The 112,584-nt window shown below is 39.6% G+C and carries 134 protein-coding genes, 1 other RNA gene, 3 pseudogenes, 1 riboswitch and 3 other annotated features (2 of these 142 cut by a window edge); of the genes and pseudogenes, 105 read left to right on the top strand and 33 right to left on the bottom strand.

Annotated features, from left to right (window positions below; translation table 11 throughout):
- The 6 genes from K8L98_RS16310 to K8L98_RS16285 all read left to right on the top strand — a co-directional run.
- A protein-coding gene (locus tag K8L98_RS16310) for a cell wall elongation regulator TseB-like domain-containing protein (protein WP_223436222.1) crosses the window boundary here: on the top strand, positions 1-64 show its 3' end. The gene continues 428 nt to the left of window position 1, outside the view; the window shows 64 of its 492 coding nt (coding positions 429-492); its start codon lies beyond the left edge, outside the window; it ends in the stop codon at positions 62-64.
- A 12-nt stretch (positions 65-76) separates the two neighbouring features.
- Positions 77-1,264: a pyridoxal phosphate-dependent aminotransferase gene (locus tag K8L98_RS16305; protein WP_223436220.1), complete on the top strand. Its 1,188-nt coding sequence runs from the start codon at positions 77-79 to the stop codon at positions 1,262-1,264.
- 116 nt (positions 1,265-1,380) lie between these two features.
- Positions 1,381-2,673: an asparagine--tRNA ligase gene (gene asnS / locus K8L98_RS16300; protein WP_223436218.1), complete on the top strand. Its 1,293-nt coding sequence runs from the start codon at positions 1,381-1,383 to the stop codon at positions 2,671-2,673.
- 316 nt (positions 2,674-2,989) lie between these two features.
- Positions 2,990-3,694 carry a DnaD domain-containing protein gene (locus tag K8L98_RS16295; protein ID WP_223436217.1) on the top strand — a complete coding sequence of 235 codons (705 nt, stop codon included), beginning with the start codon at positions 2,990-2,992 and terminating at the stop codon, positions 3,692-3,694.
- A gap of 42 nt (positions 3,695-3,736) precedes the next feature.
- Positions 3,737-4,408: an endonuclease III gene (gene nth, locus K8L98_RS16290; RefSeq protein ID WP_223436215.1), complete on the top strand. Its 672-nt coding sequence runs from the start codon at positions 3,737-3,739 to the stop codon at positions 4,406-4,408.
- A complete protein-coding gene (locus K8L98_RS16285) occupies positions 4,392-4,922 on the top strand; it encodes a YpoC family protein (protein WP_223436213.1) in 531 nt (176 codons plus the stop codon). The genes nth and K8L98_RS16285 overlap by 17 nt, the downstream gene beginning before the upstream one ends.
- Before the next feature lie 183 nt (positions 4,923-5,105).
- Here K8L98_RS16285 and K8L98_RS16280 read toward each other — a convergent pair whose 3' ends face one another.
- On the bottom strand, positions 5,106-7,805 hold the full coding sequence (locus tag K8L98_RS16280; RefSeq protein ID WP_223436211.1) for a penicillin-binding protein 1A: 2,700 nt from the start codon (positions 7,803-7,805) through the stop codon (positions 5,106-5,108).
- A 46-nt stretch (positions 7,806-7,851) separates the two neighbouring features.
- The gene (recU, locus tag K8L98_RS16275; protein WP_275976766.1) at positions 7,852-8,445 is read right to left on the bottom strand and encodes a Holliday junction resolvase RecU; all 594 of its coding nucleotides are present in this window, start codon (positions 8,443-8,445) and stop codon (positions 7,852-7,854) included.
- Between the two features lie 147 nt (positions 8,446-8,592).
- On the opposite strand from recU, the gene K8L98_RS16270 reads away from it, so the two are divergent.
- Complete coding sequence (locus K8L98_RS16270; RefSeq protein WP_223436208.1) at positions 8,593-9,600, top strand: DUF2515 family protein; 1,008 nt, start codon at positions 8,593-8,595, stop codon at positions 9,598-9,600.
- A gap of 163 nt (positions 9,601-9,763) precedes the next feature.
- On the opposite strand, the gene K8L98_RS16265 is transcribed toward K8L98_RS16270, so the two are convergent.
- A complete protein-coding gene (locus tag K8L98_RS16265) occupies positions 9,764-9,865 on the bottom strand; it encodes a spore protein (RefSeq protein ID WP_223436206.1) in 102 nt (33 codons plus the stop codon).
- 194 nt (positions 9,866-10,059) lie between these two features.
- Here K8L98_RS16265 and K8L98_RS16260 point away from each other — a divergent pair, with 194 nt between their 5' ends.
- Both K8L98_RS16260 and K8L98_RS16255 read left to right on the top strand, forming a co-directional pair.
- A complete protein-coding gene (locus K8L98_RS16260; protein ID WP_223436204.1) occupies positions 10,060-10,308 on the top strand; it encodes a hypothetical protein in 249 nt (82 codons plus the stop codon).
- A gap of 67 nt (positions 10,309-10,375) precedes the next feature.
- The gene (locus K8L98_RS16255; RefSeq protein WP_223436202.1) at positions 10,376-10,741 is read left to right on the top strand and encodes a DUF1798 family protein; all 366 of its coding nucleotides are present in this window, start codon (positions 10,376-10,378) and stop codon (positions 10,739-10,741) included.
- Between the two features lie 68 nt (positions 10,742-10,809).
- Here the strand turns inward: K8L98_RS16255 and K8L98_RS16250 are convergent, their stop codons facing one another.
- Together K8L98_RS16250 and yppF are read right to left on the bottom strand one after the other, a co-directional pair.
- Entirely contained in the window at positions 10,810-10,986 is a 177-nt protein-coding gene (locus K8L98_RS16250) for a hypothetical protein (RefSeq protein ID WP_223436199.1), read from the bottom strand.
- Positions 10,987-11,107: 121 nt separating this feature from the next.
- Entirely contained in the window at positions 11,108-11,299 is a 192-nt protein-coding gene (gene yppF / locus K8L98_RS16245) for a YppF family protein (protein WP_223436197.1), read from the bottom strand.
- 182 nt (positions 11,300-11,481) lie between these two features.
- On the opposite strand from yppF, the gene K8L98_RS16240 reads away from it, so the two are divergent.
- Both K8L98_RS16240 and K8L98_RS16235 read left to right on the top strand, forming a co-directional pair.
- Positions 11,482-11,931, top strand: coding sequence for a YppG family protein (locus K8L98_RS16240; RefSeq protein WP_223436195.1), 450 nt, complete (start codon positions 11,482-11,484; stop codon positions 11,929-11,931).
- A 48-nt stretch (positions 11,932-11,979) separates the two neighbouring features.
- Entirely contained in the window at positions 11,980-12,279 is a 300-nt protein-coding gene (locus K8L98_RS16235) for a phage holin family protein (RefSeq protein WP_223443520.1), read from the top strand.
- A gap of 22 nt (positions 12,280-12,301) precedes the next feature.
- Here K8L98_RS16235 and K8L98_RS16230 read toward each other — a convergent pair whose 3' ends face one another.
- The 4 genes from K8L98_RS16230 to K8L98_RS16215 are packed head-to-tail and all read right to left on the bottom strand — an operon-like array spanning position 12,302 to position 13,358.
- Positions 12,302-12,454, bottom strand: a complete 153-nt coding sequence (locus K8L98_RS16230; RefSeq protein WP_223436194.1) for a hypothetical protein — start codon at positions 12,452-12,454, stop codon at positions 12,302-12,304.
- 11 nt (positions 12,455-12,465) lie between these two features.
- On the bottom strand, positions 12,466-12,717 hold the full coding sequence (locus K8L98_RS16225; RefSeq protein ID WP_223436190.1) for a sigma-G-dependent sporulation-specific acid-soluble spore protein CsgA: 252 nt from the start codon (positions 12,715-12,717) through the stop codon (positions 12,466-12,468).
- Between the two features lie 2 nt (positions 12,718-12,719).
- Positions 12,720-12,878 carry a hypothetical protein gene (locus K8L98_RS16220; RefSeq protein ID WP_223436189.1) on the bottom strand — a complete coding sequence of 53 codons (159 nt, stop codon included), beginning with the start codon at positions 12,876-12,878 and terminating at the stop codon, positions 12,720-12,722.
- 51 nt (positions 12,879-12,929) lie between these two features.
- Positions 12,930-13,358 (bottom strand): Hsp20/alpha crystallin family protein, encoded by a 429-nt coding sequence (locus tag K8L98_RS16215; protein ID WP_223436186.1) that lies wholly within the window; start codon positions 13,356-13,358, stop codon positions 12,930-12,932.
- Positions 13,359-13,541: 183 nt separating this feature from the next.
- On the opposite strand from K8L98_RS16215, the gene K8L98_RS16210 reads away from it, so the two are divergent.
- The 15 genes from K8L98_RS16210 to K8L98_RS16135 all read left to right on the top strand — a co-directional run bounded on the left by K8L98_RS16210 (position 13,542) and on the right by K8L98_RS16135 (position 28,729).
- The gene (locus K8L98_RS16210; protein WP_223436185.1) at positions 13,542-14,042 is read left to right on the top strand and encodes a PTS sugar transporter subunit IIA; all 501 of its coding nucleotides are present in this window, start codon (positions 13,542-13,544) and stop codon (positions 14,040-14,042) included.
- A gap of 248 nt (positions 14,043-14,290) precedes the next feature.
- Positions 14,291-16,576 (top strand): DEAD/DEAH box helicase, encoded by a 2,286-nt coding sequence (locus K8L98_RS16205; protein WP_223436183.1) that lies wholly within the window; start codon positions 14,291-14,293, stop codon positions 16,574-16,576.
- Positions 16,567-17,811: a ribonuclease H-like domain-containing protein gene (locus K8L98_RS16200; protein ID WP_223436181.1), complete on the top strand. Its 1,245-nt coding sequence runs from the start codon at positions 16,567-16,569 to the stop codon at positions 17,809-17,811. The genes K8L98_RS16205 and K8L98_RS16200 overlap by 10 nt, the downstream gene beginning before the upstream one ends.
- A 345-nt stretch (positions 17,812-18,156) precedes the next feature.
- The gene (locus tag K8L98_RS26595; RefSeq protein WP_275976713.1) at positions 18,157-18,531 is read left to right on the top strand and encodes a spore coat protein; all 375 of its coding nucleotides are present in this window, start codon (positions 18,157-18,159) and stop codon (positions 18,529-18,531) included.
- Positions 18,532-18,599: 68 nt separating this feature from the next.
- Positions 18,600-19,166, top strand: a complete 567-nt coding sequence (locus K8L98_RS16185; RefSeq protein WP_223436178.1) for an SLOG family protein — start codon at positions 18,600-18,602, stop codon at positions 19,164-19,166.
- Between the two features lie 76 nt (positions 19,167-19,242).
- A complete protein-coding gene (gene gpsB / locus K8L98_RS16180; protein WP_070876299.1) occupies positions 19,243-19,548 on the top strand; it encodes a cell division regulator GpsB in 306 nt (101 codons plus the stop codon).
- Between the two features lie 69 nt (positions 19,549-19,617).
- Positions 19,618-20,012: RNase P RNA component class B (gene rnpB, locus K8L98_RS16175), an RNA gene on the top strand.
- A gap of 139 nt (positions 20,013-20,151) precedes the next feature.
- On the top strand, positions 20,152-21,303 hold the full coding sequence (locus K8L98_RS16170) for a THUMP domain-containing class I SAM-dependent RNA methyltransferase (RefSeq protein WP_223436177.1): 1,152 nt from the start codon (positions 20,152-20,154) through the stop codon (positions 21,301-21,303).
- A gap of 60 nt (positions 21,304-21,363) precedes the next feature.
- Positions 21,364-21,555, top strand: coding sequence for a hypothetical protein (locus K8L98_RS16165; protein WP_223436175.1), 192 nt, complete (start codon positions 21,364-21,366; stop codon positions 21,553-21,555).
- Positions 21,556-21,727: 172 nt separating this feature from the next.
- A complete protein-coding gene (locus tag K8L98_RS16160) occupies positions 21,728-23,665 on the top strand; it encodes an ATP-dependent DNA helicase (protein ID WP_223436173.1) in 1,938 nt (645 codons plus the stop codon).
- A 347-nt stretch (positions 23,666-24,012) separates the two neighbouring features.
- Positions 24,013-25,530: a carboxypeptidase M32 gene (locus K8L98_RS16155; RefSeq protein ID WP_223436170.1), complete on the top strand. Its 1,518-nt coding sequence runs from the start codon at positions 24,013-24,015 to the stop codon at positions 25,528-25,530.
- Between the two features lie 112 nt (positions 25,531-25,642).
- On the top strand, positions 25,643-25,888 hold the full coding sequence (locus tag K8L98_RS16150) for a VOC family protein (RefSeq protein WP_240549797.1): 246 nt from the start codon (positions 25,643-25,645) through the stop codon (positions 25,886-25,888).
- Positions 25,889-26,061: 173 nt separating this feature from the next.
- Positions 26,062-26,163, top strand: a riboswitch (purine riboswitch).
- Between the two features lie 259 nt (positions 26,164-26,422).
- Positions 26,423-27,016: a xanthine phosphoribosyltransferase gene (locus K8L98_RS16145; RefSeq protein ID WP_223436166.1), complete on the top strand. Its 594-nt coding sequence runs from the start codon at positions 26,423-26,425 to the stop codon at positions 27,014-27,016.
- Positions 27,013-28,323, top strand: coding sequence for a nucleobase:cation symporter-2 family protein (locus K8L98_RS16140; protein WP_223436164.1), 1,311 nt, complete (start codon positions 27,013-27,015; stop codon positions 28,321-28,323). The genes K8L98_RS16145 and K8L98_RS16140 overlap by 4 nt, the downstream gene beginning before the upstream one ends.
- A 121-nt stretch (positions 28,324-28,444) precedes the next feature.
- Positions 28,445-28,729, top strand: coding sequence for a DUF3219 family protein (locus K8L98_RS16135; RefSeq protein WP_223436162.1), 285 nt, complete (start codon positions 28,445-28,447; stop codon positions 28,727-28,729).
- A 40-nt stretch (positions 28,730-28,769) separates the two neighbouring features.
- On the opposite strand, the gene K8L98_RS16130 is transcribed toward K8L98_RS16135, so the two are convergent.
- A complete protein-coding gene (locus tag K8L98_RS16130) occupies positions 28,770-29,528 on the bottom strand; it encodes a L,D-transpeptidase family protein (protein WP_223436160.1) in 759 nt (252 codons plus the stop codon).
- A gap of 104 nt (positions 29,529-29,632) precedes the next feature.
- Here K8L98_RS16130 and K8L98_RS16125 point away from each other — a divergent pair, with 104 nt between their 5' ends.
- The 4 genes from K8L98_RS16125 to K8L98_RS16110 all read left to right on the top strand — a co-directional run bounded on the left by K8L98_RS16125 (position 29,633) and on the right by K8L98_RS16110 (position 33,007).
- Entirely contained in the window at positions 29,633-30,286 is a 654-nt protein-coding gene (locus tag K8L98_RS16125; RefSeq protein ID WP_223436158.1) for an MtnX-like HAD-IB family phosphatase, read from the top strand.
- Positions 30,287-30,362: 76 nt separating this feature from the next.
- Positions 30,363-30,905 carry a GNAT family N-acetyltransferase gene (locus K8L98_RS16120; RefSeq protein ID WP_223436156.1) on the top strand — a complete coding sequence of 181 codons (543 nt, stop codon included), beginning with the start codon at positions 30,363-30,365 and terminating at the stop codon, positions 30,903-30,905.
- A gap of 444 nt (positions 30,906-31,349) precedes the next feature.
- On the top strand, positions 31,350-32,450 hold the full coding sequence (locus K8L98_RS16115; RefSeq protein WP_223436154.1) for a type III polyketide synthase: 1,101 nt from the start codon (positions 31,350-31,352) through the stop codon (positions 32,448-32,450).
- Positions 32,450-33,007, top strand: a complete 558-nt coding sequence (locus K8L98_RS16110) for an isoprenylcysteine carboxyl methyltransferase family protein (RefSeq protein ID WP_223443518.1) — start codon at positions 32,450-32,452, stop codon at positions 33,005-33,007. The genes K8L98_RS16115 and K8L98_RS16110 overlap by 1 nt, the downstream gene beginning before the upstream one ends.
- Before the next feature lie 275 nt (positions 33,008-33,282).
- Here K8L98_RS16110 and K8L98_RS16105 read toward each other — a convergent pair whose 3' ends face one another.
- The gene (locus K8L98_RS16105; RefSeq protein WP_223436152.1) at positions 33,283-33,582 is read right to left on the bottom strand and encodes a hypothetical protein; all 300 of its coding nucleotides are present in this window, start codon (positions 33,580-33,582) and stop codon (positions 33,283-33,285) included.
- 104 nt (positions 33,583-33,686) lie between these two features.
- Between K8L98_RS16105 and K8L98_RS16100 the strand changes: the two are divergent.
- The 5 genes and pseudogenes from K8L98_RS16100 to K8L98_RS16080 all read left to right on the top strand — a co-directional run bounded on the left by K8L98_RS16100 (position 33,687) and on the right by K8L98_RS16080 (position 37,889).
- Positions 33,687-34,120, top strand: a pseudogene (locus K8L98_RS16100) (SgcJ/EcaC family oxidoreductase).
- Positions 34,121-34,519: 399 nt separating this feature from the next.
- Complete coding sequence (locus K8L98_RS16095; RefSeq protein ID WP_223436150.1) at positions 34,520-35,155, top strand: FMN-dependent NADH-azoreductase; 636 nt, start codon at positions 34,520-34,522, stop codon at positions 35,153-35,155.
- Between the two features lie 235 nt (positions 35,156-35,390).
- A complete protein-coding gene (locus tag K8L98_RS16090; protein WP_223436148.1) occupies positions 35,391-36,017 on the top strand; it encodes a metal-dependent hydrolase in 627 nt (208 codons plus the stop codon).
- Between the two features lie 137 nt (positions 36,018-36,154).
- A complete protein-coding gene (locus K8L98_RS16085) occupies positions 36,155-36,643 on the top strand; it encodes a cation:proton antiporter regulatory subunit (protein WP_223436146.1) in 489 nt (162 codons plus the stop codon).
- 16 nt (positions 36,644-36,659) lie between these two features.
- Complete coding sequence (locus tag K8L98_RS16080) at positions 36,660-37,889, top strand: cation:proton antiporter (RefSeq protein WP_223436144.1); 1,230 nt, start codon at positions 36,660-36,662, stop codon at positions 37,887-37,889.
- 331 nt (positions 37,890-38,220) lie between these two features.
- Here K8L98_RS16080 and K8L98_RS16075 read toward each other — a convergent pair whose 3' ends face one another.
- Entirely contained in the window at positions 38,221-38,613 is a 393-nt protein-coding gene (locus K8L98_RS16075; protein WP_223436142.1) for a sporulation protein, read from the bottom strand.
- A gap of 176 nt (positions 38,614-38,789) precedes the next feature.
- On the opposite strand from K8L98_RS16075, the pseudogene K8L98_RS26905 reads away from it, so the two are divergent.
- From K8L98_RS26905 to K8L98_RS16040, 8 genes and pseudogenes are all read left to right on the top strand, one after another.
- A pseudogene (locus K8L98_RS26905) lies at positions 38,790-39,377 on the top strand (dynamin family protein); the annotation flags it as partial.
- Positions 39,378-40,628: 1,251 nt separating this feature from the next.
- Positions 40,629-41,405, top strand: a pseudogene (locus K8L98_RS26900) (dynamin family protein); the annotation flags it as partial.
- A gap of 952 nt (positions 41,406-42,357) precedes the next feature.
- Positions 42,358-42,558 (top strand): hypothetical protein, encoded by a 201-nt coding sequence (locus K8L98_RS16065; protein ID WP_223436139.1) that lies wholly within the window; start codon positions 42,358-42,360, stop codon positions 42,556-42,558.
- Entirely contained in the window at positions 42,542-42,817 is a 276-nt protein-coding gene (locus tag K8L98_RS16060) for a DUF2533 family protein (protein WP_223436137.1), read from the top strand. Before K8L98_RS16065 ends, K8L98_RS16060 begins: the two co-directional genes overlap by 17 nt.
- A 69-nt stretch (positions 42,818-42,886) precedes the next feature.
- Positions 42,887-43,030 (top strand): hypothetical protein, encoded by a 144-nt coding sequence (locus K8L98_RS16055; protein ID WP_223436135.1) that lies wholly within the window; start codon positions 42,887-42,889, stop codon positions 43,028-43,030.
- A gap of 127 nt (positions 43,031-43,157) precedes the next feature.
- Entirely contained in the window at positions 43,158-44,054 is an 897-nt protein-coding gene (locus K8L98_RS16050) for a 5'-3' exonuclease (RefSeq protein ID WP_223436133.1), read from the top strand.
- Between the two features lie 66 nt (positions 44,055-44,120).
- Positions 44,121-44,783, top strand: a complete 663-nt coding sequence (locus K8L98_RS16045) for an oxidoreductase (protein WP_223436132.1) — start codon at positions 44,121-44,123, stop codon at positions 44,781-44,783.
- A 79-nt stretch (positions 44,784-44,862) separates the two neighbouring features.
- Complete coding sequence (locus K8L98_RS16040) at positions 44,863-45,138, top strand: DUF6123 family protein (RefSeq protein ID WP_223436130.1); 276 nt, start codon at positions 44,863-44,865, stop codon at positions 45,136-45,138.
- A gap of 175 nt (positions 45,139-45,313) precedes the next feature.
- Here K8L98_RS16040 and K8L98_RS16035 read toward each other — a convergent pair whose 3' ends face one another.
- Together K8L98_RS16035 and K8L98_RS16030 are read right to left on the bottom strand one after the other, a co-directional pair.
- Positions 45,314-46,219, bottom strand: a complete 906-nt coding sequence (locus K8L98_RS16035; RefSeq protein WP_338036983.1) for a DMT family transporter — start codon at positions 46,217-46,219, stop codon at positions 45,314-45,316.
- Positions 46,220-46,292: 73 nt separating this feature from the next.
- Entirely contained in the window at positions 46,293-46,688 is a 396-nt protein-coding gene (locus K8L98_RS16030; RefSeq protein WP_223436128.1) for a reverse transcriptase-like protein, read from the bottom strand.
- Between the two features lie 342 nt (positions 46,689-47,030).
- Here K8L98_RS16030 and K8L98_RS16020 point away from each other — a divergent pair, with 342 nt between their 5' ends.
- Both K8L98_RS16020 and K8L98_RS16015 read left to right on the top strand, forming a co-directional pair.
- A complete protein-coding gene (locus K8L98_RS16020) occupies positions 47,031-47,696 on the top strand; it encodes a reverse transcriptase-like protein (protein WP_223436127.1) in 666 nt (221 codons plus the stop codon).
- A 14-nt stretch (positions 47,697-47,710) separates the two neighbouring features.
- Positions 47,711-47,887 (top strand): zinc-finger domain-containing protein, encoded by a 177-nt coding sequence (locus tag K8L98_RS16015; RefSeq protein WP_223436125.1) that lies wholly within the window; start codon positions 47,711-47,713, stop codon positions 47,885-47,887.
- Positions 47,888-47,929: 42 nt separating this feature from the next.
- Here the strand turns inward: K8L98_RS16015 and K8L98_RS16010 are convergent, their stop codons facing one another.
- The gene (locus K8L98_RS16010; RefSeq protein WP_223436123.1) at positions 47,930-48,196 is read right to left on the bottom strand and encodes a DUF2564 family protein; all 267 of its coding nucleotides are present in this window, start codon (positions 48,194-48,196) and stop codon (positions 47,930-47,932) included.
- Between the two features lie 213 nt (positions 48,197-48,409).
- On the opposite strand from K8L98_RS16010, the gene K8L98_RS16005 reads away from it, so the two are divergent.
- Positions 48,410-48,616 (top strand): hypothetical protein, encoded by a 207-nt coding sequence (locus K8L98_RS16005; RefSeq protein WP_223436120.1) that lies wholly within the window; start codon positions 48,410-48,412, stop codon positions 48,614-48,616.
- Positions 48,617-48,672: 56 nt separating this feature from the next.
- On the opposite strand, the gene cspD is transcribed toward K8L98_RS16005, so the two are convergent.
- Positions 48,673-48,873 (bottom strand): cold-shock protein CspD, encoded by a 201-nt coding sequence (gene cspD, locus K8L98_RS16000; protein ID WP_029280415.1) that lies wholly within the window; start codon positions 48,871-48,873, stop codon positions 48,673-48,675.
- Between the two features lie 238 nt (positions 48,874-49,111).
- On the opposite strand from cspD, the gene K8L98_RS15995 reads away from it, so the two are divergent.
- The 3 genes from K8L98_RS15995 to K8L98_RS15985 all read left to right on the top strand — a co-directional run bounded on the left by K8L98_RS15995 (position 49,112) and on the right by K8L98_RS15985 (position 49,979).
- The gene (locus K8L98_RS15995; RefSeq protein WP_223436119.1) at positions 49,112-49,363 is read left to right on the top strand and encodes a hypothetical protein; all 252 of its coding nucleotides are present in this window, start codon (positions 49,112-49,114) and stop codon (positions 49,361-49,363) included.
- Positions 49,364-49,441: 78 nt separating this feature from the next.
- A complete protein-coding gene (locus K8L98_RS15990) occupies positions 49,442-49,708 on the top strand; it encodes a phosphocarrier protein HPr (protein ID WP_223436117.1) in 267 nt (88 codons plus the stop codon).
- 79 nt (positions 49,709-49,787) lie between these two features.
- A complete protein-coding gene (locus K8L98_RS15985) occupies positions 49,788-49,979 on the top strand; it encodes a hypothetical protein (protein WP_223436115.1) in 192 nt (63 codons plus the stop codon).
- 402 nt (positions 49,980-50,381) lie between these two features.
- Here the strand turns inward: K8L98_RS15985 and K8L98_RS15980 are convergent, their stop codons facing one another.
- Together K8L98_RS15980 and K8L98_RS15975 are read right to left on the bottom strand one after the other, a co-directional pair.
- Complete coding sequence (locus tag K8L98_RS15980; RefSeq protein WP_223436113.1) at positions 50,382-50,534, bottom strand: hypothetical protein; 153 nt, start codon at positions 50,532-50,534, stop codon at positions 50,382-50,384.
- Between the two features lie 12 nt (positions 50,535-50,546).
- A complete protein-coding gene (locus tag K8L98_RS15975) occupies positions 50,547-50,774 on the bottom strand; it encodes a DUF3892 domain-containing protein (protein ID WP_223436111.1) in 228 nt (75 codons plus the stop codon).
- Between the two features lie 121 nt (positions 50,775-50,895).
- Between K8L98_RS15975 and K8L98_RS15970 the strand changes: the two genes are divergently transcribed.
- From K8L98_RS15970 to K8L98_RS15960, 3 genes are all read left to right on the top strand, one after another.
- A complete protein-coding gene (locus tag K8L98_RS15970) occupies positions 50,896-51,594 on the top strand; it encodes a class I SAM-dependent methyltransferase (RefSeq protein ID WP_223436109.1) in 699 nt (232 codons plus the stop codon).
- Positions 51,591-52,286 carry an AIM24 family protein gene (locus K8L98_RS15965; protein ID WP_223436107.1) on the top strand — a complete coding sequence of 232 codons (696 nt, stop codon included), beginning with the start codon at positions 51,591-51,593 and terminating at the stop codon, positions 52,284-52,286. Before K8L98_RS15970 ends, K8L98_RS15965 begins: the two co-directional genes overlap by 4 nt.
- A 91-nt stretch (positions 52,287-52,377) precedes the next feature.
- Positions 52,378-52,554, top strand: a complete 177-nt coding sequence (locus K8L98_RS15960) for a hypothetical protein (protein ID WP_223436106.1) — start codon at positions 52,378-52,380, stop codon at positions 52,552-52,554.
- Positions 52,555-52,609: 55 nt separating this feature from the next.
- On the opposite strand, the gene K8L98_RS15955 is transcribed toward K8L98_RS15960, so the two are convergent.
- The 3 genes from K8L98_RS15955 to metA all read right to left on the bottom strand — a co-directional run bounded on the left by K8L98_RS15955 (position 52,610) and on the right by metA (position 55,888).
- Positions 52,610-53,623 carry a metal-dependent hydrolase gene (locus K8L98_RS15955; RefSeq protein ID WP_223436103.1) on the bottom strand — a complete coding sequence of 338 codons (1,014 nt, stop codon included), beginning with the start codon at positions 53,621-53,623 and terminating at the stop codon, positions 52,610-52,612.
- Between the two features lie 49 nt (positions 53,624-53,672).
- Complete coding sequence (locus K8L98_RS15950) at positions 53,673-54,818, bottom strand: diglucosyl diacylglycerol synthase (RefSeq protein ID WP_223436101.1); 1,146 nt, start codon at positions 54,816-54,818, stop codon at positions 53,673-53,675.
- A gap of 161 nt (positions 54,819-54,979) precedes the next feature.
- Positions 54,980-55,888 (bottom strand): homoserine O-acetyltransferase MetA, encoded by a 909-nt coding sequence (metA, locus tag K8L98_RS15945; protein WP_223436100.1) that lies wholly within the window; start codon positions 55,886-55,888, stop codon positions 54,980-54,982.
- A gap of 131 nt (positions 55,889-56,019) precedes the next feature.
- Between metA and K8L98_RS15940 the strand changes: the two genes are divergently transcribed.
- The 16 genes from K8L98_RS15940 (at position 56,020) to K8L98_RS15865 (ending at position 70,696) form a co-directional block, all read left to right on the top strand.
- Positions 56,020-57,705, top strand: a complete 1,686-nt coding sequence (locus K8L98_RS15940) for a formate--tetrahydrofolate ligase (protein WP_223436098.1) — start codon at positions 56,020-56,022, stop codon at positions 57,703-57,705.
- Positions 57,705-58,205: a hypothetical protein gene (locus tag K8L98_RS15935; RefSeq protein WP_223436096.1), complete on the top strand. Its 501-nt coding sequence runs from the start codon at positions 57,705-57,707 to the stop codon at positions 58,203-58,205. The genes K8L98_RS15940 and K8L98_RS15935 overlap by 1 nt, the downstream gene beginning before the upstream one ends.
- A complete protein-coding gene (locus tag K8L98_RS15930) occupies positions 58,205-58,693 on the top strand; it encodes a glutathione peroxidase (protein WP_223436094.1) in 489 nt (162 codons plus the stop codon). The genes K8L98_RS15935 and K8L98_RS15930 overlap by 1 nt, the downstream gene beginning before the upstream one ends.
- Positions 58,694-58,738: 45 nt before the next feature.
- Entirely contained in the window at positions 58,739-59,602 is an 864-nt protein-coding gene (locus K8L98_RS15925) for an amidohydrolase family protein (RefSeq protein ID WP_223436092.1), read from the top strand.
- A 62-nt stretch (positions 59,603-59,664) separates the two neighbouring features.
- On the top strand, positions 59,665-60,510 hold the full coding sequence (locus tag K8L98_RS15920) for a DegV family protein (protein ID WP_223436090.1): 846 nt from the start codon (positions 59,665-59,667) through the stop codon (positions 60,508-60,510).
- 11 nt (positions 60,511-60,521) lie between these two features.
- Positions 60,522-61,172, top strand: a complete 651-nt coding sequence (locus tag K8L98_RS15915; RefSeq protein ID WP_223436088.1) for an HD domain-containing protein — start codon at positions 60,522-60,524, stop codon at positions 61,170-61,172.
- Between the two features lie 78 nt (positions 61,173-61,250).
- Positions 61,251-62,372, top strand: coding sequence for a conserved virulence factor C family protein (locus K8L98_RS15910; protein ID WP_223436086.1), 1,122 nt, complete (start codon positions 61,251-61,253; stop codon positions 62,370-62,372).
- Between the two features lie 1,016 nt (positions 62,373-63,388).
- Positions 63,389-64,108, top strand: a complete 720-nt coding sequence (locus K8L98_RS15905) for a class I SAM-dependent methyltransferase (protein WP_223436085.1) — start codon at positions 63,389-63,391, stop codon at positions 64,106-64,108.
- A gap of 21 nt (positions 64,109-64,129) precedes the next feature.
- Positions 64,130-64,876, top strand: coding sequence for a type I methionyl aminopeptidase (map, locus tag K8L98_RS15900; protein WP_223436083.1), 747 nt, complete (start codon positions 64,130-64,132; stop codon positions 64,874-64,876).
- 198 nt (positions 64,877-65,074) lie between these two features.
- Positions 65,075-66,787, top strand: a complete 1,713-nt coding sequence (gene ilvD, locus K8L98_RS15895) for a dihydroxy-acid dehydratase (protein ID WP_223436081.1) — start codon at positions 65,075-65,077, stop codon at positions 66,785-66,787.
- Positions 66,788-66,859: 72 nt separating this feature from the next.
- Positions 66,860-67,294 (top strand): BrxA/BrxB family bacilliredoxin, encoded by a 435-nt coding sequence (locus K8L98_RS15890; protein WP_223436079.1) that lies wholly within the window; start codon positions 66,860-66,862, stop codon positions 67,292-67,294.
- 63 nt (positions 67,295-67,357) lie between these two features.
- Positions 67,358-68,140 carry a class I SAM-dependent methyltransferase gene (locus K8L98_RS15885; protein ID WP_223436077.1) on the top strand — a complete coding sequence of 261 codons (783 nt, stop codon included), beginning with the start codon at positions 67,358-67,360 and terminating at the stop codon, positions 68,138-68,140.
- Between the two features lie 27 nt (positions 68,141-68,167).
- Entirely contained in the window at positions 68,168-68,293 is a 126-nt protein-coding gene (locus K8L98_RS15880; RefSeq protein WP_083328291.1) for a YuzL family protein, read from the top strand.
- Between the two features lie 303 nt (positions 68,294-68,596).
- Positions 68,597-69,181 carry a YpjP family protein gene (locus tag K8L98_RS15875; RefSeq protein ID WP_223443513.1) on the top strand — a complete coding sequence of 195 codons (585 nt, stop codon included), beginning with the start codon at positions 68,597-68,599 and terminating at the stop codon, positions 69,179-69,181.
- 16 nt (positions 69,182-69,197) lie between these two features.
- Positions 69,198-69,722 (top strand): phosphatidylglycerophosphatase A family protein, encoded by a 525-nt coding sequence (locus K8L98_RS15870; RefSeq protein WP_070877888.1) that lies wholly within the window; start codon positions 69,198-69,200, stop codon positions 69,720-69,722.
- Positions 69,723-69,919: 197 nt separating this feature from the next.
- On the top strand, positions 69,920-70,696 hold the full coding sequence (locus K8L98_RS15865) for a TerC family protein (protein WP_223436075.1): 777 nt from the start codon (positions 69,920-69,922) through the stop codon (positions 70,694-70,696).
- Positions 70,697-70,748: 52 nt separating this feature from the next.
- On the opposite strand, the gene K8L98_RS15860 is transcribed toward K8L98_RS15865, so the two are convergent.
- Complete coding sequence (locus K8L98_RS15860) at positions 70,749-70,910, bottom strand: hypothetical protein (RefSeq protein WP_223436073.1); 162 nt, start codon at positions 70,908-70,910, stop codon at positions 70,749-70,751.
- 161 nt (positions 70,911-71,071) lie between these two features.
- Here K8L98_RS15860 and K8L98_RS15855 point away from each other — a divergent pair, with 161 nt between their 5' ends.
- The 4 genes from K8L98_RS15855 (at position 71,072) to K8L98_RS15840 (ending at position 73,453) form a co-directional block, all read left to right on the top strand.
- Positions 71,072-71,782, top strand: a complete 711-nt coding sequence (locus K8L98_RS15855; protein WP_223436071.1) for an anthrax toxin lethal factor-related metalloendopeptidase — start codon at positions 71,072-71,074, stop codon at positions 71,780-71,782.
- A gap of 53 nt (positions 71,783-71,835) precedes the next feature.
- Positions 71,836-72,630, top strand: coding sequence for a thymidylate synthase (locus K8L98_RS15850; RefSeq protein ID WP_223436069.1), 795 nt, complete (start codon positions 71,836-71,838; stop codon positions 72,628-72,630).
- Positions 72,627-73,109: a dihydrofolate reductase gene (locus tag K8L98_RS15845; RefSeq protein ID WP_223436067.1), complete on the top strand. Its 483-nt coding sequence runs from the start codon at positions 72,627-72,629 to the stop codon at positions 73,107-73,109. The genes K8L98_RS15850 and K8L98_RS15845 overlap by 4 nt, the downstream gene beginning before the upstream one ends.
- Positions 73,110-73,303: 194 nt before the next feature.
- Entirely contained in the window at positions 73,304-73,453 is a 150-nt protein-coding gene (locus K8L98_RS15840) for a hypothetical protein (RefSeq protein WP_223436065.1), read from the top strand.
- 15 nt (positions 73,454-73,468) lie between these two features.
- Here K8L98_RS15840 and trhA read toward each other — a convergent pair whose 3' ends face one another.
- Complete coding sequence (trhA, locus tag K8L98_RS15835) at positions 73,469-74,110, bottom strand: PAQR family membrane homeostasis protein TrhA (protein ID WP_223436063.1); 642 nt, start codon at positions 74,108-74,110, stop codon at positions 73,469-73,471.
- Entirely contained in the window at positions 74,094-75,155 is a 1,062-nt protein-coding gene (locus K8L98_RS15830) for a sigma 54-interacting transcriptional regulator (protein WP_223443510.1), read from the bottom strand. Before K8L98_RS15830 ends, trhA begins: the two co-directional genes overlap by 17 nt.
- A gap of 569 nt (positions 75,156-75,724) precedes the next feature.
- Here K8L98_RS15830 and ilvA point away from each other — a divergent pair.
- From ilvA to K8L98_RS15795, 7 genes are all read left to right on the top strand, one after another.
- Positions 75,725-76,993 (top strand): threonine ammonia-lyase IlvA, encoded by a 1,269-nt coding sequence (gene ilvA / locus K8L98_RS15825; RefSeq protein ID WP_223436061.1) that lies wholly within the window; start codon positions 75,725-75,727, stop codon positions 76,991-76,993.
- Positions 76,994-77,095: 102 nt separating this feature from the next.
- Positions 77,096-77,347, top strand: a complete 252-nt coding sequence (locus K8L98_RS15820; protein ID WP_223436059.1) for a DUF2535 family protein — start codon at positions 77,096-77,098, stop codon at positions 77,345-77,347.
- Positions 77,348-77,528: 181 nt separating this feature from the next.
- Positions 77,529-78,371, top strand: a complete 843-nt coding sequence (locus K8L98_RS15815) for a DegV family protein (RefSeq protein WP_223436057.1) — start codon at positions 77,529-77,531, stop codon at positions 78,369-78,371.
- A gap of 255 nt (positions 78,372-78,626) precedes the next feature.
- On the top strand, positions 78,627-78,797 hold the full coding sequence (locus K8L98_RS15810; protein ID WP_223436055.1) for a hypothetical protein: 171 nt from the start codon (positions 78,627-78,629) through the stop codon (positions 78,795-78,797).
- Positions 78,798-79,053: 256 nt separating this feature from the next.
- A complete protein-coding gene (locus K8L98_RS15805; protein WP_223436053.1) occupies positions 79,054-79,248 on the top strand; it encodes a hypothetical protein in 195 nt (64 codons plus the stop codon).
- A gap of 111 nt (positions 79,249-79,359) precedes the next feature.
- Positions 79,360-79,932 carry an SCO family protein gene (locus K8L98_RS15800; RefSeq protein WP_223436050.1) on the top strand — a complete coding sequence of 191 codons (573 nt, stop codon included), beginning with the start codon at positions 79,360-79,362 and terminating at the stop codon, positions 79,930-79,932.
- A 136-nt stretch (positions 79,933-80,068) separates the two neighbouring features.
- Positions 80,069-80,701: a cupin domain-containing protein gene (locus K8L98_RS15795; protein WP_223436048.1), complete on the top strand. Its 633-nt coding sequence runs from the start codon at positions 80,069-80,071 to the stop codon at positions 80,699-80,701.
- Positions 80,702-80,787: 86 nt separating this feature from the next.
- On the opposite strand, the gene K8L98_RS15790 is transcribed toward K8L98_RS15795, so the two are convergent.
- Positions 80,788-81,951, bottom strand: coding sequence for an oxalate decarboxylase family bicupin (locus K8L98_RS15790; protein ID WP_223436046.1), 1,164 nt, complete (start codon positions 81,949-81,951; stop codon positions 80,788-80,790).
- A 363-nt stretch (positions 81,952-82,314) separates the two neighbouring features.
- Between K8L98_RS15790 and K8L98_RS15785 the strand changes: the two genes are divergently transcribed.
- From K8L98_RS15785 to ypmT, 5 genes are all read left to right on the top strand, one after another.
- A complete protein-coding gene (locus tag K8L98_RS15785) occupies positions 82,315-83,103 on the top strand; it encodes an SGNH/GDSL hydrolase family protein (protein WP_223436044.1) in 789 nt (262 codons plus the stop codon).
- A 26-nt stretch (positions 83,104-83,129) separates the two neighbouring features.
- Positions 83,130-83,714: a YpmS family protein gene (locus K8L98_RS15780; RefSeq protein ID WP_223436042.1), complete on the top strand. Its 585-nt coding sequence runs from the start codon at positions 83,130-83,132 to the stop codon at positions 83,712-83,714.
- A 317-nt stretch (positions 83,715-84,031) separates the two neighbouring features.
- Positions 84,032-85,180 (top strand): FxLYD domain-containing protein, encoded by a 1,149-nt coding sequence (locus K8L98_RS15775; RefSeq protein ID WP_223436040.1) that lies wholly within the window; start codon positions 84,032-84,034, stop codon positions 85,178-85,180.
- 114 nt (positions 85,181-85,294) lie between these two features.
- Positions 85,295-86,410 carry a S1C family serine protease gene (locus K8L98_RS15770; RefSeq protein ID WP_223436038.1) on the top strand — a complete coding sequence of 372 codons (1,116 nt, stop codon included), beginning with the start codon at positions 85,295-85,297 and terminating at the stop codon, positions 86,408-86,410.
- 13 nt (positions 86,411-86,423) lie between these two features.
- The gene (gene ypmT / locus K8L98_RS15765) at positions 86,424-86,621 is read left to right on the top strand and encodes a protein YpmT (RefSeq protein ID WP_223436036.1); all 198 of its coding nucleotides are present in this window, start codon (positions 86,424-86,426) and stop codon (positions 86,619-86,621) included.
- A gap of 48 nt (positions 86,622-86,669) precedes the next feature.
- Here ypmT and K8L98_RS15760 read toward each other — a convergent pair whose 3' ends face one another.
- Positions 86,670-86,900 (bottom strand): hypothetical protein, encoded by a 231-nt coding sequence (locus tag K8L98_RS15760; protein ID WP_223436033.1) that lies wholly within the window; start codon positions 86,898-86,900, stop codon positions 86,670-86,672.
- 168 nt (positions 86,901-87,068) lie between these two features.
- On the bottom strand, positions 87,069-87,830 hold the full coding sequence (locus tag K8L98_RS15755) for a DUF4397 domain-containing protein (protein WP_223436031.1): 762 nt from the start codon (positions 87,828-87,830) through the stop codon (positions 87,069-87,071).
- Between the two features lie 150 nt (positions 87,831-87,980).
- Here K8L98_RS15755 and K8L98_RS15750 point away from each other — a divergent pair, with 150 nt between their 5' ends.
- Positions 87,981-88,781 (top strand): alpha/beta fold hydrolase, encoded by an 801-nt coding sequence (locus tag K8L98_RS15750; protein WP_223436029.1) that lies wholly within the window; start codon positions 87,981-87,983, stop codon positions 88,779-88,781.
- A gap of 1,203 nt (positions 88,782-89,984) precedes the next feature.
- Here the strand turns inward: K8L98_RS15750 and K8L98_RS15745 are convergent.
- Entirely contained in the window at positions 89,985-90,233 is a 249-nt protein-coding gene (locus K8L98_RS15745; RefSeq protein ID WP_223436028.1) for a DNA alkylation repair protein, read from the bottom strand.
- Positions 90,234-90,311: 78 nt separating this feature from the next.
- Entirely contained in the window at positions 90,312-90,737 is a 426-nt protein-coding gene (locus K8L98_RS15740) for a MarR family winged helix-turn-helix transcriptional regulator (RefSeq protein ID WP_223436027.1), read from the bottom strand.
- A gap of 181 nt (positions 90,738-90,918) precedes the next feature.
- Between K8L98_RS15740 and msrB the strand changes: the two genes are divergently transcribed.
- From msrB to K8L98_RS26590, 6 genes are all read left to right on the top strand, one after another.
- On the top strand, positions 90,919-91,866 hold the full coding sequence (gene msrB, locus K8L98_RS15735; protein ID WP_223436025.1) for a peptide-methionine (R)-S-oxide reductase MsrB: 948 nt from the start codon (positions 90,919-90,921) through the stop codon (positions 91,864-91,866).
- A 508-nt stretch (positions 91,867-92,374) separates the two neighbouring features.
- Positions 92,375-92,761 carry a VOC family protein gene (locus K8L98_RS15730; protein ID WP_223436023.1) on the top strand — a complete coding sequence of 129 codons (387 nt, stop codon included), beginning with the start codon at positions 92,375-92,377 and terminating at the stop codon, positions 92,759-92,761.
- A 4-nt stretch (positions 92,762-92,765) separates the two neighbouring features.
- Positions 92,766-93,536, top strand: coding sequence for a GNAT family N-acetyltransferase (locus K8L98_RS15725; RefSeq protein ID WP_223436021.1), 771 nt, complete (start codon positions 92,766-92,768; stop codon positions 93,534-93,536).
- 108 nt (positions 93,537-93,644) lie between these two features.
- Positions 93,645-93,776, top strand: coding sequence for a YjcZ family sporulation protein (locus tag K8L98_RS15720; RefSeq protein WP_083328294.1), 132 nt, complete (start codon positions 93,645-93,647; stop codon positions 93,774-93,776).
- Between the two features lie 318 nt (positions 93,777-94,094).
- On the top strand, positions 94,095-94,295 hold the full coding sequence (locus K8L98_RS15715) for a cold-shock protein (protein WP_070877768.1): 201 nt from the start codon (positions 94,095-94,097) through the stop codon (positions 94,293-94,295).
- A 188-nt stretch (positions 94,296-94,483) separates the two neighbouring features.
- Positions 94,484-94,618 (top strand): hypothetical protein, encoded by a 135-nt coding sequence (locus tag K8L98_RS26590; protein ID WP_275976712.1) that lies wholly within the window; start codon positions 94,484-94,486, stop codon positions 94,616-94,618.
- Between the two features lie 355 nt (positions 94,619-94,973).
- Here the strand turns inward: K8L98_RS26590 and K8L98_RS15710 are convergent, their stop codons facing one another.
- Entirely contained in the window at positions 94,974-95,135 is a 162-nt protein-coding gene (locus K8L98_RS15710; protein WP_223436018.1) for a hypothetical protein, read from the bottom strand.
- A 300-nt stretch (positions 95,136-95,435) separates the two neighbouring features.
- On the opposite strand from K8L98_RS15710, the gene K8L98_RS15705 reads away from it, so the two are divergent.
- From K8L98_RS15705 to K8L98_RS15690, 4 genes are all read left to right on the top strand, one after another.
- Positions 95,436-96,233, top strand: a complete 798-nt coding sequence (locus tag K8L98_RS15705) for a toll/interleukin-1 receptor domain-containing protein (RefSeq protein WP_223436015.1) — start codon at positions 95,436-95,438, stop codon at positions 96,231-96,233.
- 27 nt (positions 96,234-96,260) lie between these two features.
- Positions 96,261-96,947: a hypothetical protein gene (locus K8L98_RS15700; RefSeq protein WP_223436013.1), complete on the top strand. Its 687-nt coding sequence runs from the start codon at positions 96,261-96,263 to the stop codon at positions 96,945-96,947.
- 50 nt (positions 96,948-96,997) lie between these two features.
- Positions 96,998-97,807 carry an alpha/beta fold hydrolase gene (locus tag K8L98_RS15695; protein ID WP_223436011.1) on the top strand — a complete coding sequence of 270 codons (810 nt, stop codon included), beginning with the start codon at positions 96,998-97,000 and terminating at the stop codon, positions 97,805-97,807.
- Positions 97,808-97,889: 82 nt separating this feature from the next.
- Positions 97,890-98,510, top strand: coding sequence for a hypothetical protein (locus tag K8L98_RS15690; protein WP_223436008.1), 621 nt, complete (start codon positions 97,890-97,892; stop codon positions 98,508-98,510).
- A 156-nt stretch (positions 98,511-98,666) separates the two neighbouring features.
- Here the strand turns inward: K8L98_RS15690 and K8L98_RS15685 are convergent, their stop codons facing one another.
- Positions 98,667-99,665, bottom strand: a complete 999-nt coding sequence (locus K8L98_RS15685) for an HD domain-containing protein (protein ID WP_223436006.1) — start codon at positions 99,663-99,665, stop codon at positions 98,667-98,669.
- Between the two features lie 198 nt (positions 99,666-99,863).
- Positions 99,864-100,073, top strand: a binding site (T-box leader).
- Positions 100,074-100,104: 31 nt separating this feature from the next.
- Positions 100,105-100,317: a binding site (T-box leader), on the top strand.
- 31 nt (positions 100,318-100,348) lie between these two features.
- Positions 100,349-100,560, top strand: a binding site (T-box leader).
- A 45-nt stretch (positions 100,561-100,605) separates the two neighbouring features.
- On the opposite strand from K8L98_RS15685, the gene thrS reads away from it, so the two are divergent.
- The gene (gene thrS, locus K8L98_RS15680; RefSeq protein WP_223436004.1) at positions 100,606-102,471 is read left to right on the top strand and encodes a threonine--tRNA ligase; all 1,866 of its coding nucleotides are present in this window, start codon (positions 100,606-100,608) and stop codon (positions 102,469-102,471) included.
- 131 nt (positions 102,472-102,602) lie between these two features.
- Positions 102,603-103,229 carry a superoxide dismutase family protein gene (locus K8L98_RS15675; RefSeq protein ID WP_223436002.1) on the top strand — a complete coding sequence of 209 codons (627 nt, stop codon included), beginning with the start codon at positions 102,603-102,605 and terminating at the stop codon, positions 103,227-103,229.
- A 293-nt stretch (positions 103,230-103,522) separates the two neighbouring features.
- Here the strand turns inward: K8L98_RS15675 and K8L98_RS15670 are convergent, their stop codons facing one another.
- Both K8L98_RS15670 and K8L98_RS15665 read right to left on the bottom strand, forming a co-directional pair.
- Positions 103,523-103,999: a divergent PAP2 family protein gene (locus K8L98_RS15670; protein WP_223436001.1), complete on the bottom strand. Its 477-nt coding sequence runs from the start codon at positions 103,997-103,999 to the stop codon at positions 103,523-103,525.
- Positions 104,000-104,512: 513 nt separating this feature from the next.
- On the bottom strand, positions 104,513-105,283 hold the full coding sequence (locus K8L98_RS15665; RefSeq protein ID WP_223435999.1) for a hypothetical protein: 771 nt from the start codon (positions 105,281-105,283) through the stop codon (positions 104,513-104,515).
- A 363-nt stretch (positions 105,284-105,646) separates the two neighbouring features.
- Between K8L98_RS15665 and K8L98_RS15660 the strand changes: the two genes are divergently transcribed.
- The 8 genes from K8L98_RS15660 to K8L98_RS15625 all read left to right on the top strand — a co-directional run.
- Complete coding sequence (locus K8L98_RS15660) at positions 105,647-106,870, top strand: MFS transporter (RefSeq protein ID WP_223435997.1); 1,224 nt, start codon at positions 105,647-105,649, stop codon at positions 106,868-106,870.
- An 83-nt stretch (positions 106,871-106,953) separates the two neighbouring features.
- Positions 106,954-107,436 carry a GNAT family N-acetyltransferase gene (locus tag K8L98_RS15655; protein ID WP_223435995.1) on the top strand — a complete coding sequence of 161 codons (483 nt, stop codon included), beginning with the start codon at positions 106,954-106,956 and terminating at the stop codon, positions 107,434-107,436.
- Between the two features lie 2 nt (positions 107,437-107,438).
- Complete coding sequence (locus K8L98_RS15650) at positions 107,439-107,609, top strand: NUDIX hydrolase (protein WP_223435993.1); 171 nt, start codon at positions 107,439-107,441, stop codon at positions 107,607-107,609.
- 105 nt (positions 107,610-107,714) lie between these two features.
- Entirely contained in the window at positions 107,715-107,873 is a 159-nt protein-coding gene (locus tag K8L98_RS15645) for a hypothetical protein (protein ID WP_223435991.1), read from the top strand.
- A gap of 124 nt (positions 107,874-107,997) precedes the next feature.
- A complete protein-coding gene (locus tag K8L98_RS15640; RefSeq protein ID WP_223435989.1) occupies positions 107,998-109,191 on the top strand; it encodes an ABC transporter permease in 1,194 nt (397 codons plus the stop codon).
- Positions 109,192-109,816: 625 nt separating this feature from the next.
- A complete protein-coding gene (locus K8L98_RS15635) occupies positions 109,817-110,497 on the top strand; it encodes a FadR/GntR family transcriptional regulator (protein WP_223435987.1) in 681 nt (226 codons plus the stop codon).
- A gap of 34 nt (positions 110,498-110,531) precedes the next feature.
- A complete protein-coding gene (locus tag K8L98_RS15630) occupies positions 110,532-111,845 on the top strand; it encodes an MFS transporter (protein ID WP_223435985.1) in 1,314 nt (437 codons plus the stop codon).
- Positions 111,846-111,879: 34 nt separating this feature from the next.
- Positions 111,880-112,584: the 5' portion of an ornithine cyclodeaminase family protein gene (locus K8L98_RS15625; protein ID WP_223435983.1), read on the top strand. 285 nt of this gene lie beyond the right edge of the window; the window shows 705 of its 990 coding nt (coding positions 1-705); its start codon is at positions 111,880-111,882; the stop codon falls past the right edge of the window.

The raw sequence follows: 112,584 nt of genomic DNA, 5'->3' as shown, positions 1-112,584 counted from the left end.
TACATATGATTTAATAAATTTCAGCAATGGAGAAATAAGAAAGCATATTGCGATTAAAAAATAGGGGGACATATCCATGAAATTAGCCGATAGAGTATCTGCATTAACACCTTCATCCACTTTAGCGATTACAGCAAAAGCAAAAGAGCTTAAAGAAGCCGGTCATGATGTGATTGGACTAGGAGCTGGAGAACCTGATTTTAATACACCGCAGCATATTATTGATGCGGCTGTTCATTCAATGAATGCGGGACAAACAAAATATACACCTGCAGGCGGACTTGCAGAGCTGAAAAAAGAAATTATCGGGAAGTTTCAGCAGGATCAAAATCTTGCTTATAAACCGGGTGAAATTATCGTCTGCACAGGTGCAAAGCATGCTCTTTACACTCTTTTTCAAGTTCTTCTCAATAAAGGGGATGAAGTGATCATTCCTGCTCCTTATTGGGTAAGCTATCCTGAACAAGTCAAGCTTGCAGATGGTGTGCCTGAATATGTTAATGCGCTCGAAGAGAATCAGTTTAAAATGACTCCGGATCAGCTTAAAGCAGCAATCACAGATAAAACGAAGGCAGTCATCATTAACTCTCCAAGCAATCCAACAGGAATGCTTTATTCAAAAGAAGAGCTTGAAGAGCTGGGAAAAATCTGCCTTCAGCAAAATGTGCTGATTGTTTCAGATGAAATTTATGAAAAATTAATTTATGGCGAAAACACTCATGTATCCATTGCCGAGATTTCTGAGGAATTAAAACAGCAGACAATCATCATTAACGGTGTTTCAAAATCGCATTCGATGACTGGCTGGAGAATTGGATACGCCGCCGGAAATGAGCAAATCATTAAAGCAATGACAAATCTTGCAAGCCACAGCACATCGAATCCGACTTCAATTGCTCAATATGCATCAATTGCTGCATATGCAGGTTCACAGGAACCGGTAGAAGAGATGAGAAAAGCATTTGAAGAACGCCTGAACATTATTTATGACAAGCTTGTTTCGATTCCTGGAATTACATGCTTAAAGCCTCAGGGAGCTTTTTATCTTTTCCCTAATGCCAAGCAAGCGGCAGAAATTACCGGCTTTGCAAATGTAGATGACTTTGTAGAAGCATTGCTTGAAAAGGAAAAAGTGGCGATTGTCCCTGGATCCGGATTTGGAGCACCTGAAAATGTAAGGCTTTCATATGCAACTTCTCTACATACACTAGAAGAGGCTTTAGTCAGAATTGATCGATTTGTAAAAGAAAACAGTGTTCATTGATAAAGATGAGCCGTCATTTGACGGCTCACACTTATGTTTGAACGAAGCATGCAACAAATGTATAATAGCAACTATATACATATATTTATGATCCGGTTTTTGGAGGGAACAATTAAGTGAAAACAACAATTAAAGAAGTAAGCAAATTTGTAGATAAAGAAGTCACAATTGGCGCCTGGATTGCGAATAAACGTTCAAGCGGCAAAATTGCCTTTTTACAATTGCGCGACGGCACGGGCTTCATTCAGGGCGTAGTCGTAAAAGCAGAAGTAGATGAAGAAGTATTCCAGACAGCAAAATCTATTACTCAGGAGTCTTCTATTTATGTAACAGGTGTTGTCAGAGTGGACGAGCGTTCACCGTTCGGATACGAACTTGGGGTAACGGGCATTGAAGTGATTCACGAGTCCGTGAACTATCCAATTACTCCAAAAGAACACGGCACTGAATTTTTAATGGACCACCGCCATTTATGGCTGCGCTCCAAGCGTCAGCATGCTGTAATGAAAATCAGAAATGAAATCATCCGTGCAACTTATGAGTTCTTCAATAAAGAAGGTTTCTCAAAAGTAGATCCTCCTATCTTAACAGGCAGCGCACCAGAAGGAACATCAGAGCTTTTTGCAACGAAATATTTCGATGAAGATGCTTATCTATCTCAAAGCGGTCAGCTATACATGGAAGCAGCAGCAATGGCACTTGGAAAGGTCTTTTCATTCGGACCGACATTCCGCGCTGAAAAATCAAAAACAAGACGCCACTTGATCGAATTTTGGATGATCGAGCCTGAGATGGCCTTCTATGAATTCGAAGACAACCTGGTTGTACAAGAGAACTATGTGTCTTATATCGTGCAAAGCGTTCTTGAAAACTGCAAGCTTGAACTGACAACCCTTGGACGTGATACAGCTAAACTTGAACAGATAAAAGCGCCATTCCCTCGAATTTCATATGACGATGCAATCAAATTCTTAAATGAAAAAGGATTTGATGACATTAAATGGGGCGAAGATTTTGGCGCACCGCACGAAACAGCTATCGCAGAAAGCTTTGACAAGCCAGTATTCATTACTCATTACCCTACAGGTATTAAGCCTTTCTATATGCAGCCTGCTCCTGATCGTGATGATGTCGTCCTTTGCGCGGACTTAATCGCACCAGAAGGCTACGGCGAGATCATCGGCGGATCACAGCGTATTCATGATCATGAACTATTAAAGCAGCGCATCGACGAGCACGATCTATCACAAGACGCTTATCAGTGGTACCTGCAGCTGCGTGAATTTGGATCTGTTCCGCATTCAGGATTCGGTCTTGGCCTTGAGCGCACAGTTGCATGGATCAGCGGTGTAGAACACGTCCGCGAATCCATTCCGTTCCCTCGTTTGCTTAACAGATTATATCCGTAATAATAAATGTGAGTCTCCTTGATGGGAGGCTCACATTTTATTTATAGGCTCGAGTTGATGTATTTGAATTGCCTTATTTTTATACACTTAAGTGGGCTGAACAATCGGCTCCGCTTTTCATGTAGCCCTAGCTATATCGCCCAGCCCCTCGGTCAGAACAGATCCGCCAAGTAAAGGAAAAATGCGCCTTTTCTGCCGGATCCTTATCTGCCTGTCGGGGCTAAACGGGCAATTCCGCTTTTCTAAATTGGAATGAAAGTCCATCACCGTTTTTCTGCCGAGACATGTTATACTATTTTAGGTGAGGTGGCTCGTTATGAATAAGGAACAATTTGTAAACATGCAAGAGCAGGGGTCTTTATCTGTTCCTGCAGCATTAATTATGCATTATCATCAATTTGGAATAAAAGAAGAGGAGCTCGTTTTGCTTCTTCAAGTAAATCTCCATCTTCAAAATGGAAATCAATTTCCTACCCCCAGCGAATTATCAAGTCATATGTCCATATCTGTATCTTCATGTACATCCCTTCTCAGAAGTTTGCTGCAAAGAGGACTTTTAGACATCGAGGAGTATGAGCAAGCTTCCATCAAATACGAACGGTATTCTCTGAAGCCTCTTTGGGGAAAAATATATGAATTTATGTTAATGAAAGATGAGAAAAAAACAGAAGAAATACAGCAGCAGGAAAACTTTAATTTGTACCCTGTATTTGAAAGTGAATTCGGAAGGCCTCTTTCACCGTTTGAAGTTGAGACACTTTCGATCTGGATGGATCAGGATTATCATGATCCGATTATCATCAAAGCAGCTTTAAAAGAAGCGGTCATTTCCGGTAAACTTAACTTCAGGTATATTGACAGAATTCTTTTTGAGTGGAAGAAAAATGGGATTCGGACAATCGATCAGGCAAGAAATTACGGCAAACGATTCCGGCAGCATCAATCCCAGCCTCAGAAGCAAAATCAATCGGATGAAGAGTATAAACGAAAAGTGCCGTTTTATAATTGGCTGGAAAGTTAAATTTCAAGGAATGAATTTAAACAATAATTAAAAGGTGATCGCATGCTGAATAAGAATCAAATCAGAGAAGCTCTTGATACAATGGGGGAGCTGTTTCCTGATGCACATTGTGAACTGAATCATAGCAATCCTTTTGAACTTGTCATCGCGGTGGCACTATCTGCACAGTGTACAGATGTCCTGGTCAATAAAGTGACGAAAAAGCTTTTTGAAAAATACAAAACGCCTGAGGATTATTTATCTGTATCCATTGAAGAACTTCAAAATGATATCAGATCCATTGGATTATACCGCAATAAAGCTAAAAATATACAAAAACTCTGCACCCTCCTTTTGGAAGAATATAGGGGAGTGGTGCCGAAAGACAGAGACGAGCTGACGAAGCTTCCCGGTGTAGGCCGCAAAACAGCCAATGTGGTTGTTTCAGTTGCATTTGGAGTTCCTGCTATTGCGGTTGATACGCATGTAGAAAGAGTCAGCAAGAGACTTGCTATATGCAAATGGAAAGATTCCGTGCTGGAAGTAGAAAAGACACTTATGCGGAAAGTGCCGCAAGAAGAATGGTCGCTTACTCATCATCGCCTCATCTTTTTTGGAAGGTACCACTGTAAAGCACAGGCTCCAAAATGTACGGAATGCCCGCTGCTTCATATGTGCCGTGAAGGGCAAAAAAGAATGAAAAAAGGAACGGTTCGGAATGCTGCGATTGATTGATTTGCCAGAAGCCTTTATGTATGAGCCGTTTTTTTGCAGGGATGAACACGCAATTCCTTTAAATTCTTCGTCTGCGGTGGAAGAAATCATTAAAAGCAATCCTTTTTATTTTGATATCTGTTTTAAAGCAAATGTGCCCATTGATTTTTATCCATGGAAAAATCCTGAATTAAGTATTCCCGTCCTAATAGATGAATGGCATTCAATTCAGGAGACAATCAAAAGCAGAATCCGTTCAAATGTAAAAAAAGCCGATAAAGCCAAGATGATCAAGGGGATCTCAATCCTGATCTGCCTGATTTATTGGAGCAATGAATGCCCCATTCATGATCTTGATATTAAATCTGATGATTTCACAGCTTTTTCGGTGAAGCCAATAAATGCATCTGAAAGACTGATGTATGTCCTATTAAAACCTGAACAGTATCATTCTTTCGTTCAGCTCAATCAGCTTATTGAAGAAATGATTAAGCAGTATTATAAAAATAGAGCCATGAGAAGCCGGGAAAAATAAAACGCAAGAATCAGCATTTGATTCTTGCGTTTTTATTATTTTTGAAGGGGAATGTGATCAACAAATTAGGGATATTTTTAAATTTCAAAAAAAATACGATAACCAATCATCTTTTCTCCACAGAAAATTGTAAATACACACCAAACAAAAAACCCCTCTGCCTAAGCAGAGGGGTTTAAATTATTATCCATTGTCGCCGCCTTGATCACCATCACCATCACCATTTCCGCCGTTGCCATTGCCATTATTCCCATTCCCGTTGCCAGGAGGATTTGTTGGAGGGACTGGAACGATCGGGGTGCTTGGTTCTTGAGGGTTTTCACCTTCACCAGGCTGTCCATCGCCATCGCCGTCGCCCTCATCATCGCCGTCGCCAGGAGGTTCCTCGCCAGGAGGCAGTTCACCTTCACCAGGCAATTCTTCACCAGGAAGCTCCTCACCAGGAGGCAGTTCACCTTCACCTTCACCTGGTTCTTCCTCAGGCTCCTCTGGTATAACAGGCTCTTCAATGATAGCTTCAGGGACCTGTAAAACAGCAGCAGCAGAATCACTGCGGTTCGAGTTGTCATCATCGCTTACTGCTGTTACCTGGAACTTATAAGTCGAACCTGGAACAGCATTAGGGATAACCATACTTGTATCTTTTGTTTTATTGATTACTTGTGCAGGACTATCGTCGACAGATTGGCTGATTTCAAATGATACAGCATCTCTTAAGTCTTCTCTATAGTCCCAGCTGAGTGTAATTTGATTGCTTGTTTGATCATAATTCACATTGAAGCCAGATGGCTTCGCAAGACGTTTATAATGCTCTGAAACCTTTGTCGGTTCTGTTCCTTTTACAAAGTACTCGCTGATTTTTTTGCTGTCAGGAGTATATTTGCTTGCTAACTTCGGAGGGTTAGAACCATTTTCAACCGTTACTTTAACGACGGAATTCGGTTTTTTGAAGTCTTTTCCTTCACCGCTTGAAACCTCTGAAATTACTTCTTTAAAGATTTTTTTTGCAAGCTGCTGATCCGTTTTCGTCAAGTGCATTTTTTCATCGTTTTTCATATATCCAGTCCATACTGCTGCTGAATATTCTGGTGTAAATCCAACAAACCAGCTGTCTTTCGCTCCTCCTGAAGGAACGTTGTATTTTTGTTTGTCTTCTTCAGAGAAGTTCGTTGTTCCTGTTTTTCCTGCCACAGTAACACCTGGTACACGGGCAGCTGTACCTGTACCTTCTTCTACTACAGAGATCATCATGTCAGTTGTCATGTAAGCTGTATAATCGCTCATGGCGGTTTCCGGTTCAGGAGACAGGTCAATTTCTGTGCCGTCGCTTAAAACAACTTTTGTTACTGCGTGCGGCTCTGTGTAAATTCCGTTATTTCCGAATGCGGCAAAGGCTCCTGCCATATGAAGAGGGGAGACACCAGTATCAAAACCGCCTATCGAATAAGCTTCCGGTATTTCCTCTTCAAGCGGGATGCCAAGTCCTGCTGCAAAGTCACGTGCTTTATCCAGTCCGACCTCCTGCATGGCTTTAAGAGCAGGAATATTACGGGACTCTGCAAGAGCATCACGTATGGACATTTGTCCTTTAAAGCTTCTGTCAAAGTTATTGATTTTGACTCCATTTGAGTAAGTATAAGGTTCGTCTTTAATTTGTTCGTACGTTGACCATTTTAAGTATTCGATTGCAGGACCATAATCAAGCACAGGCTTAATAGTTGAACCTGGCTGTCTTCTTGTGTCAATCGCATAGTTAAAGTCTCCGACATTCTGGTTCCGGCCTCCGCCGATTGCGCGAATTTCGCCGGTTTCAGTATCAATGAGGGTAACACCGGCCTGGAAGTTTTCATCCGGATAGGCGATCTCACTGCCATTGAGCAATTCTTCCACATATTTTTGTGCATCTGTATCAATCGTTGTATAGATTTTTGCACCTGCTGAACTTACATCTATATCCGTTTTATCTTTCACTTCTTCAATAACTTGTTCCACATACGCGCTGTATGGATTTGATTTTTCCTTCTCTGGAACGACCGTTGACTGCACAGGCACTTTCTTAGCATCTTCTGCTTCTTGGTCTGTAATGAATCCTTGCTTCACCATTAAGTTAAGAACAATATTTCGTCTTTTTTCTGCAGATTCAGGATTCTTTCTAGGATCAAAATTCGTCGGGCTTTGCGGAATGCCAGCAAGCATCGCTGCTTCATGAAGTTCAAGATCCTTTAATTCTTTTCCGTAAAATCCTTCTGCAGCTTTCCCTACACCGTAATATTGAGGGTGGTAATAGATTTTGTTTAAATACATTTCGAGAATCTCATGCTTTGAATATTTTTGTTCTAATTGAAAAGCGAGCCATAGTTCCTGTATTTTTCTTGTAATTGTTTTCTCATGTGTGAAAAAGGAATTTTTAATAACCTGCTGAGTAATGGTACTCCCGCCCTGTGAGCCGAAACCCTGTGTAATGTTGGCCACTACAGCTCCGCCGAGACGGATGATATCTACACCGCTATGCTCGTAAAAACGGGCGTCCTCTGTCGCAAGTACAGCTTCTTCTAATTTTTTGGGAATATCATTATAAGAAATATAGGTGCGTTTTTGGGCGCCTACTTCTGAAATTTCGTTGCCTTCTTTATCAAAAATTGTGGAAGAATAAGAATCCTTTAATTTTTTTTCATCAAGCTTCGGAGCCCCTGCAGCAATCACTGCAAAAGTAACACCGCCTGCGATCAGGCCGATCAGGCCAATGGAAACTAATATGAACAGGATGCGTTTAAAGAGAGAGCCCCGTTCATTCGGTTTTTTGTTTTTGCTTTTACTATTACTTTTACTTGTTTGTGCTAACGCTTTTCTGCGTTCTTCACGACTTTTATATTGATCTGACATTACTTTTTCCAACCTTTCATTTTACAAAATCCGCTTTGCTAAAGGATCAGAGAAAATATAGTTTTTCCAATACCTTAATATAATCAATTCTGGGCTGATAGCCAAGCGGAATGGGGTGGGATGTTAATTCAATTTCTTTTTTTGTGATTGATTTTCTTCCGCCGTTTTCTTTTCTCTCCCAAAATTCAAGCAGGATGGCTGCTTCCATCAGATAAAATGTTTGGAAGGCAGAGAGAATGACAAAAGATAATCCCCCCTGATCAAGCACCATTTTCATATGCCTGATCTGATGTTCATGGAAGTTTTGAAGCGGAAAGGAAGTGGAGCTCCTAGTTTCTTTAGCTTCAAAATCAATATACTTTCCTTTATAAACACCGTTGTAGTCCGTTGTAGATGACTGTTTGAAATAAGCTTCGCGTATGACAGCTGCACTCCGTTTAGGGAAATCAACATTTACTATTTGAACAGGGGTCGGTTTTTTATGGATGACAGCGATGCCTCTGTCTAAATAATAACTGTTAGTCTCATTCAAATCTTCCTCAAGCGTCATCCCTCTGTTGCTGTATGTTTCTTTCGGCTGGCGCTGTTTAGGCGGAGCAGTGCTCGGGTTATACGTTTTTCCGTTAGGATAACGAAAAATCATTTCTTCCCTCCTCAGGTAAAACTACTACTTATCATATCAAAAAAAAAGAAAAAGACATGGATAAAAAGTTTCGATTTTGTTAACGCTGCATATGTGTACTTCAGCCTCAATCAGGAGAGTCTATAAGGAGTGAGGTGAGATCGTATGCACAGCGATAAAGATTTGCAGTCGAATCAAAGAACAATGGAAGAAAATAATATTATAGCACTTATAAAGAATACGACATTAAAAAAAAATTACGACAACATTTCGAGAACCGAAAGCTACCATAGCTATTATATAAGGAATCCTGAAATTAGATGGGCATTTCTAGCGAGCATGGTTTCACGAAATGCCGGCTACTGTATGACGGATTTAAAAGGCACTTGGTTTCAAAAAATGATAAATAAAAAAATGATAAAAGCATTGTTTCTGACTTATGAGGATGCTAACTGGCTCATTTTCTCCGATGCATATCCCCAGCTCATGCTGTATGAGATTTCAAAACAAAAAGGGCATCCTCTTTTTCACTTGCTAGATGAATTCCATGTTTCGCCGTTTATGAAAAGAGAATGGCAGATTTTTTGGAGAAAAAAAAACATAGGACACTTAATGACCTCGCTGATTATTAACGAACAGCATTTAATTCAGAAGCCGATTATTGAAAAGGCTATTTTTAAGAGAAAGGTCTTTCATACACCTCTTTTTTTATTTCAGGAACTCTTTCATTTTAGCACAGTCGTTTTCCCTACTATAGAAGGCAGATTATTCGGTTTTTCCGTTAATGATTTTAAAAAACTGAAAAGCCGCATCAAACTCGGAAGGTCTTTATCGTGGCTGCTTTTTCACCCGGATTATTATCAGGAGTTTATGGACTTTTCAGAACGGACAGTCCATACAGGGTCGAGATATGATTATGAAAAATACTTAAAAGGTGGAAGAAAAAGAGAAACACCCTATTTAAGAACATCCTTTCCGGTGATCTCCCACCAATTAGACGTAAAAGAAAGAAATTGGTTTCATGGCCAGCCAATGAATAAATGGTACAGACCTCAGCCGTCACCAAAAGAATTTGAAATGACCGAGTGGCTTATAAAAAAGCAAAATCAGATGCATGCATTTTCATTGTTAAATGAATACATTCACAATAAAGGAAAAAGAAGCAAGGATTAATCGATCCTTGCTTTCTTTTCTTAAGCAAGTTTCCGCTTTTCGTATTGTCCAGCTCCATCGCCCAACTCTTCGGCGAGAACGGATAAGCCAGCAAAGGCAAATAGCGCCTTTACTGGCTTATCCTTATCAGTCATGCCTGAGCTAAACGGGCGATTCCGCTTTTCTATGTCGAAGGGCGGTTCGGCCCTCCAAGCTTTTTATCCAGGTCATTTTTTGATGGTGCCTGAGATTGTTTTTGCTGTTTCTTTTTCGTTTCTTTTGCCATGATGCCACCTCCTATCAATATTGTTTGCACGCAGATTGATTTCATGCAGAATGTCGCATTAGAGGATGTCGAAAATTAACCTTTATCCAGTATTTTCTTCTTTCTTTGCCGAATACGAACTAGTTTTGTCACCCATGAAGGGTGGAAGGTAAAGCTTCTCGAATAGTACCTGTAGATTGAAAGGAGGAGTCAGCGTGGAGCACCTCATACCTAAGATGGTTGTTGAAAAGTTATTGATGGAATTAGATGAAGAGATGACGAAATTAGAACTTGCCATACAAAAAAGAGTAACAGAAACGATATGCCAGAGTGAAGAAGAGCTATATAAGAACATGGAAGGCGCTGTTTTGCATTTAACCGAAGCAAGCCAGTTCATTAATGATGATGGGACAAGGGAGGACACGAACTCCAGAGTTCAGCCGAGATATCGATTAAGTTACTAATGCACAGCAGATGATGGAATTTCGTGTTCATGTTTGGTAAGATACCTCATAGAGGCGGTGTCAGAGCATGAATACCAAAATTCTGAAAAACTCAAATAAGCTCCTTCATATAACAGGCGAATGTGTCAGCCGATTTGAAAATGATGCAAAAAAGAAGGATGAGGTTGATTTCTTTAATGAAGTAAAGCCTGCGTTTGAAGAGGCGATGGCTATCATGAATGAGTGGAAAGAAGATGTCTTGACATGGAGGATCACGGCAAGACCAAAATATTTATTTCCAGCTCAAATTGACTCTACAGTAGAAAATTTCGAACAGCTTGTGCTGCAATCTTTTTATAAAGAGTCAAAACCAATTCGATTCAAAAACATGAAACAGTCCGTAGACTATGTGATTGAGCAAGTAATTGCACACATTCAGATGAAGAGCTCCTAATTAAAGAGGAGCTTTTTTGTGTTATTAAAAAGCAATAAACCGGCTAAACTTGAGCCGGCCTGCACGATCTATTCATCAATTTCACGAGCTTCCTGAAAGGTGACAGCACGTTCTCCTTTACTTGCAGCAGGTTCAATTGCATATTCGACATCTTTAGAATGTTTTGCAGCGACGGGCTGTCCTTTTTTTGAAATCGTTAATTCATGCCCTTTTTTCTTATGATTAAAATCTTTGCCTCTTCCCATATTGAAAACCTCCAAGTATTTAATTTAAGAGTCCTTCATAATATGGTTTCATTCAGCAGGATTATGTATTTTAAAAGAAAAAACAGAGTAGGAATCGCCTCTCTGTTTAAGAAAATAATGGCTATATTTTTACTTCATGTCCGGGATTCGATGTTTCAGACGTTTCAAGCAGCATGACGGCAGTTCGGTACTCGCTGATGGATAATTCCCCATTGATGTACATAGTTTTAATAAAATTCAGGAGTTCGCTCATGCTTTTTGGTTCAAAATGCTTCGCTTCAAAAAATGCTGTTTTTATGCTTTGCAAATTCATCTTGTATCTCCTCCCATTCCCTTTTTAATATCCTACCATGTCATTTATTTTTCTTAATTTTTTGTAAAATTTAAACTTCCGACAAGAGTTGACATATTTTTTCGTTTTGAAGGACAAGCACGGCTGCTCTTTTTTCTGCATACCTATGAAATAGCCTAATGTATCTGAAAGGGGTATGAATCATGTATTCAGCCGGAGCAAATTCATTTAAAAACCGCAGAAGGAAAAAAGAAGAGAGAATTAGCTATTACTATCCATACGAAGGATATCCGCCATTTGAAAACCCGACATATTTACCTCAGGTTCAACATAATTATCAACAAATGCAGCAAAATCCAGGATACTTTCAGCAAGGTCAAATGCCGCCTTATATGAATGGCTATCAAGCTCAAGGATTTCCAGCGCAGCAGCCGCAAACTATCCCGCACGCCATGTATGCCAATCCTTATCCGAAGCCTATGCCAAATCCTAAAAACCAGGCAGGAGGAATCTCAACTGTCATGTCCCAATTTAAAAAACCGGACGGACAAATGGACTTCAATAAGGTGATGGACACTGCGGGGCAGATGATGGGTGCTGTGAACCAGATGAGTTCCCTCGTAAAAGGTGTTACATCAATGTTTAAGGTATAAAAAGGATTATATGCATGAAGGAAGAATTGAAAAGAGGTGTTCAAATTGGTGATAGGCGCACTTTCAAACGTGTTTGATCAAATCAGCGTTCATCCTCAACTAGTTATTGTTGTACCAGCTTTGATGATTTTAGGAAGTGCCTTAAAAAGGACTCCTAAAGTTCAAGATTGGATGATTATCTGGATTTTGCTGGGCGCGGGCATCATCGCAAGCATTTTTACACTTGGTTTTTCCGTAAGCAGCATTGCAAATGGATTTATTGCAGCAGGTGCAGCGATTACAACTCATCAGGCATATAAACAATCACTGGTCGAAAGAAATAATGATGAACAAAACAAAAACGCGTGAAAGTCAGCACGCGTTTTTTTTGTTATGGTTCTTTGTGATCTGATGCATATTTAAGAGCCAGAACCCGTTTTGCATCCTGATAAGACAGGCCTGACTGGGCATTCAGCTGTTTCACTTTTTCAATATCAGTATTGCTGTATTGCTTTGTATTTGAAAAACCAGTCCCATTCTTCATTTTAAACACCTCTACAGCAGTTCTTCATAAACTTCATTTAGCTGATCAACACGCACATAATCCTGTTCACCCATTGCGTGCTTGATTTCATGAGGCAGCATCTTATTTAAAAACGATTGTTCTTTTTCAGATAAATCTCGGGCAAAATGTTTTTCGTCATCATAGACTTTTTGAGACAGCTTTTGATATAAATGTCTGCTTACTTCATGATCTTCCAGATAATTAGACAGGACCTCGCGCAAATAGCTTAATGATTTATCCATCTTCAGCGGTCCTCAAAATACTTTTTGACTTTTTCTTTATCGCTGCCGGAAAAATAAGGATTCTCTTCAGCAGAGGTTGAAGAGTCCAGATTTGTCTTAATCACAAGCTTTGGGGAATCTGAGGGTTCTGCGCTTATTCTTTTCATATGTTCATTTTGCATGAATTGCACCTCCTGCCTATAGTTTCTTATAGGTGAGGCATAATTATAGTGTTAATTTTTGGACGGGGGAAAAGATTCTCCAATAGGTATTGAAATCAGCAGACAGCTGTTTTTATAAGTTGTATATAATTGATTTTTATCCGGGGCAAAAGGCAATAATACTGTTTTAGAGATGTGCTCGCATTTCTTTGAAACGCTCGAACCTCCTGTGTGCTGGATGTTGATTTCTTCCTGATGGGTGATGGTGATGGTCAAATAGCATTCATGCAGTTCAATGCGGATTTGTTCCCTGCTTATTCCCGGAAGCTCTGCTTTAACAAAATAATGTCCGTTTTCTTCGTACTGAGAAATTTTCAGATAGGATGTGTTCGTTTTTTTCTGAAACAATTTTTCAAATTCATTTAAATGCTGTTTAAAAGAGCTATCGCCAAAAAATTGTTCTGCGAGCTCATAAAAAGGATTTTGTTTTTTCTTAGTCATTTTTGGGCTCTCCCCGTTCTTTTAGGCTAAATTATGCAAGAAGCCGTGAATTGGTTGCTTGATTCAAGCTTTTTGTGATTAAATAGTGATGATTAAGATGGGGACGGGCTTAAGGAAGCGTTTAAATTCAGGGGTACCGGGTATTTCTAATAATAGAAACGAAAGCAGAAAAGGAGAATGAACATGCTGAAAAAATTATTTGGAAAAAAGACTGAAAAGCAAACAGAAGAAACGGTTTACGCACCTCTAACAGGAAGATTACTTAATCTTGAAGATGTTCCGGATCCGGTCTTTTCTCAAAAAATGATGGGTGACGGAATGGCTATTGAACCTTCTGAAGGTATCCTTGTATCTCCGGTTGAAGGAGAAATCATACAGCTTTTCCACACTAAACATGCGATTGGAATTAAAAGCCAGACAGGCATGGAAATTTTGCTTCATATCGGACTTGAAACGGTTGCAATGAACGGGGAAGGCTTTGAAGCTTTTGTGAAAGAGGGCGATAAAGTAAAACCTGGAGACAAATTAATTACGTTTGATCTGAATTTAATTAAAGAAAAAGCAGCCAGCACCATAACACCAATCATCATCACAAACGGCGACATTATCGAGAATGTGCAAAAATCTCCATTAGGCGAGGTTAAAGGCGGCTCTGATAAAGTTTTTGAAATAAAAGTTAAATAACGAAATGTATAAAGCGGGCAGCTGCCTGCTTTTTTTATTGGCAGAGTAACAGAATGGCTTTCATTAGTTCACCAATGTAAAGAAATCATAAAAAAAGTCATGGAATTAATTCTTAAATCAGGTCTCCAAACCTCAGACATCTCCTATTTCTCATGTAAACCTCATCAAAATTTCCAATAATTAATTATGGGTTGTTCCACTTAAAAACGAACATTTATTCTGTTAAAATGAATAGAGAGGTGAAGCGAATGAGAAGAAAGCAGTCACTGGCTGAAATCATTGAATTTCTAAAAAAGGATGAGCAGTTTAAGCATCAGGTTGTACATGCTCATACAATTGAACCAAAAGAAGCAAAAACGGCTGAAATGCCTGCTTCAGTGGACCCAAAATTAAAATCAGCCCTTGCAGCAAGAGGCATACATAATTTATATACTCATCAGGCTGCGGCCTATGAGCTTGCACATATGAAAAAAAGCTTTGTAGCTGTTACACCGACAGCATCAGGGAAAACGCTGTGCTACAATTTGCCGGTGCTGCAGCAAATTCTAAATGATGAATCAAGCAGAGCTCTCTATTTGTTTCCAACGAAAGCACTAGCGCAGGATCAGAAAAGCGAATTGAACGAACTGATCACAGAGCTTGGAGTCAATATTAATTCATATACGTATGACGGTGACACGGCGCCAAACATCCGAAATGTCATTCGCAAAGCGGGGCATATCGTCATGACAAATCCGGATATGCTTCACTCTGCCATTTTGCCGCACCATACGAAATGGGTCTCTCTTTTCGAGAACTTAAAATATATTGTCATCGATGAGCTTCATATTTACAGGGGGATATTTGGCAGCCACGTTGCTAATGTCATAAGAAGATTGAAGCGTATTTGCCGTTTTTATGGAAGTAATCCGGTGTTTATCTGTACATCTGCAACTATCGCAAATCCGCAGGAACTCGCAGAGAATTTGCTGGAAGAGGAGATGTCTCTTGTTAATAACAACGGTGCACCATCAGGGAGAAAGCATTTTTTATTTTACAATCCTCCTATCGTGAACAAACCGCTGAATATCCGAAAAAGCGCTACACTTGAGGTAAGAAAAATTGCAAGCGAACTATTAAAAAACAAGATTCAGACGATTGTTTTTGCAAGAAGCAGAGTGCGTGTCGAGATTATCTTAACGTATTTGCAGGAGCTAATTAAAGGGGAGCTTGGCAATCAGACGATACGCGGATATCGCGGAGGATATTTGCCTAAGCAGAGGCGAGAGATTGAAAAAGGGCTTAGAAACGGCGACATTCTTGGAGTTGTCAGTACAAATGCCCTTGAACTTGGAGTAGACATCGGCCAGCTTCAGGTGTGCATAATGACGGGATATCCCGGGACCATTGCAAGTGCGTGGCAGCAGGCTGGAAGAGCCGGAAGAAGAAGCGGAGAGGCGCTTATTGTCATGGTTGCAGGATCGACGCCGATTGACCAGTATATTATTCAGCATCCCGATTACTTTTTTAAGCAAAATCCCGAGACAGCCATAATAAATCCAGATAATCTCATTGTTTTAGTAGACCATGTGAAATGTGCGGCGTTTGAACTGCCCTTCAAAAAAGGTGAAAATTTTGGAAATGCTGAGCTTGAGGATATCCTTGAATTTTTGACGGAAGAAAAGGTGCTTTATTTCAACCGTGAGCGTTATCATTGGATGAACGATTCGTTTCCAGCCCATAACATCAGCCTGAGATCAGCTTCCCAGGAAAACGTCATTATCGTTGATCAGACAAATATCGCTCACGTTAAAGTTATTGGGGAAATGGACCGATTCAGCGCAATGACTCTGCTGCATGATGAAGCCATCTACCTGCATCAGGGGATTCAATATCAGGTTGAGAAGCTAGACTGGGAAGAAAAAAAGGCATTTGTGAGAGAAGTGGATGTTGATTATTTTACGGACGCAAATCTTGCTGTCCAGTTAAAAGTGCTGGAGGAAGATAAATCAAAAAGCACTGAAACGCATCAGCTTGGATTTGGAGATGTAACGGTTCAGGCGATGGCTACGATCTTCAAAAAAATTAAATTCGATACACATGAAAACATCGGTTCAGGACCCATTCATCTGCCGGAAGAAGAGCTGCATACAAATGCGGCATGGATCAGTTTATCGGATGAACTGTCAAAATCGCTTAAAAAAGACAGGCTCGAGGAAGCGCTGCTGGGAATTGCACATGCTCTGAAGCATATCGTCCCGTTGAGTGTGATGTGTGATCCATCCGATATTAGTGTTATTCCGCAAATGAAAGCCACTCATAATGACCTGCCGACTGTATTTCTGTATGACCGTTATCCGGGAGGGGTGGGGCTTTCAAATAAGGTGTTTGAAACAATGGAGTTCGTCCTGCAGGAGGCGATAGGGATGATTGCAGGCTGTCCATGCGAATCCGGATGCCCATCGTGCACAGGAATTGAAGGGTCTGATCATCAAAAAAACGATACCCTTCAATTATTAGTTCAGTTAAAAGGAGCAGAGAATCCTTGTCATTAAAAAGAAAGTTAAATCGATTAAAAACACATATGTCACTTGAAGGCAGTTCAGAAACTGCACAGGCAGCCCATTCGGAGGAAATTCCAAACCTTGAAAAGTGGAAGGCTCTGGATGCCAAGCCCTTTTGGTTCGATGGAGAGTATTGCATGGTCAGGGAACGCACGTATCCGCTTGACTTTAAACATGGTCTCTATCAAATGGGTGAATTTCATAGAGCCGTTTCTCTTTGGAATGAAAGAAACAGCCTGCATCCATTATCATCGAAAGACCATGATTCTTTTGAATTGTTTTTCTTTGATACAGAAACGACGGGACTTGGGGGCGGTGCAGGCAATACAATCTTTCTGCTTGGGCACGCACAGGTTTTCCATGACAAAGTGGTTGTCAAGCAGCATTTTCTCCCCAAACCGGGAAACGAAGTCGCCCTTTATCAAAGCTTTTTAAGCCATGTAAATACAAAAACTCTCGTTACCTATAACGGTAAAGCGTTCGATTGGCCTCAGGTAAAAACAAGGCATACTCTAGTACGCGAACAAGTGCCAAAACTCCCAGCTTTCGGCCACTTTGATTTGTTCCATGCCGCAAGAAGGTTATGGAAATCTAGTTTGGAATCAGTAAAACTCAGCATAGTAGAGAAAGAAATACTGGGTATTGAACGTGAGCATGATGTTCCTGGCTATCTTGCTCCTATGCTTTATTTTACCTTTGTTCAATCTCAGGATCCTGATCATATCGAGGGTGTGATGATTCATAACGAGATTGATATTCTTTCTTTAATTACTTTGTACACACATCTTTCTTACCGAATCTTGTTCCCGGATGTCGAAGCAACGGATACAGAGCAGTATGAAGTGGCAAGATGGCTGCAGTCTGCCGGAGATCAAGAAACAGCGTTCGACACATTCAGATCTGTAGCAGACCGCAGCGAGGCTAAAGAATTCGAGGCGAAATTCGAAATGGCCATGCATTTGAAAAGGAAAAAACAACTGAAGGAAGCCCTGCCATTATTTCATTCTGTTGCTGAGAGCAAGAGTTTGAAACAGAAGGCGAAAGCTGCCGTAGAGCTTGCGAAGTATTATGAACACAAAGAAAAGAACTATGAAAAAGCACTGTCATATGCTGCATCTGCTTACTTAACGATTAAAGCAAAAGATCAAACATTAAAAACCGATTCTGAAAAAGAAAAGCTTGCGCTCTTAAAAAGAATGAAGCGATTAGGAAATAAAAGCCGCTGATTATTCCCCGGGGAAGCGCAAAATCAGCGGTATTTCGCGGAGAATTTGTCGATATTGTGAAATTTTGCAAAGAATAAAATAGGTAATTGTAGAATGGTGTAGATGTGTGTAAAATTAAGGACTGTAAACACTATCTGCCTGGGGTGATCGGAATATGTACAAAGGTATTTTCTACTTGTTTTTCATCGTTTTATTTGCAACAGTTTTTATCTTTTCAAACTTCAAGGACACATTCTACGCTTTCTTGTAAAAATTAGGTTAATGCATCAGTACATGTACACACTTTTCTTCATAGACTATCAATGTAAGACAGATAAGAAATGAAGGAAAGGAGTCAAAACAAATATGATGCCTAATAATAATATGCCAAATATGGTATCACCCAGTATGATGGGACCGAATATGCCTGCAGTGGGCGGAGCTCAAATGGGCCCAAATATGCCTGCACCAAATATGGTATCGCCAGCAATGATGGGACCTATGGGACCTACTAAAATGTGTCCGCCGATTGTCCATCCGACAAAATGCTGTGTTCAGCATACATTTTCTACAACAGTCGTTCCGCACATTCATCCAACCCATACTACTGTAGTAAATCATCAAATGGTCCAGCATAAACATTTTTTCCCTCAAACACAATCTATGGCAAATCAAGTTTCAAACCAACAATTTAACTGCGGCGGCGGTCCAAGACCACCATTTAGTCCTTACGGCCGTTAACCTCAGATAGTAGGAGCTGATGCTAGGGTATCAGCTCCTATCTTCTTTTGAAGGGAGACGATACATAGATGAAAGTAGTAACAGTTTCCGGCTACAAGCCATTTGAGCTGGGCATATTTAAAAAAGATGATCCTTCCATAGGGTATATTAAAAAGGCAATTGAAAAGTCATTGCGTCAGCTGATTGATGATGGCTTAGAATGGGTATTGATAAGCGGACAGCTTGGTATTGAGCTATGGGCCGCAGAGGTTGTCTTTGATTTGCAGTTGGAGTATGATGAATTAAAGCTGGGTGTGCTTACACCTTTTCTGGATCAGGAAGAGAAGTGGAATGACGAGAATAAAGAATACTATGAATTCATTCTGTCTCAAGCTGATTTCGTTGATAGTATTACAAAACGAAAATATGAAAATCCAAACCAGTTTCGCTTAAAAAATGAGTTTTTTGTTTCAAAGAGTCAAGGTTTGCTTCTTGTTTATGATGAAGAAAATCAGGGTTCTCCAAAATTTTTGCTGGAGACGGCCAGAAAAAAGGCGGAAACAAACGAATATTCAATAATGATGATTTCTTTTTCAGATCTGCAAATGATTGTAGAAGAAGAACAGAGTAAATCGGATGGATTTTGGTCAAGTTAGCGAAGAGAAATTGACAATTGCAATTAAAATGTGAAAAAATATGAAAAGATGATTTCAGTGTGACGAGGTGAAAGAGATGCTTTCTGATAAAATTAAATTAACGGCTAAAGAAATTTTAGAAAAAGAATTTAAACAGGGTATGCGCGGTTATAAGCAGGAAGATGTTGATAAATTTTTAGACTTAGTGATTAAAGATTATGAAACGTTTCATCAGGAAATTGAGGAGCTGCAGCAGGAAAACCTTCGTTTGACAAAGCAGCTTGAAGATTCTTTTAATCGCAAACAGGCTCAGCCAGTACAAACAAATACCACGAATTTTGATATTCTGAAACGTTTATCTAACTTAGAGAAACACGTTTTTGGCAGCAAGCTTTACGATTGATTCCATTTATTTACACTTGCAATACTCTCTTAAATTAACTATACTAATATTTGCTCTTAAAAAATAATAACGTTCAGGTAATCGCTGCAGTCTCTAGGGCTGTAGAGGAAAGTCCATGCTCGCACGGTGCTGAGATGCCCGTAGTGTTCGTGCCTAGCGAAGTCATAAGCTAGGGCAGCCAAAGATTTTGGCTGACGGCAGGGAACAAGCCTAAGTCCCATCCGGGATATGGCTCTAATACCTTGAAAGTGCCACAGTGACGTAGTCTTTCGGGAAACTGAAAGAGTGGAACGCGGTAAACCCCTCGAGCGAGAAACCCAAATATAGGTAGGGGCACCTTCTCTTAGGAATTGAACAAGGAGAAGGCCGGAAGCGATTCGCTTCTGTAGATAGATGATTACCACCGGAGTACGAGGTGATACCGGCCGTTTGCAGTACAAAGGGACAAAACATGGCTTACAGAACGTTATTACAGGTTACTATAAATGCGAAACAGGCTCTCTTCACTTAGATGAGAGCTTTTCATTTACATAAAATTTCGGTTAATCAAGCATACAGAAGTTTGAGATAACAGTACGATCATACAGAAAAGAAGGTGATTTCATGGAAAAAGTCACATTAATTGCTACTGCAGCAATGGGCCTCGAAGCTTTGGTTGCAAAAGAAGTGCGTGATCTTGGCTATGAATGCACGACAGAAAACGGCAAGGTTACATTCCAGGCAGAAGCAAAAGACATTCCTCGGGTAAATTTGTGGCTGCGCACTGCAGACCGCGTCAAATTAAAAGTAGGAGAATTCAAAGCCTATTCATTTGATGAGCTTTTTGAGAAAACAAAAGCATTAAACTGGGGAGATATTATTCCTGCACAAGCTGAATTTCCTGTCACTGGGAAATCAGTTAAATCAAAGCTGTTCAGTGTCTCTGACTGTCAGCGGATTGTGAAAAAGGCAATCGTTGAAAAACTGAAAAGCCATCATAAAATTGCGTCTGACTGGTACGAGGAATCCGGCCCGCTTTATAAAGTGGAAATTGCCCTTTTAAAAGATGTTGCCACGCTGACCATTGACACAAGCGGCGCAGGACTCCATAAAAGAGGCTTCAGGCTTGATCAGGGTGGAGCTCCATTAAAAGAAACACTGGCAGCAGCGCTTGTCATGCTGACCAACTGGACACCGGACCGCCCTTTTGCGGATCTATTTTGCGGTTCAGGCACGATTCCTATTGAAGCAGCTTTAATTGGGCAGAACATTGCTCCTGGTTTTAATCGTGAATTTATATCTGAACAATGGAACTGGATTAATAAGCAGCACTGGAACAATGCAAGAGTGGAAGCTGAGGACTTGGCAAATTATGATGTCCCTCTTGACATAGCAGGTCATGATATCGATCACCGCATGATCCGCATAGCTGAAGAAAACGCGGATGAAGCTGGCCTTGGAGGCATTATTCAGTTTAAACAAATGCAAGTCAGCGACTTCACGACCAGAAAAGAGTACGGTGTTATCGTCGGCAATCCGCCATACGGTGAACGTCTCGGCGAAAAAGAAGAAGTGGAACAGATGTATAAGGAATTAGGACGGGCACTGGCTCCTCATGATACATGGTCTGTTTATATGCTGACTTCCCATAAAGGATTTGAGCAATTTTACGGAAGACAGGCTACAAAAAAACGCAAACTGTTTAATGGATTTATCGAAACAGATTATTACCAATTCTGGGGGAAACGCCCTCCGCGTGAAAAGAAACAGGTATAGATTGATCCTCCCTTGAATACACTAGAATCAGTATTGATAAAATTCAGGGGAGTGGTTTTTTTGCACGTAAACGAAGACTTTAACTTAATATCGAAGGCGCTGTCGTCTTCCTATCTGTCGCTCATAGAAAATGGTCAGGACGCAGCAGCTCATGCATCGCTGAGCAATGCTCGCGCTGATTTTCTAAAAGCTGTTGCCCACGCCTCTGCTATTGATCAGAAGGTACTGATTGATACACTTTATGACCGTTAAGAGATAGGCTTTCTCGTGATGAAAGCCTATCTTTTTTAGTGGGAAAAGGCAGCATCGCTATAAAAAACCCAATCTAATTCTACGTTCATTCATAGGCATGAAATCTTGACTATGAGTGCGTTAAGTGAAATAATGTCCTTTCGAGTATAAAAGAATGTGGGGGATCTGATACATGCCGACGTCACGTCTGCCTTTTGCCGTATCAAAGAATGAAACCTTCTATGAAGGATTAAATAACTGGATCGGCGATGTTTTTTATGATATTTTGCCTGAAAAAGGCTTTGAACTTAGAGATGAACAAATATTTATGGCGTTTCAGCTTGAACGTGCGTTCCGAGAAAAAAACGTCATGTTTGCTGAAGCGGGAGTAGGTACGGGTAAAACTCTTGTTTATTTGCTTTATGCAATAAGCTATGCAAGATACACAGGAAAACCAGCCATTATTGCTTGTGCGGATGAAACACTGATTGAACAGCTTGTTAAAAATGAAGGCGATATTGCAAAGCTTCGCAAGCATTTGGACTTGAATATCGATGTTCGTTTAGGGAAGTCACAGGATCAATATCTATGTCTTAAGAAACTGGATCAAACGATTCAGCGTACTGGCGATGATCTTTTTCTGGATTTATTTGAATCCCTGCCGTCGTTTGTGCACGAAAAAGCCGGCATGCAATCTTTCAGCCATTATGGTGACCGGAAAGAATATCCTCATTTATCAGATGAAGAGTGGAACACTGTAAATTATGATTCGTTTCAGGATTGTCTGTCATGCGATCAAAGACATCGCTGCGGCTTAACTCTTTCACGCGATCATTACAGAAAAGCTGCAGATCTGATTGTCTGCTCCCATGATTTTTATATGGAGCATATTTGGACGTTTGATTCCAGAAAGCGCGAAGGCCAGCTGCCGCTTCTTCCAGAGCACAGCTCTGTCGTATTTGACGAAGGCCATCTTTTAGAATATGCAGCGCAAAAAGCCTTAACATACAGAGTGAAAAGCAGCACACTTGCTGTTCTGCTGGAAAGACTTCTTCAAAATGATATCCGGGAAGAATTCGCTCACTTAGTAGAAGATACACTTGTAGTAAATGAAGAGTTTTTCGACAGCCTGCTTGATGCCTCTGAAGAAGTTCCAGGCTCGCACCGTTCAAAAATTATGATGAATAATACTTTAAAAAAGCAGGGCATTCAGCTGCACAGGCTTCTTGCTGAAATCGGGGAAGCACTCGTTTTTGAAAGCGAAATGTATACCATTGATTCTTATGAGCTTAAAATTGTCGAAGAATACTTGGATTCTATGGAGTTCTCCATTTCTCTCTTTAATAAGCAAAGCGGCGCCATTCATTGGATAGAAAGCGGAGAGCAGGATTTTTCGCTGATTATTATGCCGCGGACTGTTGAAGAAGTGCTGAGAGAAAAAGTATTTTCACAGAAAAAACCATATGTTTTCTCTTCTGCCACTCTGTCTAACAATAAATCATTTGATTTCATTGCGGGGAGTCTTGGAGTTAAAGATTACTTGTCTCTCACTGTGGAGTCGCCATTTGATTATGAAGAAAATATGAAAATAAAACTTCATGATCTATCAGCTTCACAAGATTTAAATAAAATGAAGTGTATTCAGACTCTGGAAAAAGTTAAAAAGACCGGCGGCCGGGCACTCATCTTGTTCAGTGCCATGAACGAACTCGAAGTCTTTAAACAATATACAAGTGAACAGAACACTGAATACTCATTCCTATTTGAAGGAGATCAGGAAATCAGCCAGCTTGTATCTGAATTCCAAAATGACGAAACGTCTATTTTATGTGCTGTGCATTTATGGGAAGGTCTTGATATTCCAGGTGCATCTCTGTCTAATGTAATCATTTGGTCACTCCCGTTTCCTCCAACAGATCCTGTTTTTGAATCAAAACGCGGCAGCACGGCAAATCCATTTGCTGATGTAGATATGCCATACATGATTCTAAGATTGAAGCAGGGCATCGGGCGATTGATCAGAACCAGCACTGATCAGGGGGAAATTTCGATTTACCTTTCTAACGAGCGTGATGTAAAAGTAATGGATCAGGTTAAAGCAGTATTGCCGGTTGAGCCTGAAATCGTTTAAAAGCGAAGGGAATCCTTCGCTTTTTTTTATGGAATTTTTAATAATGACAGGTTATACGAAGCATAATGCCGACGGCTGCCCCATATTTGTGCGCGCCTTGTAAATGACGCTTTGAATTTTGGCAGTCATTCTGGAGCGATTATACCATTTCTTCATGCCCTTCATTTTGCAACCTGGCTTAATAACTAATTCGGTTTCTTTCGGGTCTGAACAGTCGGTTCCGCTTTTCTTAAAACAGACTAACCAGTCGATAAAAATGATTGACAAAAACCTTTCCTATCATTTAATCTGAAAATGTTAGAAAATTATTACTATTTATTTACATAAAAAATCAAGGGGTGAGCAGTATGTCCATTCAATCCGTTGAAAAAGAATTTTTAGAGTACCTTCAAAAAATGAAAAGCTATAATGAAGCAATTTCTCTCATGTTCTGGGATCTTAGAACAGGGGCGCCTAAGAAAGCTGTTGAGCAGCGGTCTCAGGCAATTGGTGTCCTGTCTACAGAAGTTTTTCAAATGGCGACGTCTGATCAGATGAGATCATATATTGATCAGGTTTTACAGGCGAAAGATGAAGTTTCAGAAATTGCGTATAAAGCAGCGCTGGAGTGCGAGAAAGAATACAAGCTAAGCAAAGTGATTCCACAGGATGAATTTAAGGAATACGTCATTCTTAAATCAAAAGCAGAATCCGTATGGGAGGAAGCAAAAGATAAATCAGACTTCAGCTTGTTTGCACCATATTTAAAGAAACTTGTTGAAACAAACAAAAAGTTTCTTGAGTACTGGGGATATAAAGAAAACAAATATGATACTTTTTTGGATCAATATGAGCCTGGTGTAACGGTGGAAGTGCTTGACCGTGTATTTGGTGAGCTCAGGGAACGCATTGTTCCGCTCGTAAAGAGTATTACAGAATCTCCTAATCAGCCTGAAACGGGTTTTTTATATGAGCCGATCTCAAAAGAAAAACAGCGTCAAATCTCTGAATTTTTCTTAAAAGAGCTTGGCTATGATTTTGAAGCAGGCCGTTTGGATGAAACGGTGCATCCATTTGCAATCAGCTTAAACCGCGGGGACGTAAGGGTCACAACGAAGTATGCAGAGAAGGATTTCCGCACAGCGTTATTTGGCACCATTCATGAGTGCGGGCACGCCTTATATGAGCAGAATATTTCTGAAGAGCTTGAAGGTACGCTGCTGTGTGACGGAACTTCAATGGGAATTCATGAATCACAGTCACTCTTCTATGAAAAATTCATAGGGAAAAATCCAGGCTTCTGGAATCGCTACTATGATTCTTTGAAACAGCATGCCGGAGGTCAATTTGATGATGTCTCTTTAGAGGATTTTTATAGAGGCGTAAACGAATCTAAGCCTTCACTTATTCGAATTGAAGCAGATGAGTTGACATATCCGCTTCATATCATGATCCGTTATGAAATTGAAAAAGGTTTATTTAACGACGAGATTGAAGTTGAAGATCTTCCGCGTATTTGGAATGAGAAATATGAGGAATACTTAGGGGTAACACCATCAAATGACGGAGAAGGCGTTCTTCAGGATGTGCACTGGTCTGGCGGGATGTTCGGCTATTTCCCTTCATATGCATTGGGATATATGTATGCAGCGCAGTTTAAAAATGCAATGCTGAAAGACCTTCCAAATTTTGATGAGCTTGTTGAAAATGGAGAATTCGGCACGATTAAAAACTGGCTTACTGAAAACATCCATCAATATGGAAAAATGAAACAGCCGCTTGAAATCCTTCATGATGTCACAGGTGAAGGCCTGAATGCCAAATATTTGATTGAGCATCTTGAAACGAAATATGCAAAGCTTTACCAATTAGAGGCTGCAAAATAAAATAGAAAGACCGCACAGTATAGAGGTGCGGTCTTTCTATTTAAGGAGAGAATGGACTGAATCAACAAAAAGTGATGCCGTTTCTTATGTTTTCAGAAAAACTGAAGAGGCGATGAATGATTATGTATCTATTTTTGAAGGAAAGATAAACAGCATCCATCATCATGAAAACGGATCTGTCCTGCAAGCATTGTATACTTTAAAAGGGCAGGAAATCATGTGTATCGACAGCATCGTCCAGCATGTTTTTTTTTACACCGGCAATTTCCTTTTTGTTGCTTGTTACGCCTTTGAAAAACTATTAAAAGGATGCAGCGTATTAATGCCGCTTGCAGCCTCTTCAGTCAGTGAGAAGTAAGATTAATATGGTGTTTCCTGGAAGATGAGTTACACAAAATCATAAATAGATCATAACCAAATCATATCTAACTTGTTTGAAAATACGAATAATTAAAAACTTTTTCGGTGCTATTATTCGTATTTTCTCCGGAAAAGTACTTCACATACTATAAAATCCTTGTTATAATGCAACTAATCAAATAAACGAGCACTCATATAATCGCAGGGATATGGCCTGCAAGTTTCTACCGGATGACCGTAAATCATCTGACTATGAGTGAGCAGTGTTGTTTCTATTCGAAAAAGGTCCTTATAGGGAACTTCTTTTCTTTTTTCCGGATATAGCGGCATTGCCTCACTCTATGTGAGGCAATGCCGTTTTTTGTTTTAAGGAACATTAAATTAGCGCATTGATGTCTAGCTCCATCGCCAAGTTCCTCGGCCAGAACAAATCCGTCAAAAAGTCAAACCCGGACTTTTCTGCCGGATTTGTTCTGTCTGCCGGAGCTAAAGGGCGCTTGCACTTTTCTTATTATTTGGAGGGATTTTAAACATGAAGCAACTACAGGATAAAATTAAAAAAGAGGGGAAAGTTCTTTCAAACCAAGTATTGAAAGTGGATTCCTTTTTGAACCATCAGATTGATGCATTCCTCATGAAAGAAGTTGGGAAAGAATTTGCCTATCGATTCAAAAACGATGGTATTACAAAAATCGTGACAATTGAATCTTCAGGAATTGCTCCATCTGTTATGGCTGCACTTGAGCTGAACGTTCCTGTTGTGTTTGCCCGCAAAAGAAAGTCACTGACGCTTACAGATCAGCTTTTAACTGCTGCTGTTTACTCTTTTACAAAACAAGAAGAAAATACCATTGCTGTCTCAGGCGAGCATCTGACTTCCGAAGACCGTGTTTTAGTCATTGATGATTTCCTTGCAAATGGACAAGCTGCACTTGGTCTTGCTGAAATAGTAGAACAAGCAGGTGCTTCACTTGCAGGAATCGGAATTGTGATTGAGAAATCCTTTCAAGAAGGCGGAAAAATTCTTCGCGAGAAAGGATTCCGCGTCGAATCACTTGCACGAATAAAATCACTCGAAAATCATGAAGTACAATTTCTTGAAGAAACGGAGGAGGCTGCGGTATGATTAACGGCAAATTCAAGGTTTTTTCATTAGGGATTCAGCATGTTCTGGCGATGTATGCAGGTGCGATCATCGTTCCGCTTATCGTTGGGGGAGCACTGGGACTTACTGCAGAACAGCTTACCTACCTTGTATCGATTGATATTTTCATGTGCGGACTGGCTACTCTTCTTCAAGTATGGAAGAATAAATTCTTTGGAATTGGTTTGCCGGTCGTACTCGGGTGTACGTTTACAGCTGTTGGACCAATGATTGCGATTGGAACGGAGTACGGCATATCTTCTATCTACGGAGCGATTCTTGCTTCTGGACTTTTTGTCATATTAATTTCAACTGTCTTTGGCAAGCTCGCGAAATTTTTTCCGCCTGTTGTAACAGGATCGGTTGTAACGATTATTGGGATCACTCTAATTCCTGTTGCCATGAATAATATGGCGGGAGGGCAGGGATCGCCTGATTTTGGTTCTATTTCAAATATAGGACTTGCATTTGGTGTATTGCTTTTCATCATTCTCCTGTACCGTTTTTTCACAGGATTTACTCGCTCAATTTCCATATTGATCGGTCTTCTTGCGGGAACAGCAGCTGCAGCCTTTATGGGAAAAGTCGATATTCAGCCAGTGTATGAAGCAAGCTGGTTTCAAGTTGGAAAACCGTTTTACTTTGGAACGCCTACGTTTGAAATTGCACCGATATTAACCATGATTTTAGTTGCAATTGTCAGTATGGTTGAATCAACAGGTGTCTATTATGCTTTAGGGGATCTCACAAAGCAGAAAATTACGAAAGAGGATCTTGCTAAAGGATATCGCGCAGAAGGTGTTGCTTATTTATTGGGAGGCATATTTAACGCCTTTCCATACACAGCTTACTCTCAAAATGTCGGATTAATTTCACTTTCAGGTGTTAAATCCAAAAATGTCATTTACACGGCAGCAGGTATGTTGATGATTCTGGGTCTGGTTCCAAAGATTGCGGCATTTACGACAATCATTCCGGAAGCCGTGCTTGGCGGGGCAATGGTTGCCATGTTTGGAATGGTCATTGCCTATGGAATCAAGATGCTCAGTCAAGTGGAATTTGCTTCACAGGAAAATCTGCTGATTATTGCCTGCTCCGTTGGAATGGGTCTTGGCGTAACAGCTGTGCCTGATATGTTTGCTAATCTTCCTGAATCGGTTAAAATTTTAACGAATAATGGGATTGTTGCTGGAAGTTTAACAGCCATTCTATTAAATATTCTTTTCAACATCGTGCGAAAAGAAAAGAAAAGCGGAATCGTTGCATTAAATGGAAAACATGCTTCCTAATAGTTTGGCCCCCTCGCAATAAAATGCGAGGTTTTTTTATTTATATACCGAGCTGTATTCTTGGTATTATTAACCCAGTCATGTTACCATTCCCCTATCAACTTACAGGAGATGCGGAGAAATGACCTATTCGGTTTTCTTAAATCAAACTGAGATCAATCCCTATTTTTTAAAAGAAGAGGCTGCCAAAAACGGCGCACAGAAAGTAACAATGGACTTTAAAGTTCACTCTGAAAACTATCATGCCATTACGACCCTGCTATATAATCAGACATTTGATGTGGATATTCCTGATCGAAATCTTTCTTTTAAAGGAACCATCACTAATTACACGGCCTCGCTGACAAATTTATATGAAAAAGATGCAACAGGTGACTTTCATCTCGAATTGATGGAGATATCATGAAAAAAGCCCTAAAAATGAATTTTAGGGCTTTCATAATCTATTAATACATACTAAGTGCTTTTTTAGTCGCAGGGCCGACAATTCCATCAACAACAAGCTTTTTGCTCTTTTGGAATGATCTGACCGCTTTATCAGTATTGTTTCCAAAAATTCCATCAATGCCCTTTGTATTAAAGCCCTTTGATGTCAATAGCTGCTGAAGCTGCTTTACTTCGCTGCCCCGGCTGCCTTTTTTTAGATTTTGGCCGGAAGATGCAGCTGGTTTAGAAGGGACTCCTTTGCTTCCGCTGACTTTGTAGCCATTTGAAAGCGCAATTGAATCGAATGTTTTGCCTGAAGTGGTGATAATTACAGGTGTGTTCATTTTCACCTGGCTGTAAAGCCACTCAACTTCGCTGTCATACATACGGATGCATCCATCACTGATGTATTGTCCGATTGAATTTGGATTGTTATTGCCGTGAATAGCATAAGTAGTGCCCCAAGTTCCTCTGGCATTGATTCCAAGCCAGCGGTTACCCAGCGGATTGCGGGGATCGCCTCCTGGAATGCCTTTTTTGTAATAAGGTCTGTTGACAATTTTGCTGACAATTTTAAACTTTCCTTCCGGGGTGTAGGAAGGCTGCCTGCCTGTAGCTACTCTGAATACGCTTTTTAATTTGCTGTTTTGATAGTAGGCTAGCTGATTTTTTGATTTGTTGATGATGATAAAATCATTTCCAGCTGCATAGCTTTTGCTGATTCCCGCGCCAAAAAACATAATCAGCGCCAAGGTGAAAATAACGAGTATTTTTTTCATGTGCATCCCCTTTGATGTAATAATAAAAAACAATTACTACATCATATGAGAATACTCCCTGTATATATCCAAATATTGAAAATTAATCTCAGGAGGTCAATTCAATGAAAAAGTGGGCTTTTGTATCAGATTTTGACGGCACCATCTCCAAGAAAGATTTTTATAATCATGTCATAGAAAATTACTTTCCAGAGGGTGATGATCTATATAAAAAATGGAAGGCTGGGCAGATGCTCGACATTGATTTTTTAAGCCATGTTTTCACCTCAATCCATGAAGAGGAAGAGCAGCTTATAAAATCGATCCTGACGATGCCTATGGATGAGCATATTGGACAATTTATCCAACTTGTTCAAAAAAATGGGGGAGATTTTTTCATTTTAAGTGCAGGTACAGATTACTACATACGGCATATTCTTGATGATATTGGTGCTCTGGATGTAGAAATTTTTTCGAATGAGGGATATTACCACGGCAGGAATATCCATTTGAAAATTGACAAAGAAGACTGGAAATATTCAGAGCGATACGGCATTGATAAATCGAAAGTAATTTTAAAGCTGAAGGAAAAATATGAAACCGTTTATTTCTTTGGAGACAGCGAACCTGACTCTCACCCTGCTGCATATGCGGATACAACCTTCGCCAAGGATTCCCTTTGCGGGCTGTTAGAAGAAAAGGGAATCAAATATGTTGGTGTAAACAATTTTAAAGAAGTTGAAGCATATTTGCGCCAATCTGGCAGACTTATGCTTTGAAAAAATGAGAATCAAGATGTATAATGTGTTACTTCTTAGGTCTCTGAGATATACTAAACCGAAGGAGCTGAACATCATGATTACTCAAGAGATTAAAACAGTATTTACAGCAAAGAACGGTGAACAGGTGACTTTGCGTCCGATAAGAGAAGAAGATGCGGAAGATATTATCCAAGCCGTAAAAAGCATTATTGATTCCGGGACGTACATACAAAAAGAACGACCGAGGTCTATTCAGGAAGAAGTGGACTTTATTTCCGAAATGAGAGAAAACAACAACCTTTACTTAGGTGTTGAACTAAAAGGTAAAATTGTCGGCATTGCTAGAGTCATCCGCGGTGAATTGGAGATGAAAAAGCATACAGGACTTTTCCGGACGTGGCTTTCAGATTCTGCTCAAGGACTTGGCATTGGCAAAGAACTGATGAGTGCTACGCTTGAGTGGTGCAAAACAAACAATCTCCATAAACTGTGCTTAACTGTTTTTGCATCTAATGAAATTGCACTGAAGCTGTATCAAAAATATGGTTTTGTTAGTGAAGGAATTCAGCGTGATCAGGTAATTCTAAATGGAAAGTTTGATGATGAAATTCATATGGCCTATTTTTTTACAGCATAGGAAAGTATAAAAGTTTGCGTATTTATATGTAGTCCCCACTCCTCGGTCAGAACACGGACTTTTCAGGTAAACTCTTATCTGTCTGCCCGAGTCTGCCCAGCCGGTTCCGCTTTTCTTGTTGTCCAGCTCCACCTCCTAGCCCCTCGGCCAGAACAAATTCCCTCAGGAAAGTCAAACCCGGACTTTTCGGGTGAATTCTTATCTGTCTGTCGGGGCTGCCCAGTCGGTTCCGCTTTTCTTGTTAACATACATTAATTCCCATTCAATCTTTTCTTTTCAAACAGGATTTTAAGGTTATAATAAAAGAGCACAACAACAACTCCTTTAAAACGTTGCTTTTCCCATTTAACGGGAAGAGCTTTTTTTTGTTCACCGGAAAGTCCTACATAAAATTCATACTAAATGGAAAAAGTACCCTTATTAGGTGAAAAATGAGGTGTATTTATGGCATATATCTTGTCGGTAGGAAAAAGTATACCGCCGAATCAAATGCCCCAGGATGCGACCGTTGAATTCGCAAAGGAACTATTTGAAGGAACGTTTAAAGACATTAATAGACTGCTGCCTGCTTTTAAAAATGGGGACATTGAAAGCAGACAGTTCGTGAAAAATATGGACTGGTATACTTCTAAACATTCTTTTGAGGATAAAAATAATACGTATATTGAAGCAGCGGTTACACTTGGAACAGAAGCGATAGTCAACTGCTTAACTGCAAAACAATTTTTAAAAAGAGACATTGGCTGCGAAGAAATTGATGCGATATTCTTTATTTCAAGCACAGGCATTTCGACTCCGAGCATTGATGCTAAAATAATGAATCAATTGCCTTTTAAGGATTCAACAAAAAGGGTGCCTATCTGGGGTCTTGGCTGCGCAGGAGGAGCATCAGGTCTGTCCAGAGCTCATGACTACTGCAAAGCCTATCCGTTTGCTAAAGTGATTGTCGTTTGTGTGGAACTGTGCAGCCTGACTTTTCAGCATGATGATTTATCGAAAAGCAACTTCATTGGCACTTCTTTGTTTGCAGATGGTGTAGCATGTACGCTGCTTGCAGGAGAAGGAATTAAGATAAAAGAGCTTTCTTCGCTTAAAACTGTCCCTAATACACTCTCTACGCGCTCAACCTTTATGAAGGATTCTGAAGACGTCATGGGATGGGATATTAAAAATAACGGATTTTACGTCATTTTCTCCAGGGATATACCGAGTATTATTAAAAACTGGCTAAAACAGACCGTTGCAGACTACCTGCAAGAAGAAAACATTCCGCTTAAGCAAATTAAACATTTTCTAGCACATCCAGGCGGGAAGAAAGTGCTTCAAGCCTATCAATCAAGCCTTGGATTTGCCGATGAACAGCTCCAAGTTTCCAAAAAAGTTCTGAAAAATCATGGAAATATGTCATCTGCCACAGTTATGTACGTAATGGAAGAATACTTAAACAGCCGGATTGCTGCGGAATCGGATTTAGGCATAATTGCAGCCCTCGGGCCAGGATTTTGCTCCGAGCTTTTACTAGTTGAATGGAAGACAGCTGTATGATTTTTTATTTCTTCCTTATTATTATCATTGTTCAAAGAGTCTCTGAATTATTTATTGCCAGGAGAAACGAAGCACACATGAAAAGCATGGGAGGAAAAGAGCACGGCAGGGAACATTATCCGCTGATTGTAGCCGTTCATCTGCTGTTTCTGCTTTCATTCACACTAGAAGTAATTGTCTTTAATAAAGAAGTATCACCGCTTTGGATGATGATCCTGCCGGTTATTTTAATTACTCAGATAATCAGGTACTGGGCGGTCGTCAGTTTAGGGGCTTTTTGGAATACAAAGATCATTATCGTCCCGGACCTTGAAGTCGTTGCAAAAGGTCCATACAGGTTTATGAGGCATCCAAATTATTTAGTTGTAGCTGTTGAAATTCTTTTTCTGCCAATTTTTTTTCAAGCTTACGCTACTGCCATTCTTTTCACAGTTCTCAATGCCGCAGTTTTGACCATCCGGATTCGAGAAGAAGAAAAAGCACTGATGCAGCATACGGATTATAAGAAGTCGTTTTTAAATAAAAGAAGGTTTATTCCTGGAAAAGAGGAACCATGAGGTCTCTTTCGGGACTTTCTTACCCGGACTTTTCGGTAGAATTCTTATCTGTCTGCCCGAGTCTGAACAGTCGGTTCCTTTTTTCTTGTTGAAAATGATTTTCATTAGTGCTACACTGATTTTAAGAATCATTCTCAGTGAAAAGGTTGTGTGAGACAATGACAATGTTATTTCTATTAGGTACCGTCTTAGTCTACAGCGCATTAATTGGTTACATACTTAAAAAGGTAAATACTGCTTCTTAAATATATTCGCTGCCATAATGGCAGTTTTTTTTATGTTGATTTATCACCATACTTTGATCGCCCGCGGTAAGCCAAGATCGAAGTCTTAAGCGAAGAATAGGTACCAACTGCTGCACTGCCGTAAAAAAAACCCATAAAAATTCCTGAAGATAAGTGATGCGGATGGCTGATGAAAATGGAGATTCCCATTCCCAGCAATCCGGCAAGACTGGGAACGTATCTTCCAGGAATATGGAAATAGAGCTTTAAAATTTGAGTTAGGATCAAAACTGCGGGTACCGCCACGATTGCATCCCAAACATTTGTGTGAATTACAGGAAATTCGGTCATAATCTCATCCTTCTCACTTTTTATATAGTATTGAACCCTGGATGTTTTCTATGAGAAATAATTTAATGTAAAATCAGAATAAAGGACGCAGGGAGGAAATGAACATGAATACGATACATATTCTTTATCATCAGCTTATAGAAGCTTGGAATAACCGTAATGCACGTGAAATGGCCGATTTATTTGCAGAAGTAGGAGAAATGATTGGGTTTGACGGCAGCCTGGCAATTGGGCGCAGCGATATTTACGGGCATCTCAGCCCTATTTTTGAAAGTCATACTACTGCCCCCTTTATCACCAAAGTGAAAAATGTGCAGCTTCTCAATACAGAAGCAGCCATTTTGGTGCCATTGCAGGAATGGTTCCGCCAGGGCAGACAGATCTGAATCCCGATGTTAATACTCACCAGACGCTGATCGCAGTAAAAAGAGAAGATAAATGGCTCATACAGCTTTTTCAGAATACCCCAGCCAAATTTCACGGCAGACCCGAGCTGACTGAGCAAATGACAAAAGAGTTAAGACAATTAATAAAATGATCATATCTGTTTATATCGGCTGCCGTCCTGAACGGCAGTCATTTTTTATGAACATGAAAAAAGATAAAATTTGTGCGAGTTATAAGAGTGAGATTCGTCTGATGCAGGGTTGATTTGCATTTTTTAACTCTTTGCTTTCTATGTCTTAGCTATATTATTTTTCTTCGTTACTTAGTTTATGTTTCAAAAAAGTTCAGATGCCAAAAGGAAAAGAGTGAGGAAAATCATATCTCTTTTTTATTTAAATTCAAATCAATTGACAAAGAAGAAAATATTCGATATTATTATCTCGAATTAAAGATTTTTAATTTAAAGATTCATAATTTATTGTTTTAATCTTTCGATTTAATACAATAATAAAATGTCTCTAATTTTAAACAAGGAAAGGTGAAATGAAAAATGGCAAAAGTTTTATACATCACAGCACATCCGCATGACGACACAGCTTCATTTAGCATGGCAGCAGGAAAAGCATTTTTAGATAGTTACAAAGAAGTTAATTCAAACGATGAGGTCGTTCACATCGATCTTTATAAAGAGAACATTCCGCATATCGATGCTGATGTATTCAGCGGCTGGGGCAAACTTCAAACCGGTAAAGGCTTTGAGGAGCTTTCTGCAGAAGAAAAAGCAAAAGTTGGACGTCTGTCAGAACTGAGCGAACAATTTGTTTCAGCTGACAAATATGTTTTCGTAACACCGATGTGGAACTTCTCATTCCCTCCGGTTATGAAAGCATATCTTGACTCAGTAGCTGTTGCAGGCAAAACATTCAAATACACAGAGCAAGGACCTGTTGGTTTATTAACAGATAAAAAAGCTCTTCACATCCAGGCTCGCGGCGGTATTTACTCAACTGGACCAGCAGCTGAAATGGAAATGGGACATCGTTACATTGGAATCATGATGAATTTCTTCGGAGTTCCATCATTTGATGGCTTATTCATTGAAGGTCAAGCAGCAATGCCTGATAAAGCACAAGAAATCAAAGAAAATGGTATTGCACGCGCTAAAGACTTGGCTCATTCGTTTTAATAGCTAAAGATCTCCGTAGGGGGATCTTTTTTTATTGGATACTGAAATGACCCAACTGGATCAAGGAAAAAAGGTTATTTGAAATTGTGCTTCGTGTTTTAAAAACTTAACTGGGAATGTCACCTGTAAAAGTAGTCCAACTATAAATCAGAAACTTTTTCCAAAAAAGTCCTCCCAGAAGGACTTTTTTATATTAGAATAATAGGATTAACAAAAAAGGAGACTGGAAGCATCTATGAATGGAACATCACATATGGCTATTGGGGCAGGAACAGGATTTATTATTGCAAGCTCCATGCAGACCGACCTGCAGACAACATTGATATTATCAGGTCTTGGCGGACTGACTGCACTTATACCGGATATTGATATAGACGGAAAATTAAGTAATCGGATCACTTTTTCCCATCAGTTTGTTCGCACACTTGCACAAATTATTGGTTTCTTAATGATTATGTACAGTTTTTTTCAAGGGAAAGGAAATGAAATCTGGATTGGAATGGGATCAGGCACTGCCATTATCGTTCTTTCTGCTTTTTTTAGGCAAAGACACATGCTGACAATGACAGGGATTGGGGTTCTTGCTGGGGGTCTTTCTTTACAGGAGAGCTGGATTATCATGCTGGGAGTATTTATCGTGATTGCTTCCTTTGTGCCCCATCGAAGCTACACGCATTCTCTTGCAGGCCTTGCTTTTTTTTCAGTTATTGCCTTTCAATTTGAGCAGGCAATCGGGATGGATAATTTATTTATAGTGAGCACAGCGGGGTATGCAAGTCATTTGATTGCAGATATGAAGGTACTTCCATTTAATAGAAGAGGGGTTAAATACTTTTTGCCGTTTTCATCGAAAGAGTTTTAGAACCTTTGAATACTTTGTGAATAAAAGTGCAAACTATTTGAATACATCAAAAAAGTTCGATACAATGAAAGTAAGAAAATTGGAGACCTTATAAAAGGCCTCTATTTTTTTGCCCAAAATGTGAAGGAGGAATAGGTGTGAATTGCAGAGAAAGTGAATTGCCCGGAATCGGCAGAAAGTTTGAAGTGATTACAAAAACAAATGATAAAATTGTCATCGTGATTCACGATGATGGAAGAAGAGAAATTTATCATTTTGATGCGGATGATCATGAGGAAAGCATCTCAAGTGTTACTTTTAATGATTCTGAAGCAAGACAAGTTGCAGCCATATTAGGCGGCATGGTATACAAGCCAAAAGCTTTGGAGTCCATTGAAATTGCCCTTGATGATCTTGTGATTGAATGGTTCAAAGTAGAGCCGGGTGCTCCTGCTGTGAATAAATCCATTTTAGACATTGATATTCGAAACGAGTACGGCGTAACCGTCATTGCTATCATGAAAAAAAATCAGAAAAAAGTATTGAATCCAGGACCGGAAACACGGATCGAAGCTGGTGACACTTTAGTTATTTCAGGAGAAAGAAAGGATTTGAAAGCGCTAATTAAAAATTTATTATCTTCTTAAGGGGGAGTATGTATAGATGGATCATTTAGTATTTGAAGTAGGAACAGCATTAGTTTTAGTAGCAATTGCAGCCCTTTTAGCTGGGAAATTTAAGTTCTCCATTATTCCATTCCTCATAGTCCTAGGAATGCTGGTAGGTCCTCACGCTCCAAAGATTGGAGTCATTGATTTAACTTTCATTGAGAGTGCGGAAATAATCGAGTTTATGGGACGCATGGGTGTTCTATTTCTCCTTTTTTACCTGGGACTCGAGTTTTCTATCGGAAAATTGATCAAATCAGGAAAGTCCATTGTGATGGGCGGGTCAATCTATATTTTAATAAATTTTTCTATAGGTTTGCTTTTTGCCTACCTTGCTGGATTCCCTCTGCTTGAAATCTTGATTATTGCAGGCATCATCACAATTTCCTCCAGTGCCATAGTCGCTAAAGTATTGGTTGATTTAAGAAGAACCGGTAACACCGAGACCGAACTTATTTTGGGAATTATTATGTTCGAGGATATCTTCTTAGCTGTTTACTTATCTGTCGTATCAGGCCTCGTTCTTGGAGATGCAACATCTATTGGCGGAGCATTAACCTCTATTCTTATTGCCCTCGGGTACATGCTTTTATTTTTCATTGTTGCCAGAAAAGCAACACCAATCCTAAACAAACTATTGAGTATTTCTTCAGATGAAATCTTTATCATCGTCGTATTTGCTTCCCTGTTCTTTATTGCCGGTTTTTCAGAAACAATCCATGTTGCTGAAGCAATTGGCGCGCTGCTGTTAGGTCTGGTGTTTTCAGAAACAGACCACAGCGACCGAATTGAACATTTAGTTGTTCCTTTTCGTGATTTTTTCGGAGCACTCTTTTTCTTCAGCTTCGGACTAAGCATTGATCCATTTTCACTTGGAGGCGCTGTATGGCTTGCTCTTGGCGCTGTTGTACTGACGATTTTCGGTAATATCACAGCAGGTATGATCGCAGGCAGAAGAGCCGGGTTATCTCATAAAGGTTCACTAAACATCGGACTGACCATCGTCTCAAGAGGAGAGTTTTCGATCATCATGGCTAACTTAGGGATAGCTGGGGGTCTGATGCCGATTCTAAAACCATTCTCAGCACTCTATGTGCTGATATTAGCAATCCTAGGCCCATTGTTAACGAAAGAGTCAAAAGCCATCTATCTTTTCATGAATAAAATCTTCAAATGGAAAGGTACGAAAAAAGCTGAGTCTAAAATGAAACAGCCGGAAAATTAAGTAAACAAAAAAACGTTCTATTTATAGAGCGTTTTTTCATATTGCAAAAACATTAAATGGTATAATTTATGAATATTCCTTGTAAAGAGTGAAGAAAGATGGAGTCAGTGATTGACTATGATACCGGTTTTGCTGAACGAGAATGGACACGGCTAAACCGTGAACCGCTCGAATATATAATAATTACCGGTACATAAAACAATACCATCCTGAAAAAGCGCATATTCTCGATAATGGAGCAGGCCCTGGCAAGTATTCAATAAGGCTTGAAATTGATAATTGTAAACATGAAAAAAGGTGACCTGAGCATAACGTCACCTTTTGCCGGGGTTTAATCAGGCTGAATGATAATTTCATCATGATCTACACTGCTGATGCCGTCTGTAAAAACCAGCCGTGTAATAAATTTATAAGATACACGGTGATCAGATGGCTGAAGGGAAGATGGAAGCTTAAAAGAGAAACCCATCACTTTTTTTTCCTGTGCCAAAATCATAGCTGAAGAGAAAATCGTATTCGTATGAATCACTATTTTGCGGTCATCATCTGAAGTTGTCTGCACAAGATCTGATTCAACTCGTTTTAATCGCTGTTCAACAACACCGCCATTAATAATATACTCGCCTTTGATCATATCGCCGATGCAGTATGTATCACCTTTTAGAACAAGATCAATTTTTGCAGAGCCGACTCCAAATTTACACAATACCTTTCCAAACAACAAGAAAATGCCCACCTTTCAGCTATTGAAAAAACTATTTGCAATTACTCGTTATACGAGTCATGCTTAAAAAAAGTTTCAGGTTTCTAGAGAACCATTCATACATTCTATAATATGATGGGAAAAAGACAAAAAATCAAGTAAAATAGCAATATACGCTAGACAAAGGGGTTTAGGCAATGAGCACGAAAACGTTAAAACACCATCTGCTGCCGCGTTCAGCTGCTGTTTTCGAAAAAGTGAAAGAAGATAAGGCCGCTGCAGATAAGGTAAAAGAGCTTATTTATAAAGTACATAAAGAAACAAAACACATTGCATTTACCGGTCACTTTTCTGCCGGTAAATCAACAATGATCAATACGATCCTTGAAGAATCTATTCTGCCTACAAGTCCGATCCCGACCAGTGCTAATGTGGTGCTGCTCCAAAAAGGGGACAAGTCGGTCATTTTGCATGACAGCAGCGGGAATCTGCTGAAATTGAACGGAGAATATTCCATTCAGCAAGTGAAAGATTATTGTAAACAGGGCGAAGAAATTATGAAAGTTGAGATCAGCGATTTATATCAGGCTCTGCCTGAAAATGTGGTGATTATGGATACGCCCGGCATTGATTCAACAGATGCCGCCCACCGGATGGCAACAGAATCAACACTGCATCTTGCAGATCTGATTTTCTATGTTACAGACTATAATCATGTGCAGTCTGAAGAGAATGTGACTTTTATTAGTGAAATGATACACAAAGGCAAAAATGTATACCTGATTGTGAATCAAATTGATAAACATAGAGAGGAAGAAGTTTCTTTTTCTTATTTTAGATCACAGATCGAAACGACATTTGGAGGAGCCGGTCTTTCTAAAAACCATATCTTTTATACATCTTTAGTAGATCATGAAAATACACATAATCAGCTTCAGACAGTAAAAAAACTCATTCGCGATACAATCGCCGAAGATCATCTTGTTGTCCAGAGTGCCCAGTCCACATTGAAATCATTAGTAAATGAATTTTTGAAGTGGAAAGAGGACGATCTTGAGATAAAAGACATCCAGGCAGAGGAATTAATTCAGCGATTAGAATCAGTGCAAGTAAACAGAGAGGCATCTGCTTCAGCACTTCAAAGCCTGTTTGATAAAGTGAACAGCGCAGTTTTTGATATGAAGGAACAGCTTCAGTATATCCTAAAAAATGCGAATTTGATTCCATTTGAAACAAGGTCCAAGGCGGAGCGATATATTGCAGCTGCACAGCCCGGATTTAAAGTCGGCCTGCTTTTCTCTAAAGTGAAAACAATGGAAGAGCGGCAAAAGCGCGAGTCTGACCTTTTTGATGAAATAACACGTCACTTGCAGTCACAAATAACGTGGCATTTGTCTGAACTTTTAAAGAAAAAAAGTGCTGAATATGAAATCCATGATCCAGTTATTTTAAATGACATTCAATCGTTCGATGTAAAGATTCAGCCACAGCTGCTGCAGGATTCAATCCATAAAGGTGCAACAGTAAACTCGCAATATACGCTGACCTATTCCAATGATTTAAGCGAGGCTGTAAAAAAAGAGTGCAAACAGCAGGTCCTGCCTCTTATCGAAGAGATTGAACACCATCTGAAGAACCAGAGTGCAGATCAGATAAAAGCCCTTGAAAAAGAAGTTGACGAAGCGAACAAACAGCTTGAAGAATTAAATGAGACCTATCACAGCCTGATTTCATTTGAACAAGTGAAAAATGATTTAAGTGAACTGATGGATCAGCAAAGCTTTCCAGATATCAATATTACGGAGTGGCTGCAGAAGTACCCTATGAAGGAGCCTGTTGAAGGGGTACTTGAGCCTCATAAACCTGTTTCTGCCTTGAGAGATGAGCTTACAGAAGAACTGCCAAAGCATGAACTCCATCTCGATCAGGATTTCTTTTCAATGCAGATTGCCAGGGCTTCAGATGCCATGCGGGATATTCCCGGTTTTCACATGCTGTCGGCTTCTCTTTTAGAGAAGGCACAATCGCTTCAAAATAAATCTTTTACCGTTGCTTTATTCGGTGCTTTCAGTGCAGGAAAGTCGTCATTTGCAAATGCCCTTCTCGGCGAAAAGCTTTTGCCTTCTTCTCCAACGCCTACTACGGCGACAATTAACAAAATTGTGCCTGTTACAGCGGATAAGCCTCACGGTTTAATTGAAGTGAAGTTTAAATCAGAAGAAGCATTTCTGACGGAAATCGCCGATTTATTTTCGATAGAAGCAGAATCGGTTCATTCAGCTCTTTCAAAACTCAATGAGCTAGAAGGCGGGAATGAGAGGCTGAAATCCCTTCTCCCGCTCTACACTCATGCTTTAAAGGATTTCCCTTCAATCAGCGGAACGGTAAGAGCAGTTGAGAGAGAGGAATACAAAGAGTTTGTCGCCAATGAAGAAAAAGCCTGCATGGTAGAGGAGGTCATCATCTATTTTGACAGCCCCCTCACTCGAAATGGAATTACGATTGTTGATACACCGGGTGCAGACTCCTTTAACTCGCGGCATACAGAAGTAGCCTTTGATTACATTAAAAATGCGGATGCCATTTTATTTGTTACGTATTATAATCATCCTTTTTCAAAAGGAGACCGTGAATTTCTGAAACAGCTTGGTCGCGTGAAAGATACATTTACCATGGATAAGATGTTCTTTGTCATCAACGCCATTGATCTTGCAGAGAGCAAGGAAGAAATTGAAATGGTAAAAGAGTATATTACCGGGCAGCTGCTTACCCATGAGATACGCCATCCGCGTCTTTATGGCATATCAAGTTTGATGGAGCTTGAAAAAACGTCAGACCCTGCAATATCTGAATTCACTCAGTTCCAAGATGATTTTATGCACTTTATCAATAACGACTTATCCGCTTCGATGATTATGTCCGCCAAAGTAGAGCTGTCTATTGCAAAGCAGCAATTGCAGTCGATCCTGAACGCTGCAGATGATGATCAGGAAAAGAGAAAGAATGAACTTAAGAGACTGTCATCCGAACGTGCCGAGATCGTATCCATGCTTCGTACAGATGAACACCAGCTTGAGCAAAAACAGGTTCTGCAGGAAATTAAAGAACAGCTTTTTTATGTCAAACAGCGGACGATGCTGAGGTTTCCAGACTTATTTAAAGAATCCTTTCATCCTGGAGCTTTTGCGGGATCTTCAAAACAAACAAAAGAAATCCTTGAGAACTGCCTGCAGGACCTGCTTGTATCGCTGCAATTTCATGTTCTGCAAGAACTGCAGGCAACAACACTAAGGCTTGAAAAGTACACCCACAAGCTGCTTGAGAATGTGTTTAAGCGTCATTCCAAGGAGATTGCATTGACTAATAACGAGCTCCGGACATCAATGCCTGAATTCACCAAGTTTCATACACCAAAGCTGCAAGCTGCATTAAAAGACATAAAATCAGCGGAAATCCGCCAGCCATTGAAAAAATTTAAAAACACGAAATCCTTTTTTGAAAAAAATGAAAAGAAAACCATGAGTGACGAGCTGCAGGGAAAACTCGACACGCCGATAACGGATATCTTATCAGCACACCAGGATCAATTTGGCGAGTATTATCTAGAGCAGTTCATGAATGAATGCAGCCTGCTGCTTGAGAACCTTGCCAATCAGGCAGAGAATTACTACGAGGCTCTTTTATCTGCTTATACAAACAATGATTTAACCCTGCATCAAAAAGGAAATCTGACTCTAAAGCAAATTATGATGGAGCTAGAAAGAGATGAACAGTAAACAATATCAGGTTTGTGCCGCATGTACTCATTTTCAAAGCTTCCGCAGCGGCGGAAAAATGATGTACCGCTGCGGCCGGCTCGGTTTTGAAACAAAGCCGGATTATTCTTTCGATTGCTGGACACCTACTGAAAAAGTACTGAACCTGATGAAAAAAAGAGGAGACTTGACCAATGACAAACGTACATGAAGAAATTTCAGCTCACAGTAAAAAACAACATGCGATTGTTTCCGCATTTATAGCGTTAGAAGAAAAAAGAGAAGCGCTTATTGAACAGGCCGTTCAGCAATGCAGACACTCACAGCCATTCTCTGTTGTCGGCATCAATGCCGTTACAGCTGAGATCAATGAACTTGCTAAACAGGGCATCATACCGACAAGAAAACGGGTCTCTGATGAAATGGTCCGAGAGTTTGTACAGCGAAAATACCCTGCAGATAACCAATAACTTCTGCGTGTAATCATACCCGCTTTACGGAAATCCTAAGACTAGCACAACTGAAAAGAGGTGTTAAAAATGGGCAGAACGAAAAGCGGAAATGCAAATGCACAGCGCAACAACAATGCTAAAAAGAAAAATGGCTTTAACGAAGAATTCGCTTCTTATGCAGAAACAGAAGTGAAAAAAATGAACAGCAAAAAGAACCAGGAGTCTAAATAGATATCAAAACACAAAAGGCCTTCACAAATGGTGAGGGTCTTTTTCATGTTTTTCCCTTTCAGTCTGTCCCACTTATTATGATATGATAGAGGTACTTGATTTTTTTAGATAGGAGACTTGATAATAGATGAAAAATAAACAGCATTTATTAATAGTAGATGGCATGGCGCTTCTTTTTAGAGCTTTTTATGCAACATCTGTTTACGGCAATTTTATGATCAACAGCAAAGGGGTGCCGACGAATGCAGTGAACGGTTTTTTAAAGCATTTACTGGCATCAATTAAACACTTTAACCCGAGTCATGTGATTTGCTGCTGGGATATGGGGAGCAAAACGTATCGCACAGAATTGTTTGACCACTATAAAGCAAACCGTCCGGAAGCTCCAGTTGAAATGCTTCCTCAGTTTGATCTGGCTAAAGAAGTTGTTGAAGCTTTAAACATACCGAATGTTGGACTTGCAGGCTATGAGGCAGATGATTGCATCGGCACACTTGCGAAACTTTACGGAGGGGAAATGAATGTCTCCATTTTGACAGGTGACCGTGATCTGCTGCAGTTATTAACTGAGGATGTACAGGTTGTCCTAATGCAAAAAGGAATCGGGCAGTATAAAGTTTATACGCACGACTTCTTCACAGAAGAAACAGGCATTCTTCCCGCTCATCTTATCGATGTAAAAGGACTAATGGGAGACAGCAGTGATAACTATCCCGGCGTTCGCGGGATTGGAGAAAAAACAGCATATAAACTGATTGCGAAATACAAGTCTATAGAAGGCCTGCTAAGCAGCTTAGAAGAGCTGACCAAAGCTCAGCGATCTAAGATTGAACAGGATCTTGAAATGCTTCATTTATCAAGGAAACTAGCTGAAATTACGTGTGATGTTCCAGTAGAGTGCCCGCTTAATGAAGCCCTTTTGAACGTTGAGCATAACCGCGCTGTTCAGATGATTGAGGAAATGGAACTTAGAGGGCTGCATACGTTTTTATCAGATGCCCTGGCAGTGAGAGAGGCAATGTGACCTCTCTTTTTTGATTAATTGCTCTGATTCCTTTATGATTCTAAGTATAAGATTGGAGTGGCGATCGTGAAGAAAGCATTGATTATTGGAGCAACCGGTTTGATAGGAACAGAATTGCTCAGCCTCCTGCTTGCATCTAAGCAGTACTCAGAAGTGAAGACGATTACAAGAAAGCCATTAACCCATGAAAATGCCAAACATAAAAATACAATCATACCCGATTTTGATCAATTATCTCAGTATGGCAGTGAATTTGCCGCAGATGAATTGTTTATTTGTTTAGGTACCACGATGAAGCAAGCCAAATCCAAGGAAGCGTTTTATAAAGTGGATTTTGAATATGCAGTAGAAGCAGCCCGTCTGGCCAAACAGCAAGGTGTTAAAAAAGTCCTTGCCGTCTCTGCTGTCGGAGCCGATTGTGATTCACTGTTTTACTATAATCGAGTAAAAGGACAGATGGAGGATGCCTTAAGGAATCTCGGTCTGCCTTCGGTTATCTTGTTCAGGCCGTCTCTGCTGCTTGGTGACAGGGAAGAATTTCGTTTCGGAGAAAAGTTAGGCGTATGGATGGCTAAAAGTTTTGGATTTCTTTTTGTCGGAAAATTAAAAATAATGAAACCCATCCATGCAAAAACAGTTGCAAAAGCAATGGTTAAAGAAGCGCAAAATAATGATCCGCTCGTTATCACTTTTCAATCAGATGAAATTCATGAAATAGGTTATTACTAGGGAGAAATGGTATAGAAATTTTTTTATCCATCAGCTAAAATTAGGATGGATGAAACTTTACACCTAAGGCGGGGTCTGCTTGCTACATACGAAACAGTCGGTTAAAGATTATTTGCTGCATTTAAAAGATAAAGGATTTCAGCTTAAGGAAGATGCTCTTGGCTTTATCGAGTTCGGCAAACATTACACTGGTGCCGAGGACGAGCTGGTCATAGCTGCGATTGAGCTGACATTAAAAGCACAGAAGGAATTTGACGGCTCATTCTTTGTCTCACTTCTTGAAAGGCTGACAAAAGAAAAGGCAAAAAACCGCACACAGGCAGTTCTTGTGGCACAAAAACTGAATTTAATCTAATTAGAAAGCGGAAGCGGATTTGTCGCACAGGCATGACAGACAAGGCTCCGACGGAAAAGTAAGGATTTGACTTTTTTTGAGAGCCTTCTGACGAGGATTCAGGCGCTTCCGCTTGCCATCAATTCATATAATTTTATAATTGCGTTTTAAAAAAATCTCGGGAATCCCGGGATTTTTATATGGAAAGAGATTCTTCCGTGCTGTTTTGCTTCCATTCAGCTGTAAGCATAGCTGCCAATATAAGCAGACAGCCGATCATGCCGTATACTGTCATTCGCTCTCCAATGAAAATAAAAGCGGTTAAAGCAGCGAACACTGGCTCTGAGGCATAAATGAGAGCAACTCTTGATGCTGTTGTGTACTGCTGAAGCTTTGTTTGAACGAAAAAGGCGAATGCAGTTGCAAATAAGGCGGTAATGATAAGGGCAAACAGAACTTCAAATGTAAACATGCTGCCGAAATTCTCTTTCACATTTGCAGCTTCAAATACCCCGGAAGCAAGAAAGCTCAGGATAGAAACCGTTGAAAGCTGAACGATCGTCAGCATCCAAGCATCATGACTGCCGGAAAACCTCCCTGTAAAGATAATATGCAAAGCAAACGCAGCGGCGCAAAAGAGAACAAGCAAATCTCCAATATTTAGTGATGAGAAATCACTCAGGGTTAAAAGATACAAGCCTGCTGTTCCAAGTCCAGCTGCAAAATAAACTGTTTTTCTGGCGCGTTCCCTAAGAAGCCAGATGGACAATAGAGGAACGATCATCACACTTAAACCAGTAATAAATCCAGTTTTTGAAGAGGTTGTATACAACAAGCCGACAGTCTGAAAGGCGTATCCTAAAAACAAAAAGACACCAAGCGACATTCCGGCAAGCAATGTGTCTTTTGAAAGTCGAAAGCGGGTTACTCTTATACTAATCATAGTCAGAATAACGGCTGCAGCAAAAAAACGAATGCCATTAAAAAAGTGCGGCGGCATAAAGTGAATGGCTTTTTGGACAATCACAAACGTAGATCCCCATATAAAAGCTACTAACAAGAGACTGAGATCGGCAACTGAAGATTTTTTCAGCTTCATCATTATGTATCTCCATTCAGCCGAATGGCATCTCGTGACAGCTGATCGGCAACTGAAGATTTTTTCAGCTTCATCATTATGTATCTCCATTCAGCCGAATGGCATCTCGTGACAGCTGATCGGCTACACTGTTTTGTTTGCTCGGAATCCATTTAATAAAAAACAGCTCAAATTGATTTTTTAAGCCTAGAACCTTCTCAAGCAGCGGAACGAAAGCTGGATTTTTCACATATTCCTTTTCAACAGCACGTTCTACAAGCTGTGAATCCGTTCTGACTGAAATAATCGAAAATCCTTTCTCAAGACAAATTTCCAGGCTTTTTATTAGGGCATGATACTCGGCTTCATGATTCGTCATGATGCCAAGAGGGACTGAGAACTTTTCCCCTTTGCCGTGCCCTTTAATGAAAATGCCGGCTCCTGAAGGCCCAGGATCTCCTGCACTAGCACCGTCTACATATACTTCGATCATCTATGTCTTCAACTCCTTACTCATTGGGCTGCAATTTTTACAAAAAAGACGAATGGTTAATTGAAAATCCAGACAAACAATCCCCTTTTGCCGAATAGTTTATAAAACAAAAGAACAATGCTAAAATTGATTTACGTGAAACCAAGCCATAAGATTTCAATTGGGATACAGTCTCTCTCCTTGCTTAAATGTTTAGTTAAGCTCCTTTCGTATAGGCTGTTTTTTGATCAAACGGCAAGCGCATTGGTTAATTACCGAATATGATTATAGCACAGTGAATACATTTGATGGTATGAGCAAAACTAATGCATATAATGCTCAGCCGAATTAGGAGTGGAACAGGTGAAATATCTCATACACTGGATGTACATCAGCCCGAAAAAAAAGAACTTACTTTTTACATCTGATAACGAAACAGATCTTGATTCAGCCATTGTAATTGGTGATGATCTCGAAAAAACCGGCAGGGTGAAATCAATAGAATTTATTGATACACGCGGCACAGCATGGTCACTTAAAGAATTAAAGAAATTAAAATTGGAAGTCGTGCATGAGCCTGTCGACGTTGAAGCTTATTTTGACGGCAACTACAATAAACAAACAAAAGAAGCAGGTCTTGGCGCTGTGATCTATTATACAATCAACGAGAAAAGGACAAGAATGAGATTCAGTGCAAAAGCTGATGGTGCAGAATCCAATAACGAAGCAGAATACATGGCGGTTTACTTTATGGTGCAAAAACTTGATGAACTCGGCGTACGTTATCAGGATGTAACGTTCAAAGGAGATTCGCAAGTTGTGCTTAACCAGCTGTCCGGAGAGTGGCCTGTCTATGAAGAAGCTTACACCCGCTGGCTTGATAAAATTGAAGCAGCGCTGAAAAAAATGAAAGTGCGTCCAATATGCATGCAAATTGCTCGAAAAGAAAACGAAGAAGCAGATAAGCTTGCAGGACAAGGATTAAAAGGAATAACAATTGCAAGTGAATGGAAGCTTGACAGCGATTGATGGAGTTGAATGAATTGGAGAAAAAACAAGTTGTTTGTGAAATCGACCAGCTGCTCGACACCTATTGTACGGATTGTTTATTAAAGAAGCATTTTCGCAAGGAATACGGAAAAAAGTATGCTCATTCTTTCTGTATTGAAGAATGCACGGTTGGTCAAAAAATAAAAGAATACGGCAAGAAGCTGACATAAAAATCCGCTGACATCTAAATTCAGCGGATTTTTATATGCTTACTATTGTTTCGCCTCGTTAAGCTGGTGCTCGCATTGCAGAAGAAGTTCATTCTGATTGCTGAGAAAGTCCTGGTCAACTCCTGTATCCCCTGCAGTCTGATAGATAGCTTTTGCATCCTGAAGTGCTTTTTCCGCGTTTTGAATCGCCTCAGGATCCATGCTCATCGTTGCAGATCCTGTCATTTTTTGTGCCGCTGCTACAGCCATTTCTAATTGTTTTAGATTATTGAAGCCGCTGATAAGGCCTGTATGATTAATCTGGTCCATGTTAGTCACCTCCACTTACTTATCGTTCGACATCTTCCTTAAAATATACATCTGAAAAATGAGTCTAAAGGAACAAAATGAATTTTCAGAATAAAAAATAATTCGTTAAAAAGAAGGATTCTCGTTCCTTATAACAGAATTATGTTGCATATAAAATAAAATTGAATCTTTTAGACTAGAAGGACGATTGGATAAGGAGGGAGATAGCTTTCCATGAGAACCAGGGTCAGCATAAATGAAGATGTTAAAAATGCATTTTATGAGATATATGGAGATTTGGACATGCTGCTGTTTATGGCGAAGAACGGAAATGTTTTTAATCAGTTTGAAGTAAGCAGAATCGAAAAAAAGCTTAAACAGAATATAAAGGCAGTGGAATACTTAATGATCAGCCAGGATTTCACGAAAGAAAGAGGCTGAGTTAACTCAGCCTCTTTCTTGCATCGTATATGATCAAATATAATGTACGTTTGTAATTATAATTTCACAACGTTAGCAGCTTGTGGTCCACGGTTTCCTTCAACGATTTCAAAAGAGACTTCCTGTCCTTCTTCTAAAGACTTGTAGCCGTCGCCTTCGATAGCTGAGAAATGTACAAATACATCGTCTCCGCCTTCAACTTCGATAAAACCGAAACCTTTTTCGTTGTTGAACCATTTTACTTTACCGTTTTGCATAGTACTTTATCCTCCTAATACTGTAGCACAAGGTGTTGCTACCTGGAAATATTTATCATGCAGCAAATATGTATGCGTAAACATTGTTTATTACAACAATAGCTCACTAACTATTAGCTAAATGATGATTTTAATATACACTATTGAAAATTTGTCGTCAAGTTGCCTATAGCTTTTTATTGAAATTTCAGATATTTTAAATATAAGGTGGAATAACTTGTAAAGGGATGTGGGAAACGTGTACAAAACAAGCATTAGGGATAAACAGGTTATTTTTAAAAAAGACCGTAAAATGAGTGACGAGCGTTTTCTGCTTGCCTGCCGCCAGCTTGAGACACTTGAGTCCTTGCTGGATTTTGAGCATGAACGGCTCATTCTAATTAAAGATCCGCTCCAAAATACGATTATTATTGAAAAAAAGAGCACAGAAACATGCACCATTTATCTTCACAGCTACATCATGCACGAGGAGATCGTCAAGCTTGCGTAACTCCAAAAAAAACAGTTTTCTTTTATCCGAAAACGATTATAATATTGTTTGTTAACAATATGGGAGGGGAAGTAAGCAATGATACAAAAATCATTTGAAATTACAAGTGAATCTGGAATCCACGCACGTCCTGCAACTTCATTAGTAAATGCAGTCAACTCATTCACAGCTGATGTGAATTTAGAAGCAAACGGCCGTAAAGTAAACTTAAAATCAATCATGGGTGTTATGTCTCTTGGAATCTCTAAAGGTACAACAATTGTGGTATCTGCAGAAGGCAGTGATGAAAAAGACGCCATTGAGGCAGTTGAGCGTGTGATCATAGCAGAACAATTAGGTGCTTAAGCCTTGCCGGAAAATCTCCTTGAACTGGGAGATTTTTTTTATTTCATGGGGAATGATAAATATGAATGGAGGCGAGCGAATGACCCGGAAAAAGGATAAATCATCTTATCTAGGCAGTGAAGAAACATCGAGGGCAAACGAAAAAATCAATGAAGCCTTTTATGATAACGGCGACAAGATGCAAATACCGCTGTACATGAATAATGAAACAGCTGCTATTACAATTGACAGAGGCAGAAATGATGAAGCTGAATTTGATAAGGAAGACTGAAAAATTGCAGGCTGTGTCTGCAGTTTTTTTTGTATAAGATGCAAGGGCGCTTGTAATTAGATCGAACTGGATGAATGGTAGTAAACATCTTAGTAGAAATAATACTTAATGGGGATGATTGAAGCAGAAAAGCGCCTTACTGTAGAAAAAAGTGCGTAAAAGCAGGTGAATGGAGCAGATAAAGGAGAGCATTCAATGGGCAGTGAAATATGGAACGAATTGGCTGAATAGGCACAAAACGGTGAACGGTCAGAAATCTTGTTTGACAGTAAAAACTAACAGCGAACGGTCAAAAATCGAGTTGGGCGGGTCATAACGTTCCTGTGAGATAGTGATCCAAATTCAGCAACCAAACCTCTATTTAAAAAAGCCAGCTGCTTTAGGCAGCCGGCCTTAGGATATTTACTTTTCTGCAGTCTTCGATTGTTGATCTTTATTCCGTTTGTTTCCTTTGCTGTTATCGCCAGAAATGATTTCTTGGCCGAATTCTTCCTGAAAGTGGCCCTTTCTAGGGGAGTTGCCGTTTTCGCTGCCTTTGTTAAATTTCTTTGTCATAATGAAGACCTCCTAAAATGGTGGTAATGAATCAAGGTTATTTGCTTTATTGTGATCCGGGTTGCTCCGAATATACATCTCTCCGTCTTTTCCTTTAAAGGTATTTACACCCGCAATCGAACCTTTGTCGATTTCCATCAGTGCTTCTTGATAGGAGAGCGTTCTTCCTGCTGATGTTTTGAATGAGACGAGATCTCCGTCTCCATTTTTCTGTGCAGCCACAAAAGATTCTTTTTCCATCTTCAGCACTCCTTTCTTTCATAGTGTTCAACTATTTATATCAATTATTCCTCAGAAAAGGATTTCCGCTGATTTTCTAGAAATAGTAGAAGATGATAAATTATGGAGCTGATTTTGAAAAATGAAGAATAAATTTAATTGGGAAAAAGAAGCTGAAAAGAAGTGGGATGAGCGTGCTGTGTTCTGGAATAAAGGAAGCAAGGAGATGTGGGACTCGGGAAGCAGAAGCTCCATTGTGCCTTTTTTCATGAAGTATATAAAACCGGAAGCAGAAGTGATTGACATTGGCTGCGGAGACGGTTATGGCTCTTTTCTATTGATGAAAGAGGGGCTGAAGGTTACAGGAGTAGATCTTTCGCCTGAAATGATTAAGCTCGCCAAGAAACATGAAGAAGAGGGAAAGCTTACATTTATTCAAGCGAATATAATGGAGCTTCCTTTTGAGGATGAAAAAGCAGATGCTCTGCTTACAATTAATTGTATAGAATGGACGGAGAATCCATTAGCAGCATTAAACGAATTAAAGCGTATCGTCAAAACCGATGGCTATTTATGCATTGCCATTTTGGGACCCACTGCCCATCCACGGACGAACAGCTTTGACAGACTTTATGGAAATCCTGTCATCTGCAACACCATGATGCCTTGGGAATTCGAAAAACTGGCCATTGAGAATGGATGGGAACTGGCGGGAAGTCAGGGAGTTTACAAACGGGGCGTAACGGAAGAAATGACCCGCGTGCTTTCACCAGAATTAAAACAGTCCCTTTCATTTTTATGGCTGTTTATGCTGCAGAAGAAAGAAGGAGAGATCGAATGAATCGATATTCTATTGAAGAGTTTGTTGAAAAGACTGAGCAGCAGGATAAAGGACAGGGCTTATTTGAACTTGAGACAGAAAGACTGCTGGAAATCAATTTAAATGGGCAGATTTGGGCGAAATCTGGAGCAATGGTTTCTTACCGGGGGCAAATTAAATATGAACGGGAAGGCATACTTGAGCATGGGATCGGCAAGATGTTCAAAAAAGCGTTTACTGGAGAAGGCACCTCTTTAATGAAGGCGACTGGAAATGGAAAGCTGTATTTAGCGGATCAAGGGAAAAAGATTTCGATTTTGAACCTTAACGGGGAAAAATTATATGTAAATGGTAATGATTTGCTTGCATTTGAACCATCTATTTCGTGGGATATTAAAATGATGAGAAAAATTGCAGGCATGCTCTCAGGCGGTTTATTTAATGTGAAGCTTGAAGGAAGAGGGCTGATAGCCATTACCTCTCATTATGAGCCATTAACCCTTATTGTGAAGCCCGGTGATCCGGTATATACGGATCCGAATGCAACTGTTGCATGGTCCGGCAATTTAACTCCAGAATTTGTAACAGATATTTCTTTGAAAACTATATTAGGCCGCGGCAGCGGAGAGTCCATTCAAATGAAATTTGAAGGAGAAGGCTTTGTAATTGTCCAGCCTTTTGAAGAGGTGTATTTCAGAGAAACGACAAGCTGACGGGAGAAATGCTTTGTTCATTCTTTTCTCCCTCTCCTTAAAAATCATAGAAGCTATGGTATAATAGGGATAAGATGAAAGGAAGTGCTGAATGAAGAGCAATGCCAGCAAGTTTCAAAATGGTGAATCTGTCCAAATTGTGAAAACAGGGGAAAGCGTCACTGTCATGCAATCAAAATATATAAAAAATATGAACCGCTACTCTTATATTCTGAAGGAATATCCATCAACCTTTTATTTTGAAGAAGAATTAAACAAAGAACAATAAACAAAGGATGACTATTAACGCACTTAGCGTTCATAAGGTCATCCTTTGTTTTTTTTTAAGCTTCTAATTGATTTTTCCCGGAATTCTCGTGTGAAATCAGCTTGCTTTTGAATTTATCTGCCTGGTGAAACCATCCTGTACAAGAGGAGAGGATCATTCCGTCTTTAGTCATTTGACAGACGGCCATATAAGGATAATGGTTTTTCGTGCGAAATCTCAAATCGAAAAATCGGATTTCATAGCCAGAAGGGATTGGGAGTACAACAGTTTGAACGTGCTTTGAATTATTTAAAAAGTGGCATACATTCTGATCCTTTTTTGCATTAGCTATGATGGAAGACTCTGGATCTGACTTTTCGAAAGTATGAATCAATTTAAGATCTTTCGACCGCAGTTCGAAAGATCTTAAACAGGAGTCTGTTTCAGAGACGATATGCCAGACAGACCAGAGAATGGTTGGAATGATGGTGATTGAGCCATTTCCGCCTAATTTCTTCTTCACAATGGTCATTGCTCTTCTGGAACTGAAAAATCGTTCTAAAAGATAAAGCCCTATTGTTGAATAGATCAACAGGAAAATGATCCCCGGAGAATCGAGCAATCCCCACAAAGCGAATCCAAGTAGGTGCAAAAATATAATAAACGGGTCAAACAGAGAAATGAAATTCAGTGAAAGCCATTTTTTCGTAAAGGGTCTGGCTGCCTGTGTGCCATATGCGTTACATATATCAAATATGACATGAAGCAGTACGGCAAGAAAGATCCACCCGGATAAATGAATCAGTTCAGGTATTGAGAGATTTGAATGAAAAAGATAGATAATAGCAGTTAACAATCCAGTCCACATAAACCATGCAGGGATAGAATGTGACAGTCCGCGGTGATGCTCTGTATACATTCCATTTCCTTTTACTATTTTGATTCCGTAATCAAAATCAGGTGCATTTGACCCAAGTACGGTACCAATTAGAACAGCTGAAGCCAGTTCAGTGCCAGCTGCAACTGCAGGGTCAATAAAAGCAAGACCGGCAAGACCAAATCCCATCGTAATATGTGTGCTCGTATCCATGTACTGACCTCCAGGATTCAATTCCCCTTCATCCTGAATCGGGCAGATTTTACTGCGCTTTTATATATTTTTTCTCTTTAAAGACAGCAGCTTCTTTCACGATATCTTCCATAATAGTAAGCGAAGAGTTTGGATGATGAAGCCGTTTAATATTCCTCTTCATTCTTCTCAGCTTTTTGTCATTTTGAAGCAGGTTGCTGACAGCCTCATATACTTCTTCTGAACGGTTTACGACAAGAGCCGCCTCGTTTTCCTGAAAGAAGAGAGCATTTTCTTTTTCCTGGCCTGGCACAGGTTTATAAAGTATAACTGGTACACCGACTGCAGCTGCTTCGCTCAGGGTGATACCGCCTGGTTTTGTCACCATGCATGAAGCGATTCGGAACAATTCATCAACACGCTCAACGTAGCCGAGGAGTTTTAAGTTTTCTTTGTTTTTTCCGGTAATGCTCTCCAGACTTTCTTTTAATGCCGTGTTGTTACCGCAGACAACAACAGTCTGCAGGTTTTGTTCTTCTAAAAATGATTCGCACAGCTCTTTAACATTTTTTAAAACTCCGTGCGCTCCCGCCATGACGAGCAGTGTTTTCTTGGATGGATCCAAGTTATATTTTTTATAAATGGCCTCTTCATTTAAATTTTCTTCAAACTGAGAGCGGATTGGAATGCCTGTTACCTTTACCGAAGCGGGATGAATTCCAAGACTCATGACTTTTTCTTTTACTCTTTTGCTTGCGACATAATATTTGTCTATGTTTTTATGAACCCATATTTTATGAAGGCAGAAATCTGTAAGAACATTAAAAGTCGGGATAATATTTCCTGTGCGCCTGCGGTATTCAGGTACGACAATGATAGGAAACGTATTAATAATGATGTCAGGCTGCTCTTTTTCAATCAGCTCGTGCAGTCTTTTGTTGCCCAGTTTAAAATAAAGAGTAAGCAGCTTCTTGTTGTAAATTTTATCTACGCCGTAGTAAAACATGCGGTAAAATTGCTTTCCAATTGTAAAGCTTTTTAAATAGAGGTACTGAGTAATCTCTGTAAATACAGGATTCGATTCCGCATATAAATCCGACACAACCACTTCCTCGATGCCCAGTTCCCTGCATTGCTTTACAAGTGTTTTTGAGACTTGAACGTGTCCATTCCCGTATTTTGCAGTTAAGATAAGCACTTTTGGTTTTTTTAACAATGCATTCACCTCAAATTTAATCTGAAAAACAAAGAAACATGATTAACTATGACAAGCGTAACATATGAATATTTAAGAAATATAAAGTTTACATAAAATTTAAATTAAATTTCGCTTAATTTTAACAAAAAAATCCAATTGTTGTAAGCATTTTTTCAGAATCATTCCCATTCGTAAGGGGTTTCCTGGTAAACGCAATAATTTAGCCAGTTTGCAAATAAAAGATGTGCATGGGATTTCCATTTCTGTACTGGCTTTCTCCCCGTATCATTATCCGGATAATAGTACAGCGGAATGGTGGTTTTCATGCCTTTTGAGAGATCCCGTTCATACTCCTCTTTCAGCGTAAATAAATCGTATTCTGGATGACCTGTCAGAAATACTTGTTTTGCATCCTTTGAAGAGACAAGACAAACCCCGGCTTCAGCAGATTCACTGATAATGTCCAGTGCTTCAACCGCTTCAATATCTTGTCTCTTTATATCCGTATGCCGGGAATGCGGCACATAGTATTGATCATCGAAGCCTCTGACAATTTTTACAGAAGTATTACAAATATCATGTTTGAAAACACCGAAGCATTTTTCTTTCAGACTATATTTATTTACGCCGTAATGATAGTAAAGTCCTGCTTGTGCACCCCAGCATATATGCAGAGTTGAAGTGACATTCTGGTTAGTCCATTCGAAAATTTCTTTAAGCTCTTCCCAGTATGACACCTCTTCAAATTCCAGATGCTCAATCGGTGCCCCTGTTATAATCATTCCGTCAAATTTTTTATGGCGGATTTTATTAAACGTCGTATAAAACTGCTGAAGATGCTGCTGCTTTTCTGTTTTTGAAACATGTGTTTCAGGACGCAAAAAGGTAATGTTCAGCTGCAGCGGCGAGTTTCCGAGAAGGCGCAATAATTGCACCTCTGTTTTTTGTTTTTCGGGCATAATATTTAAAATCACAATATTTAAAGGCCTGATGTCCTGCTGATAGGCTCTGGCATCATCCATAATGAAGATGTTTTCTTTTTCGAGAATTTCTTTGGCGGGAAGGTCAGCTGGAATATTAATAGGCATGAAAGAACCTCAACTTTCTTTATCATTCTGAGTTTTCTCTATTATAGAAAGTTTAGAATAATAATTCAATTTGCTTTTGTGTTACAATTGTGCGGGGAATCTATATTTATAAGCAGAAAGTAGGGCGCTGTGTGTTAAAAATTAAACATAAATCAGACATCGAAATCGCTCAGGAAGCACCAATCAAGCCGATTCAGGAGATTATTGGCGGTCTTGATATTTTAGAAGATGAAATTGAATATTACGGAAAATACAAAGCGAAAATATCTTTGGAATTTTTAAATCGTGTTAAAACGAATCCTGACGGAAAAGTGATCCTGGTGACGGCCATTACTCCCACTCCTGCAGGAGAAGGAAAATCAACTGTAACTGTCGGACTTGGCCAGGCGCTTAATCAGCTTAAGAAAAAAGCAGTAATTGCCATAAGGGAGCCTTCACTTGGACCTACAATGGGAATCAAGGGCGGAGCTGCCGGAGGAGGCTACTCGCAAGTCATACCCATGGAAGAAATCAACCTGCATTTCACAGGTGACATTCACGCAATCACAACAGCTAATAATGCATTGGCAGCATTGATTGACAATCATATACATCAAGGCAATGAATGCCAAATCGACCCGAGAAGAATTACTTGGAAAAGGGTCATGGATTTAAATGACCGGGCTCTCAGAAATATAGTAATCGGACTGGGAGGACCTGCAAACGGAACACCGCGCGAAGATCACTTTGACATCACGGTTGCATCTGAAATCATGGCCATCCTGTGTTTGGCGTCTGATCTAAAGGATTTAACAAACAGACTTTCTAAAATTGTGATTGGATTTTCCTATCAGCGGGAGCCTGTAACAGTCGGCGATTTGGGATTTGAAGGAGCTCTTACACTTTTATTAAAAGACGCCTTGAAACCGAATATTGTTCAAACACTTGAACATACACCGGCCATTATCCACGGCGGACCATTTGCTAATATCGCACACGGCTGCAATAGCCTTCTGGGAACAAAAATGGCTGCAAAGCTTGCTGACTATGTTGTTACAGAAGCAGGGTTTGGAGCGGATCTCGGCGCAGAGAAATTTCTGCATATTAAAACCCGTGCAGGAGAATTTTCACCTGCTGCGGTCGTTATTGTTGCAACTGTAAGGGCATTAAAAATGCATGGCGGCGTCCCAAAAGATCAGCTTGGCATCTCAGATAAAGATGCAATGCTTGCAGGTGCAGAGAATCTTGCGAAGCATATAGAATCGATTGAAAAATTCGGACTTCCTTATGTAGTAGCCGTTAATCGTTTTGTGACAGACACACAGGAAGAAACCGATGCTCTTATGAAGTGGTGCGAGGTTCATTCTCATCCTGCAGCTCTCACGGAGGTCTGGGAAAAAGGCGGTGCCGGAGGAATAGAGCTTGCAGAAAAAGTGCTTGAAACAATCGAGCATACAGAAAATCACTTTGATTACTTGTATGACTTGAATGACAGCATTAAGGACAAGATTGAAAAAGTTGCCAAAGCCGTTTATGGAGCTAAAGCCGTTGATTTTACTTCAAAGGCATTGAAACAAGTAAAAGATTTTGAACAGTATGGATGGTCAAATTTGCCGATTTGCATGGCGAAAACACAATACTCCCTTTCTGATCAGCCTGAGCTTCTTGGCCGTCCGAAGGATTTCACACTGACAATTCGTGAACTGAAGCCATCAATTGGCGCGGGATTCCTGGTTTGTTTAACTGGAGACATTATGACAATGCCGGGGCTGCCGAAAAAACCTGCTGCGCTTTCGATGAATGTAGACGAAAAAGGGAAGGCAAGAGGGCTGTTTTGATGTTTGATCCAACTGCTTTTGATAACTTGAAGGTTGTACTGGAAGGGGCTATTTACGACGCAGATCTTGGGGGCGTCATAACTGTAATCGGACGTAAAGATCTAGTGGATCTTGCAGCCATGTCAAGATGCTATCAAAATACGTTTCAGTTAAAAAAAGGAAACAAAACGGTTTCTGCTGAATTTCAGTTATCAATGAACCTATCTCAATTATCCGGAGAACTATTAAAAACAAATGCTGTTCCGGAGTGTGAAGTTATCTTAACCTTTCAAGCACGATCATCATCTGCTGAAACAACTGTCAAATCTATAGTTGAAGAGCTTTGGGGTGTTTATTCAATTACCCATCAGATTTCATACAAAGTTCCTTTTGAGCACTATCACCATACATTTAAAGTACATTTCAACCGGCTTATAGGAGAAGAACAGGTAGATGACTTAATCACTATGACTGATCATGCCATCGATACTCTCGAAAAAATAAAAGAAGGAGCAAAGTGATGAGTATATTTGATATAAAAATTAAAACCATTAACGGTGAAGAACAATCTATGAGTACCTATAAAGGCAAAGTTCTTGTCATTGTAAACACAGCCAGCAAATGCGGCTTCACTCCACAATATAAGGCGCTGCAGGAACTTTATGAACGTTATCAATCTGAGGGGCTTGAAATCCTGGGCTTTCCGTGCAACCAGTTTATGAGCCAGGAACCGGGAGACGAAGAAGAAATTAAAAGCTTTTGCCAATTGAATTACGGTGTAACATTTCCAATGTTTGCAAAAGTTGATGTAAACGGCTCTGATGCACATCCGCTTTTTACACATTTAACAAAAGAAGCGCCGGGACTTTTAGGTTCAAAAGCTGTGAAGTGGAACTTTACGAAATTTCTTATAGATCGACATGGAAAAGCTGTCGAAAGGTTTTCACCAAATACGGATCCTAAGGAAATGGAAGAGAAAATTCAGCAATTGTTAAAAGAAGAAGCCTGAGCAATCGGCTTCTTTTCTTCTATCTTTGACTAAGGAGGATTTTTCATGAAAATCATTGATGCTCATATGCATATCTCAAATATTCAAAGTTTTAAACAAACGGCTGAAACATTATCATTTGTCGACTACTCAATTGGCGGCCTGCAAAAAGAATATGAAGAAGCAGGTGTTGTCGCTGCGGTAGCCATGGGAGTAACAGAAACAAAACCTGGAGGTTTTCCTGATTCCGAAGCGGAAACGCCAATGGGTATTGATCTCGATGGACCTGTTCCAAAAGAGTTTTTTTATTGTCCGGGTATAAATCCAAATAAATTGAATAATCAGAACCTGTTATTGCTTGAAAAATCGCTTCAGAATCCGCAGACTGCCGGAATCAAGATCTATTTAGGATATTATCCTTATTACGCCTATGACAAGGTTTATGGACCTATATATGAACTTGCAAAAGCGTACAGGCTCCCAGTTGTCTTTCACACTGGTGATACATACTCAGAACGCGGCCTTTTAAAATACAGTCATCCGCTTACACTTGACGAAGTGGCAGTAGAAAACCGCGATATTCAGTTTATGATGGCGCATTTGGGAGATCCGTGGGTGCTGGACGGGGCCGAAGTTGTCAATAAAAATGACAATATGTTCGCAGATTTGTCCGGACTGATTGTCGGCACAGAAAAGGACATTTCAGATAAAAAGAAAACAAGGTTTTTTGATCATCTGATGCATGCCTTATCTTATTGTGAACACTATGAAAAGCTTATATTCGGTACGGACTGGCCATTAATTGGCGTAAAGCCGTTTATCGATTTGTATAAGGAAATAATACCTGAGGAGCATCACGAAAACTTTTTTTACAAGAATGCGCTGACATTATTTCCAAAATTAAATACTGTTCTAAAAGAGGAATCTTAATCGCGGTTGCTTAATAAAAGGATAGGGGATAGTTTGAATACTAAACAAAGGGGTAGTCATATATGAAGAGAAAAATTGCATGGGTAACTGACAGCACTGCAAGCATAGATGCGGAGCTGAAAGATCATCCAGACGTCTACTGGGTGCCGATGGTCATCTGCATAAATGATGAAGAATATCTTGACGGAGTGAATCTTCAGGCTGAAGAACTATATGTCTTATTAAAAGACTCATCTAATGCCATTACTACCTCACAGCCGCCTCCGGGTGCATTTGTGGAGCTTTATACTAAGCTTGCAGAGGATTATGATGAAATTGTTTCTATCCACCTATCCAGTTTGCTTAGCGGTACATATACTTCTGCTGTACAGGCTGCTGCTGAAGTAGACATTCCTGTAACTGTTGTCGATTCTTTGACATTATCAGAACCTTTGACAAGGCTGGTTAAGGCAGCGGTAAAAATGCATGAATCCGGGCTTGAACCGGGTGATATTGCATCAAAGCTTAAAACACTCCGTGAAAAACACCGCACATATGTCCTGATCGGCGATTTAACAAGGCTCCATAAGAGCGGCAGAATGTCAGGGACACAATATTATCTGGGAAGTCTATTAAACATACAGCCAATCATCCGCGTGGAATCAGGCAAGCTTTCTACAGCAGAAAAAGTAAGATCAGAGAAAAAAGGGTTTCAGTTTATTATCAATCTAATTAAAGAAGGAAATCAAAATCACGCCATTCATGAAATAGCCATTTTATTCAGCTCCAAACTCGACAAATCTTCTAAACTGTATGAAGTACTTCAAAAAGAATTTCCTGCCATTTATATCAAACTTGTTCCGCTCTGTACAACAATTGGAGTTCATACAGGAGATGATGTCGTAGGCGTGACATGGTTTGAAGAATAGGAAGTGTCAATGTGAAACAAATCGCAGAAAATGTAGAAAAGTTTGTTAAATCCCGTCTTGAAACAGAGGGAACGGGGCACGATTGGCTGCATATTGACAGAGTCCGCAGAACGGCTCTAAACCTTGCAAAAAAATACTCGTGTGATTTAACGATTATCGAACTATCGGCTTTATTGCATGATTTAATCGACGACAAACTGAGTGATGACATCCGGATGAAAACGGATGAGGTTGCAAATCTCTTGAGAGAAGAAGGACTCGATCCTGATTCGATTCAGGAAGTTCTGACCATTATTTCAACCATTTCCTTTAAAGGCGGAAAAGGGAGAGCGGTTTCTTCAATAGAAGCACAGATTGTCCAGGATGCAGACAGGCTGGATGCGATGGGCGCAATTGGCATAGCCAGAGTCTTCTCTTACGGAGGATCAAAAGGAAACCTTATTTATGATCCTGCCATTCCAACACGTGAGAGCATGACCTACGAAGAATACCGAACAATTAAATCAACATCGATCAATCATTTCTATGAAAAACTGCTGAAGCTCAAGGATTTAATGAATACGGAAGAAGGCAAAATGCTCGCACAGCAGCGTCACCAATTCATGGTCGGCTACTTGTCTCAATTTTTCCTTGAATGGGAAGGACCGAACAGAGGACTATAAGCCGGGTTCTCTAAATGGCACGACCGCTTTCAGCTATGTTAGAATGAGTGCAGAGATTAAACAAGGAGTGACATGGCTTTGAATATCAAATCGATTGAACCGACTCCAAGTCCAAATACGATGAAAGTTATATTAGACGAAGAGCTTCCAGGCGGAAAAAGCAATAATTATAAAAAAGAAACGGCAGAAGGGGCGCCGAAGGTTATTCAGGAAATCCTGAAAGTTGAAGGCGTAAAAGGCGTTTATCATGTGGCTGATTTCCTTGCTGTAGAACGCAATGCGAAATTTGACTGGAAGGAAATTCTTCCTAAAGTCCGTGCTGCCTTCGGAGAAAGTGTTGAAGAGGGAGCAGAAAACAAACCTCAGATCAACGAACATTTTGGAGAAGTGAATGTGCACGTTCAAATATTCAGCGGAATCCCGATGCAGGTGAAGCTTTCGGACGGGGAGACTGAAAAAAGATTTGGACTCCCGGAACGCTTCCAAAAAGCCGTCCTGCAGGCACAGCAAAATGCAGATAACGTCGTTCTGGAAAGAAAGTGGAAGGAACAAGGCGTCAGATACGGAGATTTTGATGAAATCGGCAAGGATGTTGTTGAAGAGCTTCAGGCAGCGTACAGCGATGAACGGTTAACAAAAATGACAGAAGCACTGCTGCAAAAAGATAAATCAGAACCGGTTCCTGCCCGCAAATCGTATGAAGTTACCTCGGAAATGCTTAATGAACCCGATTGGACTGTCCGTTATGCGCATCTTGAGCAGATGAACCCGAAAGAAAGTGATTTGCCCGTTTTAGACAAAGCGCTGAATGACGAGAAAGCGTCCATACGCAGACTTGCTGCTGTCTATTTAGGAATGATTGAAGAACCTGCTGTTCTTCCTTATCTTTACAAAGCATTGAAAGATAAATCTGTAACGGTCCGCAGAACAGCGGGAGATTGTCTCTCAGACATTGGTGACCCAAGTGCCATGCAGGAAATGATGCTTGCCTTAAAAGATAAAAATAAGCTAGTCAGATGGAGAGCGGCCATGTTTTTATATGAGGTGGGCGATGAAAGTGCTCTGAAAGCCTTAAAACAAGCTGAAAATGACCCTGAGTTTGAAGTAAGCCTTCAAATCAAAATGGCAATTGAGCGAATTGAAGGCGGAGAAGAAGCAAAAGGCTCGGTCTGGAAGCAAATGACTGAAAGCAGAAAGTAATGAGTAAAGACTAAATCATCTTAATGTGATTTAGTCTTTTTGCGAGCGATAAATCAGGCCGCTGATATTTCTGGGAAGATGAATACTTGGGGTCTTTCCTGTATGAAGCACTTAAACAGCTCAAAACGAAGAATAGGGTTAGCATGTGTGTTTGTATGAAGCCTAATAAATGCTGAGTTTGAGAAATAGGGGAATCGAAGGGTCAGTATGAGTCCCCAAAGCAGCTCAAAATGAGAAAAAGGGTAATTATAGGATCTGTATGAGTGCTCATACAAGTTTAAATCGAGAAGTTGGATAATCATAGGATCTGTATGAGTACTCAAACCAGATGAAATCGAAGAGAAGGGTAATCAAAGGGTCTGTATGAGTGCTCAATTCAGTTGAAATCGAAGAGAAGGGTAATCATAGGATCTGAATGAGTACTCAAACCAGTTGAAATTGAAGAGATGAGTAATCAAAGGATCTGAATGAGTACTCGAACCAGTTGAAATTGAAGAGAAGGGTAATCAAAGGATCTGAATGAGTACTCAAACCAGTTGAAATCGAAGAGAAGGGTAATCAAAGGATCTATATGTGTACTCAAATCAGTTGAAATCGAGGAGTTTGGTAATCAAAGGATCTGAATGAGTACTCAAACCAGTTGAAATTGAAGAGAAGGGTAATCAAAGGATCTGAATGAGTACTCAAACCAGTTGAAATTGAAGAGAAGGGTAATCAAAGGATCTGAATGAGTACTCAAACCAGTTGAAATTGAAGAGAAGGGTAATCAAAGGATCTGAATGAGTACTCAAACCAGTTGAGATCGAAGAGAAGGGTAATCATAGGATCTGTATGAGTACTCAAACCAGTTGAAATCGAGGAGTTGGGTAATCAAAGAGTCTATATGAGTGCTCAAGCCAGCTCTAATCGGGAAAAAGGGGAATCAAAGGACCTAAATGAGAACCCAAAACTTGTCAAATTGATAATTAGCGTAATCAACGAACCTTTTTATTATGAAAAAAAGGATGGGTGAACGAATGACACATTCCCCAAAGGATGCATTTGATAAATTAGCCCGTATTTATGAACAGCAAGTAGAACAAGACAGTCCGTACAATACGGATTACGAACGCCCTGCGATGCTGAGCATGCTTCCAGATAAGCTGGAAGGCCTGGCTATACTCGATGCAGGCTGTTCAGCAGGCTGGTATACAAAGACGTTGCTTGAAAAAGGCGCGGCCGTAACAGCAATAGACATCAGTCCTGAAATGGTGAAGGCAGCAGCACGAAGAACGGGAGGTGCAGCCCGTATTATTTGCCATGATTTAAACCAGCCGCTTCCTTTTGAAGCTCATTCTTTTGATATGATTGTCAGTTCACTCACTCTGCATTATTGTAAAGACTGGTTTCCTATTTTTAAAGAGTTCAGCAGAGTCCTGAAACCAAAAGGGCTGCTGCTCTTTTCCACGCATCATCCATTTATGGATTTTAAACTATTTAATTGTGAAAACTACTTTGAAGAAGTGCTGCTTCATGATACTTGGAAGAAAGCGGGTACATCTTTTGAGGTCAGCTTTTACAGAAAACCGCTGGAGAAAATTGTAACCGAAACAAGCCGTTTTTTTGTCATAGATGAACTTTCTGAACCAAGAGGCACAGAAAGCTTTAAGGAAAATTACCCAGAGAACTATGAGTATATCATGACGAATCCTCATTTTCTTATCATAAAAGCAACATCAAGAAAGTTTGCAGATTAGGAACGGAAGAGGAGATAAACAATGATTATATTAAAAAGCGAAAGAGAAATTAACCAAATGCATGAGGCAGGCAAACTTCTGGCTTCATGTCATAAAGAAGTGGCTAAGTTAATTAAGCCGGGTGTCACGACACTTGAAATTGACGCTTTCGTAGATGACTATTTGAAAAAACATGGAGCAACAGCAGAGCAGAAAGGCTATAAAGGGTATGAATATGCAACTTGTGCTTCTGTGAATGATGAAATCTGTCATGGATTTCCCAGTAAAAAACCATTGAAAAACGGTGATATTGTCACAATCGATTTTGTCGTGAATTTAAATGGAGCATTGGCTGATTCTGCCTGGACACATTCTGCAGGCACTATATCAGAAGAGGCGCAAAAGTTAATGGATGTTACAAAAACAGCCATGTATAAGGGGATTGAGCAGGCTGTCATCGGCAGCCGTCTCGGTGACATCGGTCATGCGATACAGTCTTACGCAGAAGGAGAATCTTTTTCTGTCGTACGAGATTTTACAGGTCATGGCATCGGGAAAACGATGCATGAGGAGCCGACTGTGCTTCATTACGGCAAACCAGGCAAGGGGCTAAGGCTGAGAGAAGGGATGGTCATTACAATAGAGCCAATGTTAAACGCAGGCACATGGTATTCTAAAATGGATGATAACGGCTGGACGGCACGAACAGTTGATGGAAAATTGTCTGCTCAGTATGAACACACTGTTGCGATTACCAAAAACGGCCCGTTGATTTTAACAGAACAATAAGATCTTGGAAAGAAGCGTACCTCTGTTAACCATAAACAGAGGTCGCTTTTTTTTCTATCAAGGAGGATTGATTAAAGAGCAGAATGACAAATTTAGCTTTTTTAACATATTATTTTTGAAAATTATGCGAATATTGTTGAAATACTAAAGAATTCGGACTATAGTATATAACAATACAAATTTAACGGGGTGAAGAAAGTGAGCAAAAAAGATCTTAGAATCAAAAGTAAAGTAATCAGCGATGATATGAAACGAATGCCAAACCGCGCCATGCTTCGTGCGGTAGGACTTCAGGATGAGGACTTTAAAAAGCCGATGATCGGCATTGCCTCTACGTGGAGCGAAGTCACTCCTTGTAATATTCATATTGATAAGCTTGCAAAGCTGTCTAAAAAAGGCGCAAGTTCAGCTGGCGGTGCTGCACTTATTTTCGGCACCATTACGGTTTCTGACGGTATATCAATGGGAACAGAGGGCATGCGCTACTCACTTCCAAGTCGTGAAGTCATTGCAGACTCGATTGAAACAGTTGTCGGAGCTGAGAATTTAGATGCGTTTGTTGCAATCGGGGGCTGTGATAAAAACATGCCGGGCTGTATGATCGCAATTGCGCGTGCAGAAGTGCCGGCTGTTTTCGTATACGGAGGAACAATTAAACCTGGAAGATTAAACGACAAAGACATTGATATCGTTTCTGCATTTGAAGGGGTAGGAAAATTTAATAATGGTGATATTGACAGCGACGGATTGCATCAGATTGAATGCCATGCCTGTCCTGGTGCGGGTTCCTGCGGAGGAATGTATACAGCAAATACGATGGCATCAGCTATTGAAGCAATGGGAATGAGCTTGCCTGGAAGCTCATCAAATCCTGCTGAATCAGAATTTAAAGAAAATGATTGCTATGAAGCGGGCCAAGCTGTTTATCGCATGCTTGAACAAGACATTTATCCAAAAGATATTATGACCAAAAAAGCATTTGAAAATGCCATCACAGTTGTTATGGCTCTCGGAGGATCTACAAATGCCATTCTCCATCTAATGGCGATTGCCCATTCGATTGATGTAGATCTATCTCTTGAGGATTTTGAGCGCATCCAAAGAACCGTTCCTCACATCGCCGATCTAAAACCGAGCGGAAAATACGTGATGCAGGATCTGCACGAAGCGGGCGGTGTCCCTGCTGTTATGAAGCTTTTGCTTGAGCATGGCTTGATTCATGGAGATTGTTTAACGGTAACAGGAAAAACAATTGCAGAAAATCTTAGTGAGCAGGAAGGCCTGAGAGAGGGTCAAAAAGTCATTTATCCACTTGAGCAGGCATTGAGAAAGGATGGTCCGCTTGTTATTTTAAAAGGGAATTTATCTCCAAGCGGAGCAGTTGCCAAGGTTTCTGGCCTAAAAGTTACAAAGATGACAGGTCCTGCAAAAGTATTTGATACAGAAGAGGAAGCAACAGAAGCCGTTTTAACAAATGAAGTAGTTGCAGGCGACGTTCTGATTATTCGCTACGAAGGTCCAAAGGGCGGTCCTGGAATGCCTGAGATGCTGTCTCTTTCCTCTATCATTGTAGGGAAGGGTTTAGGAGAGAGTGTTGCTCTTCTGACAGATGGCCGCTTCTCTGGAGGCACTCATGGCCTTGTAGTAGGCCACATTACTCCGGAAGCTCAAGTAGGCGGACCGATCGCTCTTGTAAAGTCAGGCGACTTAATTACCGTCGATAGTGATAACCGTGAGCTTCATCTCCATGTTTCTGATGAAGAATTAGCAGAAAGAAGACTTACTTGGTCTGCTCCGCCGCTTAGAAAGCGCGGAGTGTTAGGAAAATATGCAAGAACTGTTTCATGTGCTTCGCAGGGTGCAGTTACAGATGCATTTGAAGATGTTAAGGAACCGCAGAAAACACACTGAGGCTCGTTTGTTGAATTGTCATTCCTCCTGTAGTATTCTTTTACTACATGCGAAGGTTTAGGAGGAATGACTATGTCAATGGCATATGAAGAATACATGCGTCAAATGGTGAAGCCAATGCGCGCAGAGCTTACGAACGCAGGATTTAACGAATTAACAACGGAAGAAGAAGTAAAAGAATTTATGGAACGAGCTGAAGGAACAACATTGGTTGTTGTGAATTCTGTCTGCGGATGTGCAGCAGGACTTGCAAGACCTGCTGCCACTCAGGCTGTTATGCAGGCTGAGCATGCACCAGCTAATCTTGTGACAGTTTTTGCTGGACAGGATAAAGATGCAACAGCTGTGATGAGAGAGTACTTTGAAGGCTATGAACCTTCATCTCCTTCAATGGCACTTCTTAAAGGAAAAGAAGTGGTACACTTTATTCCTCGTCACGAAATTGAAGGCAGCTCAATTGAACAAATCATGGAAAATTTATTAAATGCATTTGAAGCTAATAAATAATGGAAAGGATGCCTATTAGGGCATCCTTTTTTATGAATGAAGAATGATACGGAGTGAAAGACTTTGATTGTAACAACAGCAGGCAGGACAAATCTTGGGATGATCAAACTTGCTGAAGAGATTTCTTCAGATTTAAAAGCTGAATATAAAGCCCGAAAAAAACGATCCATTGCCAAAATGAAAGAAGAATATAAATCGGATGTACTCGTCGTTGGGCAGAACCGGCTCGAACTCCATGAGGAAGGGAACGCCGATCCTTTCTTCTTCCATCCTAACTCAGCCATGTTCCGCCTGAAACGATTGCAAAAAGGGGAGAGCGATCCTTTAATTTTTGCATCAGATTTAAAAGAAGGAGACCGTTTTTTAGATTGCACATTGGGACTTGGATCCGACAGTATAATAGCAAGCTACGCGGCAGGTGAAACAGGAATGGTCACAGCAGCTGAAGCAAATCCTTTCATTGCTTACCTTGTAGAAAAAGGTCTCAGCAAATGGGAAACAGGAATTGCCGAATTTGATAAATGTATGCGAAGAATCCAAGTTATAGGAATGAATCATGCGAAATACCTGCAATCCTTAGACACAAATTCATTTGATGTTGTCTATTTTGATCCAATGTTTGAGGAGCAAATAGATGAATCAAATGGGATCGAACAATTAAGGTTCCTGAGTGTGCATCAGGAGATTACAGAAGACATTATCAAAGAAGCTAAACGGGTGGCCAAGAAAAGAATTGTTTTAAAAAACCACTACAAAAGTTCTTCTTTTGAAAAACTTGGCTTTCATGTTTATAAACGAAAATCAGCGAAATTCCATTTTGGTGTGATAGAAATAAAAGATTCGTAAAAAATAGGATGAGGAGGTGCTCATCTAATGTCAAAACGCAAAAGTGACCCATCAAAGTCACAGCTTGGTTCTCCGGAAGTTGAAGGTCAGGGGACGACAGTAAGTGAAACTGGCCGCAAGCAATCTTCAGCAAATAAAAAGCAGAAACAGTAATCAGCAAAAAACTCATGGCGAGCGCCATGAGTTTTTTTAATCTGTTATTTCTGCGAATATAAAATATGCCAGAGTAACGAACGATGCAATAATAAATACTGATTCAAAACCCAATCTGATTCACTCCAATAGTGTGAAAGTATTTTATTTCCAACGTCTTCTTTAGTGTAAACTTTTTCATCTCTTTTTAAAACCCTTTAAGGCACTAGATTTTCTTTTTTTGCGAAAAATTTCTATAAATTTAGAATTTATCTATGATAGAATAATATTATAATAGGAAGACTGGGAGGAATAGAGAAAATGATGAACAAATGGATGCGGAAAACGCTGATCATCTTATTTACTATTGCAACCTTCGGAATGGTCGCTCCTCCAGCTGCCCTCACAGTCGAGGAACATTCCTCTGAAGATTCAACCGCTAAATTAACCAACTCAGACAAATACTTTTTCACTGATGAAACCGCTTACTGGCAACAGCCTAAAGAGTCCTGCATCTCAACTTTTGTTGAAGCAGCCGAGGTTCAGTCCTTTCAAAAATTCGGAGACAGAATCGGAACCGTCATTGAGGATGAATTCAGGCAGATCATTCTTCCGAAAATAGAAGAAGCCATAAAACAATATGTTGAAGAGTACTCTGATGAAGATATTCGGGATTTGGCCATTTCAAAAAAACCTGCAGACGGCAAAGGCGAGAAAATCTTTCACCTGTATAACAAACAGACAGGACAGGATGTGCTTAGATTTCATGTCCGCCGCGATCATCCGCCAAAGCAGGGGTATTGGTTTAATTTTCATTATCATACGCACCACGATTCTTTTCAAAAGCATCACGAACTTGGCAGCATCTACTGGAATCAGAACATGCCGCCAAATTGGATGACACATTAAAGGGGTGCAATGTCCATTGAGCAAATACACAATCGATGAAATGGTAAAAACGACGAAAGAAATGCTGAATGATAGGGGTGTTACATTAGAGGATATCGCTGATATTGTGATGACCCTGCAGCGAAAATACATCCCGAATATTACACTTGAAGATTGTGTTGAAAATGTAGAGAAGGTCCTTAATAAACGTGAAATTGTGCATGCCGTTTTAACCGGTCTTGCCCTTGATCAGCTAGCTGAGCAAAAATTGCTTCCGCAGCCGCTGCAGCATCTGGTTGAAACAGATGAACCTCTTTATGGCATTGACGAAATCATTCCGCTTTCCATCGTAAATGTATATGGCTCGATTGGATTGACCAATTTTGGTTATTTGGATAAAGAAAAATTTGGAATCATTAAGGCTCTGGATGAACACAGCGGAAATCGCGTGAATACATTTCTTGATGATCTGGTTGCAGCACTTGCCGCTGCTGCAGCAAGCAGAATGGCACACCGGGCCCGGGATATTGCAGATGGCAGACAGACTCAGGCAACAGTATAAAGATTCAAAGCGCATGAAATCATTTCATGCGTTTTTTTTGCTTTCATATGAAACTTTTCCTCCGCCCAAACGTATAGGCATATGGAGGATATTGAATAAAGATGTATATTTTATGACGAAACATCAAAATACTTAACAAGCAATCTTTTATTCAGTATAATGAAAAAGTTAACGTAATGTTTAGGAGGAAATGGTAGATGTCAATTTTGCAAGGAATGCTTGACACGTACGCACAATTTTTCAATTGGGAAATGTGGGGAGAAGTTCTTACTGATCCAGTTGCATGGGGACTTATCGGTACATTAGTTATTCTCGAAGGGTTATTATCAGCAGATAATGCTCTTGTACTGGCTGTAATGGTAAGACATTTACCTGAAAAGCAGCGAAAAAAAGCTTTATTCTATGGTTTGCTCGGAGCATACATCTTCCGTTTCATTGCGATAGGTGTCGGTGTATTCTTAATTAAACTATGGTGGGTTAAGATTTTAGGTGCAGCATATCTCGCTTGGCTTGCTGTGAAATACTTCATTGATAAATCAAAAGAAAATGCTGAAGGTGATGAAGAACACGGCGGCATTAATAAAAGTGGTCTTCTTATCCGTCTTTTCGGTACATTCTGGGGAACGGTTGTTGCAGTTGAATTAATGGATATTGCATTCTCTGTAGACAGCGTACTTGCAGCGTTCGGCGTCAGTGAGCAGGTATGGGTCCTTCTTCTCGGAGGAGTTCTAGGGGTTCTTATGATGCGCGGAGTTGCAGGAGTCTTCCTTAAATTGATCGACAGAGTTCCTGAACTTGAAACAACTGCATATATTCTTATTGCTTTAATCGCTATCAAAATGGGATTAAGCGTTGCAGGTGTTCATATTGAGCACTCCGTATTCTTCATCATCATCCTAGTGATGTTCGTAGGTACATTTGCTCTTAACTATTACCGCAAAAAATCAAGTCAAAGCAATAGCACTGGCGTTTGATCCGTCATTAAAAAAGCCGCATTTGCGGCTTTTTTTATTTGCCCTCGTATTTCTAAAGGATTCCTTTGAAATATAAATAAAAAATGGATATCAGTCCGATTGATGTGAGTCCGTCGAGAACCATGTAGCTTTTAAGCGTCATAACTTCAATCACTTCTTGTGTCAGCTGCTGCCGCTGTTGATAAGGAATATTCCTGTTTAATAGCATCCTCATGTTTTTCACCCAATTTCCATGATAATTTCCATCATATGGTGAAGTTTGCAAAAAAGTTACAGAGTCCAATATCTGTTCGGCACAAAATTAATATGTTACTATTTTCATATATATATTGTTCGAAACAATCAGAAAATCCTTCAAGGAGTTACACATATATTATGAAAATAAAACTGCTTGTTCTCTTCATCTCGCTTATATCGATGTTTTCTATCTATCAATTTGTTTTTGCAGATGCTTCGTCAGGCAGTCTTCTTGAAAATCATTCGCTTTCTTCTAAAGTCTCGCTGACTTCCGGCTCTTCGCTATACAAAATGGTTTATTTACCTGAAAATTCCTTTTCGGAAAAGGATGCAGAAGTTATGCTGGGCAATTTAAATCATGTCCATCCTATGATTTTGACAAAAGCTCTGCAGCAAAACGTGACTATTAAATTGTTTACAGGGAAGCTGACTGATGAAGAGGGACTTGAGCACTTATCAGGACGGACTCCCCGGGGCTATTCAGCGAAATCAGATTGGGACAGTGTGCCGGGTATGACGGAAAACAACAGAGTCTTTGTCAAGATTGGCCACAGTCAATATGGCCTGGGACATGGTTCAGTTTCGCTTGAGCTTCATGAGTTTGCACATGCCGCTGATCGGAATGTTTTTTCAAACATAAGAAGCAATCCTTTTTATTTGAATATATGGAAGAAGGAGGCCAGCTTGCTCTTTTCAGGAAAAACATACTTTCAGCGTTTTCCAGAAGAATATTTTGCTGAGATTTTTGCTATGTATTATTTGAATGAAAAAACAAAAGATGAGCTGCGTCAAAAGGCTCCGCTGTCTTATAGATTTATTTCAAAACTTCACAAAACGGTAGAAAACTAGAGTAACTTCCTATACAATTATCTCTAGTATCTAAACGAAGGAAGTGTCTTTAAATGAAGCAATATTTGGACTTATGCAAACACGTGCTGCAATCTGGAACCGTAAAAGAAGACCGGACAGGAACTGGAACAATCAGCACATTCGGATATCAAATGAGATTTGATTTAAAAGAAGGATTTCCTCTTTTGACTACGAAAAAGCTTCACTTGAAGTCAATCATACATGAACTAATCTGGTTTTTGCGGGGAGATACGAACGTAAAATACCTGCAGGAAAATGGAGTGCGCATCTGGAATGAATGGGCGGATGAAAATGGCGAGCTTGGTCCTGTATACGGACATCAATGGCGCTCATGGGCAGGGGCGGACGGTCAGACGGTTGATCAGATCTCAAAGCTGATAGACCAAATTAAAAACAATCCTGATTCACGCAGGCTCATTGTGAGTGCATGGAATCCTGCAGATGTCGATGAAATGGCACTGCCTCCGTGTCATTGTTTTTTTCAATTTTACGTAGCTGACGGCAAGCTGTCCTGCCAGCTTTACCAGCGTTCTGCAGACGTTTTTCTTGGTGTGCCATTTAACATTGCATCCTATGCATTATTAACGATGATGGTGGCTCATGTGACAGATTTAGAACCGGGTGAGTTTGTTCATACGTTTGGAGATGTGCATATTTATAAAAATCATCTTGAACAGGTAGATCTTCAGTTAACCCGTGATGCACGGGCGCTTCCAAAAATGAGACTGAATCCTGATGTAAAGTCAATTTTTGATTTTACATATGAAGATTTTACATTAGAAGGCTATGATCCGCATCCTCATATTAAGGGAGCAGTCAGCGTATGATTTCAATGATTGTGGCGATGGATGAAAATCAGTTAATAGGGCGCAACAATGATCTTCCTTGGCGAATCCCGGCAGATTTGGCTTATTTTAAAAAGGTTACGATGGGACATCCCATCCTGATGGGAAGAAAAACGTTTGATTCGATTGGAAAACCTCTGCCTGGCAGAGAGAATATCGTTCTTACTAGAAATGAGCAGTATTCACATGAAGGAATTAAAGTTATTCATTCATTGGATGAAGTGCTCGTAAATGAAGCTTATGCAGATCAAAATCTATTTATCATCGGCGGAGCTGAAATTTTTAAAGAGTGTCTTTATTCAGCAGACAGACTGTATGTGACAAAAATTTATGAAACGTTTGAGGGAGATACTTATTTTCCTGAGTTTAAAGAAGATCTTTACAAAATCATTCATAGGGAAAAAGGTCCAAAAGATGAAAAAAACCCGTATGATTATGAATTTATCGTTTTTGAAAAATAGAAGATTCAATCAAAAGCCTCTCGCTAAATGAGGGGCTTTTCTTATGAACACTGGATGAAGAAACAAGATGTTGAGAATGTTATTGCAGTCATATAAGGAATCGGATTTTTTCTAATTGTGTGCAGGCGACCGCAAAAACAGAAGACAGGCTGTCTTCCTCTTGTCATGCTGCTATTGAGGGGACCTATGCCATTATGGAAAAGAATGACGGCTGGAAGTTTAAACCTTCAAACTGTATGCAAGCCATTCTTGGCAGAAGACTATTCAGGAAATGGTTAATAAAAAAATCAGCTGAAGAATTAAAGGATATAATCGCAAAAACTCTCAAAGGCAAAGCCATCTGAGAGTTTTTTTATTACCTATATAAATGGTACATCCGGTACATAGAACAGGACACAGAAAAACATAGCTGCACTGCCGGCTAAAACAAAGCCGTGCCAGATTGCGTGGTGATATGGTATTTTTCGCCATACATAGAAAATCGCTCCGATCGTATACAGCAGTCCTCCAGTAAGGAGCAGCGCAAATCCTTCAGGACTTAAAAATGCATATAGAGGTTTTATGGCGATAATAATCAGCCATCCCATCAGGATATAGGCAAGTGTTGATAAAATAACAAACTTCTTAACAAAGAAAATTTTCAGCACGATTCCTGCAATTGCAAGTCCCCAAACAATACCAAGCAGGGTAAAGCCCAGTGTTCCCCGGAGAGGAACAAGCAGAAACGGTGTATATGTGCCTGCAATCAGCAAATAGATGGCGGAATGATCCAAAATTTCAAAAACATCCTTTGCCTTGCGGTGAGGAATTGCGTGCAGCAAGGTTGAAAAAAGATATAAAAGGATCATAGTTGCACCAAAGATTGAAAAGCTGACAATATGCCAGGCGTCACCGTATTTTGAGGCAAAGATGATCAGATAGACCAATGCGGGTATACTTAGCAGGACACCAATCCCATGTGTTATGGCGTTTGCAATTTCTTCTTTAATCGAGTACTCCATTTTGCGCTGCCTCCTTGTTTATCGTTTGAAGATTTTCCGTTAAGGACTGAAGAAAATCCAAGCCTTCAAGGGTAATTTTCGTTCCTGCACGTCCCCGTCCTTTTGTCACATAATCATTTTTCTCGAGAAAATCGAGTCGATGCCTTACCTGCTGAGGAGTTAGAGGATGACGCGAATTCTTGCTGCTGTCCGAGATTATTCTCCGGCTTGCAGGTTCCCCTTCCTCATTGCTTGAACGAATGGATTCCAGAATAAAAAGATATTCTTGTTTGTCCATGAGAGTAAGCGGCTTATCCTTTTGATTTTTTGGTTCTTTTTTCTGTTTGGCAGACTCCTGCGACATGAATGGTTCTTTAGGAAGATCGTGCAGCTGAATGGAACGGCCGTCACAGACTGTCAGTAAATAATCCATTGTGTTCTTCAGTTCAAGCACATTTCCAGGCCATTGATATTTCGTCAGAATGTCCAAAACCGTTTTATCCATGCGGACGTCCTGGCCCCGCTGCTTTATAAATGAAGCGGACAGGATAGGAATATCGCTGCTCCGTTCGTTTAAAGACGGCAATGTCAGCTTTAATACGTTTAAATAATAGTAGAAGTCTTCGCGCAGGCTTCCTTCATCAATTAATGCTTTTAAATGAACAGTTGATGAGGCTATAATTCGTACATCCACCAAACCAGGCTTTGAAGATCCAATTCTCTGCACTTGTTTCTCCTGCAGAACACGAAGCAATTGCGCCTGAAGTTTCATACTCAGGCCTGAAATTTCTTTAAGAAAAACAGTTCCGCCATCAGCCTTTTCAAAAAGCCCCTGTTTATTATCTTGTACATTGCCGAAAAGTTCATATTCCAGGACATCTTCTGAATATGTACTGCAGTTTATTGCGGCAAACGGCTTTTGTGCCCGCCCTGACTCATTATGGATGGCATTTGCAAACATTTGCTTGCCGGTTCCGGTTGAACCTTCAATAATGATGGGCAAATCTGCTTTTGCGAGCTTTTTTGCTATATATTTTTTTTCAATGAAAAGAGGATGGTCTCCAATAATATCATCAAAATAATAAGCGGATGCATGTTTTTCGATGATTTTCAGCTCCTTATTTGATTAATTGGGTTTATTATAACACCCAAACAGAACTAATTGGAACCAATAAAATTATTTTTTTAAGAAATTTTAAGATCAAAGGACAGGCTGAGCTCAAAGAACATGCTTTACCCGGGGATGAAATGGTGATAGAGGAAAGTCGCTTCCCGAGTTAAAAAGGGACTGTGTCATCGAGCATTAATCCCTTTTTAACTGTTCCAATAACCTCTTAAACTGTGAAGGATTTTCAAACTGTTCCTCTGACCAGTTTTCACTGATCCATTATGATATTTCGTGTTCCGAGTTGAAAACCTTACCGCTCGTATCCTTTTTATGATCAAAAAACGGCCATTGTCTTCATCTGCTGCAACAATACAGGGAATTCCACCCCAGCAGCTTTAAGTTCAAATTCCAAGAAAAGAACCTCCAATGTTAAGAAATTATGAGAATTTTTTAATAATAACTTTTAATTATGAATATTCATGATATAATGTTCCAATTAAATCATTGATGCAGAAAGGATTTTACCTATGAAACAAATGATGAATCTTGAACCCGCGCTACATGTGGCAGACATCTTAAAGGCGCACCATTTGTTAAAAGATGTTGTCATTCATACACCTCTTCAAAAAGATGAACGCCTTTCTGAAAAATATGATTGCAGCGTCTATTTGAAACGAGAAGATCTTCAGATAGTCCGTTCTTTCAAATTAAGAGGCGCCTATAACAAAATTAAACAGCTGACAAAAGAAGAAACCGTTAATGGTATTGTTTGTGCCAGCGCCGGGAATCATGCGCAAGGAGTAGCCTATTCCTGCAAGCAATTGAATATTCATGGCAAAATCTTTATGCCGTCTACAACCCCTAGACAAAAAGTATCCCAGGTAGAGCTTTTCGGGCGAGGGCATGTTGAGATTATTCTTACGGGCGACACGTTTGATGATTCATATAAAAAGGCAAGAGAATGCAGCGAGTCAGAGAATAGGGCCTTTATTCATCCATTTGATGATTTAGATGTCATCGCCGGACAGGGAACGATTGCCATTGAGATTCTTAATGACTGTGATGCAGAGCTTGATTATGTATTTGCAAGTATTGGAGGCGGAGGACTGATATCTGGAATCGGGAGTTATTTTAAACAAGTTTCCCCGGGCACGAAGGTCATAGGCGTTGAACCTGAGGGGGCACCTTCTTTTGCGGAATCGATTACAGCCGGAAAAGTAGTGGAGCTTGCCAATATTGATAAATTTGTGGACGGAGCAGCAGTGAAACGGATTGGAGATCACAATTTCTCGATTTGCAGACAGACTGTGGATGATCATATCCTTGTGCCGGAGGGAAAAGTTTGCACCACGATTTTAAGCCTGTACAATGAGAATGCAATTGTTGCGGAGCCTGCAGGTGCTCTTCCAATCGCTGCCCTTGATTTTTACAGAGACGAAATCAAGGGGAAAAACATTGTCTGTATTGTGAGCGGAGGTAATAATGACATTGGCCGCATGCAGGAAATGAAAGAGCGCTCGCTTATGTATGAAGGGCTGCAGCACTATTTTATTGTGAATTTTCCTCAGCGCGCCGGCGCACTTAGAGAATTTCTAGATGAAGTGCTCGGTCCAAACGATGACATTTCCAGATTTGAATATACGAAAAAGAACAATCGCGACAGCGGACCTGCATTTGTTGGGATTGAGCTGAAAAACAAAGAGGACTACACGGGTTTGCTGAATAGAATGCAGCGAAAAGGTTTTCCATTTACTGAAGTGAAAAAAGACAGCAGTTTATTTCATCTTTTCATCTGATTTTTTGGATGAAAATTTTAGCCTTTACTGACACAATTAGACAGACTTCTGCTTTTAGTTGGGTTATAATATAAGAAACGGGTGAAAAAGAGGATTGATAACTTGTTATTCAAGAGCCTAGAGTTCAAGCTGTTAAATGGACATAAGGTAAAAATCACAGATATTCCAGTATTGGAGGAAGATAATCAATACCGATTTCTCGTTCAAATCCGACTGCAGACGTTTTTATCAAAAATCACAGCACATAAGCATCCAAACGATATTTATTCGTTCAGGGATTACTTAAAAAAAACAATAAAGTGGCCAGATTATGAAGCCATTTATCAACCTGACATTTTAAAACATAACGCATAGCACGCCTTAAGACCGCATAGACAAATTGCGGTCTTTTCTTTTGTTAAAATGAGAATAAAATATCCATTTTATTTAAAAGCTAGGAAAGAGTTTTATATAAGAATTGAAAGCAAATAAGATTGAAACATCTTTAATTGAGGGTATAATACAAGATAGTTAGATTAATAGGGAAGTGATACTATTGACAAAGGTTAAAATTGTGACTGATTCCACAGGAGATCTAAGTCATGAAATGATTGAAAAATACGATATTAATGTCATTCCGCTGACGATCGTGATTGACGATGAGTCTTATCTTGACCGTGTGGACATAGAGCCGGAAGAATTTATAAAAAAGATGAAAGAAGCGGTCGAGCTTCCAAAAAGCTCTCAGCCGCCTGCTGGAAAGTTTGCACAAGTTTACGATGAACTTGGTGCAGACGGCAGCAGTATCATTTCTATACATATGACCGGGGGCATGAGCGGCACCGTTCGTTCAGCTGAAAGTGCAGCAGGTATGACAGATGCAGATGTTACAGTAATCGACTCCATGTTTATTTCAAGGGCACTCGCCTTTCAAGTGATTGAAGCTGCAAAAATGGCCCAGGCAGGTGCCTCCAAACAGGAAATTCTCGAACGGATTGAACACATTCGCAAAAACAGCCAGCTTTTCGTAACAGTAGATACACTTGAAAATTTGGTGAAAGGCGGCAGAATTGGCCGAGGCAAAGCTATGATTGGTTCACTTCTTAATATCAAGCCGATTGCGTCGCTTGCAGATGGCGTTTATACTCCTGTTACAAAAGTGCGGAGCCACTCACAAATTGTGAAATTTCTGGCCAAACAGTTCGCGGAAGATGTGAAAAACAAAACAGTAAAAGCTGTTGGCATCGCGCATGCAGATTCATTAGCCCTTGCAACAAACTTAAAAAATACTCTCCTCGAAATGAATGCAGACTATCCAATTGATATATGCTACACAACACCTGTTATTTCAACACATACTGGTCCAGGTGCCATAGGATTTATGTATTTTGCTGAATAGAGATAATGACGCATGGGGAAATCCATGCGTTTTTTTATGAGTTCTTTCTAGTTCACTTTATAAAGGGAATTAATTTTGTATAATCCGAAAGTAATGGAATTAATTATTAAAATCATCGGAGCACAATAGATCCTGATAATTTAACCAGTATAAAGGCGATATATGCAAGATTATGTGCATGTTTTCAGAAAATTGAAACCTTCCATCCTGACAAACGTATATATAGGAAGTATCCTATGAAGCAGGTGATCAAAAATGCTTTGGATCATTCTATTAACACCTCTGCTCCTTATATCTGCCCTCGCCATCTATTTTGACAAAGTATCCGGAATGAGTCTTCCTGAACACTCAAAACAGGATGAGCATTCAGGTTTTCTATCAGGAAATGCAATGAACAGCAATGGAGGAGACGGAAACTCATTCTAGATTTAAAAAACGGATGTTCCACTTTGGGAAATCCGTTTTTTTCTGCTCAAACTTCAGGCTTCTCAGTATCTGTCACCAATTATGCAATCATACCCGAGAAGATGATAGCGGATTTAGATCAATATTATCAGCGGAAAAATGACGAAGTAGGAATGCTGCTAAAACCGATGATTGATTTTATACCAATTTTTATAAAAAAAACACCCCGAAAATAGCGGGAGGACCTCTGCACGACCTGCTGACCCTATGGGGTGCAGTGAATGAAAAGCAAATAACTCTTGTAGAAAAGCCTGTTAAAATTATTCTTGAATCTGAATATGCGAGAGGACAGAGTATAGCAGACTTCAGACCTTATAAAACCCTTGCTGATTACCCCGTCCACAGAATTGCGGTTAAATTTAACTATGATGCTTTTATTGCTGATTTTGAGAGCATCATGAAGGGAAGGTAATTGTGTCAATCATTTGAACTGTGTAACCACTTTCAAGCATATGCTTCCCAATCTCTCAATGTTTTGATAAACTTTTCATATTGGATTATATAGGAAAGGTGACACCCTGCAATGAAAAAACACTATATACTATTATTTTTACTTGCTATTACTCTCTTATCAGGATGCGGTTCCAGCGGAATAAAAGGGGCTCTTAATTATGAAATTGATGATTTTTCCTACATAAATCAGGATGGAAAGAAAGTTGGTTTAAGCGATCTAAAAGGGGAAGTATGGGTAGCTAATTTTATTTTTACAAGCTGTGATACGGTTTGTCCGCCAATGACGGCGCATATGACCGAACTGCAGAAGCAGATGAAAGAAGCTGGATTAGATGTGCGTCTTGTCTCATTCAGTGTTGACCCTGAAGTTGACACACCCGAGAAATTAAAGGAATTTGCAGGCAGATATCCTCTTTCCCTTGAAAATTGGGATTTCTTGACCGGATATTCTCAAAAGGAAATCGACAACTTTGCTAAAAACAGCTTTAAAACGATTGTTCAAAAGCCTGAAGGGCAGGATCAAGTCATTCACGGAACATTGTTTTATTTAATTGATCAGAACGGCAAGGTCATGAAAGACTATGACGGTGTGGAAAATGTAGCATATGATGAAATTATTGATGATGTAAAAAAGATACAATAGTGAAAAAATCCGCAAATTGCGGATTTTTTTTAGTACAGATAATGTTTCAAAATAAATCTGATCTTCACCTATTGGATTTACGAAGAATACAATACACCTAAATTGGCGATCAAATCAAAGAGGTGAAGGGAAAGATATGGTTTCATATATAGATTATACTTCTCCATCCGTTCAATACACGTTTGACGTAAATAAAAGCACCTTATTTAAAAAGGACAGCAGAAATTATATAAACGTCTTAGGGATAAAACAGCTAAATAGTCTGGAAAATGTATCTCTGCTTGATATATTTCTTAGTGCTCAAAATGTTGTGGAGCCGCATTATCATCAAAATGCAGCCGAGCTGGTCTATTGTATTTCAGGAGCTGCTGTTGTTTCTATCCTAAACCCATATACAAAACAAATTCTCAATTACCCGATTACTCCAGGGCAAGTGGCTAATGTTCCCCAGGGCTGGTGGCATTACGAAATAGCAACAGCTGACCATACTCACCTTTTGGCTATTTTTGATGCTTCAAGCCCTGAGGTGATTTTAGGGTCTGATATCTTAAAATTCACACCTTCAAATATTATGGCTCATACTTATTGTCTTGATGAAAATCAATGGAAAAAAGCAACTGAGTCGATTAAACCATCAACATATATTGGTCCTTATAAGAACTGCGGGCAAGAACGTGCAGGAAATACAAAACAAACCTATCATCAAAATTATCCACATCAGTCTTATGGGCAATCATATGCACCTGCCGGGTACTATACTGGGTATTAATAGAACAATATGATACTTGTTCTTCAGCCAATAAGCATTCTGATTAAAAGTCATGCGGCTCAGAACATTTGAGCACTTTCAGATTATTAAACCACAGGCCGCTTTTGTTTACGAAGAGCCTCCATCAGCTCTGGAACAGCATTAATATTTTCACGGACTAAATCCTTTGGGGTAAGGGCCATCCATTGATTTAAAGATATGTCTGCAAACCGGTCGCTTTTAAATATCTCAAAGAACCACAGGGTTTCAGTGCCGGTATTCTCAATATAATGGCCATAGGCAAATGGAACATATCCAACATCACCGGCACGATAATCAAATGTTCGTGCTCTGCCATCAGCTGCAAAGACTGTCATTCGGCCAGTACCTGTAAGGTAATATTGCCATTCATCGTTATTGGGATGCCAGTGCATTTCCCTCATTGCACCAGGTTTGATTTCTACCAAAGCAGCTGCTATGGTTTTTGAAATGGGAAAGGTTGAAGAGTCAACTATACGTACAGATCCTCCTGGTGTTACGATTGGTTCTTGCTCATGCAATTTATGGATTAAACTTTCTGGGACAGTACCATAAGGATCAGGTACAGTTTGGCTTTCAAGGGATCCAGGAACCTGTGCCTGAAATATATATTTTTGCTGTGTTGGAATTTGGGCAAAAGCAGTTTCAGGCACACCGAAATTCTTTCCCAGTACTTCCTTCGGTGTGTGTGCAAACCAATCAGATATCGAAAGTGTATTCAGATCAGAAAAGCTTCCATCATCAAATACAAGCAGAAATTCACATCCTTCTTCCAACCCTTGAATGGAGTGCGGGATTCCAGGAGGAAAATACCAAAGATCTCCTTGCTCAACATCCGCTATAAAGTTTCGGCCATTTTGATCTACTGCTGTGATCCTCGCCTTGCCAAGAATCATATAAGACCACTCTGCTTGCTGATGCCAGTGCAATTCCCTAATTCCACCCGGCGTCAAACGCATATTGACTCCTGAAAGTGTAGTAGCAATCGGCAGTTCTCTAATTGTGATTTCTCTAGACCAGCCGCCATGATTTAATTGCATATGTGTGTCAGAAAAAGAGAATTTCAAGTTCGGTAAACTTCCGGCATCTGTTACAGGCGGAACCAGTAAATCAGGATTTTCAATGTCACGCATGATGTCCCGCGGACCAAGATCTGTAGCACCGGCACCATCTTCTCTAATGGGCTGGGGTATATTTTTGCGAATGGATCTCTTTGAGAGCGGCGATTCCATAATACCTGCTCCTTTCATCAACAGCTTAATTTTTTAATCTGCTTTTTAATATATGCGCAAATCACTGAATGAGATGTTAAGTATCTAAGCGATAGAAAAAACGCTATTTTTCTAAGAGGGAAAATAGCGTTTTTTTATAAAACTTTTATTACATAGACGGTTCCTTCATATATTTGAGAATCAATTGAATACAGGGAAAATGATGATCGAAAAAAAGTGAAAGTATAACCTGTCAAGATGAGGCATCAATGTTAATTGTATGGAAGCATAAATGAATAGACTCATACTCATCCGTTTTTACTGTAACTGTACGCAATTACATGATATAATCATAGGCTAAAAGAACGGTGAAAGGGGATGATTATGATACGGAATCTGTTTATTTTGCTCATGGGATTACTGATGCTTCTTTCCGGATGTAATGCTTTATCAGGGAATCCTGCTGATATGGCTGCAAAACCGGTCAATAATAAAGAGCATCTGATGAAGGAACCCATCCCCAAAAACTTTGTCCCAAGTAATTTAAATGTAGTTGCTATTGGAGATTCATTAACCGCCGGAGTAGGAGATGCCGATAATAATGGAGGCTACGTCGGGGATGTCAGCGATTTGCTGCAGCGCGAAGAAAACATTTCCTCTGTAGATGTGTCTAATTTTGGAGTCAGAGGTCATAAAACGACAGATTTGATAAAAGTTCTTGGAAATGAAAAAGTCATTGAAAAATTGAGAGATGCCGATATCATTTTGATGACAATTGGCGGAAATGATATTATGAAGGTTACACGCAATCATATAATAAACCTTAAACTTGAACCATACCGAGAGGAACAGCCTCTTTTTGAAAAACGGTTCAAAAAAATCATGAAAACGATCCGGACAGCAAACCCTGATGCAATCATTGTTTATACAGGCTTATATAACCCTTTTAAGTATATGCTCCCTGAGCTCAGTGAAATTGACACGATTGTAGAAGAATGGAATCAGACATCAAACCGCATTATCATGGAAGATGGAAATGCCATTTTTGTCCCTATCCAAGACCTCTTTTCTAATAAATCAGTTGGAAAACTTCTATATATTGACGAGTTTCATCCGAGTGAAACAGGGTATTCATTAATAGCAGACAGAGTATACTCAAACCTCTCAGACTAGATTTAAAAAGATTGGATGATTACTGTATGAGAAAATGGAAAACAGCCTTTATTGTTTTACTCAGCTTAAACCTCGTCTTTCTGCTTTTTATCATCGTGTCGCCTTTTCTGCCTGCTGAAAGGCCCAAAACGGAGACAGCAGAGCTGACAAGTTCAGATACGGTACCTTTTACCGTGAGTTCTTCAAAAAAAGATCTAAATTTGCTGATTAATTATTACCTGGTTAAAGAAGCAAAAGCAAAAGAGCTGAATTACCGCGTAGAGCTTGACGAAGAAGTGAATTTATACGGAACCGTAAAAGCATTCAATAAAGACGTTGATCTTACTCTTTCATTCGATCCTCAAGTGAAAGAAGACGGCAATATGCTGCTTAAAGTAAAGCAATTATCTATAGGCCGTCTGCCTATACCTGTTCCGTACGTCATGAGCTATATTAAAAAGACCTATCCATTGCCGGAATATGTATACATTGATCCGAAAAATGAAAGCATTGATGTTCAAATTACGGAGCTTGAATTTAAAAATAACCTGCGTGCTAAAGCAGAATCATTTGATCTGAAAAATGACAATATAAAATTTAAATTGTTTGTTCCAATGGATATTCAAAATTGATTACGTTAAAAACACCATATTCTGACTTGAATATGGTGTTTATTTATTTGAAAATCATTCAAAAGTCACCGAATGATTCGCTTCAAGTGAATTTAAGACTGTAAAAATGAATGAATGCTACTTATGATAGGAACATCATTTTCAGGAGCATACGCTTTCACAGATTCCTAAGTTAGATGTATAGGAATTAAGTCATATGTTCAGTGGATTAATAAGAAAAAATGAGGGTAGAAGGATCATAATGAAGCATGTATACTTATGAAAGATTTTGTCAAAATTAGGCGGTTTAGGACATGCCAGCAGAGGAGGCAACCTCAATGCAATGTCATTATTGCGGAGAAAGAGAGATTGAAAAATTCTCAAACTATTGTCCGCATTGCGGAAATAAATTATTCCTGAATGACAGGGACCGGAAACTCTATCGGTTATCCAAACGTTCTTTATACATACTTCCTGCTGCGAGCTTTGTTTTGGTTTCAAGTCTATTATTTGCTGTATACGAGCATGAAGCAGCAAAAAATGAAGAAGTAGTTAAGCTTCAAAAAAAAGCAGAGCAATCAGCTTTAGCAGGAGAATACAATAAAGCACTTCAATATGCTGAAAAGGGCATCCATTTAAGAAGTGGATATGATGTGCTAAAACAGGAAAAAGAGCTGATTATGCTCATTCAGGAATATAATCAGGATCTAGAACAAATTAAAGAACATATTCAAAAAAGCAACTATAATCAAGCCTCAACAGAGATAGATTTATTAACCAGAATTATCAGCGGACATACATCTCCCCTTTACAGCCGTCTGCAGTCTGAACTCAGCAAAGCAGACATGAATGTGACAGTCGGAGAAATCAAAGAACAAATAAATGAACTGAATTCCATTGATCAGTTAGCTGAAAAGCTTAAAGAGGTCACTGTGCTTGATGCAGCTGAAGCAGACATAGTGAAAGAACAAATCAAATCTAAAATGGTGATGATTGGTTCATTGAATGCTGAAGAGGATTTAACTCAAAAGCAATTCAACTCAGCCATTTTGATAGTGGATAAAGCATTGCAATATGATGGTGACAATGAAAAGCTACTGTCTTTAAAAGATAAGATCCTTTCTGAGAAAACGGCATTCGAACAGGCTGAACAAAAAAGGATAGAGAGAGCTGTTACAGCTGCAAAAGAAGAAAAACGCTTAAAAGATGAAGCTGTTAAGGTGTTAGAAACAAAAGTGACAGTAGATGAATTCGGAGATGCAAAGACCTCAGGAAAAATTAAAAACACTTCTAAATCTGCCATTCACTCTATAACCGTCCAATTCACGGTTTCAGACAAAGATGGAAAAGAGATTGAAAGAGGCAAAACAAACGTCTATCCGAATGAATTGAAACCGGGAAAAGAGGCAGCCTTTGAACACATCACGTATGGCGTAAATGACGAAGTTGTCTTCACTATTGAAAATATCATATGGTACCAAGACTAATTCCTGTTTTACCGATGGGCATTTGTAATACGTGACGTCGATGGGCCGCTTCAGTCGGTCCATTTAGCAATCAGCTTTGTGCCGAATTTATTAAAGGATAAGAAAGGCAGGAATATGAAAAAATACTGGGTGATAAGCATCACATTGTCTATTTTAATTATTTCAGCAGGTGTTTTTGGCTATTTCCGCATTCAGCATTCTGCAGCAGAAAATGTATTCGCCGAGTCAGAAATCCTCCTTGAAAAGAATGAAAAGCAGAAGGAGACGGAACTTGAATTAAAAGAAATTATCAGGGAAGCCCAAAAGAAGGTTGTAATGGTGGAGCTTGCAGATGGAACAGTTGGTTCAGGGTTTCTTTATAATAAAAAGGGAGACATTATCACAAACGCGCATGTCGTCGCAGGTGTTGAAGATGTTAAAGTCAGAACCACCGATGCGAAAGGATTTGACGGGAAAGTGATTGGAATCAGCACTGAAACAGATGTGGCGTTAGTGAGAGTAGAAGCATTAAAGAATCAGGAGCCGGTGCGGATATCAAAGCATCATGATGCAGAGCTGGGAGAGGAAATATTAGCGCTTGGAAGTCCGCTTGGATTGCAAAATACTGTTACTACAGGAATCATCAGCGGAACAAACAGAGATTTTGATCTGCCTCCCTACAAGTATTCGGGAGTTCATCAGATTTCTGCACCCATAGCACCTGGAAACAGCGGGGGACCCCTTTTGGATCGGAAAGATGGACAAGTCATCGGAATGAATTCCGCCAGAATGGAAGAAGGAGAAATCGGATTCAGCATACCTATTGAAGATATACTTCCACTAGCAGAAAGCTGGTCACAAAACCCGATGAAATCTCTTCCAACAGATCTGGGTCTTGACGTTTCAGAGGAAATAAGTGAAAATAAAAAGTTAGAAACAGCTGATTATTTAATCAGCTACTACATAGAAAGTGTTAACTTCCATGACTATGTTACGGCCTATTCATTATTAGGGAGCAGTTTGCAGTCTGAATTGTCATATGAAGCCTTTAGAAAGCAGTTTAACAATTTGTTGTCCATCAAAATTCAACATCTCAATACAGTAAAAAAAGGTGAAAAGATTCAAGTAGATGCAGACATAATCGCTGAGATTAAACAAAACGGCAAAAAAACTGAGCAGAAATATAAAGCTTCTTATATAGTGGCATATGAAAATGAACAGGCAAGAATAATTGAAGAAAAGAAAAAGTGAAGGGGTGATGTGAATGAAAGATATATTTATGTTATTTAGTGTGGCGGGCTTATTCATTTCCATGTATTTTGGAGGAATTGCTTATTTTGCCTATGTAGAGGAAAAAACAGATGAGGTGTTTATGAATGTCTCATATTGTGCAATTTTCCTGAGTGCAGCGGTTTATTCTCTTCATTTAAAAGATGAAAAGAAAAGACAGAAAAACAATTAATCCATTACAAAGAGGAGGCGGTATGCCTCCTTTTTGTCTATCTGACTATTATTTGCCTTCTTCAGTTTCTTCTTCAGGAGCTTCTTCAGTTCCTTCTTCAGGAGCTTCTTCAGTAGTTTCTTCTTCAGTGCCCTCTTCAGTAGTAGTTTCTTCTTCTGTACCTTCTGTTTCTTCCGTGCTGTCTTCTTCAGGTGCGTCCGTTTCTGTGTCGTTACAAGCAGTCATTAATGAGATCGCCAATAAAGAAGCCCCAACTTTTAATAGCATATCTTTCTTCATTTTCTTTTTCCTCCCTTGTAACCTATCTGAATGAGATTTTTTAACCTGCATGTCTGCTGGTCAAACTCATCATAATCGATTTTTGGAGGGAAAATGTCATTTTTACGAAAACTGAACATGCTTTTTACATTCGCTTATTAATTTTACAATTTGTTAAAATTTGTTTTTTTATCCAATAGTTACGATTACTTCTAGCTGTGGTGTGCCATTTGCAAAGCCAACAGCAAAAATCGTATAGGCTGTATCTGCCTTAAATTGAACTTTAGGGACAGTCAGGACGACATTATCCGTTTCGGCGATGCGAATTTCCAAATCTACTCTTCCTGGAGCCACTTTAATGTTTTTGGTAGCCTCGAGAAATGGAACATTTTTAAAGAGGATGTCACCATTTTTAACGGCAATGTCAACTGCAGGAGCATCAGGAGATAAGTGGACAAACTTAACACTTGCTTCGCCTGCCGGCACGAACGTTCTATCAACAAATGGAATCAGCCTGAGTGCGGATAGATTTCCTGCTGCCGCAATCGTGTAAGTAATTCCCGGCAGCAGCATATACATATCTGTCAGAACAGGACGGTTGGTTGTTCCGGCAGCATAAAGATCTACCCTGTACTGTCCTGCAGGAAATTGGAGATAGTCACTGATTTCTTTGTATTTTACATTTTGCAGAGTCAGTTTCCCGTTAATGTAAATATCTACAGCCGGGGCGTCTGGCGATGCATGAATCACTCTTACTCTTGACATTCCGGGCTCCAATTGAGCCTGCGGAAAACGTGCAGCCTGATATTGCATGCTATAAATCCATTTTTGCATCTCATTTAAATGTTTTTGATAATACATGACATGCTTCTGAGGATCGCTGTACTTGTAAAATTGGGCAAGCATGTCATACATTATAGCTTTTTCGGAATATTTATTTTTCTCATTCATATAAGCGCACTCCCATCTATTCATTCGTCATTAACATATGAGGGGAGATAGGTGTTTGTCACTATTTTTTTTTTATTCCACTAAACCATGTTTCAGTTGGCAGCAAGGAGGGTAGCTTACTCTTGAGGTCTAAATCTGGAGGAATTTAAAATGGAGCATTATGATCAAAACGTTGGAGAAGTCACACTGTCTTACTCAGACGATGGAGCCGGACATTGTATTATTCTGCTGCACGGGTTTTGCGGCAGCCGCGAATACTTTAATAAAATCATTCCAGAACTGTCAAAAAAGCATCGCGTTATTGCTGTTGACTTAAGAGGGCATGGCCATTCAAGCACAGCTAAGGGTGATTACAGGATTGAACAAATGGCGGACGATATTGCTAAATTGATTCAAGTTCTCGAAATTGACAAAGTAACCATGATCGGCCACTCTCTGGGAGGATATGTTACACTTGCATTTGCAAACCGGTTCTCAGATATGCTTCACTCATTTTCACTTCTGCATTCAACAGCACTTCCTGATGATGAAGGCGGAAAAGCTAATCGTGAAAAGGGAATGAAACGGATTAAGGAAGAGGGAATAGAAGGATTTGTTGAAGACTTAATTCCAAAGCTTTTTGCTCCAGGAAATTTGGAAAGATTAAAGGGTGAAGTGGAGTCAGCAAAACAAATCGGTTTTAAAACCTCTCAGTACGGGGCTATAGGTGCATTAGAGGCTATGAAAAACCGTGCTGATCTTCAGGAGGTGCTGAAAAAAGAAGAACTGCCCATTCTGTTAATAGCAGGCAGAGAAGATCAAATCATTCCTGCAGAAAAAACGTTTTTACATAAGGGAAATCATATAACTGAACGCCTGCTTGAACACAGCGGGCATATGGGAATGCTTGAGGAGCCTGAAAAATTAACGGAAATCATCTTTGAATTCCTTGAAAAAAACGGCAAAATATAGATGGAAATGGTTACTGAATTGATGTTTAATTTAGTAACCATTTTTTATTGTTGTTTTAATGACTTGATGCTCAAATGGGGTTGGACTGTTTAATGGATTAGCCGTAAGACAGATTTGGGTAATTGCTGGACTTTATGAGTATCAAAACCATTTAGTAATCCAGTTTTTAAGAATCATCTGCTTTGTATGAGTCCTAAAACCCGGGAGAACGCCTGATTGAGGACTCAACCGCGCTGTATGAGTTCTCAAAAACTCAAGTGTAGTCCAGTTAGAGTACTCAATCGCGATGTATGAGTTCTTAAAATCGGGAATTAGTTTAGTTAGAGTACACAACGGAGCACTATGAGTTCTCAAAATCACGATGTAGTTCAGTTATAGTACTCAACCGCGCTCTATGAGTTCTCAAAATCCCGAATTAGTCCAGTTAGGGTACTCAATCGCGCTCTATGAGTTTTCAAAAACTCGAGTGTAGGCCAGTTAGAGTACTCAAACGCGCTGAATGAGTTCTCAAAATCCCGAATTAGTCCAGTTAGAGTACTCAATCGCGCTGTATGAGTTCTCAAAATCCCGAATTAGTTTAAGTTAGAGTACTCAATCGCGCACTATGAGTTCTCAAAATTCCGATGTAGTTCAGTTAGAGTACTCAACCATGCTCTATGAGTTCTCAACATCCGGGAGTAATCCAGTTAGAGTACTCAATCGCACTCTATGAGTTCTCAAAATCCCGAATTAGTTCAGTAAGAGTACTCAATCGCGATCTATAAGTTCTCAAAATCCGGAATTAGTCCAGTTAGAGTACTCAATCGCGCTCTATGAGTTTTCAAAAACTCGAGTGTAGTCTAGTTAGAGTACTCAATCGCGCTGTATGAGTTCTCAAAATCCCGAAATAGTCCAGTTAGGGTACTCAATCGCGCTGTATGAGTTCTCAAAATCCCGAATTACCTCAGTTAGAGTACTCAATCGTGCACTATGAGTTCTCAAAACTCCGAATTAATTCAACAAGAATACTCAAACGCGCTGTATGAGTCCCCAAAACCCAGGAGTTGTCCAGTTTGAAGACTCAATCTGCCTCTATGATTGCAGGTGTTATTATTTTTTCTAAAGAAAAAAATAATAACACAAAAAAACGCCTAGAAAGAATCACTAAGCGTTTTCTAATGTTTAATTAAATGGATTTTCTCCATCCAAATGAATCTAAGCGTTTTAATTTTGATTCAATTGGGCAAGCTTCACAAACGTAAGTTCATCCTCAATCAATCCGCACACGCCGCATTGAACTTTGTAATGCGGGCCTTTATAGGCAATATGGAAAGGATCGAGTGCTTCTTGAGAAAATTCCTGAACAACGCTTCCGGTTTGAGGATCAAGCTTAACGGACTTTGGTGTCTGTTCAATTAAGTTAAACCTTGTTCGATTCGTTTTGCAGTTCGGACACAGATAAGGTGCAGTCATATTGAAACCTCCTCTTGTTATAGGGGTATTTTTTCCATAACAAGTGAAGATTATGTATTTGCCTGAGATTACTGAACTCTATTTGGTGCGGTCGAGTTTTCCGAAAAGCTGAATCAGCTGGAAAAGCTCTTCATCTGTATAGCATTCAAAGCGCTTTGAAAAAAATTCGGTTTTCTTATTTTCAAATTCTGCTAATACAAGATGTCCATTTTCAGTGAGTTCAATCACGGTGATGCGGCGATCGTTTGGAGACCTTTTTCTTGTAATCAGCTCTTTGGCAATCAGAGAATCCGTTACGGTTGTAATATGGCTTGCCGAAACATCCAGCTCTTTAGCCAATACGCTTGAATTTAACGGTCCGTTATCTTTTAAGCTCTTCAGAACAATAAATTCGTTTCGCGACAATACGTTGCTGAGCACATGGTTAATTTCATTTCTGAGCTGCCGAACGATATTCCTCATTAAGGATTCCATTTCATACATCATTTGTTCACGATTTTCCACTTCCAGACCTCCCGGGCAGAACAATAGAGAACGGCATCGTTCATCTACATAAATATTCATTAAATGTAATGAAACAAACATAGATTGTCAAGAAGAACGGAGGAAGAGAGCAGAATTCTGGGATTTAAAACTGGAAATGATATAATTGGAACATAGATTCACTCGAAAAGGAGGAAATAAGATGACTGAGAAAAAAACAGAGCTTGCCACATTTGCTGGTGGCTGCTTCTGGTGCATGGTTCAGCCGTTTGATGAACTGCCTGGCATTATCAGCGTAACTTCAGGCTATACTGGCGGACATAAAGAAAATCCAACATATGAAGAAGTCTGCAGCGAGACAACCGGTCATTATGAGGCCGTGCAAATTGCATTCAATCCTGATATTTTTCCGTACGAGAGATTGCTTGAACTATACTGGCAGCAAATTGATCCTACGGATGCAGGAGGTCAATTTTTTGACCGAGGAGATTCTTACCGCACAGCTATCTTCTTCCATAATGAAAAGCAGCAGCAGCTTGCGGAAGAATCAAAGAAGCAGCTTGAAGAAAGCAGACGCTTTAAAAAGCCGATTGTTACAGAGATTTTGCCGGCCAAACCGTTTTACGAGGCAGAAGACTACCACCAGCAATACTATCAAAAAAGTCCTGTAAGATATAATCAGTACCGCAAAGCCACAGGCCGCGATGCATATATAAAAAACCATTGGGACAAAAGCAATCTGAAAGAAAAACTAACGCCTATTCAGTATGAAGTCACTCAAAACAATGGCACGGAGCGTCCATTTCAAAATGAGTATTACGATCTAGAACAAGACGGTATTTACGTGGATATCGTTTCAGGTAAACCGCTTTTCAGTTCAACAGATAAATACGATGCAGGCTGCGGCTGGCCAAGCTTCACCCAGCCAATTACAGAACATGAAGTTGTAGAGAAAAAAGATCTTTCTCATTTCATGATCCGAACGGAAGTTAGAAGTAAATCTGCGGATTCACATCTCGGTCATGTATTTAACGACGGACCAGGTCCAAACGGTCTCAGATACTGCATTAACTCAGCAGCACTCCGATTTGTTCCTAAAGAAGAACTTGAAAAAGAGGGATACGGAAAATATTTGGTGCTTTTTCAATAGAACAGAAAAGCAAGAGGACAGCCTTCAGGCTGTCCTTTTTTTTGGAGGCGCAATTTATTATCTGAAAATCATTCTAATGTCTTCGATAATAAATTGCGGAAAATCGATAATAAAAGTGAGCATTGGGATAATATATGTCCCATTTTCGAAAATAAAACTGAAATAGAGCCAGCTGTTCAAATAGTTATCCCTGAAAATACCTTCCTGCCATATCTGTTTTTCAGCAAAAGTTTTTCCGTCCAGGACAACATCGATTGCCGGGCATCTGGAGAAGGGTGTGCATTTCTGATCATTGTATTATTCTCAGTTGCATAAACTCCTGTACCCAAATCCAAAAGGAAAACCATTGCTGCCATCAATGGATAAACAATAGTTGTACAAAATGTATGCATATTTGATGTACTGGATGTACTAAAAGAATTTTTATCTGAAATATCAACCTTTTCTGATAGAATCTTAGGAATTTGATATAATCTTATAAACAAATGCAAGAGGAGAGGATCTCGCTATGACAATTAAAGGGTTTGAACATGTTGGAATACAAGTAGCGGATATAGAGAAATCAATTGAGTTTTATCAATCTGTCGCAGGGTTAGAACTGATGGATCGATTTTTACATACTGACGGGAATATGAAACTTGCTTTTTTAGGTATAAATAATTCCATAATCGTCGAATTGATAGAAGGGTACAATTCAACTCTTCCTGCAGAAGGAAAAGTGCATCATGTTGCTTTTAAGGTAAGCAATATCGAATCCGAAGAGGAAAGACTGCGCGGCCTTGGTGCCGAATTTATTTATGACGAAATCACTGCTTTGCCAAACGGAGCGAAATATCTCTTTTTTAAAGGACCAGATGGTGAGTGGATTGAGTATTTCGAACCGATGAATGGTTAGGATGATGAATTTTTCCAAAGAGCTGGATACAGCGGAAGAAGAGTATCTGCATTTATTTTGCCGCGTGAAAGAAACAGCGCTTTATAAAGCATTCAAGGATGATGCGCTAAAAGGAATGTACAGTCATCATTTTGCTAAAATGACGACTCCTTATCACCCCATCCTATTAAGAGAAGTGCTCTCGTCATCCAGGCAGGCATTAAATCGCAGTTTCATCCACGTAAAGCTTCCTCTTAATGCAAGAGTAGATAAAAAAATGCTGTCCTATTTAACATCTGAAGACTACTTTTGTGATCTTGACTTGTATTATTATCATGATTTAAAACATCTGGATACCTGCACCAAAGTCATAACAAAGCTAGGTGAAGGTGATGCCCTACATGATGCATGTCATGCCATGGAGCTTTATGATGCCAGACATATTAGCGCTTCATTCGCAAAAAATAAAATGAAGCGGAAAAAACCTTTTTATCTTTCAAAAGAAATACGTCTTTACGTTTGTTATGAAAATGGAGTGCCGGTTGGCAGCGCGGAGCTTTACATTTCCCCTGTCACAAACATTGTGAAAATTGAAGAGGTAGCGATATTGGATGAATATCAGCGCAGGGGATATGGCTCATCTTTTATGAAATGTCTTTTAAATGAGTCCAAGCGACTCGGAGCAGCATGTGCTTACCTTATAACGGTCAATGAAGCAGCATCCAGAGCTTTTTATGAAAAGCTTGGATTCGTAAAAGTGTTAGAACAGGAGAATATTTTTAAAAATTTGCTTTAAAGGTTATTTTTTCTTTTTTCAGGAAATAGGCGAATGCACATACGGGACAACCACCTATCTCATAAAGTAACACTGTAAAGAAAATCAAAAATGAAGAGGTGTTTGTTTATGTACGGTTATGACTGCGGATGCTCTTATCCTTCTTACCCTGTTCAATGCGGCGGGTATGGAAGCAGCTTTGTCTTGATTGTTGTCTTGTTTATTTTGTTAATTATTGTTGGTTCAGCTTATATTTGCTAGTTGAAAACGGAAAGCCTCTCATAAGAGGCTTTTTTCTTTATGGAAAAAAGGTGCAGGATGAAATGCTGATCTCGCATTGGTATAATAGAAGTGCAAAATTATAAAATGAAGTGAATAAATATAGGGATTAATTCCCCATTTTGTGTTTCAATAGGAAAAATTTGAAATAAAATTGCTATTCACTTGTCGAACTGTTATGATGAAGGAGAATTATTTTTGTTCGCAGTACAAGTTTCAAAAAGCATACGTCTTGATTGAACTGAACATGAACAAGAATAGTAATACATTGTGTGTTTACACACTAGGAGGCAACATAACATGGAACAAGGTAAAGTAAAATGGTTTAACTCAGAAAAAGGTTTTGGATTCATCGAAGTTGAAGGTGGAGAAGACGTATTCGTTCATTTCTCAGCTATTCAAGGAGAAGGCTACAAAACATTAGAAGAAGGCCAATCAGTTACATTTGAAACTGAGCAAGGTCAACGTGGACTTCAAGCAACTAACGTTCGCAAAGCATAATCCATATAAAACGTCCGGGCAGCCCTTATTTCAGGGCTGTTTTTTTGTTTGCTTTTTGTTGTATTTGATCCTGGTTTGAATAAATGCTGAGCTGAAAAAATAAGTTTTTTCTATTTAGTCAGATTCAGGCGTTACCTAAGCGAAGGATGAAAATGCTGTAGACTTCAGGTTAAAAAGAAGGATTTCAGATGAAAGAAACGAACAAAGACTTTACATACAAAATTCCGGCTGAAAGAGTTGGAGAAACGTCTGTAAAAAAAACTGTAAAATCCGTAAGTTTGGCTGAATGCACAGATCAAAACAGGAGACAGATGTTCATTTAAAAAGTGATTAGAGAGGGGGAAATAGGTATATTCCAAACTCTCATCTTAAAATTTGAATACAGAAAATGCCATACAAATAACTGAATTGATGAAGGATAACTTGAGATAAAGTAAAAAAGTGCGCAGCAAATAAGCAGCGTACTTTTTTACTTTATTCCCCAATCCTTATGCCTAACCTTTAAAACAAGACTGAAATTTGATTGTCTATTTACCTCAATCCTTTATTCGTCAAAAAGATAATATGTGAACGCTGCGGCATGTGATAAGCCGGCTGCAAAGGAGAAAGATAAAATAGCATACCGGAATGAATGAGGTGGAAGAAGGAGCTGCATGCATCCCTTGAAAAAAATAATTCTTAGCGTCTATACGGGCTAATAAATCTGGAACCGAGCCTGCCTGGCAGGACTGAAAATGATAGACCAGCTTCTGGCTGGATCTCATTTTGCTGACTTTCAAGTATGAACTTCGGATCAAAACTGATGCGTGTGACTGGGTGAATGCTCGTTAGTTTAGTCATACGGTCTGCTGCTGGCGGTATTGGAACATGGTTTTACCTCGGAAGGTTAATACGATGAGGCTTTTTGAAAGATTTCCTTGAGAAGGAAATTGTAGAACGATGTCATATATGATCTAAAAGACCAACCAATAGTCGGTTTTAGTTGGAATCTATTAAATCCCCTAGCGTTCTTCTCGAAGAAGGCTATTTTCACCTGAGGATTCTCCTTCAATCATTCATATCTCTCTACTAGAGTGAATATATTTCAAGTGACTGCACAAAACCGTAGAAGGATTAATATTAGGGAAGGAGACCCTGCTCTTGATCGATACTATATTTATCAGTCATGCTCACCGTGATGAAGTATACGTGCGGGAATTGGTTAATTTGCTGACGATGCTCAAAGTCCCGAATATTGTATGCAGTTCGTATCCAGGCTATCACATACCAAATGACGAGGATATATATGAATATCTTCACAAAAAACTAAGCGGTAATTCATGGATCATTTATGTGCTGTCTGAACATTATTATAGAAGTCCTGCATGCTTGAACGAAATGGGCGCCTGCTGGATTTTGAATAAAAAATACACGGCTATATTAACGCCGGCTTTTGATTATAAGGAAATGAAAGGAGCCATAAATCCAAATCAGGTTTCGTTCAAGCTGAATGACTTGGACCGGCTGTATGAATTTCTTGAGAATGCGAGAGAAGTTTTTAAGCTTGATAAGCCTCCCGGTACATTTTTGGTGAAAATATGTGAGCAGGCGATTCGCAACGTGAATCAGCTTGCAGATGATGAAAAAAGAGACAGTAAATTGATCACCTGCAGTTTAGAGGGAATCCGGATCGATCCTAAAGACAGTCTTTGCCTTCAGATTAGGCTGCGTCTGAAGAACCCTGAGGAGCATGATATTCAGCTGGATGTATTGAAAATAGAGGTAGAAGATGAAAATGGGGCTTCTTTTAACTATACGCTCAACCCGGCAGATATTAAGTTGTACAGCCTGGAAAATAAAATTGTTTTTCTATCAGTAAAAATCGGAGATTCAAAATATGAACCTTATTTGCATCAAAATGAAAAAATAGATTTAAAATTCAGCAGGGATGTCTGGTAAGGTCTTGATTTGATTGGAGGTATGGCGATGAAAGTTGAACTAAGTCCTGAGCAGAAAAAAATAAGAAAGCTAATAGAAGAGAAACTGGATGTCATTGTGCATTTTCTTAATTTAACTAGAGAAGAACGGCAAAAACAATCTTACGAAAAGATTGAAAAAGTGTATGGAGAAATGGGGAAAGCAGCACACAAATTGCATATGACGCTCGATCCAAAACCGAAGCTTCAGCGTGAAACTCTCCGTCTGAGGGGATTGAAGCCTGAGCACCCGGAATTCTATCATCATATTCGCCCAGTTGAAGAGCTCTTGAATTATTTGGATGATACACATGCAAATGATGAGCCGGTTGATCAAACCCTTGGCGAAACTTTTTATCTGGATGTTTTCACTCGGAAATGGGGACATCATGACAGGTATACTTTGCTTCGCAACGAGGAAGGCTGGCTAATCAAGCACATGTCTCAAAGTGAACAGGGCGGACGGGATGCTGAACCAATACTAAGCTATGTTCTCCGTCATGATTATGTTTCTTATCCACGAAATTTAAGCTCGATTATGGAGGATATTTGGTACAGGGCAGCTGAGGAAGGCTTAACCCGTGAGGAAGTACAGGGCATGCTGAAAGAAGTGTCTGATTGGATTTCGATGACAGAACAGAATTATCCAAGCCATATTGCACTGAAAAAAAATAAGCAAAAAGGCTTTTTCTCATAATAAACATCTCTTTTTTTAGATGAGAAAAGGTTTTATAGGGGGAGTGAAACGTGGGGTATTATATAAGAGCAGAGGAAGATGTCAATTTATTTGTAGAGGACATTGGCCCAAAAGATGGCCGTGTCATCTTTTTTATTCATGGCTGGCCCGTTAATCATAAAATGTTTGAGTATCAGGTGAACCAGCTGCCGCGTCTTGGATTCAGGTGCATTGCAATGGACATTCGGGGTTTTGGGAAGTCAGACAGGCCGTGGACCGGCTATTCCTATGACAGACTCGCAGATGATGTTCTGGCAGTGATAGACTCCCTGAAGCTTAAAGAAATTACATTAGCCGGCTTTTCAATGGGCGGGGCGATTGCGATTCGCTATATGGCCCGTCATGCAGGACACCAAGTAGCTAAACTTGTCCTTTTTGGAGCAGCAGCACCTTCTTTCACAAAGCGGCCAGATTATCCTTATGGCATGTCCAAAACAGAGGTAAACAAATTGATAGACCAAACCTATAAGGACCGTCCGGAAATGCTATCTGGTTTTGGTCAAATCTTTTTTTCAAAGTATCTTACTGACAGCTTTAAAAACTGGTTCCAGGATCTTGGTCTTGAAGGTTCAGGCCATGGCACAGCTCTGACTGCTGTATCACTCCGGGATGAGGATCTTCGTTTGGATTTAGGAAAGATAAACGTACCCGCCGCTATTTTCCACGGAATGAAAGACCAGATATGCCCGTTTATTTTTGCGAAGCTTATGAATGAGGGGATAAAAGATTCAGAGATTATTCCCTTTAAGTACAGCGGACACGGTCTGTTTTATGATGAGCTTGAGAAATTCAATCGAGAGCTTGTAAGGTTTTTAGAATAGGAGCTGCATCATTTTGCACATTGATTCCTTCCTCTTTAATAAGTATCATAAGGTTAGAGTACATAAAGAGGGGGCACCATTTTTGAAACAGCACGTACTATTTTATTCAGTTGTTTTTTTGTTATGTTTTCTGCTCGGATTTATACAGGCTCCATTCTATGTGATTGCATTGCTGCTGATCATCTCGATGAGCTGGTATATGTATGTCCAAATCAGTCCGATTCTGTTTTCAAAGGATGTTCATAAATCTGAAAAATTCATCCTGAAGCATCAGAAAAACCCGATGTATCATTTTTATTATGCTATTGCCAATAACTTGGACGATGAGGCAGAAGCGGCACTGGCTAAATTTAATGCCAAATACAAAAACTCTCACCGGCAGGCACTAATGAATACAACATTTGCACTCTATCGAAACGATGTATCCGAAGCTAAAAAACATGCCGTTTCTATCAAACCGCCTGTTTACCGAACCTATTATGAGGCCTTAATCGCAGTTAAATCCAGACAATATGAAGGTGCGAAAAGACTGGCAGAGCAGCTGCCTAAAGGCTGGATGAAAGAAAGCATTCTTTCAGAAGTTTCTCATAAACAAGGAAACAAAACTTCTGCTAAAAAACATGCGGAAAATGCTTATGAACAAACAAGGGGCTTGCAGAGATACTTGATTTATAAGAATAACGAAACTTTTTTTGCATCTTAGTGCATCAATCATAGGATTGGTGTTTTTTTGTTTCATTTTAATGCTGAAAAGCATTTGTGGCAGCTATCAAACTCGCTGAAATCATGTTCCAACTATCTGAAATCTATTTAATGATCTCATTTCTTTTAGACCTAGCTATTGGAAATTGACTTTTAACTATCTGATTATTACCTTTTTTTCATCTGATACAATTCTAACAAACGATCCTTCTGCTGCTTTTTTTAAGATTTTTTTTCCTGTTGCTCTGACATTTTGTGATAGGACGGATGAATTTGAAAGGATGCCTTCATGCAGCACTTCTGGATCAATAATCCTTATTTTTGTTTTGCGATGTAAATCCCAGGAGCAGGGATCTTCTTTAACAATCACCCCTGGGTGAATTTTTCTAATGATAGACAGGATTTCTTGATCCTCAGAAGAGCGAAGAATATCCATTACCTCATCGTCTGTTCGAAGCAGATCGTCAAGGTTTATGACCTGTTTCATTAAGGAGGCCTTTAATGCTTTTACTAAAAGATCATAGCCATAGATATTTAATGGATGCATAAAAAAATCAATGACTTCTTTGTAATAGGTTTCTGTAAACCATTCTGCTGCTTCAATGTTATGAAGAATCATTTTTCCGTCTTTTACAGATAAATTCTCAAGAAACAGCCTAACCTCAAGTGGAGTGATTTGACCATATGCGCTCATGTCGCGAAGCGTATAATCTACACGGTCTGCACATAAGTTAGGAGCTGGCTGTTCAAGAATGGTCCATACTGAATCATCGAGGACGATTTCTTTATAATCATAGCCATATTTATTGAGAATATTTGGTATGTCAGATCCCTCAATAACAGTTTTAACTATTTTTTCGTGGTAATCTTCTTCATCATTTTCAATGACAAAATCAATAACATGTGAAAAAGCAGTGTGGGAAATATCGTGAAGCAGCCCGGCAATTTGTTCTTTTAAAGAACCGCCAAGTTTTTTTATTAATAGCATGACACCAATGGAATGTTCGTATCGGGTCACGTTCCAATTTGGATTTACCAGATAGCTTGCACCGCCCTGATGAATGCCTTTTAACCTTTGCAGCGGTTTACTTCTTATTATTTCTTCCAGAATGCCGTCTACTTTAAACTCTCCATAGATTCTGTCAGTAATAATCATCGTCTCAGCTCCTTTGCTTCTCTAATAGATTATCATAGAGGGCTGCTTCATTCCGAAAGAGTTTTTTAAAGAAGAGAGACATTTGAATTTTTCCGCAAAGATTTCCCGCCAAAATAGGAACACAAAAAAATCCGATGAATATTGTAAAATAATAGTTGAATTATAATGGAATGTATTGTAAACTCAAAAATAATTATTTGAAAAGTGATGAAAAGGACATGAGTCATTTAAACGGTTTTCAGAGAGGGAAGGATTGCTGAGAGCTTCCTAACGCAGAAAATGAACTTACCGCCTTGATACTGCACGGAGGAAATGCCGTGCCGCAGTTGCTGCGTTAAAGCACTGGAGCCATTCTTTTTTAGAATGGAAAGCTGGGTGGAACCACGGGTAAACGCACTCGTCCCTATTTTAGGGATGAGTGCGTTTTTTTAATTTCATAAAAGAAGTACAGATAAGGACATGAGTCATTTTGCCGGTTTACAGAGAGGGAAGGAAAGCTGAGAACTTCCTAATGCAGGAAAAATGAACTTACCGCCTTGGAACTGCATGGAGGAAATACCGTGCCGCAGACGCTGCGTTAAAGCACTGGAGCCATTCTTTTTTTAGAATGGAAAGCTGGGTGGAACCACGGGTAAACGCACTCGTCCCTATTTTAGGGATGAGTGCGTTTTTTTAATTTCATAAAAGAAGTACAGATAAGGACATGAGTCATTTTGCCGGTTTACAGAGAGGGAAGGAAAGCTGAGAACTTCCTAATGCGGAAAAATGAACTTACCGCCTTGGAACTGCACGGAGGAAATGCCGTGCCGCAGACGCTGCGTTATGGCGCTGGAGCCATTCTTTTTTTAGAATGGAAAGCTGGGTGGAACCACGGGTAAACGCACTCGTCCCTATTTTAGGGATGAGTGCGTTTTTTATATTATAAAAGGAGTGTTTAAACATGGAGAATAAAATTTTGTTGAAGGATTTGGCCAATTCCCATCAAGAAAATAAGAAAGTAATAGGAGGGAAGGTAAATGGAAAGGTCTTAAGTCTACATGACATTGTGGATGATATCTCAGAAGTTGAGCTTATTACAAGTGAATCTGATGAACGTCATATTTTCTTGAATCATACTTGTTCATATGTTCTTGCCCAGGCGGTAAAGAGATTGTATAAAGGGGCGATTTTGGGAAGCAGCTCTTATGAGGACAGCGGGTTTTACTATGAGTTTCAGCTGCCTCACAGCATCAGGGAAGAAGAACTGCCGATGATCGAACAGGAAATGCTGAAAATAATGAACGAACAGCAGGAACTTGAACAGCTGAAACTGCCATATGAAAAAGCCGAAGCTGTTCTTTCTAAACAAGGTGAGGCACTGAAACTTGAGCTTATCCATGAACAAAGGGAACGTAACCTAATTCCCATTAGTAAGCATGGAGAATTTATTGATTTATGCAGCGGGCCGCATTTGCCTTCATTAAAATTTATTAAAGCATTTAAGTTAAATGCTGTTTCCGGTTCCTACTGGAAGGGAGATAAAGAAAATATCGTCATGCAGAGGATTTCAGGAATTGCCTTTTCAAGTAAAAAAGAATTAGCACTCCATTTAAAAGAGCTTGAGGAACTAAAAAAGCGGGATCACCGCAAGATTGGAAAAGAAATGGAGCTGTTCATGTTTTCAGAAGAGGCTCCTGGTATGCCATTCTTTTTGCCAAACGGCCAATTAATGAGAAATGAGCTGCAGAATTTTCTTCGAGAGGTTCAAGGGGAAGCAGGCTATCGTGAGGTGCAGACTCCATTAATGATGAATGAAAAGCTGTGGAGGCAGTCAGGGCACTGGGATCATTATCATGAAAATATGTATTTTTCGGATGTGGATGAAGCGAAGTTTGCTTTAAAGCCTATGAATTGTCCGGGGCACATGATGATTTTTAAAAACCAGCTATATTCATATCGGGACCTTCCCGTCAGACTTGCAGAATTCGGGCAGGTTCACCGGCACGAATACAGCGGAGCGCTGAATGGGCTGCTCCGAGTCCGCACTTTCTGTCAGGATGATGCCCACTTGTTTGTCCGGCCAGATCAGATTGTAGATGAGATTAAAAGTGTGCTTCTACAGATAGACAAGGTGTATCGTACTTTCGGCTTTGATTATTCTGTTGAACTATCTACTAGGCCCCTGAACTCAATGGGTTCTGATAAGCTTTGGGAGAAGGCCGAACAATCACTGAAACAAGTGCTTGAAGATTTAAGCCTTCCTTATCAATTAAATGCAGGTGATGGAGCCTTTTACGGTCCGAAAATCGATTTTCATATAAAAGATGCAATGAAAAGAAGCCATCAGTGTGCAACAGTGCAGCTCGATTTTCAAATGCCTGAGAAATTTAATCTAAGCTACATCGATGAAAAAAATGAAAAGCAAAGGCCTGTTGTCATTCACAGGGCAATATCAGGCTCTCTAGACAGATTTCTTGGAATCTTGATGGAGCATTTTGCCGGCAGCTTCCCATTATGGCTTGCACCTGTTCAAGCTGCGATAGTCCCGGTGGCTGAAGTTCATCTTGACTCAGCCGAAAAGCTGAAAAATCAACTGGAACAATGCGGGCTTAGAGTATGCATAGACAGGAGCAGCGAAAAACTGAATTATAAAATTCGCAAGGCACAAAAAAGCAGAGTTCCCTATATGGCTGTAATTGGAGATCAGGAAATTGAAAAAAATGTTGTGAATGTAAGAGTACATGGCGGGAAGAGCTCAGAAGCAATGGACGTTGCACGGTTTAAAAACATGCTTTTAGAAAAAATAGCTAAGCGGGAGCTAGGGTAAAGAGTTTTATATCAGGTAAAAGGAAGAAGAACTAAAGGATCATCTTCTTTTCAGACTATTCTCTCATCTTTGGCGGATATTGTTTACCTTCCCATTTAAGTGGAACAGAGATAGTAAGGAGGAGTGAGAGAATGTCAAAAATAAGGTTGAAATGGATGCTGCCATTTTTTGCAATGGTGATGACAATCGGATGTTCAGACGGGACTATGGAGGATACTGAAAAAACAAACATGGAAGAAGCTGCAAAAACAGCTAATGAAGAGGTGAAATCTGGCGCAATTGCTGAAGTAAAGAATACGGAAAATAAAAATGTCGGCACGGTTGCGTTCACTGAGCATGACAATCAAATGATTATTGAAGCAAAAATGGAAGGGCTCGAACCTGGATATCACGGTTTCCACATTCATGAAAAGGGTGTTTGCGAGCCTGATGCAGAAGGAGGTCCATTTACAACAGCTGAAGGTCACTTTAATCCTGATGAAAGCACCCACTCTGAGCATGCCGGGGATATGCCTTCTTTATTTGTAAATGAAGACGGCAAAGCAGAATTTTCAGCAGCATTTGACAGAGTAACTATGGATCAGTTAATGGAGCAGGAAAAAGCCATTATTGTTCATGCAAATCCGGATAACGCTGCAAATATTCCTGACCGGTATCAATCAGAAGGAAAACCTGGTCCAGATGAAGAAACGATGAAAACAGGTGATGCAGGTGACAGGCAGGCTTGCGGTGTTATAAAAAGTGTGGACGAAAGCTAAAGAGAACTTGATTGAATTTTTGATGAGAGCGATCACTAAGATTCGGCTCTCTTTTTTTATTATGAAATTTTTATGCAGAAGAAATCACAGTAAAATAAAAAAGTTTGGAGTGTAAAACTAATTCCTGTCATTCTGACTTATTTAATCGGTCTTCATCATTATTAAAAGAAGAAGAGAAATTATATATGTTATTGAAATCGATTTTGTACTTTAAAATAATGCTAATGCGTTCTAACTATTTATTTCAGCAAAAAAAGACACCAATATCATTGTCAATGGTGTCTTTTTCTTGATTAAGCATCTTCAAGCTTGGCGCTTGCCAGTCCAAGCAAAACCCCTAAAACAGCTCCGCCTACTACCTCTAAAGGCTGATGGCCAAGAACTTCTTTTAATTCTTCGGTTCGTTTAATATGTCCTAGACCAGGAAGCTGCTCCGAAATAACAGCCATTTCGCCGTCAATATCGTTTATCAGCTTGGCAATTTCGCCTGTGTGGCGTCTGATTCCCTGGGCATCATACATCACGATGATTCCAAAGATAACCGCAATCGCTGTTTCAATGGATGTTGTTCCATTTTTAGCGGCAACGTAAGAAGAAAGTGCTGCAACGCCTGCTGAATGCGAGCTTGGCATTCCGCCTGTAGTCATTACCTGTTTGATATCCCATTTTCCTGACAGCCTTTTATAAGTAAATACTTTAAGGCCTTGTGCGATTGCAATTGCACTGATAGCTGTAATGATCCCTCTGTTCATCTTCTTTTGCTTCTTCATTGTTTGGGTTTCACCTCATTATTAATAGTAAGTTCGCTGTATGTATTGCCAGTACACTGATGTAGCATAAATACCCCTCGCGGCTTATTCTAAACGTTATTATTTTCTAAATCGTGATAATTATTTAAGCTGAGGGTTGTAATAAAATTTTAAAACACGCAGTGTATAAAGGGCATGAAGGGAAAATAGGATTTGCTGAGAAATAATCAATAAGGTCAATTTTTGATCCAAGGATTTAAATGAAGGAGGTTACCAATGCAAGGGCAGCAATCTGCCATTGAAATTAGCATAGCCTGTACGCCGGTCGCTAGAAGGTGCCGGATATTTATACTGGACTGGAACAGATTGATCTCTAGCAGCTGCATGGCATGGGGCCGAAAGTAATAAGGCAGCTTAAGGAAGCATTGGATGCAAAAGGTTTTTCTTTTGCAGAATCAGATTCGGTCGATAAAAGATGAAGATCGGTTGAGAAGCTGTAACCAAATCAAAAAGCACACCGGAATCGGTGTGCTTCTACTTTTTCACAATTTTAGAGGGATTGTTGATTTTATAAGGGACTGATACATCTAGGAGAAATGCTTCGTCTTCGACATCTTTCCCTTTAGGAAGACTCTTCTTTACGATTTTTCCGTTAAAATCGAGGTCGTCTCCAGGAGACAATTCAAACTTTTTCAGTGTTTTGCTGTGTGAACACCAGGCAAGTCCGACTTCAATCGGTTCATCTCCATCAATCCGCAAATCTTCAATTACAACCACTTCATCATTTTCTTCATTAAAATGGTTCCAGCTAAGGGCAAATTGCTTCACTTTGCCTGTAAAATGAACTTTGTCATCAGGCAGAACAAGCTTGGCCGTTTTTTCTTTTTTCTCCTTAGCAGGCTTGGCAGGAGCTTTTGTCTCTACTGCAGGTTCCGCCGGTTTGACAGGAGCTTCAGCTTTAGGTTCCGCTTTTTCAGCTTCAGGCTCCTGTTTCAATTCTTTTCCGAAATTTGAGGACTGCATTTCTTTTAAATAAGCAGGGTGGATACAAGAAAGATTGCCGTCCTGAAATTCAATGATGATTGTATGATTAGAGGAGGTGTCACCAAATGTTTGATACCCTTTTATAGTCACAAGCCTCTGATGGGTTCGGTCTTTATACCAGTACTCTTTTTTTGCTCTCAGGCCCCATTCTTTCACTTTATCTTCGTAATGGGCTTCATCAGCAAAAAATTCATACTCTCCAGCCGGAGGAATATAATTCGTTAAGTTGGCATCTTCAATATGAGGCAAAATGACTGCCATGCTCTCACGTCCTTTCCCTTCTATTGTACAGGCTGGCTTAAAGGAAAAAAAGCGAATGGCATCATGTGGCTGAAATAAAAATAGAAAAAGAAATAGAGGGGTGGATGGATGCCCAGGATCAGAACATCTGAAGAGGAGTGGCAATAGGGTTCTATGGGTCTTGCAGGTTAGAGACCGCAATTTTATTCGTGAATTTTATGAGGAGTTTAAAGGGTAGTTTCAAAAATTGGAAAAAACTGCTCTGAAGGAATTGAACATATTCTCTGCAAATAGATTTTGGTTAATATTCACAATTAATAGACTTTTTGGCTGATCAAAATGGTATCATTGACATAGAAATAATACTTTAAGCAAGGTGATAAAATGGGGAATTGGAAAAATCCTTTTCTGCTTATTTCCGGGATCGGCATATCCTATTTGGGCAGCTGGATTTATTTAATTGCGATTAATCTCTTTGTTTTGAATCTGACAGGGTCTGCGGCTGCAGTCGCCGGTCTCTATATGATCCGGCCTCTTGCTGTTCTTGTAACAAATACTTGGTCAGGAAGTGTGATAGACCGAGTGAACAAGCGGAAATTAATGATTGCGGTGGATATCATTAGAGGGGTGTTCGTGTTTAGTATTCCTTTTTTATCCTCATTATGGGCAATTTATCTCATTGTCTTTTTCATTAATATCGCTGGGTCCTTTTTTGGACCAAGCTCTTCTGTATACATAACGAAACTGATTCCTTCTGATAAGAGAAAACGTTTTAACTCTATCATGAGTATGACAAGTTCAGGAGCATTTTTAACAGGTCCCGCCATTGCGGGGTTTCTGATCATGTATGCTGGAACAGATGTGTGCATTTTCATTAATGCGTTCACATTTATTGCATGTGCATTTTTCATTTTTCTGCTTCCAAATGTAGATGAAAAGCTTGAACAGGCAAGAGATCCAATCAAAGTTAAAACTTTAATTGCTGATTGGAACGCGGTTATTCAATTTGGAAAGGGTGCTGTATTTTTTATAACAGTCTATCTATTATTTCAAACAGCCATGCTCATCGGATTTGCCCTTGATTCTCAAGAGGCTACATTCATAAAACAGCATCTGAATCTCACAGACAAAGATTACGGACTCATCGTGAGTCTAACGGGTCTTGGTTCACTTGCAGGGGCGGGAGCTGCTGCACTAGCGGCAAATAAACTGAAGCTTAACTTTTATATTGGGGCAGGAATGTTGCTGACATCAGTCGGTTATTTGTTTTTTTACAGTTCATACAGCTTTTTAACGGCAACACTCTCATTTATCTTTTTAGGTTTCTTCATGGCTTTTGCCAACACAGGGTATGCGACTTTTTTTCAAAACAATGTGCCAGTTGAGATTATGGGACGCTTCGGAAGTGTTGCGGAGATGATCCAGGGGATTATTCAAATAGTTTTAACGCTGATTCTTGGATTAACAGCAGAATGGTTCACGCTTCAGCTTGTATGCCAGATTTTTTCAGCCATTAGTGTTTTGTTTGCTGCCATTCTTTTTATTACTGTGATAATCCCTTCTAAAAAACATTTCTTCAAAGAAACAACTGATATAATTTCAGGTTGAAATCATGAGTTCGATTTTTTGATCAAACGATGGCGATTCTTTTATAAAGGCGCCTTTTTCGCGAGGAAAGAAAGGTGATAAATATGAAACTCCGATATGTATCCTCAAAAGATTTCTATCTCATTTCTCCTTTGCTAGATGAGTGGTGGGGAGGAAGAAAGATGACATATATGCTTCCCAAGCTGTTTTTTGATCATTTTCAAGATACTAGTTTAATCATGGAGAAGAACGGAAAAATCATCGGCTTTTTAATTGGGTTTCTGTCTCAAACAAAGCAAAGAGAAGCATATATCCACTTTGTCGGCGTCCATCCGCTTTTTAGAAAAAACAAGGCAGGACAGCAGCTTTACAATGAGTTTTTCAAATTAGTCATGCAGCATGGATGCCAGACTGTGCGCTGTATCACATCTCCCGTAAATACAGGTTCTATCCAGTTTCACAAGAAGATGGGGTTTGAAATTGAAAATGGAGACAAGATCGTAAATGGTGTACATGTAACCGCAAATTACGACGGGGAAAACAAGGATCGTGTTCTGTTTGTTAAAAGATTAAGTTTGGAGGAGTAAGTATGATGAAGGGAATCATTCGCCCATTAGTTATTTGTCCTTTTCAAAAAAACAGCCGGATTTTAGTTGCTGAAGGTTTTGACGAAAGCAAGGGGGATTTTTTTTACCGGCCGATCGGCGGAGGTATAGAGTTTGGAGGAAGCAGTTCTGCTGCGCTCGGGAAGAGAAGTTGAAGAGGAAATCGGAGCCGTCATTTCCAATATTTCTTATATAGGAACAATGACGTTCACCAACAAAAAGGCGTTCAAATTGCGGTATCTAAAGAAGAATTACAATTCATGATCGAACAGGCAATAGAAAAGGAACGAGAAGTTATGTTCAAAGCATTTGAAGCCAAAATGAATGATGTTGTGGAAAAGAGAGATAGAATTTTAACCCAACAATTGAATCGATCATTGGAAGAAAGACGATTGGAAATTGCTGCTGCACAAGAATAAAAAGAAACAAAAAAGCCATGGTGGAACAAACTGTTTTCAAAATGAGGTATAGAGAAGCGTCAATTGCAAAATAAGTGATCTTCCGTATGTTTTTGAGAAGATTCATGAAAGTATGGGTGTATTAATGGATAAAAAAACATTATGGGGTTTAAGGGTTCAGGAATTTTATAGAAAAATGTTCAGGTACTATTCAATAATTGGTGCGAATGTTGTTTATTTTTTTCTGATCATTAGTAGTATCTTTATTTATTATTTTAATTTATTTCTTCAGTGGATACCCTCTCAAATATCTGTTGAAGTAATCTTATCACTATTTATAACCTTCATTTTAAAACAGACAAAAGTCCGTACTTTTGTTAAAAGGGCAGATAAAATCTTTTTGTTGCCATTAGAATGGGGATTAAAGCCGTATTTTATTAAATCACTTATATATAGTTTTGTTATTGATGTTATTAAATTGGTAAGTTTCATAACTGTTTTTTTATCCCTATTTTTGCACACAACTAATATAAATCTTCTCTTTCTTTTTTTTATAGTGGGGATTGCTGCTTATAACATTTTAATGAAGTGGACTGAACAATGGTTAAAGAACCATGTACAATTTGTGTTACATAGGCTAAATAGGTTTTTTTCAATATATTTAATGTGTTACTTTTTGTTTAATAATGACTGGATTTTTGAGCTTGTTTTAATGAGTATAAATTTCGTCTATTTAATTTATTTTATAGGAAAAAAAAGAAATCTGAATTGGCAGTGGCTAATAGTTGAAGAAGAAAGTGCATTATTAAGTAACTTTAAATTTATTAATATTTTCATGGATGTCCCTAATCTTAAACGTTCTTTTCGGAAAAGACGTTTACTTACTATGATTCTGAAAAGGTGTATCCCATATAGTCAAAGTAGTACATTCGTATATTTATACTCACACTTGTTTGTAAGATATAATGATTACTTTTATCTTTATTTAAGACTAACTGTAATTGGCATATTTGTTAATTATGCTATGCCAGCAAGTGGTTGGATCTTTAATCTCCTCATTTTATTTATGACTGGATTTCAAGTAATTCCTTTACAAAATGAAATGAAACAAAGTGTATTACTTTATCCTATTTCAAAATCTCAGATAAAAGATTCTTTCTTAAAGTTTGTCTTGGTCATACTATATGCACAATTTTTTATTCTATATTTCGCAATGTTCAGGCATACTTCTACTGCTAACTTATTAAATCTTGTAATTGGAAGTTTATTTGTTTATGTATTCGTATATTTCTTTGTATCAAAGAGAGTCAATGTCTCAGGAAGTGCCTTAAAAGAATAGCGTGGTAAAGATACTTTGGTTAACTAGGTTAACAGGGTTAACCACCTGTTATTAGCGAGAATTGAGCATATATTTATTTATAACGGCAGTCAGGGGCATGAAATCGTTCAGGTCTGTCATGCCGAATTTACTGACCCATCCTATTATGAGCTGGAATCATTTGAAGGAATAGAAGATAATGGCACAATTTTAAAGCTTTATTGGAAATCTTTAAGTGAGTTTCAGGATGGAAACCTGCGATTAGTTCCTGAAAACCTGCTGGAACTGCTGACACAGAACGGAGAAAACTTAACATGAAATACAAAGGTTCGGCTGCTTACGCTGAAGGGGATTTTTTAAGGAGAGGTAAGCGGAAAGCACATTTTAGATTTAGGCTGCTGAGATGCCGTTCTTGAAATCGAATTGGCGAAGCAGCTGTCTCGTCATAAAAACTTAAGCAGTTAATAAATGACTCCGTTATTGCACTGGGGTCATTTCTTTTTATTCTGATTGATTTTATTTGGCTTACGCTATTTTTGTATAGTTAATCTAAAATATTAATAAAAATAAAATTTGCAAAATTTAAATAACTCATTATATAATGACCTATATGATAGGTAGATAGCATATGAAGGGGAGGAGGAAGATGCCTCTAGTTAAAAAACAATTGGTACATGAATTAGCAGCAGAAGAAATTAAAAGGCTGATTCGAAGCAATAAATTTCAAAAGGGCGATAAACTGCCCTCCATGGCCGATCTCGCAGTGAAGTTTGGCGTCAGCCGGACGAGCATTAGAGAGGCACTTCGACAACTTGAGGCTCAACATTTCGTTGAAATTGTGAATGGAAAAGGGATCCTTGTAAAGGATGCAAATGCTCATCAGCTTCAAACCCGTATATTTATTGAAAGTGAGCTGACCTTTTTGCTTCAGTTATGTGAAGTAAGAAGGGGGCTTGAAGGGCAAGCAATAGAACTTGCTGCGAGCAGAGCAACAGAGGAACAGCTGGTCAGAATGGAAGCGAATCTTAAAATTTATGAAAGTGTAAAAATTTTAAGCGAAGATTCTGTTCAGGCAGATTTAGATTTTCACCAAACTCTTTATGAAGCTTCACACAATCCTGTCTTATTTAAGATGATTGCCACTGTATACGAATCGTTTAATGAATTTTGGAGAAAAAATGAAAATTCTAATTCCATTTTTGAAGAAACCTATCACTTTCATGAAGACATCTATTTTTACGTAAAAAATAAACAGCCAGAACTTGCCAGATTAGCATTAAACCAAATGATAGATGTCGTAGAATCAAGAGTAAAAGAATTATTTTAAAGGGGATAAAATATAAAACGGAGAGGTGTCAAAAATGGCTCAAAACAAAGGGGATAAAAAAATAGCAACAAAAGCCTTGATAGCCAGTTTAATAGGAAGTTCTATTGAGTGGTATGATTATTTTTTATACGGAACAATTGCTGCACTTATTTTCAGCAAGTTATATTTTCCATCAGGCGATCCGGTTGTCGGATTAATGCTTGCGTACACATCCTTCGCTCTTCCCTTTTTCATTCGACCGTTAGGCGGAGTAATTTTCAGTCACATTGGGGATAAAATTGGCCGGAAAAAGACGCTTGTCATGACACTATCATTAATGGGAGGAGCCACTGTATTAATTGGCTTGCTGCCTACATATGAAGCGATCGGCATATGGGCTCCGATTCTCTTAATCGCTTTGCGCTTAATTCAAGGTCTTGGTATTGGCGGTGAGTGGGGGGGAGCACTATTATTAGCGACAGAGTATGCACCTCCTAAAAACCGGGGATTTTTCGGCAGTATTCCACAAATGGGTGTCACGATCGGCTTGCTGCTTGGAACATTATCGATATCTTTCATGACTCTATTGCCTAATGCACAGTTTGAAGCCTGGGGGTGGCGGGTGCCGTTTATTTTAAGCGCACTGTTAGTATTTATAGGATTATGGATTCGAGGCGGCATAGACGAAACTCCAGCATTCAAGGAAGCAAAAGAATCAGGCAATATTTCTAAAGTGCCTCTTATTGACACGTTCAAATATCATTGGAAAGAAGTTCTTATTGCAGTAGGGGCCAAAGTAGTTGAAACAGCACCATTCTATATTTTTGGAACATTTATTATTTCATATGCTACCGGCACTCTTGGGTTTGAAAGAAGTTCTACATTGAATGCCGTTACAATCGCAACTCTGGTCACAACAATCATGATTCCGTTTATGGGTAAATTATCAGATAAGGTTGGCCGTAAGCCGCTGTATATAGGTGGAACCGTAGCCATGATCCTATTCGCCTTTCCGTACTTTTACTTACTATCATTAGATTCTGTCCTATGGTTAACAGTGGCAACAATCATTGGACTAGGTATTATTTGGGCACCTATTACTGCAGTATTGGGAACGATGTTTTCAGAAATTTTTTCAACAAGTGTCCGCTATACAGGTGTAACAGTTGGGTATCAGCTGGGGGCTGCAATTGCCGGCGGTACAGCTCCACTTATTGCAACGGCATTGCTGAGTGCATATAATAATTCATTTGTTCCCGTTGCTTTGTATATCATCGCTGCGGCAATCATCTCATTAATTGCGGTTTCTTTTACTCGTGAAACTAGACCAATCGATACGGATGGGAAACCCCAAAGCAAGGCCATGTAAAAAATTACGACCTAATAGACCAAGGAGTGAAAAAATGCTGTTATTAAATGAACAGAAGATCACAGAGTTGTACTCCATGGCAGATTGTATAGATGATGTAGAAAAAGCATTCCGTTATGGACGGGAAGGTAAAACAATTGCTCCAATCAGGATGTCTATCCCTCATAAGAAGATGTCAGCAGAAACGCTATATATGCCTTCGTACATTGAATCAGAGGACTACACTGCCGTTAAGATTGTAAGCATTTTTCCTAATAATGCTAAACAAGGGAAAAAAGTGCTCCAAAGCATTATTTTATTAACAGATGCGATTACAGGAGAACACGTAGCGATGATGGATGCCAGTTACTTGACCATACTCAGGACCGGAGCATCAAGCGGAGTTGCCACAAAATATTTAGCACGCGAAAAATCCAGGATTTGTGCTGTTCTGGGCTGCGGTGCTCAATCGCTGGGACAAATTCAAGCTATTATGGCTGTCAGAAATCTGGACGAGATCATCCTTTATAACCGCACGATAGAAAAAGCAGAACAATTAGGTGAAAAACTTCGTGCACTTTATCCCAATTGGAATGGAAACATTGTTTTTAATAGTGATGCAAACAAGGCTGTTGAGAAAGCTGATATCATCATTTGCAGCACCAAATCTACTACCCCGCTGTTTAATGGGAACCTGCTAAAGCCAGGAACTCATATTAACGCGATTGGCTCGTATCAGCCGCATATGCAGGAAGTCGAC

This window comes from Metabacillus dongyingensis (assembly GCF_019933155.2).
GTDB lineage: Bacteria > Bacillota > Bacilli > Bacillales > Bacillaceae > Bacillus_P > Bacillus_P dongyingensis.
The sequence above is the reverse complement of the archived record's forward strand: the minus strand, read 5'-3'. Positions and strand labels throughout refer to the sequence as shown.

Excerpts from the sequence above, each read along its gene's own strand:
- K8L98_RS16305 (WP_223436220.1), top strand. The coding sequence starts at position 77 with ATGAAATTAGCCGATAGAGTATCTGCATTAACACCTTCATCCACTTTA.
- K8L98_RS16295 (WP_223436217.1), top strand. The coding sequence starts at position 2,990 with ATGAATAAGGAACAATTTGTAAACATGCAAGAGCAGGGGTCTTTATCT.
- nth (WP_223436215.1), top strand. The coding sequence starts at position 3,737 with ATGCTGAATAAGAATCAAATCAGAGAAGCTCTTGATACAATGGGGGAG.
- K8L98_RS16285 (WP_223436213.1), top strand. The coding sequence starts at position 4,392 with ATGCTGCGATTGATTGATTTGCCAGAAGCCTTTATGTATGAGCCGTTT.
- K8L98_RS16280 (WP_223436211.1), bottom strand. The coding sequence starts at position 7,805 with ATGTCAGATCAATATAAAAGTCGTGAAGAACGCAGAAAAGCGTTAGCA.
- K8L98_RS16270 (WP_223436208.1), top strand. The coding sequence starts at position 8,593 with ATGCACAGCGATAAAGATTTGCAGTCGAATCAAAGAACAATGGAAGAA.
- K8L98_RS16265 (WP_223436206.1), bottom strand. The coding sequence starts at position 9,865 with ATGGCAAAAGAAACGAAAAAGAAACAGCAAAAACAATCTCAGGCACCA.
- K8L98_RS16255 (WP_223436202.1), top strand. The coding sequence starts at position 10,376 with ATGAATACCAAAATTCTGAAAAACTCAAATAAGCTCCTTCATATAACA.
- K8L98_RS16250 (WP_223436199.1), bottom strand. The coding sequence starts at position 10,986 with ATGGGAAGAGGCAAAGATTTTAATCATAAGAAAAAAGGGCATGAATTA.
- yppF (WP_223436197.1), bottom strand. The coding sequence starts at position 11,299 with ATGAATTTGCAAAGCATAAAAACAGCATTTTTTGAAGCGAAGCATTTT.
- K8L98_RS16240 (WP_223436195.1), top strand. The coding sequence starts at position 11,482 with ATGTATTCAGCCGGAGCAAATTCATTTAAAAACCGCAGAAGGAAAAAA.
- K8L98_RS16230 (WP_223436194.1), bottom strand. The coding sequence starts at position 12,454 with ATGAAGAATGGGACTGGTTTTTCAAATACAAAGCAATACAGCAATACT.
- K8L98_RS16225 (WP_223436190.1), bottom strand. The coding sequence starts at position 12,717 with ATGGATAAATCATTAAGCTATTTGCGCGAGGTCCTGTCTAATTATCTG.
- K8L98_RS16220 (WP_223436189.1), bottom strand. The coding sequence starts at position 12,878 with ATGCAAAATGAACATATGAAAAGAATAAGCGCAGAACCCTCAGATTCC.
- K8L98_RS16215 (WP_223436186.1), bottom strand. The coding sequence starts at position 13,358 with ATGACTAAGAAAAAACAAAATCCTTTTTATGAGCTCGCAGAACAATTT.
- K8L98_RS16210 (WP_223436185.1), top strand. The coding sequence starts at position 13,542 with ATGCTGAAAAAATTATTTGGAAAAAAGACTGAAAAGCAAACAGAAGAA.
- K8L98_RS16205 (WP_223436183.1), top strand. The coding sequence starts at position 14,291 with ATGAGAAGAAAGCAGTCACTGGCTGAAATCATTGAATTTCTAAAAAAG.
- K8L98_RS26595 (WP_275976713.1), top strand. The coding sequence starts at position 18,157 with ATGATGCCTAATAATAATATGCCAAATATGGTATCACCCAGTATGATG.
- K8L98_RS16185 (WP_223436178.1), top strand. The coding sequence starts at position 18,600 with ATGAAAGTAGTAACAGTTTCCGGCTACAAGCCATTTGAGCTGGGCATA.
- gpsB (WP_070876299.1), top strand. The coding sequence starts at position 19,243 with ATGCTTTCTGATAAAATTAAATTAACGGCTAAAGAAATTTTAGAAAAA.
- K8L98_RS16170 (WP_223436177.1), top strand. The coding sequence starts at position 20,152 with ATGGAAAAAGTCACATTAATTGCTACTGCAGCAATGGGCCTCGAAGCT.
- K8L98_RS16160 (WP_223436173.1), top strand. The coding sequence starts at position 21,728 with ATGCCGACGTCACGTCTGCCTTTTGCCGTATCAAAGAATGAAACCTTC.
- K8L98_RS16155 (WP_223436170.1), top strand. The coding sequence starts at position 24,013 with ATGTCCATTCAATCCGTTGAAAAAGAATTTTTAGAGTACCTTCAAAAA.
- K8L98_RS16150 (WP_240549797.1), top strand. The coding sequence starts at position 25,643 with ATGAATGATTATGTATCTATTTTTGAAGGAAAGATAAACAGCATCCAT.
- K8L98_RS16145 (WP_223436166.1), top strand. The coding sequence starts at position 26,423 with ATGAAGCAACTACAGGATAAAATTAAAAAAGAGGGGAAAGTTCTTTCA.
- K8L98_RS16140 (WP_223436164.1), top strand. The coding sequence starts at position 27,013 with ATGATTAACGGCAAATTCAAGGTTTTTTCATTAGGGATTCAGCATGTT.
- K8L98_RS16135 (WP_223436162.1), top strand. The coding sequence starts at position 28,445 with ATGACCTATTCGGTTTTCTTAAATCAAACTGAGATCAATCCCTATTTT.
- K8L98_RS16130 (WP_223436160.1), bottom strand. The coding sequence starts at position 29,528 with ATGAAAAAAATACTCGTTATTTTCACCTTGGCGCTGATTATGTTTTTT.
- K8L98_RS16125 (WP_223436158.1), top strand. The coding sequence starts at position 29,633 with ATGAAAAAGTGGGCTTTTGTATCAGATTTTGACGGCACCATCTCCAAG.
- K8L98_RS16120 (WP_223436156.1), top strand. The coding sequence starts at position 30,363 with ATGATTACTCAAGAGATTAAAACAGTATTTACAGCAAAGAACGGTGAA.
- K8L98_RS16115 (WP_223436154.1), top strand. The coding sequence starts at position 31,350 with ATGGCATATATCTTGTCGGTAGGAAAAAGTATACCGCCGAATCAAATG.
- K8L98_RS16105 (WP_223436152.1), bottom strand. The coding sequence starts at position 33,582 with ATGACCGAATTTCCTGTAATTCACACAAATGTTTGGGATGCAATCGTG.
- K8L98_RS16095 (WP_223436150.1), top strand. The coding sequence starts at position 34,520 with ATGGCAAAAGTTTTATACATCACAGCACATCCGCATGACGACACAGCT.
- K8L98_RS16090 (WP_223436148.1), top strand. The coding sequence starts at position 35,391 with ATGAATGGAACATCACATATGGCTATTGGGGCAGGAACAGGATTTATT.
- K8L98_RS16080 (WP_223436144.1), top strand. The coding sequence starts at position 36,660 with ATGGATCATTTAGTATTTGAAGTAGGAACAGCATTAGTTTTAGTAGCA.
- K8L98_RS16065 (WP_223436139.1), top strand. The coding sequence starts at position 42,358 with ATGAACAGTAAACAATATCAGGTTTGTGCCGCATGTACTCATTTTCAA.
- K8L98_RS16060 (WP_223436137.1), top strand. The coding sequence starts at position 42,542 with ATGACAAACGTACATGAAGAAATTTCAGCTCACAGTAAAAAACAACAT.
- K8L98_RS16055 (WP_223436135.1), top strand. The coding sequence starts at position 42,887 with ATGGGCAGAACGAAAAGCGGAAATGCAAATGCACAGCGCAACAACAAT.
- K8L98_RS16050 (WP_223436133.1), top strand. The coding sequence starts at position 43,158 with ATGAAAAATAAACAGCATTTATTAATAGTAGATGGCATGGCGCTTCTT.
- K8L98_RS16035 (WP_338036983.1), bottom strand. The coding sequence starts at position 46,219 with ATGATGAAGCTGAAAAAATCTTCAGTTGCCGATCTCAGTCTCTTGTTA.
- K8L98_RS16030 (WP_223436128.1), bottom strand. The coding sequence starts at position 46,688 with ATGATCGAAGTATATGTAGACGGTGCTAGTGCAGGAGATCCTGGGCCT.
- K8L98_RS16010 (WP_223436123.1), bottom strand. The coding sequence starts at position 48,196 with ATGGACCAGATTAATCATACAGGCCTTATCAGCGGCTTCAATAATCTA.
- K8L98_RS16005 (WP_223436120.1), top strand. The coding sequence starts at position 48,410 with ATGAGAACCAGGGTCAGCATAAATGAAGATGTTAAAAATGCATTTTAT.
- cspD (WP_029280415.1), bottom strand. The coding sequence starts at position 48,873 with ATGCAAAACGGTAAAGTAAAATGGTTCAACAACGAAAAAGGTTTCGGT.
- K8L98_RS15990 (WP_223436117.1), top strand. The coding sequence starts at position 49,442 with ATGATACAAAAATCATTTGAAATTACAAGTGAATCTGGAATCCACGCA.
- K8L98_RS15985 (WP_223436115.1), top strand. The coding sequence starts at position 49,788 with ATGACCCGGAAAAAGGATAAATCATCTTATCTAGGCAGTGAAGAAACA.
- K8L98_RS15980 (WP_223436113.1), bottom strand. The coding sequence starts at position 50,534 with ATGACAAAGAAATTTAACAAAGGCAGCGAAAACGGCAACTCCCCTAGA.
- K8L98_RS15975 (WP_223436111.1), bottom strand. The coding sequence starts at position 50,774 with ATGGAAAAAGAATCTTTTGTGGCTGCACAGAAAAATGGAGACGGAGAT.
- K8L98_RS15970 (WP_223436109.1), top strand. The coding sequence starts at position 50,896 with ATGAAGAATAAATTTAATTGGGAAAAAGAAGCTGAAAAGAAGTGGGAT.
- K8L98_RS15965 (WP_223436107.1), top strand. The coding sequence starts at position 51,591 with ATGAATCGATATTCTATTGAAGAGTTTGTTGAAAAGACTGAGCAGCAG.
- K8L98_RS15960 (WP_223436106.1), top strand. The coding sequence starts at position 52,378 with ATGAAGAGCAATGCCAGCAAGTTTCAAAATGGTGAATCTGTCCAAATT.
- K8L98_RS15955 (WP_223436103.1), bottom strand. The coding sequence starts at position 53,623 with ATGGATACGAGCACACATATTACGATGGGATTTGGTCTTGCCGGTCTT.
- metA (WP_223436100.1), bottom strand. The coding sequence starts at position 55,888 with ATGCCTATTAATATTCCAGCTGACCTTCCCGCCAAAGAAATTCTCGAA.
- K8L98_RS15935 (WP_223436096.1), top strand. The coding sequence starts at position 57,705 with ATGTTTGATCCAACTGCTTTTGATAACTTGAAGGTTGTACTGGAAGGG.
- K8L98_RS15930 (WP_223436094.1), top strand. The coding sequence starts at position 58,205 with ATGAGTATATTTGATATAAAAATTAAAACCATTAACGGTGAAGAACAA.
- K8L98_RS15925 (WP_223436092.1), top strand. The coding sequence starts at position 58,739 with ATGAAAATCATTGATGCTCATATGCATATCTCAAATATTCAAAGTTTT.
- K8L98_RS15920 (WP_223436090.1), top strand. The coding sequence starts at position 59,665 with ATGAAGAGAAAAATTGCATGGGTAACTGACAGCACTGCAAGCATAGAT.
- K8L98_RS15905 (WP_223436085.1), top strand. The coding sequence starts at position 63,389 with ATGACACATTCCCCAAAGGATGCATTTGATAAATTAGCCCGTATTTAT.
- map (WP_223436083.1), top strand. The coding sequence starts at position 64,130 with ATGATTATATTAAAAAGCGAAAGAGAAATTAACCAAATGCATGAGGCA.
- K8L98_RS15890 (WP_223436079.1), top strand. The coding sequence starts at position 66,860 with ATGTCAATGGCATATGAAGAATACATGCGTCAAATGGTGAAGCCAATG.
- K8L98_RS15880 (WP_083328291.1), top strand. The coding sequence starts at position 68,168 with ATGTCAAAACGCAAAAGTGACCCATCAAAGTCACAGCTTGGTTCTCCG.
- K8L98_RS15875 (WP_223443513.1), top strand. The coding sequence starts at position 68,597 with ATGAACAAATGGATGCGGAAAACGCTGATCATCTTATTTACTATTGCA.
- K8L98_RS15865 (WP_223436075.1), top strand. The coding sequence starts at position 69,920 with ATGTCAATTTTGCAAGGAATGCTTGACACGTACGCACAATTTTTCAAT.
- K8L98_RS15860 (WP_223436073.1), bottom strand. The coding sequence starts at position 70,910 with ATGAGGATGCTATTAAACAGGAATATTCCTTATCAACAGCGGCAGCAG.
- K8L98_RS15855 (WP_223436071.1), top strand. The coding sequence starts at position 71,072 with ATGAAAATAAAACTGCTTGTTCTCTTCATCTCGCTTATATCGATGTTT.
- K8L98_RS15850 (WP_223436069.1), top strand. The coding sequence starts at position 71,836 with ATGAAGCAATATTTGGACTTATGCAAACACGTGCTGCAATCTGGAACC.
- K8L98_RS15845 (WP_223436067.1), top strand. The coding sequence starts at position 72,627 with ATGATTTCAATGATTGTGGCGATGGATGAAAATCAGTTAATAGGGCGC.
- K8L98_RS15840 (WP_223436065.1), top strand. The coding sequence starts at position 73,304 with ATGGAAAAGAATGACGGCTGGAAGTTTAAACCTTCAAACTGTATGCAA.
- trhA (WP_223436063.1), bottom strand. The coding sequence starts at position 74,110 with ATGGAGTACTCGATTAAAGAAGAAATTGCAAACGCCATAACACATGGG.
- ilvA (WP_223436061.1), top strand. The coding sequence starts at position 75,725 with ATGAAACAAATGATGAATCTTGAACCCGCGCTACATGTGGCAGACATC.
- K8L98_RS15810 (WP_223436055.1), top strand. The coding sequence starts at position 78,627 with ATGCTTTGGATCATTCTATTAACACCTCTGCTCCTTATATCTGCCCTC.
- K8L98_RS15800 (WP_223436050.1), top strand. The coding sequence starts at position 79,360 with ATGAAAAAACACTATATACTATTATTTTTACTTGCTATTACTCTCTTA.
- K8L98_RS15795 (WP_223436048.1), top strand. The coding sequence starts at position 80,069 with ATGGTTTCATATATAGATTATACTTCTCCATCCGTTCAATACACGTTT.
- K8L98_RS15790 (WP_223436046.1), bottom strand. The coding sequence starts at position 81,951 with ATGGAATCGCCGCTCTCAAAGAGATCCATTCGCAAAAATATACCCCAG.
- K8L98_RS15785 (WP_223436044.1), top strand. The coding sequence starts at position 82,315 with ATGATACGGAATCTGTTTATTTTGCTCATGGGATTACTGATGCTTCTT.
- K8L98_RS15780 (WP_223436042.1), top strand. The coding sequence starts at position 83,130 with ATGAGAAAATGGAAAACAGCCTTTATTGTTTTACTCAGCTTAAACCTC.
- K8L98_RS15775 (WP_223436040.1), top strand. The coding sequence starts at position 84,032 with ATGCAATGTCATTATTGCGGAGAAAGAGAGATTGAAAAATTCTCAAAC.
- K8L98_RS15770 (WP_223436038.1), top strand. The coding sequence starts at position 85,295 with ATGAAAAAATACTGGGTGATAAGCATCACATTGTCTATTTTAATTATT.
- ypmT (WP_223436036.1), top strand. The coding sequence starts at position 86,424 with ATGAAAGATATATTTATGTTATTTAGTGTGGCGGGCTTATTCATTTCC.
- K8L98_RS15760 (WP_223436033.1), bottom strand. The coding sequence starts at position 86,900 with ATGAAGAAAGATATGCTATTAAAAGTTGGGGCTTCTTTATTGGCGATC.
- K8L98_RS15755 (WP_223436031.1), bottom strand. The coding sequence starts at position 87,830 with ATGAATGAGAAAAATAAATATTCCGAAAAAGCTATAATGTATGACATG.
- K8L98_RS15750 (WP_223436029.1), top strand. The coding sequence starts at position 87,981 with ATGGAGCATTATGATCAAAACGTTGGAGAAGTCACACTGTCTTACTCA.
- K8L98_RS15745 (WP_223436028.1), bottom strand. The coding sequence starts at position 90,233 with ATGACTGCACCTTATCTGTGTCCGAACTGCAAAACGAATCGAACAAGG.
- msrB (WP_223436025.1), top strand. The coding sequence starts at position 90,919 with ATGACTGAGAAAAAAACAGAGCTTGCCACATTTGCTGGTGGCTGCTTC.
- K8L98_RS15730 (WP_223436023.1), top strand. The coding sequence starts at position 92,375 with ATGACAATTAAAGGGTTTGAACATGTTGGAATACAAGTAGCGGATATA.
- K8L98_RS15725 (WP_223436021.1), top strand. The coding sequence starts at position 92,766 with ATGAATTTTTCCAAAGAGCTGGATACAGCGGAAGAAGAGTATCTGCAT.
- K8L98_RS15720 (WP_083328294.1), top strand. The coding sequence starts at position 93,645 with ATGTACGGTTATGACTGCGGATGCTCTTATCCTTCTTACCCTGTTCAA.
- K8L98_RS15715 (WP_070877768.1), top strand. The coding sequence starts at position 94,095 with ATGGAACAAGGTAAAGTAAAATGGTTTAACTCAGAAAAAGGTTTTGGA.
- K8L98_RS26590 (WP_275976712.1), top strand. The coding sequence starts at position 94,484 with ATGAAAGAAACGAACAAAGACTTTACATACAAAATTCCGGCTGAAAGA.
- K8L98_RS15710 (WP_223436018.1), bottom strand. The coding sequence starts at position 95,135 with ATGACTAAACTAACGAGCATTCACCCAGTCACACGCATCAGTTTTGAT.
- K8L98_RS15700 (WP_223436013.1), top strand. The coding sequence starts at position 96,261 with ATGAAAGTTGAACTAAGTCCTGAGCAGAAAAAAATAAGAAAGCTAATA.
- K8L98_RS15685 (WP_223436006.1), bottom strand. The coding sequence starts at position 99,665 with ATGATTATTACTGACAGAATCTATGGAGAGTTTAAAGTAGACGGCATT.
- thrS (WP_223436004.1), top strand. The coding sequence starts at position 100,606 with ATGGAGAATAAAATTTTGTTGAAGGATTTGGCCAATTCCCATCAAGAA.
- K8L98_RS15675 (WP_223436002.1), top strand. The coding sequence starts at position 102,603 with ATGTCAAAAATAAGGTTGAAATGGATGCTGCCATTTTTTGCAATGGTG.
- K8L98_RS15670 (WP_223436001.1), bottom strand. The coding sequence starts at position 103,999 with ATGAAGAAGCAAAAGAAGATGAACAGAGGGATCATTACAGCTATCAGT.
- K8L98_RS15665 (WP_223435999.1), bottom strand. The coding sequence starts at position 105,283 with ATGGCAGTCATTTTGCCTCATATTGAAGATGCCAACTTAACGAATTAT.
- K8L98_RS15660 (WP_223435997.1), top strand. The coding sequence starts at position 105,647 with ATGGGGAATTGGAAAAATCCTTTTCTGCTTATTTCCGGGATCGGCATA.
- K8L98_RS15655 (WP_223435995.1), top strand. The coding sequence starts at position 106,954 with ATGAAACTCCGATATGTATCCTCAAAAGATTTCTATCTCATTTCTCCT.
- K8L98_RS15650 (WP_223435993.1), top strand. The coding sequence starts at position 107,439 with ATGATGAAGGGAATCATTCGCCCATTAGTTATTTGTCCTTTTCAAAAA.
- K8L98_RS15645 (WP_223435991.1), top strand. The coding sequence starts at position 107,715 with ATGATCGAACAGGCAATAGAAAAGGAACGAGAAGTTATGTTCAAAGCA.
- K8L98_RS15640 (WP_223435989.1), top strand. The coding sequence starts at position 107,998 with ATGGATAAAAAAACATTATGGGGTTTAAGGGTTCAGGAATTTTATAGA.
- K8L98_RS15635 (WP_223435987.1), top strand. The coding sequence starts at position 109,817 with ATGCCTCTAGTTAAAAAACAATTGGTACATGAATTAGCAGCAGAAGAA.
- K8L98_RS15630 (WP_223435985.1), top strand. The coding sequence starts at position 110,532 with ATGGCTCAAAACAAAGGGGATAAAAAAATAGCAACAAAAGCCTTGATA.